A 115,343-nucleotide genomic window follows, 5' to 3' on the forward strand; every position below is an offset into this window, starting at 1 on the left:
GACCCTCGGCGGCGGCGGTGGCGGCAAGCCGGACGTCGCCCAGGGCGGCGGCCAGAACCCCGCCGCCATCGGCGACGCCGTGGACGCCGTCGAGCACCTCGTCACCGAGACGGCTTGACGGCGCACAGGACCCGAACACAACCGATGCCGACCCCATAGAGAGAACGCACATGCAATCCCAGCCCTCCTCCTTTCTTTTCGTTCTGGGCAGCACACGCCGGAACGGAAACTCCGAGGCACTCGCCCGGCGCGCGGCGGCCGCACTGCCGGAATCCGTGGAACAGGAGTGGATACGACTCACTGACCACCCGCTCCCGCCTTTCGAGGATGTGCGGCATACCGGCACCGGCATATACAAGGAACCGGAAGGGAATGCCCGTGTCCTTTGGCAGTCGACGAGGAAAGCGACCGATCTCGTCATCGTCAGCCCTCTGTACTGGTACAGCCTGTCCGCCAGCGTGAAGCTCTATTTGGACCACTGGTCCGGCTGGATGCGCGTGCCCGGCACGGACTTCGTGAACGACATGCGAGGGAAGACGATGTGGGGCGTGACGGCGTACGCGTCGGTCGACGCTGCGCTTGCCGACCCCCTCGTCGGCACGCTGCGCAACTGCGCCGACTACCTGGGCATGCGCTGGGGCGGCGTGCTGCTGGCCAACGGCACCAAGCCGGGTCAGGTTCTGGACGATCCCGCCGCGCTCGACCGGGCGGCGGACTTCTTCGCCCGGGAGGGGACGGCAGTACTTCCTTCGCATGCGTCGGACGGCTCGTGATGCCTCGAGTGCAATTGGTGGCGCCCCACCCCGGCCTCGTGAGCGAGGCCGTCGAGGCAGGCCTTGAGGTCTGGGCCGTATGGGACCCGGAACTTCGGCCACCGGGTTTCCGGAAGGCCGTCGGCCTGCCCCCCGAGCGCCTGGTGTGCGCCGACTTCGGCAACGCCTCGGCGCTGCACGCCGTGCTGACCGACACCTCTCACCGGAACCGGATTGATCACACCCTCCACCTGGGCGGACAGATCAGCGGGGAAGCCGCCGTCAACGTGCGGGCTGTCGTCGGTGAGTTCTGCGCCGGTCCCGAAGACCCGACGAACACCGCGCTGGACACGGCGGCGATCCGGCGCCTCCTCAACCGGAGCGGACTGTCCGCCCTGCATACCGCCCGCGCGGACACCATTGCCGAAGTACGTGAGCTGGGCGAGGCGTTGGGGCCGCCGTTCGCCGTCAGGTGGACCGATGCGACGGGCAGTCCCCGCACGGTGTCCGTGCGGGGACACCGGCATCTCGTTCAATTGGCCGAGCAGGAAACTTCTGCCTCGCCGGGGCCGCGTGGTCCCTACGTGCTGGAGAAACTGGTGACCGGCCCGCGATTCACCGCGGACACACTGACTGTTCGCGGTATGCACCTCGTGGCCGACGTCACTGTCACCACGGTGGCCGAACCCCACCTGGCCGACGTGTCGGCCGACATCAAGGCGGCCGTCAGGGCGTTGCTTGATCTGGCCGGACACGAATGCGGAGAAGCACGCACCGAAGGAGTCCTCACCCCGGACGGCGTGCGCATCGCGGCGGTCGGCCGACCGGGGCATGGCTCGCTGCTCTGCGACTGGCTGAGCACGTGAACCGGTGAACACGGCTCGGGCAGGTGCCGACGCGGGCGGCGCGGGCAGCGCGGCGGGGAGGGTGGGAACGAGACGGTATTCGCTGGGGATCGCTTTCCGTCAACGTACGTGTCACCGAGAGCGAGCACCGCGCACCGCGGACATCGCGCCCAGCAGGTACCCAGGGGGAACAAGAGCATGCGCAAGAAGTCGGCCAAAGTGGTGGGGATTCTGACAGCAGTCATTCTGGCGATCGGCATGGGCGCGGCGTCCCACTCGGCCGGCCACGAAGTGCTGGCGAACAACAGCGGGCCTACGGTGATCAGTGGCCAGTAGGGACCCGGGCAGCAAGCCCTGAAAAAATGTGCCGCGCACCGACCACCGGTGCGCGGCACATCCTTGTGCGCGGCGTCAGGAGCGGGCGTGCTGCGGAAGCTCCATGAGGTCGAAGAGCTTCTCCGCTGCCGAGCGGTGCTCAGCCGCCACGGACTCCTCCCCCAGGGCTTCGGTAACCCGCGCCAGTCCCAGCAGTGCGAAGGCTTCCTCGGAGCGGAAACGTATGGCCGCGGCCGTCGTGTGCGCCTGGGCGTACAGCTTCCGTGCGGTCGCGTGATCCCGCCACGCCTCATGCAGTGAACCCACAAGGTTCTGGACCTTCGCAAGCCGGACTTGCGCAGTGCTCGTGCGAGCGAGCAGCAGAGCGCGGTCGGCGAGCTCGTGCGCCTGCGCTTCCTCACCCAGGTGGTGCTCGACCTTGGCAGACAGCGCGAGTACCAAGCCGACGTCGCCGGGGCTCGTCGACTCGTCGCACAGGCTGCGTGCCTCCATCAGCCTGTGGTGCGCGTCGGTGTACTCGCCGAGGCCCACATGGGCGAAGGCCAGGTCGGTCAGCGCCATGACCTCATTGTCGCGGTACCCGATGCTTCGGCTGGCCTCGATGGCTCTTCGGGCAGCGTCGGCCGCTTCGGGATAACGTCCCCAGCGCTCGTACAGAGTGCTGAGTGTCGCCAGGCTCTCCGCCTCGGCGCGCGGTGTCCCCAGCTCCCTGGCCAGGGCTATGGACCGCTTCAGCAAGGGCAGGGCTTCGCGGTACTTCCCCAGCTCCGTCAGCAGCAGCCCGATGATCGACTCGCCGTGCGCTTCGGTATGCCGGTCTCCCAGGCCTGTCGCGATGTCACGCCCTTCCACGGCCACTTTGAGACCTTCCTCGATGCGGCCGAGTTTCCAGCAGGCCGAGCCGAGATTGGAGAGTGCGACGCACAGCAAGGCCGGCTCGTCGAGCCGCCGGGCGGCAGAGACCGCGAAATGTCCGAGATTCCAGAGATCGTCGAACTGTCCGCGAGCGTGCAGAAGGAAGTTGAGATTGCGCGTCAGACAGACGGTGTGTCTGTCATAACCGCGTCGCTCGGCCAGGGCCACAGCTGCCAGAAGTCCGCCGTGTTCCCGGGCGGACCAGGCCGTGGCCTGCTCGGCATCCCGTATTGGAGGGCGTTCGCCTTCGTAGGGAGGGAGACCGGTGCGACGGTACGTCCTGCCGGGGAACAGCACATCACATGCTGCGTCCGTGGTCGTGACGTAGTAGCGGAGGAGCCTCTCGACGGCGGCCGCCTCGTCGAGTTCCCCCGTGGCATCACCCATGCCTTGGGCAAAGCTGCGCACCAGGTCATGAAAGGTGTAGAGGTCGGTGGCGGGTTGCTGGAGCAGGTGGGCGTCGAGCAGTGACTCCAGAGTGTCCTCGGCATCCAGAGGATGGATGCCGAGCAGCGCGGCAGCCGAGTGAACGTCGAAGACCGCGCCTGGGTGCAACCCCAGGACCAGGAACGCGGTGCGGTGCTGCTCGGACATCGCCAGGTACGACAGATGAAGCGTGGCTGCGACGCTGCGTTCACCCGAGCGGAGTTCGTCCAGCCGACGGTTCTCGTCGCGCAGCCGCTTGACCAGGTAGCGAATGGTCCAACGCGGCCGGTTTCGCAGGCGGGCAGTCGCGAGGCGGAGGGCAAGAGGCAGATGCCCGCACAGTTCGGCGAGCTCCGCAGCCGCCTCCGGTTCGGCGTTCACCCGCTCCGGGCTCAGCGTCTCGGCCACGAGGGCGGCGCTCTCCTCGGGCGGCATCAGTCCGATGGAGATCCACTTGGCCCCGTCGAGGTCCATCAGCCTCGACCTGCTGGTGGTGAGGACCAGGCAGCCGGGAGCTGCTGGGAGCAGGGGTTGGATCTGCTCGGCGCTCACCACGTTGTCGAGCAGCAGAAGCAGCCGGCGGTCCGCGAGGAGGGACCGCCACAGACCGGTCCTGCCCTCCAAGTCGTCCGGGATCCGGTCGCCCGGTGTTCCGAGGTACCGCAGCAGAACGTCCAGCGCAGTGGCGGGGGACAGCGGGCCCTCGCCGGGAGTGAACCCGCGGAGGTCGATCGAGACCTGACCGTCAGAGAAACGTTCCACCAGTAGATGGGCCGCCCTGACGGCGAGAGAAGTCTTGCCCGTGCCCCCCATGCCGTCAATGGCGACGATACGGGGAGATGGATCGCCGAACGGGGTCCCTGCCTCCACGTAGTCGAGAAGCTCGGCCAATTCCCTTTCCCGGCCGGTGAAGTCGGACAGGCTCGGCGGCAACGTGCACAGCGGCAGCGACCGTGAGGCCGGATGCCTCGTCCCTGTGACCTCACTTGGCGCCGAGGGTTCCGGAGCGTTCAGCTCGGGCCTGCTCTGCAGGATGCCCGTGTGCAGCTCGACCAGTCGGGGTCCCGGGTCGATGCCCAGTCTGTCCCGCAGCTCCTCACGGACTCTGCCGTACTCTTCGAGTGCCTCCGCCTGACGGCCGGAGCGGTACAGAGCGAGCATCAGGTGGCCGCGCAGAGTCTCGCGCAGCGGGTACTCGGCGATGAGCGCGTGCAGCTCCGACACCAGCTCACTGCTTTCACCGAGCGCCAGACGCAATTCGAAAAGCTGCTCGGTGGCGGCGAGCCGCCGCTCCTCAAGGGCTGTGGCCGCGCCTTCGACCACTGGCCCGCCTTCCCCTGACAGGACAGAACCCTTCCACAGGGAGAGAGCGGCGCGCAGTTCGTCGACGGCCGCGGCACGGTCGCCTTCCCGAAGAGCCCTGCCCGCGGCCTGGGTCCGCTCGTCGAACTCGAGGAGATCCAGTCGGCACTCTGCCGGATCCACTTGGTAGCCCGGCCCGTCGGTGAGAATGACGGCAGGTCCGTTAGGAATTCTCTTACGCAATTCCGCAACGGCTTTTCTGACCTGGTGAGCCGCCGTAGCCGGAGGATCCTGTTCCCATACGGCTTCGATGAGGCGGTGAATGGGCACGACCCGACCCGGGTCGAGCAAGAGCATGGCCATGAGACGCTTCTGGACCTGCCCGCCGAAGAAGACCCGTTCCTCACCGGCCCAGCCCGTAAGTGGGCCAAGAATGTTAAAGATCAGCTTCGGGTTCTGGGAATTCAGTGTGTGTTCTGCGGTACCCATGGCCCCCCTCCCTGAAGTAGCGCAAAACCAGTGGTGCGGTCTTACAGCAGGTAGACCTTAACTTGCCCAGTCGCGACGGTTCCGGTGCGTTGAGCCGGGGTGACCACGACGAGCAGGACCGGCCCCCGGTCGTCGTCACAACTCGTTCCGGTCGGCATGGCGGCGACCACCCGTCGCTGGAATCGCTGAGCCGCTCACTGCCACCCACACGGCTCGTTGTGGACGTGTCACAGGCGCAACTCGGCGCCCTGCGGGCGCAAGCATTGCGCCCCCCTCCCCGTAACTGCGCCGATGCCCCCCGAGTCATGAGGCGTCGGCGCCCACCATCAATGACCCCTGCGATCTTCAGCAGTAGTTGACGTATGCGTCAATGAACAAGCACCGAATGGCGCGAAGTCGCGGTCAACCCCGAGAGACTCTCCGCAGGTCGGATGAGTGTGAGTCGACGTCGTTGGAACAGCTCACAACGAGGCGTCCTGGCTGAAACGCGCCCATACCCGGCTACCGTCGAAGGACCTGATCCGGAACCGGCCCTCAGTGCCGCGCCGCCTGACGGTTGGATCCCGGCGGCCCCTGGCGCCCGGCGCGACATGCGAACAGAGCCCCAGCCCGGCGGCTGTGCGGGGTCGGATCACTGAACAAGGAAGCTCATGGCACTCCGAGCGGCCAGGCGCCGCTCGCCCTCGCGCGCCCACAGGGCGATGGACGCACTCGGCGCCGCCGACGCCCGACCACCCGATCGAGGCACCCATCTCTCAAGATCGTAAGGACAACGGCTGCTGAAGGCGTCGCCCCCGCATCGTCCGAGCCTGCGGGCAGGCAGGGACGGTCAGCTCAGGGCATCGAGGGCGGCGAGGATGTCGGCCGGTTCGGCGCGGGTGGTGTAGTCGGTGTCGACGAAGGCCCAGCGGATCACGCCGTCCCGGTCGATGACGTAGGTGGCGGGCAGCGGGAGCGTGCGCGGGTGGCCGTCGTTGACACGCTGGAGGTCGAAGCCGAGCTTGTCGTAGACGGCGGCGAGGTCGTCGGGGAGGTCGAAGGCGAGGCCGTACTGCTTGGCGGTGTCGGAGCCGATGTCGCTGAGGACGTCGAAGGCGAGGTCGTGCTTCTCGGACAGGGTGACGGACTCGTCGGGGATCTGCGGGGAGACGGCCACCAGGCGTGCGCCGCGGGCGGCGATGGCCTCGTGGTGCTGCTGGAGGGAGCGCAGAGCGATGTTGCAGTACGGGCACCAGGCGCCGCGGTAGAAGGTCAGGACGACCGGGCCGGCGGTGAGCAGGTCGTCCAGGGCCAGGGTCTGTCCGGTCGCGGTGGGGAGGCTGAAGCGTGGGGCCCGGGCGCCGACGGTCAGGGCGCGGTCTGCCTGGCCGGAGTCGGCGAGTTCCTGGCCGGCACGGTGCATGATCTCCCGAATCTCGGCGGGGATCTGCTGCTGACGCGCTTCGTAGAAGGTGCGCAGTTCGGCATTGAGGGTGGTCACGGTGCTCGTTCCTCCTGGTCGGCGACTGGAGCGGGACCCAATCTTGAAATAACCGTTCCAAGATAAGGGCATGCGTGGCCCCGCGCCAGCCATGCGGAGGTGCCGACGGGTCAGAGGCTGGTGAAGGGGCGGTGGTCGGCCAGTGCGAGAGCCTTGATGAACGCGGCGAGTTGGACCGCGCGACGGGCGACGTAGCGGCGGAGGCGGGGGGTCTGCGACCCGTATGCGGCCGCCCAGAGGGCTGGTATGCGATTCATGGGGGCATGGTCACGGCGATCGGCGCCACCACGGGCGGATCGTGGACGAACCTGGATGCCTTCGCGCAGGTGGGCGGCCTGTCCTGCGCTGTACCCGTCAGCACCTTTGCGGGTTGGTGAACGGGGAGTATCTTGGAATTCTTATTTCAGGATGGCGGGGTGAAACGTGCCGGACATCAAGCACTTCGATCCGGATGCCGCCCTGGAGACCGTGGTGCGGCTGTTCTGGCGGCAGGGCGTGGCCTCGACCGGGATCCAGGACGTGGTGACCGCGACCGGGCTCAACCGCTCCAGCCTGTACGCCACGTTCGGCGGCAAGCAGGAGCTCTACCTCGCCGCGCTGCGCCGGTACCTGGAGCAGCGTTCCCAGCCGATGTTCCGCCGCCTGGCCGAGGACGAGCGAGGTCTGCCGGCCGTCTCCGAGTTCTTCGCCGGCCTGATCGAGGCGCGCTGCTCGGGCGAGTACGCCCAGTGGGGCTGCATGGTCTCCAACGCCCATGCCGGGGCCGAGAACAGCGATCCGGCGGTGCGCGGCGTCCTGGACCAGCACCACCGGGAGCTGCGCGAGGCGATGCACGCGGCACTGGTCACCGCCGCCCACCAGGGTCAGCTGGCCCCCGGGGCCGACCCCGGTGCTTCCGCGGATCTGCTGGCGTTGCTCGCCTACGGCGTCAACTTGCGCTCGCGTGCCGGTGCCGACGCCGCGTCGTTGCGAAAGACGGTGGCCGCCGCCCTGGACTCGCTCGGCGTCAGGGCGGCGGCGTAGGTATCCGTCGATCGGGTCTCAACTGGGGTTGGGTGCAGGTGAAGCGCCCGGACGGAAGGCGGAAGCTGACACGGCTTCGGTTTCTGCCGCATCCGCGGTGTAGTCCCCCGGGGCTGTGGCGTCGATGCCCTCGGGGGCCTTGGCCGCCTTCAGGACGAAGGTGAGGACCACCGTCAGGGCGACGTTGAGCACGCATGCCGTCAGGCCGATGTAGCCGGTCCGGCCGATGCCTGGGATCGCCGCCGATGAGCCGCCGAAGTGCTCCTGCGTGGGCGAGGAGACACCGTAGGCGGCGAGGGTGCCGTAGACCATGCCGACCGCCCAGCCGGCGAGCAGCGCCCAGCGGTGGAACCAGCGCGTGAACAGGCCGCCGACCAGGGCCGGGAAGGTCTGCAGGATCCAGATTCCGCCCAGCAGCTGGAAGTTGATCGCGACCGTCTTGTCCATGGTGAGGACGAAGACCAGGGCGCCGACCTTCACCAGCAGGGACACGAGCTTGGAGACCTTGGTCTCCTGCTGGGGCGTGGCGTCGGGCCTGATGAAGTCCTTGTAGATGTTGCGGGTGAAGAGGTTCGCGGCCGCGATCGACATGATGGCCGCCGGCACCAGCGCGCCGATGCCGATCGCCGCGAAGGCCACGCCCGCGAACCAGCTCGGGAACATGTCCTCGAACAGCTGCGGGATCGCCAGCTGCCCGTTGGTGACCTTCACCCCGGCCGCGATCGCCATGAAACCGAGCAGCGCCAAGAGGCCGAGCATCAGGGTGTAGAGCGGCATCACCGTCGTACTGCGGCGGATCACCTCGCGGCTGCGGGACGAGAGCGTCGCCGTGATCGAGTGCGGGTACATGAACATGGCCATCGCGGAGCCGAGCGCGAGGGTGGCGTAGGTCCATCGCCCCCCTGCGGGTGGGAGCAGACCGCCGGCACCGGCTGCCGCGTACTTCTGGCTCGCCTGGGCGAAGACGTGGTCGAAGCCGCCCAGCTTGATCGGAATGTAGATGATCGCGACGACGATGACGACGTAGATCAGCGCGTCCTTCACGAAGGCGATCATGGCCGGGGCACGCAGGCCCGATGAGTAGGTGTAGGCGGCCAGCACGCCGAAGGCGATCAGCAGCGGCAGGTCCTTCACGAACCAGTTGGTGTTCTCGCCACCGCCGACGCCGAGCACGTCCAGCACCGCCTGGATGCCCACGAGTTGGAGCGCGATGTACGGCATCGTCGCGAGGATGCCCGTGAAGGCCACGGCGAGCGACAGGCCCTTCGAGCCGAAGCGGCCGCGGACGAAGTCCGCCGTGGTGACGTACCCGTGGCGGTGGCAGACGGACCACAGGCGGGGCAGGAAGGTGAAGATCAGCGGGTAGACGAGGATCGTGTACGGCACCGCGAAGAAGCCGGCCGCGCCCGCCGCGTAGATCGCCGCGGGTACGGCGACGAAGGTGTAGGCGGTGTAGACGTCGCCGCCGAGCAGGAACCAGGTGATCCAGGTGCCGAACGAGCGGCCGCCCAGGCCCCATTCGTCGAGCGTGTGCTCATCGCCGGACTTGCGCCAGCGCGCGGCGAGGAACCCCATGACGGTGACGAGCAGGAAGAACAGAGCGAAGACAGCAAGTGCCACGACGTTGACGCCACCGGTCATGTCTGCGTACCTCCCTTGCCCGGCAGGTGCGTTGTCGCTGTGGCCCGGGTGGCAACGACCTCGCTGCTGACGAGTTCGTCGAGTTCGGCGTCCAACGCGGTGGTGCCCTCCGGGGTCGGGGCAGCGGCCTGCGGGTTGCTGCCGCGGACGGCGACGGCGAGTCCCGCCAGAGCCATGGGCAGCGCCACGAACACCGCGGCGGTGCGGATGCCTCCCGGTGCCGAGAGGACCAGGGCGATCAGGGGCGGGCCGAAGGCTCCGCCGGACTTGCCGACGGCCGCGGCCCACCCGCCGGCGGTGCCGCGGATGGCCAGGGGGTAGATCTCGGCCGTGTAGGGGCCGATGAGCGCGATCACGCCGGCGGTGCCGGCGAACAGCAGCATCACCGTGGCCAGGAGGACCGGCCGGCTGCCGTCCATGCCGACGGCTGCGAGCGTCAGGAGGGCGGCGACGGTGAGGGCCGCGTAGACGACCATGGTGCCCCTGGCCGACCAGTGCATGTAGAGCCACGCGCCGACCAGGCAGGTGGGGATGGCCAGCAGCGACGAGAGGAACAGCAGGGTGGCGGCGGACATGCCGTGCCGGCCGGAGGATTCCAGCTGGCTGGGCAGGAAGGTGATGAAGCCCCAGTAGACGAGGCCCCAGGCCATTGCGTAGGCGCTGACGACCAGCGTCTTGGCCGTCTGCGGGGGCTTGAACAGGGCGGAGGCGGGGACCTGCTTCTCTCGTGTCTGCCGGGCGGTGAAGGCGGCCGATTCGGGGATCCAGCGGTTCAGTGCGATCAGGACCAGGACCAGCGGGAGCTGGGCGAACCAGGTCACGCGCCAGCCGGCCAGCGGAATGAGGACCGCGGCCAGCCCGGAGGCGGCCATGTAACCGCCGGTGGTGGTGAGCCCGGCCTGGAGGACCATGATGGCCGCGCGTCGGCCGGGGGGCAGGCTCTCGGTCATCAGGGCGTAGACGACGGGCAGCATGCCGCCTGCCGCCATGCCCATCAGGGCGCACATGACGAGGGTGCCGGCGTAGGTCGGCATGGCGCCGCACACCGTGGTGCCGAGGAAGAGCAGGGAGGCGATGAGGATGGTGGCCCGGCGGCCGATGCGGTCCGCCGCGCGTCCCCAGACGAGCGAGCCGAGCACGGTGCCGGTCAGCGCGACCGTGGGCAGCCACGAAACGTCGGCGGCGCTCAGTCCGTATTCAGCCCGCAGGCCCGGCGAGATGAATGCCAGGGTGGCGGGCTTCATCTGGTCCACCAGGAGCGCGAAGGTCAGGATGGCGATGAGGCGGCGCCGACTCGCCGTCGTGGCCCGGGCTGCAGTGGGGGCGGCAGCGGGACCGGCCGTCCGCGGCTGTACGACGGCGAAGCCTGAGAGCAGCACGCCGACGACGATGGCGGCCATGGCAGCCCACATGATCGCCGGTGACATGTCCATCATGGCCATGTGGAAGTGCATGGATGCGGAGTCGATGAACATCCACAGGTGTTCGGCGACGCCGGCGCAGGTGAGAGCGACACCGGTCCAGAACAGTAACGGCCGGGGTATCAACGAATCGGGTGGCGCGGACAAGGTCAGCTCCTCGCGGAAAGCCGGGCGTCGGGGTCTTCGACGGCGCGGACGGGCGCGGTGGCACGCCGCTCGGCCGACGGACGGTCCTTGAGGCCGAGTACGTCGGGCCAGCGCGGGTCGTCCGGGGCGACGACGAGGTGGCGGGCGTACCAGCTGTCGAAGAAGGACAGGAGGAACATCGGCAGCAGGGTCCAGATCGCCACCTGCTCCAGCGGCCCGTTGCCGGTCAGCGCGGCGATGATGACCACCACGAACACGTTGGGGTAGGTCATGGCGGTGTAGTCGTCGAGCGTCTGGACGTGACGGCGCCGCTTGAGCAGGGCGGCGACCAGGCGCAGTCCGACGGCGATGCCCACCGCGGTGGGCGCGTAGCTGGTGAAGCCGTCCAGGTCGAGCTTGAGGCAGACCAGCACGATGAAGGCGGTCAGCAGCAGCACCGCCACGTATCCGTTGCGCTCGCCGTACTTGGCCGTGCGGATGGGCGAGCGTTCCCGCAGACGTCTGACCAGGAGGTAGACCGCGGTGACGACACCGGTCGAGGTGGCTGCGCTGATGGCGATCGCCGGGGCGATGTCCTCGTGCAGAGTCAGGGCGAGGACCGCCGAGAACGACAGGGTCGCGGCCAGTGAGGAGAGCAGGACCTGCGCGAACGTCGGCATGATCATCCCGCCGAGGCAGCGGCTGACGGTCATCGCCACCACGGAGCTGGGCGTGGCGAGGAACACCGCGGCGATCGCCGCCGTACTCGTACTGCCCGCGTCCGACCAGCGCACCAGGGCCGCGAAGGCGATCGGCAGGACGAGGTGACGCAGGGCGACGGATCTCAGCGTGCCGCGGTCGGTCACGAAGGCTCGCGCGTTCTCCAGTTCGATGCGGCACATGGTGATGACGCTGGCCAGAACCAGGAGCAGGAGCAGCACATAGGGCGAGGTGGAGATCCGCGCTCCCGCCAGGTTGGCGAGCAGGCCCGCGGCCAGGCCGGCGCAGAAGACCACGGGATGGTTGACGACGATCCAGTCGTAGACCATGTTCATGGTCTTGTTCTCGTTCTTGACGTAGCTGTGGATCCGGTCGCCCTGCAGCATCTGGGAGTTGGGCAGCCGCAGGTCGTACGACTCGTCGGCCGGGCGGTCCAGGATGAACCGGCAGATCAGCTCCACGACGTACTTGTGCGAGACCACGCACACCCTCTCGCCGCGCCGAAGCGCGGGCAGCAACTCCTGCTCGTAGAAGGCGTGCACGCGGTCCTTGAACTGCTGGAACGTCTCACCGCCGTGCATGGTCGGGCTGTCCGCGTTCATGGCCCGTTCGTACTCGGCGATGCCGTGGCGGCGCTGGAGAACGGACTTGCTCTCCAGCGTGTAGCTGCCGAAGTCGCGCTCCATCAGGCGCTCGTCCACCACGACCTCGGGAACGTCCGCCAGGTGGGCGCCGAGACCGAAGATGGTGTCGGCGGTCTCATAGGCGCGGTTCAGCGGGGAGACATAGACGCGGTCGAAGTGCTGACCGCGGTGGCGCCCCGCGACCTTCTCGGCCTGGATCCGGCCGAGGAAGGTCAGGGGGGCGTCTCGCTGCCCGGCGATCCGGTGGACGGAATTGCAGGTCGACTCACCGTGCCGGACCATGAACAGTCGGCTCAGCAGCTCCTGCTCGTCGTGCTCTGCCATCACGCGCCCTTCTTCGGGGCGTGCTTGACCTGCTCGGCGTACTGGGAGTCCCAGCCCGCCAGCTTGGTGATGTCGCACAGGTTGTGGACCGCGTGCTTCTGCACGAGCGTGGCCAGCAGGGAGACGGTCCGCCGGGACTGCTTGGCGGTGAGGCCGAACTCGCGGGCCAGGGCGGCGCCGAAGTCGGCCAGGTCGTCGTCGAGGATGGCACGGTACTTACGGCGCTCGGTGCGGTCCTGGGCCTGCAGGTAGTTGACGGCGTTGGGGTAGGCGTTGTCCTTCGCGTAGCTCTGCAGGCGCTCGCGCAAGCGGGTGGCCTGCGGTTCCTCGGTGACGAGATCGGCGGCGATCCAGTCGCTGCTGCGGATCAGGCAGTGGTGGATGCCGTCGGGGATGTCCATCTGCTCCTCGTCGCCTGCCGGATCGAGGCGGCGCAGCACCTCCATCGCCGTGTCGAAGCACTGGTTGCGCAGGGTGCCGATGCTGAACACGAACGCGCCGAGCCGGCCGCGGCGGGTGGTCTCGTCGCCCTGGCGCATCGGGCCGACGCCGAACAGGCCCGCTGCCGCCGTGCCGTCGGCTGCGATGAGTTGTCCGTGGGGGCCGACCTCGATGCCGCGGTGGGTCTTGGTCTGCGGCTGCGCGTAGCCGTGTCCGTTGACCAGGCCGTGCCACAGGGGGTGGTCGGTGTGCTCGTAATCGGTCTTGTTGCCCAGGCAGTTGACGACGCGGTCGACGACGATGTCCGGCTGGTCGGCGAAGATCACCCGGATCTTCGTGCCGTCCTCGACGGGGCGCATGTCCTGGATGCCGGCGGACAGGGCCTCGACGGTCTTCGGTGCGCCGTTGTATCCGCGCATCCGGCTGCGCACGACGCCGCCGATCTCCCGCACGGTGCTGGTGCGGTTGGTGACGATCAAGCTCTTGTACCGGTCGAGCAGCATCCGTACGTCGCGGGCGTCCATACGGGAGACCAGCTCGATGACGTACGGCTCCCACGCCTTCATGACCCGCTCGGGGAAGACGGCGTCGAGCGCGCTGCCCGGCTCCACACCGTGCTCGGCGCGCAGGTAAGCGTACTCCGCCTTGATCCCCTCCACCACCGCCTCGGGGGTGAGCTGCTCGGCGTCGAGGAAGGGCGGTCGGCGGGCCTGCCAGATGTCGTGTTCGTGATCGACGGGGTACGTGCCGTGCATGTGGCCGCCGCGCGAGCAGATCAGGATCTGTCCTCGGTGGCCGGCGTGGATCAGGGAGATCACCGTGTCGAAGGCCGACAGGGCGGAGCCCGTGACGAGGACGCTCTCCTCGGGGCCGACCTCCTGGAACCAGTCCTGCGCACCGGGGGCGTAGGGGTCGGCGAGGAAGCGTTCGCAGTCCTTGATGCGGTGGTAGAAGGGCGCCTGCACCGGCGGGAGGTGGCCAGTCGCGAGGATCACCTGGTCCGACGGCAGGTCGTGCACGCCGCCCGGCCCTGCGGCGTCGGCGTACTTGACGACGTAGCCGCCACCCTGGCGCCGTACGTCGATGACCTCACCGGAAAGCTCCCGCAGGGTCACCTCTGCGTGGGCGTCGGCAGCCGCGTCGCGCAGCCGCTCGGCCAGGTACTGCCGGAAGATCCGCCGCGGCACGACGCAGGCCACGCCGAACGTGTGGTACTGCCACCGCTGCGGCCAATCCGAGCGGTCCGCCTCCTCGTTGGCCCACTCCAGGAAGTCCTCAGGGCGTTCGCGGCGCAGGGTGATGCGGCCGGCCTGGATGTTGAGCATGTGCTCCCAGTTGGTGGACGCCCAGCCGAAGGCGATACCGCCGTAGCGGTAGCCCTCCTCGCGCTCTATCAGGCATATCTCCAGGGGCGTATCGGCGAAGTGGAGCAGCCGGATGGCGGTGAGGGTGCCGGAGAAGCCGGCGCCGACGACCGTGACGCGCCGCTTGCCCGGGCTCGCGCCGCCCATGGGGTCGTGCTGCATGCTGCTCGCCTGCATCGCCAAGTCCGCCATGCCGCGGTCCTGGCTCGGGCTGTCGTGCATCGTGGCGTGCTGCATTTCCACGGTCTTGTCTCCTTCGGTGGGGGGAAGAGTCAGCGCCACTCGTGGGTGAAGCGGACCGTTATGGCGTCACGGATCGAGTTGTGGACGATGCAGCCCCGCTCGGCCTTGAGCAGAGGCTTGGAGATCAGGTCCTGGAGGGCGGCGGGTGCCGACACCTGCACGGTGATCTCGGAGAAACGAGTCGGCGCACTCGCCAGGCTTCCGTCGACCTGGAAGCTGATCTCGGAGGCGTCGGCCTGCGGGTCCTCGGCCTTCAGGGCGGCGAGGAAGGTGCTCACGTAGCAACCGCCGAGTGCCAGAAGCAGCAGCTCCCCGCCCATGGGGCCGGCGTCGGTGCCCTCTTTCTCCTTGGGCCGGTCGATGGTGAGCGTGTGGTCTCTGGCCTGGCCCACGACGACGCTGCCGCCGACGGGGCGTAGGGACACACGGATTTCGGGCATGGTGATGTACGGACTCCTGTCCTGGAACGGGGCACACGAGGCTCGCCGTCAGGGGCGATGGGGATTCCTGGATGCCGGTGAGCAGGGACGGGCCTCAGCATCAGGACGGAATGCAGGCTTCCGGAGTGATCGTGGATGAACCTGGATGCGCTCCGTGGCGGGATGTCGACCCTCGGATACCGCTTGACAGTCGAGGCCCCATGCCGTCTAACTTGAAATGACTGTTCCAAGTTGTTGGTGGCCCAGGTGTCCCAGGGGGAGGATGTTCGTGCCGCAGGTACTGGATCCGGTGAAGGCCCGCACGATCGACGAGTTCATCGCGGAGCTGAGGCTGCTCAAGGCGTGGGCGGGCAATCCGTCGATCACCGAGATAACACGGCGCATCCACCGGGACTGGCAGCGGTCAGGACGCCCGCGCGGCGAGTGGCCGGCCCGCTCCACCGTGGGCAACTGCTTCCAGCTGGGCCGTCGGCGCCCCAACTCGGACCTTCTGCTGGCCGTGGTCCAGGCACTCGTCGGTGCTGACGAAGCCATCATCTCCGTCTGGCGGCAGTCGCTTCGTGCGGTGCTCGGCGAGGCCGAGGCCGCCGCACGAGTCAGTGCCTACGACCGGCTGCCCGCAGGACTTTCCGTGTTCGTCGGCAGAGCCGATCCGGTCGCCCGGGCGGAGGTCCTGCTGGCCTGCGACCGGGGCATGACGGCGTTGGCGCTGGAGGGCATGCCCGGGGTCGGCAAGACGTCGCTGGCCCTGCACATCGCTCACCGGCTGCTCGCCGGGGAACACACCGACGCACCCGTCCTGTTCGCGAACTTGAGAGGCTCCGCCCCGCAAGGCCCGTCCGCCGACCCGGCGGCGGTCCTGGAGACCTTCCTTCGCCTGCTCGGCACCACCGGCGACCGCATCCCGTACGACCTCGACGCACGCGCAGCCCTCTACCGGCAACTGCTGACAGGAACCGGCGCGCTGATCGTCCTGGACGACGCAGCGGACGCGGACCAGCTGCGCCCCTTGCTGCCCGGGGTCCGAGGATGCTGCACGGTGATCACAAGTCGGCGTGCCCTGACCGGCCTCGACGGAACCCCTCGCCTGTCGGTGCAACCGCTCGCCCCCGACGACTCCGTCGAGTTGCTGCGGGCGACAGCGGGAGCCGAACGCATCGCCCCGGACATACAGGCCGTCCACCGGATCGCCGACCTGCTGGGCCACCTCCCGCTGGCGCTGTCGGCCATCGGCCGCCACATGCGGGACCACCCCTCCTGGGCGCTCAGCGACTACTACCGGGAGCCCCTGATCACCCTGGCTCTGGAGGACGGCGTACGGACCGCGCTGTCCGCTTCCGACGCACGACTGCCGGAGAGCGCGCGGCGGCTGCTGCGCCTGTTGGCCCTGCAGCCGCTGCAGGAGATCGACGCCGCCACGGCTGCCGCACTCCTGGGCGAACTGCCCGCCGCGGCCGACCATCACCTCGCCACCCTGACGGCAGCACACCTGATCGAGCGCACCGCAGCCGGCGGCTTCCGACTTCACGCCCTCGTCCACGCCTACGCGGAGGAACGTATCTGCATCGATGAACCTGCCACCCGCATCCGCCAGGCCCTGAGCCGCCTGCTGGAGCACGGCCGCAGCCGCGACGCCGCCGTACGACTGGAAACCCGGGCCCTCCGCACACTCCGGCTGCCCATTCCCCGGCAGCACGCCGAGGCAGCCGAAGAGACCGGACCGCTGCAGCAGCTGCACGCAGGGCGGGTACTCGCAGCCTGAGGGGCCTCGCAGCCGATTCGCCCTGCAGACGAGAAGAGGAGGAGGCCGTGCCCGCCGACCAGCTCCCGGTCCTCGTCCTCGACGTCAACGAGACGCTCAGCGACCTCACGCCGCTGCGCGCCCGCTTCGAGGACGTCGGCGCCCCCGGACACCTGCTGCCCACCTGGTTCGCGGGAGTCCTGCGGGACGGCTTCGCGCTGACAGCAGCCGGCGCGTACGCGGACTTCGCGGACGTCGCACGCGACGGAGTACGGGCCGTGCTGTCCGGGCTTCAGGGCTGGGCGGGAGACGACGAGGCCGCGGCACGGCACATTCTGGACGGCTTCTCCGTCCTGGACGTACACCCCGATGTGCCGGACGGCGTACGGGAGTTGAGCGATGCAGGGTACCGGCTGACGGCGATGACCAACGGCAGCGTCGCCGTGACCGAGCAGCTACTGGACAAGGCAGGAGTGCTGGACCGTTTCGAGGCCCTGTCGGACGTACGCGGCCCGCGCTGTTGGAAACCGGCACGGGCCGCCTACCACTACGCCGTCGAGCAAGTCGGCGTACGCCCCGACCAGGCGCTGATGGTCGCGGTGCATCCCTGGGACATCGACGGGGCGCTGCGCGCGGGACTGGACGGTGCGTGGCTGCGGCGCGCAGCCACGGCGTATCCGCAGACGATGGCCTCGCCCGGTTACAGCGCACAGGACCTGCGGGAACTCGCGGGAGTGCTGACCGCGAGACAGCTGTGACGCCCTGAGGCCCCGGGGCGAATCCATGAATTACGGAACAGGGCTGCGTCGGCCTGGTCGGTGGCACGCCTGCAGGCCGGTGACAACGCACCGACAGCTCGGATGGCGACGAGGCGCACCCGTTCCGCTGTTGCCGCAGGGCAGCCTCGGCCACGGCAGCGTCGATGGCGCACTTGTGGCCGCGCGGCCTGCCCCCGTCAACAGTGCCGAGGCTGCAATCACAGGCCTGCTGGAGCTTGCGTCAGCACGGGACATCGGGGACAAAAAACACCCCCCTGACAGCGTTTCCGCAGGTCAGAGGGGCCTGAAAAGTGGAGCCTAGGGGAGTCGAACCCCTGACATCTGCCATGCAAAGACAGCGCTCTACCAACTGAGCTAAGGCCCCGGAAAGGGGGCATCCCCCGGAAGAACCGCGTACCGGTGGGCGCCGAAGACCAGAGTACCGGGTCACCCCCGGGATCTCGCAAAAAGATTGGGGGTCCCCGCGGGCGACCACTCTCCGTAAGATGCTCGGCGTGGTTCGCTACAGCGAACCACAGTACTTGGGGAAGCGATGGGGAGACGCAATGGACGCCGCACAGCAGGAAGCGACCGCAAGAGCGCGGGAACTGCAGCGGAACTGGTACGGGGAGCCGTTGGGGGCGCTCTTCCGTAAGCTCATAGAAGATCTCGGACTCAACCAGGCTCGTCTCGCGGGGGTGCTGGGGCTGTCCGCCCCGATGCTGTCGCAGTTGATGAGCGGGCAGCGGGCGAAGATCGGCAACCCGGCTGTCGTGCAGCGGGTGCAGCTGCTGCAGGACCTCGCGGGGCAGGTCTCGGACGGCAGTGTGAGCGCGGCCGAGGCCACGGAGCGCATGGAAGAGATCAAGAAGTCGCAGGGGGGCTCGGTGCTCAGCAACACCACGACCACGACGAGCAGTTCGGGGGCGCCCACGGTCAAGCGGGTGGTCCGCGAGATCCAGTCGCTGCTGCGCTCGGTGGCGGCCGCGGGGGACATCATCGACGCCGCGGACACTCTCGCCCCCAGCCATCCGGAGCTGGCAGAGTTCCTTCGGGTGTACGGCGCCGGCCGCACTTCCGACGCGGTCACGCATTACCAGTCGCACCAGAGCTGAGTCCGTGGTCCGGTCGCCGAAGGGGGTTCGGCAGCCGGGCAGACGGCCGAGGAGGGGCGCGGAGGCTCGTATCACTCATCACACTCGTCGAGGAACGGCGCTGGGGGAGTCGTACCACCCGTCGAGGGGCAGGCAAGGGGGGTAGCCGAAGGGGGAGGAGCGACGCACAGCCATGGGTGAGGTCTTCGCCGGCCGGTACGAACTGGTCGACCCGATCGGACGCGGAGGAGTCGGCGCTGTCTGGCGCGCCTGGGACCACCGCCGCCGTCGCTATGTGGCCGCCAAGGTGCTGCAGCAGCGCGACGCGCACTCTCTGCTGCGTTTCGTCCGCGAGCAGGCTCTGCGTATCGATCACCCCCATGTGCTGGCGCCCGCCAGCTGGGCCGCCGACGACGACAAGGTCCTGTTCACCATGGATCTCGTCGCCGGCGGTTCGCTGGTTCATCTGGTCGGGGACTACGGTCCGCTGCCCCCGGCCTTCGTGTGCACCTTGCTGGACCAGCTGCTTTCGGGGCTGGCCGCGGTCCATGCGGAGGGCGTGGTGCACCGCGACGTCAAGCCGGCCAACGTCCTGCTGGAAGCCACCGGCACGGGCCGGCCGCGGCTGCGGTTGTCCGACTTCGGCATCGCGATGCGGCTGGGTGAACCGCGTCTGACGGAGACCAATCTCGTGGTGGGGACGCCGGGTTATCTCGCGCCGGAGCAGATGATGGGCTCGGAACCGGACTTCCCCGCCGACCTGTTCGCGGTGGGCCTGGTCGCGTTGTATCTGCTGGAGGGTGCCAAGCCGGATGCCAAGGCGCTCATCCAGTACTTCGCGGAGCACGGGACGCCGAGCGCACCCAAGGGCATTCCCGAGCCGCTGTGGCAGGTTGTGGCGACGCTGCTGCAGCCCGACCCGCAGGCCCGGTTCCGTACCGCCACAGGGGCGCGCAAAGCGCTCGCCTCTGCCAGGGAGTTGTTGCCGGAGCCCGGCCCCGACGACGAGTTGATCGAGGTCTTCGACCAACTCGGCCCGCTCCCATCGGGGTTCGCCCCCTCGGGACCTCTCAAAGCCGCACCGGGGGTGGAGGTGAAGAGGGAGGCTGACACGCGCGGAACCGGTGTAAGTGGGGCCTTTTGGCGGCCCGTTGAGCGGTCTGTCGAGGCAGAGGCGTCCTCCGTGTCGTCGGCGTCGGACGCTGAGGCCGTGGCCTCCACGGGCGTCTCGCCGCTGCCCGATCCGCGTCAGGGGCCCGGTCACCAGCCTGAGCCGTCCGGCCCCATGCAGCCGCCCAGCATGTCGGACACCGGCAGCTTCCATCTGCCGCCCCCGCAGGCCACCGCCTCCTCCGCCCGCACTCCCCCTCCGCAGCCGCCGGCACCCGACGCACAGGCACACCCCGAACAAGACAGCCGGTACCAGCCCGCCTACGCCTCCCCCCATGACCCCACGCATGTACTGCCCTCCCCCCAGTCGTACACACCGCCGCACCCGGCCCAGGCCCTGACGCCGACACCGACACCGACGCCGTACCAGCGCCCTGACGTCTCCACTGTTTCGTACACCGCCCAGGCCCCTCAGGTTCCGCCTCCCGTGCAGGCCATCCCGCAGGAGACGACGCGCCGCAGCCATCGCGCCCGCCCCGCACGCCGCCCCGGCCCGCCCGCCAAGGTGGCGATCCCGCTCCTGCTTCTCGCGCTGACCTGCTACGCCGTGGGGTTCTGGGCGCTGACCCGTATCTGAACAACCGTCCGGCCGCTCCCGGTCCGAGGACCGCAGGACCTCACCGGGCCTCTTCGCGCGCGCCGGGCCGCGGGGCTCATCAGGCCCGGGCTCTCCGCCGGGCCGCGACCGTCCACGCCCCGAGCACGACGAGCACGACCGTGCCCGTTCCGATCCCGCCCGCGGCCACGGCCTTCATCGTGGCGTGGGCGTCCGGGGTCGCGCCCTCGGCGGCTGCCTGCCGGTCCTGCGCGGTGACCTCGAAGACGTCCCCCGGCACGGACTGCCCCTGGTAGCCGGGGCCGTCCTGCGCCGCGCCCTCGATCCCGACGCGCAACGTCAGCCTGAAGGGCCCGTCGCCGAACTTCTGGGCCACTCCCGCGGCGAGGTGCACCACCAGGTAGTACGAGCCGGCGAACCGCATTCCGTTCACGCGGTCGGGGATGGCGTAGCGGTTGCTGTAGTCGACGGCAGGCACCGCGGCGAGGGAGGCCGACTTCTGCTTGCCGTCGTAGCCGGTGCTCGCGTCCTCCACGTCGGCGCGGACGGGGTTGTAGAGCGTGAGAGCCAGGGCGTCGATGGCGTAGCGGCGGCCGTCACCGTTCACGCTGCCGAGTTCGGCCGTGGCGGACGGCTGCTGGCCCCAGCCGACCGGGACCTTGTAGAAGAGCGTCTGCCCGGGCGTGATGTCGGCGCTCCAGACGCCCTGCCCCACGGGGACCGCCCGGGAGAAGCCCGCGCCGCCCTGGCTGCGCTCGGCCGAGCCCGAGACGGGGGTGGGTGAGGCGGAGTTCCACACCGTGGGCGGGCCCGTCGCACCGGCCTGCTTCAGGGGCGGTTCGGTGGTGGTGGTGATCTCCAGGTCCCAGGCGCCGGGCGAGGAGTCCGCCGTGCCGGTGCGTTCGACGACGACGTAGTAGGTGCCGGCGCCCTGGCAGAGCGGGGCGGCCGGGGAGGTGGTCCGTGCGCCCCATGCCGTGATGGGGTGCGGGCTCTTGGCGGCGCCGAAGCGGGCGCGTTCGTTGGAGCAGGAGTGGTTGTCGGCGTCCTGCACCGACACCCTGATGCCGTCGGTGATGGAGAGCGTGGCGTCCGCGCGGGGGATGGCGGTGACGGAGACGTAGGCGTTGGACGCGGCGTCGAGATGAAGGCGGTAGTAGAGCGTCGCGTCCCTGGGGAGGGAGCTGCGGTAGGTCCTGCCGGCTTCGAGGGGCTCGGCGCCCGTGGTCCCTTTCGCGCCGTCCACAGGCTGTGCGTCCTCCGCGAAGGCGTAGGCGGAGGCGGCGGAGGAGACGCCGGTGCTCGGGGTCTCGGCTGCCGCCGCGGCGGCAGCCGTCCAGGGCGCCGCAGCGGCAGTGCACAGCACCGCAGCCACGGCCGTCACGCGCGCGCGTGCCGAGGGACGCCCGCGCCATGCTCTCGCGCGCCACCACGCCGTACGCCGCCCCATCACGCGCCACCCCTCGTCGTCGTCCGGACCGCTGGACCGTGGCCCATCCTGCCCCGCGAGGCCGGGCCTCATCCGGGCAACACAAAACCCCGACCGCAAGGACGGCCGGGGTCTGTTCAGATTCGGTTGTCGATACTCACGAACCCGTGGGCACGGAGTCGGTCGCCTCCGTCCACAGATCCTGCTCGGCGCGATCCGCCTGGATCTGGCGGTACACGAGGAGCCCGCCGATGGCGGCCAGTGCGACCAGGAGAAGCTTCTTCACCGCGCGACCTCGTCTTTCCTTGACGTAGGGGACTTCTGGCGCCCGACTATACACACCGACCGATACCGATCGGTGACCTGCGTGGGCCCTCAACTGCCCTCCGGCAAACCGCAGTAGAACCGGAGCTCACCGCTCCGATCTGAGGGTGATCACACTCCCACGGACGGTTACTTTGCTCTTCATTCTCCTATTTACGAGCGGTTTGCGCCCATCCGGGTGTTGTTCATCTGAACATCGCCGCGCCACGGGCGTCGGTCCACCACTTCGCGGCCCCGATACACATCATGAGGAAAGTACGCAAATCGCCCGACCCGAAAGTGAGGGGCCATGGCCCAGAACCAGGTCATGAAGCTGTGGAACGTCCTCGTCACCGCCTTCCTCGCGCTGTGCACGACGCTCGGACTCATCACGACGACCGCCGCCGCGGCGGTACCGCAGATCGAGGCGACCGGCAACTGCAGCGCGCCGGTGACGATCCCGACGGCACCCCACTGGTCCTGGGCCTACGCCAGGGCCCTGCCCCCCACGATGAAGCAGCGCATCCGCGCCGAGGCCCACGGAAAGTCCCCCAGCTGCCGCCACAGCCCCCTCACGGAGACGGAGGCGGGCACGGACCTCTCCGAGCCGGCCACTCCCCTCCAGCTGTGAGGCACCGCTCCTGCAACCCGGCGTAACGGCGAACTTGCGTACCCGAACCGCCCACGAAGAAGACCCCCAACCGGAATCGGTTGGGGGTCTTCTTCGTGCTGTGGGGCTAACAGGATTTGAACCTGTGGCCTCATCCTTATCAGGGATGCGCTCTAACCAACTGAGCTATAGCCCCGCCGCGCTCTGCGGTGTGTGTCCCGCGCGCTGACCCCTGAAGATTAGCGCACGACGTGGGCAGTCCCAAAATCGGTTGTCTCAGGGACGGGGGCAGGACCGGCGCCAGAGGTTTTGAGTGACGTTCGCGGTTGGTGTCACCCGTCCTCGGCGCGGGTCACGGTCAATGTCACTAGTCCTCGGCGCGGGTCACGGTCAATGTCACTCGTCCTCGGCGAGCGTCAGCTCGATGCCGCCGACGAAGCCCGCGGAGAGGTTGTAGATGAACGCGCCGAGGGTCGCGAGAGCCGTCGCGAGGACGACGTCGATGACCGCGATGATCGACGTGAACATCAGGACATGCGGGAGCGACAGGAACGACTGCAGGTCGAAGCCGTTCGACTCGTTGGAGCCGGTGGCCTCCGAGATCGTGCCGCCGACCGTCGAGAAGACGCCCATCGCGTCCATGACCATCCACAGGACTGCGGACGCGACGATCGTGCAGATGCCCAGCGCGATGGAGAGCAGGAAGCTCACCTTCATGACCGACCAGGGATCGGCCTTCGCCACGCGCAGACGTGCCTTGCGGATACGGGGCGTGGTGCGCGCTCCGGTGCGCGGCCGCCGTACGGCACCGGTCGGTGACTGGGCGGGTGCCTGTGCCTGGTTCTGGTAGGCCTGCGGCGGGTGGTAGGGCCCGGCGGGCTGCTGCGGCTGCCGCTCACCGGGGAGCGGAGAGGCCGCCTGGGGCGGTGCGGGCTGGGCCGGAGGCTGCTGCGGCTGCGGCTGGGCGGCGGGAGCCGCCCCGGCCTTGTGCTGCTGCGTCTGCGGGCCTCGGGCTTCCGTCACAGTTCCCCCCTGGGATCCATGAGTCTCGGACGAGGACGAGTCTGTCTCCGCTGCGTCGATCTTGCGCAGTTGGGTCGTGTGCGGATCCGTCGCACGCGCGGCGGAGCCACGGCCGCCTCCGTCCGACTCCGTACCCGTGGGGGTAGCGGCCGATCCGGCGCCCGTGGCTCCGCTCACGATGACTCACTCCTCGTGCTACTCGGCAGAGGGCGCCTCACCCTCGTCCGTGCCGGTGGTCGCGGCACCTTCGGCGGTCTCGTCGACGGCCACATCGCCGTCGACCTCCTCCGCCTCGCGTCCCGCCTCGGCGTTACGAGCGATACCGACGACGGCATCGCGCTTGCCCAGGTTGATCAGTTGGACGCCCATGGTGTCACGGCCCGTCTCCCTGACCTCGTTGACTCGCGTACGAATCACACCGCCCGACAGCGTGATGGCGAGGATCTCATCGGTCTCCTCGACCACCAGTGCGCCGACCAGCGAACCGCGATCCTCCACGATCTTGGCAGCCTTGATACCGAGGCCGCCGCGACCCTGGACGCGGTACTCGTCGACGGCAGTCCGCTTCGCGTACCCACCGTCCGTAGCAGTGAACACGAACGTACCGGGTCGAACAACATTCATCGACAGAAGTTCATCGCCCTCACGGAAACTCATGCCCTTGACACCGGAGGTGGCACGGCCCATGGGCCGCAGGCTCTCGTCCGTGGCGGTGAACCTGATCGACTGTGCCTTCTTGCTGATCAGAAGCAGATCGTCATCGGGCGAAACGAGTTCGGCGCCGATCAGTTCGTCGTCCGAACCGTCCTCCGTCTCCCGAAGGTTGATCGCGATCACGCCGCCGGAGCGGGGTGAATCGTAATCCTTCAGCGGCGTCTTCTTGACCAGGCCGCCCTTGGTGGCGAGGACCAGGTACGGCGCCGCCTCGTAGTCGCGGATCGCGAGGATCTCAGCGATCGCCTCGTCCGGCTGGAAGGCGAGCAGGTTCGCGACGTGCTGGCCGCGCGCCTCACGGCCGGCGTCCGGAAGCTCATAGGCCTTCGCACGGTAGACGCGGCCCTTGTTGGTGAAGAACAACAGCCAGTGGTGCGTGGTCGACACGAAGAAGTGGTCGACGATGTCGTCCTGCTTCAGCTTCGTGCCGCGCACGCCCTTGCCGCCCCGCTTCTGCGAGCGGTAGTCCTCCGTCTTGGTGCGCTTGATGTAGCCGCCGCGCGTGATGGTGACGACGATGTCCTCTTCGGCGATCAGGTCCTCCATGGACATGTCGCCGTCGAAGGGCACCAGCATCGTCTTGCGGTCGTCGCCGAACTTCTCGACGATCGCGGCGAGTTCCTCGCTGACGATGCCGCGCTGACGGACCGGGGAGGCGAGGATCTCGTTGTACTCGGTGATCTTCGCCTGGAGCTCGTCGTGCTCCTGGATGATCTTCCGGCGCTCCAGGGCGGCCAGCCGGCGCAGCTGCATCTCGAGGATGGCGTTCGCCTGGATCTCGTCGATCTCCAGGAGCTCCATCAGGCCCGCGCGCGCGATGTCGACGGTGTCACTGCGCCGGATCAGCGCGATGACCTCGTCGATGGCGTCCAGGGCCTTCAGCAGACCGCGCAGGATGTGCGCCCGCTCCTCGGCCTTGCGCAGCCGGAAGCGCGTGCGGCGGACGATGACCTCGATCTGGTGCGTCACCCAGTGGCGGATGAACGCGTCCAGGGACAGCGTGCGCGGAACGCCGTCGACCAGCGCCAGCATGTTGGCGCCGAAGTTCGACTGCAGGTCGGTGTGCTTGTAGAGGTTGTTCAGGACGACCTTGGCGACCGCGTCCCGCTTGAGCACGATGACCAGGCGCTGACCGGTACGGGAGCTGGTCTCGTCGCGGACGTCCGCGATGCCGCCGATCTTGCCGTCCTTCACCAGGTCGGCGATCTTCTGCGCGAGGTTGTCAGGGTTGGTCTGGTACGGCAGCTCCGTCACCACCAGGCACTGGCGGTTCTGGATCTCCTCGACCTCGACGACCGCGCGCATGGTGATCGAGCCGCGGCCCGTGCGGTAGGCCTCCTCGATGCCCTTACGGCCCACCACCAGGGCGCCCGTCGGGAAGTCCGGGCCCTTGATGCGCTCGATGAGGGCGTCCAGGAGTTCCTCGTGCGAGGCGTCCGGGTTCTCCAGGTACCACTGGGCGCCGGCCGCGACCTCGCGCAGGTTGTGCGGCGGGATGTTCGTCGCCATGCCGACCGCGATGCCCGCCGAGCCGTTGATCAGCAGGTTCGGGAAGCGGGCCGGCAGGACGGTCGGCTCCTGGGAGCGGCCGTCGTAGTTGTCCGTGAAGTCGACGGTCTCCTCGTCGATGTCACGGACCATCTCCATCGACAGCGGCGCCATCTTGCACTCGGTGTAGCGCATGGCCGCCGCCGGGTCGTTGCCCGGAGAGCCGAAGTTGCCGTTGGAGTCCACCAGCGGCATCCGCATCGACCACGGCTGCGCGAGGCGGACCAGCGCGTCGTAGATCGAGGAGTCGCCGTGCGGGTGGTAGTTGCCCATGACGTCGCCGACGACACGGGCGCACTTGTAGAAGCCGCGCTCGGGGCGGTAGCCGCCGTCGTACATGGCGTACAGGACGCGGCGGTGGACGGGCTTGAGACCGTCCCGGACGTCGGGCAGCGCACGCGAGACGATGACGGACATCGCGTAGTCGAGGTACGAGCGCTGCATCTCCGTCTCGAGCCCGACGGGCTCGACACGCTGTGCGATGTCGCCGCCCTGTTCAGGCGTGAGGGGGGTGTTCTCGTCGGCCATTGCTGGTGAAGATCCTTCCTGGTGCGGTCAGCTGAGACCGACTCAGATGTCGAGGAAGCGGACGTCCTTGGCGTTGCGCTGGATGAACTGGCGGCGCGCCTCGACGTCCTCGCCCATCAGGACCGAGAACAGGTCGTCGGCCTGCGCGGCGTCATCCAGGGTGACCTGGCCGAGCACTCGGTGCTCCTGGTCCATCGTCGTGATGCGCAGCTCCTCGGCGTTCATCTCGCCGAGGCCCTTGAAGCGCTGGATGGAGTCCTCACGCACCCGCTTGCCGCGCTGGCGGCCCAGCTCGAGCAGCGCGTCGCGCTCGCGGTCCGAGTACGCGTACTCGGTGTCGTCCCGACCCCACTTGATCTTGTAGAGCGGGGGACGCGACAGGAACACGTGCCCGGCCTCGACCAGCGGCCGCATGAAGCGGAACAGGAAGGTCAGCAGCAGGGTGTTGATGTGCTGGCCGTCGACGTCGGCGTCCGCCATCAGGATGATCTTGTGATAGCGGAGCTTCTCGATGTCGAAGTCCTCGTGCACGCCCGTGCCGAAGGCGGAGATCAGTGCCTGGATCTCCTGGTTCTGCAGGATCTTGTCGATCCTGGCCTTCTCGACGTTGAGGATCTTTCCTCGAATCGGGAGGATCGCCTGGTACTGCGGGTTGCGGCCGGACTTGGCCGAGCCGCCGGCGGAGTCACCCTCGACGATGAAGATCTCGCACTTGGTCGGGTCGTTCGACTGGCAGTCGGAGAGCTTGCCCGGCAGGGACGCCGACTCAAGGAGGCCCTTACGACGCGTCAGGTCACGGGCCTTGCGGGCCGCCACGCGCGCGGTGGCCGCCTGGATGCCCTTGCGGATGATGTCCGCCGCCTCGTTCGGGTTGCGGTCCAGCCAGTCGTTGAGGTGCTCGTAGACCGCCTTCTGGACGAAGGTCTTCGCCTCCGTGTTGCCCAGCTTGGTCTTGGTCTGGCCCTCGAACTGCGGCTCGCTCAGCTTCACCGAGATGATCGCCGTCAGACCCTCGCGGATGTCGTCACCCGTGAGGTTGTCGTCCTTCTCGCGCAGCAGTTTCTTGTCGCGCGCGTACTTGTTGATCAGGTTGGTGAGCGCCGCGCGGAAGCCCTCTTCGTGCGTGCCGCCCTCGTGCGTGTGGATGATGTTGGCGAAGGAGTACACACCCTCGCTGTAACCGCTGTTCCACTGCATCGCGACTTCGAGGGAGAGGCTCTTCTCCTTGTCCTCCGCCTCGAGGTCGATCACCGTCGGGTGCACCACGTCGCCCTTGCGGGAGTTGAGGTACTTCACGAAGTCGACGATGCCGCCCTCGTAGTGGTACGTGACGTGTTTGACCTCGGCGGTCTCGTCGGCACCCGCCTCGTCCGCACCGGAGGTGGCTTTCGCCGACTCGCGCTCATCAGTGAGTTTGATCGTCAAACCCTTGTTGAGGAACGCCATCTCCTGGAAGCGCCGCGAGAGCGTCTCGAAGGAGTAGTCGGTGGTCTCGAAGATGTCGGCATCGGCCCAGAAGGTGACCGACGTGCCGGTCTCCTCGATGGCCTCGTGCTTGGCGAGCGGCGCCGTGGGGACGCCCATCTTGTAGTCCTGCGTCCAACGGTGACCGTCGGTCCTGACCTCGACCGCGACCTTCGAGGACAGCGCGTTCACGACGGAGACGCCGACGCCGTGCAGACCACCGGAGACCGCGTAGCCGCCACCGCCGAACTTGCCGCCCGCGTGCAGAACGGTCAGCACGACCTCGAGTGCCGGCTTGCCCTCGGAGGGCACGATGCCCACCGGGATGCCACGGCCGTTGTCGACCACGCGCACGCCGCCGTCGGCGAGGATCGTCACGTCGATGGTGTCCGCGTGGCCGGCCAGTGCCTCGTCGACGGAGTTGTCGACGACCTCGTACACGAGGTGGTGCAGCCCTCGCTCACCGGTCGAGCCGATGTACATACCGGGGCGCTTGCGGACCGCGTCCAGGCCCTCGAGGACGGTGATGGCGCTGGCGTCGTACGAGGCGGTGACCTCGCCGTTCGACGAGGTCACCGCGCCGTTCTCGCCGGCGTCGGTGGACGGGATGTTCTCGTTGGGGTTGCCGGAATCGGCCACGAAGCGCCCTTTCTGGCACAGCACGAGCCAGGCTCTGGGGGGACCCCTCCGGGGGAGGGTTGCCGGAGCGGCTGCGGCATGTTGCGTTGGTAAGCCTTGTTCAGCGTTGCTCAGCTTTTCCCGGACATCCCCACGACTGGGGCGGGATTGGCTTCCAGTCTACCGGTAGCGCCGACAGTGATGGGGGTTTGCCGGTACCTGAGTCCTCATGTGGCGCCCTGAACCGGCGTCTGCCGGGTCCCCATATACGGAGCAGGGCTCCAAGAGGCTCACAGAGGCACTCAGCGCTTCCGGCTGTCAACCCTTTGCTACTTGGGAGTCAGGTCGCAATTCGCAACCGTGTGCGGTGGTACGACACGGAGGCCGCCGGAGCCACGACCGGACCACCGACGGCCTGCAGATGTGAGGTCTGTCACCCATACGTGTCGCCGGGCCCCGTGCTGCCCGGGGCACGCAGGGGACCGTAGCGACGGGCGGGACCACTGGGACCATTCACCTTGATCATCTTCACCGCGCCGTGCCCGAGGTCCTCGTTGAGCCGGGCCACCAGCGTCGGGGCGAGCAGGCGCAGATTCGTCGCCCAGGCCGTCGAATCGCAGCGCACCACCAGGACGCGCTCGTCCTCGTCGTACTTCTCCGGCTCGCAGTGCTTGGCCACGTCCTCGCCCACGATCTGCGGCCACCGGCCCATCACCCCGCCCACCGCCGCCGGCGTCTCCCAACCGCGCTCGGTGATCAGCCGGTTGATCGCAGCACCGAGCGCCATGGGGTCGCGCCCGTCAGCACGCGCGCCGGAGCGCAGACCACCGCGCCGCGCCTGCTTCTTCTGCAGCGCCGCATCCCCACGCGCGCGTGCCTGTTCCTTCGCCGCCCTCAGCGCCACGCGCGCGAGGTCGACGCCGGACGGCTCGGGGGCCGCCTTCTTGGCCGCGGGCTCTTCGTCCGTCATGCGCGCTCCACCGTCCCGTCCGACACGGAGTACCGCGTCCCGGTCAGTACGTGCGGTACGTCGTCGTCGACCGCGGCCGTCACCAGCACCTGCTCACCGGGCGCGACCAGCTCCGCCAGGCGCTCCCGGCGCCGGGTGTCGAGCTCCGCGAAGACATCGTCGAGGACGAGCACCGGCTCGTTGCCCTCGGCCCGCAGCAGGTCGTACGAGGCAAGGCGCAACGCCAGCGCATACGACCAGGACTCCCCGTGGGAGGCGTACCCCTTGGCGGGCAGCTGACCGAGTTTGAGAAGCAGATCGTCCCGATGCGGTCCTACGAGGGTGACGCCCCGCTCGATCTCCTGCTTGCGCGCCTCGGCGAGCGCCCCCATCAGCTGCTCGTAGAGATCCTCACGGGTATGGGCCTCACCGGGCGCGGACGGCTTGTACTCCAGGCCGACCGGACCGCCCCCCGGCGCCAGCTGCTCGTACGCCTTGTCGGCCAGCGGCTGGATCGCCGCGACCAGATCCAGCCGCTGGGCGAACAACTCGGCGCCCGCGCGCGCGAGATGCTGGTCCCAGACGTCGAGCGTGGACAGGTCCATGGAGCGGCCGCCGTGCCGACGGGCCAGCGCTGCCGACTTCAGGAGTGTGTTGCGCTGCTTCAGGACCCGCTCGTAGTCGGAGCGCACACCGGCCATGCGCGGGGAGCGGGCGGTGATCAGCTCGTCGAGGAAACGACGCCGCTCACCGGGGTCCCCCTTGACCAGGGAAAGATCCTCGGGCGCGAACAGGACGGTCCGCACGATGCCCAGCACGTCACGCGGCCTGACCTGCGAGGACCTGTTGATGCGGGCGCGGTTGGCCTTGCCGGGGTTCAGCTCCAGCTCGACCAGCTGCTGCCGCTCGCCCTGTTTGACCTGAGCCCGGATGACCGCGCGATCCGCGCCCATGCGCACCAGAGGGGCGTCGGAAGCCACCCGATGGCTGCCGAGGGTGGCGAGATACCCGACGGCCTCGACGAGGTTCGTCTTGCCCTGCCCGTTCGGGCCGACGAAAGCCGTGACACCCGGGTCGAGCGGGACTTCGACCCGGGCGTACGAGCGGAAGTCGGCCAGCGACAGGTGCGTGACGTGCATGGTCGGTCGCCGACCTCCCCCAGGTTGCGGGCTGACTTTTCAACAGCCCTGTGGATTACTTTTTCTCGACCGCGTGGCCGCCGAACTGGTTCCGCAGCGCCGCGATCATCTTCATCTGCGGAGAGTCCTCCTGACGCGACGCGAACCGCGCGAAGAGGGAGGCCGTGATCGCGGGCAGCGGCACGGCGTTGTCGATGGCGGCTTCCACAGTCCAGCGTCCCTCGCCGGAGTCCTGTGCAAAACCTTTCAGCCTGTCCAGGTGCTCGTCCTCGTCGAGGGCGTTCACCGCGAGGTCCAGCAGCCAGGAACGGATGACCGTGCCCTCCTGCCAGGACCGGAAGACCTCGCGCACATCTGTGACCGAGTCGACCTTCTCCAGCAGCTCCCAGCCCTCGGCGTAGGCCTGCATCATCGCGTACTCGATGCCGTTGTGGACCATCTTCGCGAAGTGTCCCGCACCGACCTTGCCGGCGTGCACCGCGCCGAACGTCCCCTCGGGCTTCAGCGCGTCGAAGACCGGCTGCACCTTGGCGACGTTCTCCGCGTCACCGCCGTACATCAGCGCATAGCCGTTCTCCAGGCCCCAGACACCGCCGGAGACACCGCAGTCGACGAAGCCGATGCCCTTGGCCGCCAGCTCCTCGGCGTGCTTCTCGTCGTCCGTCCAGCGGGAGTTGCCGCCGTCCACGACGACGTCTCCCGGCTCCAGGAGCTCGGCCAGCTCGTCGATCGTCGACTGGGTGGGACCGCCGGCCGGGACCATCACCCAGACCACGCGGGGCCCGCTGAGCTTGCCCACAAGTTCTTCCAGGCTGTGGACATCGGCAAGGTCCGGGTTGCGGTCGAATCCGATCACGGTGTGGCCTGCGCGGCGTATCCGCTCGCGCATGTTGCCGCCCATCTTGCCGAGGCCGACGAGACCGAGCTCCATCAGTTGTTCCTTAGGTTGCTGTGTGGCGTGTGGGGCACGTTCGTACCTGCGTCCGAGCCTAAACCCGGACGCTCGCGCACACCTGTGGGCATACCCGCTCATAAGTACGCCCCGACCTGCGGATTCCCTGAGGGGAGCGATCAGCCGCTGAGCCGCACGGGCATGATCAGGTACTTGTAGGCCTCGTCCGCCTCGGCATCCAGCGCCGGCTTGCCGCTGAGCAGCGCGGGCTTGGTGGACGTCGTGAACGACAGCTGCGCCACCGGCGAGTCGATGGCGCTCAGGCCGTCCAGGAGGAACGTCGGGTTGAAGGCGATCGAGATGTCGTCGCCTTCCAGCTGCGCATCCACACGTTCCACAGCCTGTGCATCGTCACTGGAGCCGGCCTCCAGGATCAGCACGCCCTGCTCGAAGCTCAGCCGCACCGGGGTGTTGCGCTCGGCGACCAGGGCCACACGCTTGACGGCCTCCACGAAGGGGGCGGTCTCGATGACGGCGACGGTGTTGAACTCCGTCGGGAACAGCGTGCGGTACTTCGGGAGGTCGCCCTCGAGGAGGCGGGTGGTCGTACGCCGTCCGGCGCCCTCGAAACCGATCAGCCCCTCGCCCGCGCCCGAGCCGGACAGCGCCAGGATCACGCTGTCACCGCTCGTGAGGGCCTTGGCGGTGTCCAGCAGCGTCTTGGCGGGCACCAGGGCGACCGCGGAGGCCTCGGGGTTCTCCGGCTTCCACAGGAACTCGCGGACCGCGAAGCGGTAGCGGTCGGTGGAGGCCAGGGTCACGGTGTCGCCCTCGATCTCGATGCGCACACCGGTGAGGACGGGCAGCGTGTCGTCACGGCCGGCCGCGATGGCCACCTGGGCGGCCGCGGAGGCGAAGACCTCACCGGGGACGGTGCCCGTGGCGTTCGGCATCTGCGGCAGCGCCGGGTACTCCTCCACAGGCAGGGTGTGGAGTGTGAATCGGGAGGACCCGCAGACCACGGTCGCCCGTACACCGTCTGTGGAAATCTCTACGGGCCGGTTGGGGAGGGCGCGGGAGATGTCGGCGAGCAGCCGGCCGGAGACGAGGACGGTGCCCTCCTCCTCGACCTCCGCCTCCACGGACACACGCGCGGAGACCTCGTAGTCGAAGCTGGACAGGCTCAGAGCACCGTCCTCGGCCTTCAGCAGGAGGCCGGCGAGGACAGGCGCCGGCGGACGGGCCGGGAGGCTGCGCGCCGCCCAGGCAACTGCCTCCGCGAGTACGTCGCGTTCCACCCGGATCTTCACTGTTGCCGCCTCCTGCTGTTGCCGGCGCTTCTCGCCCTGCCTGGCTTCGTCGTCTGTCTCGGTGTCGTCGGTCCCTGCGGTGGGAAGGACACCGGGGAACAGTCTGACGCACGGCACTGACAGTAGGTGCCTCTCGGGGTCAAGTCGTGACGAGGGGCAGCAGGGAGCCGAACGGCAAGTTGTGCACAGGACCCCCTTCGAAACGAACTTCTCGCTCTCTCTAGTCGGGAGTAGTAGTAGGGCCTGTGGAAACCGTGGATAACCCTGTTTTCCCAGCTCAGAGGCAAGATTTTGTCCACCGCCCCTGTGGGCGGAGACAGTGGACAACTTTGCAGATCTGTGGAGAACGGAAAGTTCTGCACATCCCGTGCACAGCCTGAGGTGAGTTCTCCCCAGCGCCGTCCCCAGCTTTGCCCACGTTGCCCACAGCTCAACCCGGCACCTTTGTGTGACGCCTTTCACTCGACGCGGTGATCAGGCGCGTCACGTTGCCGAACAGTGGACAGCGCTGTGGAGAAGGTGGCGTTCCTTGGGGACAATCAAGCCCAGCCTGTGGGTTGTCGGTGGACAACTTCGTGCACAGCTTGTGGATCACTTGTCCGTCCACAGTCTGTGGAGATCCTTCGTCCACCGTTCCACAGCCCCTTGAGCTGCTTGGATGGTTTTTCAACCGGCCGCCTGTGGATCGTGCTCTGGACAACTTCGCGGTCCCCAAGGTGTGGACAGCAGAAAGTTCACGAATCTGTGGAGAGTGGCCGTAACTCGGCAGGTAATCGAACAGCGGGCATCCCCGGCATGAAGAAGGGCGCCCCGGGAGCGTGTCCCGGGGCGCCCTCGACGAGGTGCGTCTGTGGCTGTCAGCCGTTCTTGATGCGGTTCGTCAGCTCGGTCACCTGGTTGTAGATGGAGCGTCGCTCGGCCATCAGATTGCGGATCTTGCGGTCGGCGTGCATGACCGTGGTGTGGTCGCGGCCGCCGAACAGTGCGCCGATCTTCGGCAGGGAGAGATCCGTCAGCTCCCGGCACAGGTACATGGCGATCTGGCGGGCCGTCACCAGCGCGCGGCCTCGTGACGTGCCGCACAGGTCCTCGACGGTGAGGCCGAAGTAGTCGGCGGTCGCGCTCATGATGGCCGTGGAGGTGATCTCGGGGGCCGAGTCCTCGCCGCCGGGGATCAGGTCCTTGAGGACGATCTCGGTGAGGCCCAGGTCCACCGGCTGCCGGTTGAGCGACGCGAACGCCGTCACGCGGATCAGCGCGCCCTCCAGTTCGCGGATGTTGCGCGAGATGCGGGAGGCGATGAACTCCAGCACCTCCGGCGGGGCGTTGAGCTGTTCCTGGACCGCTTTCTTGCGCAGGATCGCGATGCGGGTCTCCAGCTCGGGCGGCTGGACGTCGGTGATCAGGCCCCACTCGAAACGGTTCCGCAGCCGGTCCTCCAGCGTCACCAGCTGCTTGGGCGGCCGGTCGCTGGAGAGCACGATCTGCTTGTTGGCGTTGTGGAGCGTGTTGAAGGTGTGGAAGAACTCCTCCTGCGTCGACTCCTTGTCCGCGAGGAACTGGATGTCGTCGACGAGCAGGATGTCCATCTCGCGGTACCGCTTGCGGAAGCTGTCGCCCTTGCCGTCGCGGATGGAGTTGATGAACTCGTTGGTGAACTCCTCCGAGCTCACATAACGCACACGTGTACCCGGGTAGAGGCTGCGCGCGTAGTGCCCGATCGCGTGCAGCAGGTGGGTCTTGCCGAGGCCGGACTCCCCGTAGATGAACAGGGGGTTGTACGCCTTCGCGGGTGCCTCGGCGACGGCGACCGCGGCGGCGTGTGCGAAGCGGTTGGATGCGCCGATGACGAACGTGTCGAAGAGGTACTTCGGGTTCAGGCGCGCGGTGGGCTCACCGGGGCCGGTGGCCGGCGCGGGCTTCGCGGCCAGCGGGCCGGGTGCGCCGCTGGAGGCGGGCAGCGAAGAGCCGACGGGGCCGCCGCGGTGGACGTGCCCGGAGCCGGAGGGCTGCTCGGGCAGTTCCCGGCGGGCGTCGCGCTGGTCGTAGTCGGGGCGCGGCTGGTCGTAGTCCGGGCGCGGTTGGGCGTAGTCGGGTCGCTGCGCTTCGTACGGCGGGCGCTCCATCGACTGCGGACGGTAGTCCTGGGGTGGCGGGGCGTACGAGTCCTGTGCCGGGGAGCCGTAGGAGTCCTGGGGCGGCGATGCGTACGGGTCCCGCTCGGGGAAGCCGAGGCGCTGCTGCTGCCAGCTGTACTCGTCCTGCGACGGGCGCGGCCAGGCGCCGGGCTCGGGGCGCTGGTACTCCGAGGGGTAGGCCGGGCGGGCGGTGGGGAGCTGGTCGCCCTGGTCGCCGGGGAGTTGCTCGGGGCGGTTCACCCGGTGGTCGCCCGCGCGGTGGCGGCCGTAGCCGTCGTACTGCCCGGAGGGGAGTTCGGGCTCCTCGTAGCGCGGCTGGGGGCGGGCGGGGGGCGCCGGAGGTGCGGGGGGATCGCCCGCGGAGTCGTCGACGGTGATCGCGATGCGGATCGGGCGGCCGCACTCGCGGCTCAGGGTTTCGCTGACGATGGGGGCGAGGCGGCCTTCGAGCACGCCTTTCGCGAACTCGTTCGGGACGGCCAGCAGGGCGGTGTCGGCGACCAGCGCGAGTGGCTGGCAGCGCCGGATCCAGTGCTCGTCCTTTGTCTCTACGCCCTGCCCTCGGCCCTCGCCGAGAAGTTGTTCCAATACTCGTGGCCACACTGCGGCAAGATCGGCAGGTACGTCAGCCACAGGGCACGCTCTCTCACGGGTCCCACGAACGTGTGATGGTGGGACGGGTCGGGATTCAAATGGGGTGGGGCAGGTACAAGGGAACGAATCGGAGTTCAGCCACGGTAGTCAGGGCGACGGGTGCGGTTCAAGTTGTTGTCCCCAGGCTGTGGATAGTGTCTCCCAGTGACCGCTGGTTTGACCGGATGGCGTAGCCCCGCGTACCGTAACCAGGTCGAGTTGTCGATGGCTGCTGCCGCCTGCCTCCGATGGGCACAGATCATTTGGGTGATCGGGAAGCGGTGCACTCGGGCGTTACTGCGAGCTACTCGTGGGCGCACGGTGACAGCCAGGACGGCACCCCGCCACTACCGATTGATTTCTGGAGCCCCCGAGTGAGCAAGCGCACCTTCCAGCCGAACAACCGTCGTCGCGCCAAGACCCACGGCTTCCGCCTGCGGATGCGCACCCGTGCCGGCCGCGCGATTCTGGCGAACCGCCGCAGCAAGGGTCGCGCCAGCCTGTCCGCCTGATCCCGGTCAGGTCATGCCGTCGTGCTGCCCACCGAGAACCGGCTGAGGCGGCGCGAGGACTTCGCGACCGCGGTACGACGGGGGCGCCGGGCCGGACGCCCTTCCCTCGTCGTCCATCTTCGTAGCGGTGCCACGGACCCGCACGCGCCTGGGGAGAGCGCTCCCCCGACGCGTGCGGGTTTCGTCGTGAGCAAAGCCGTGGGTGGTGCGGTGGTACGCAACAAGGTCAAGCGCAGACTGCGCCACCTGATGCGTGACCGAGTCGCCCTGTTGCCCCCCGGTAGCCTGGTAGTCGTACGAGCGCTGCCCGGTGCGGGCGACGCCGACCATGCACAACTGGCCCGAGACCTGGATGCCGCCATCGAGCGGCTGCTGGGAGGGGGCGCGCGATGAAGTACCCGCTGCTGGCTCTGATCAAGCTGTACCAGTGGACGATCAGTCCGCTGCTCGGGCCGGTGTGCAAGTACTACCCGTCGTGTTCCCACTACGGCTACACGGCCATCGACCGGCATGGTGCGATCAAGGGCACTGCGCTCACCGCGTGGCGCATCCTGCGGTGCAATCCGTGGTCGCTGGGCGGTGTGGATCATGTCCCGCCGCGCAAGCGTCCGCGGTGGCACGAAATGCTGCGTGGCGCCTGGCGTGCACGCAAGGGCGGGCCCTCCGCCGGCGAACCGGCCACCGAGGAGAATCTTCCTTCGAGCCCGGCCGCAGAGACCTCGTCCCATGCCCAAGGAGCATGATTAGTGGACACGATTGCCAGCCTCTTCAGCTTCATCACGACACCCGTCTCATGGGTCATCGTCCAGTTCCACTCGATGTACGGGAAGATCTTCGGTCCCGACACGGGCTGGGCCTGGGGCCTGTCCATCGTGTCCCTGGTGATCCTGATTCGTATCTGCTTGATCCCGCTCTTCGTGAAGCAGATCAAGTCGACCCGGGCGATGCAGACGCTGCAGCCCGAGATGAAGAAGATCCAGGAGCGCTACAAGAGCGACAAGCAGCGCCAGTCCGAAGAGATGATGAAGCTGTACAAGGAGACGGGTACCAACCCGCTCTCCTCGTGCCTTCCCATCCTGGCGCAGTCCCCGTTCTTCTTCGCGCTGTATCACGTGCTCAACGGCATCGCGACGGGCAAGACGATCGGCGTCATCGACGATCAGCTGCTCGCCAGCGCCCGTAAGGCGCACATCTTCGGTGCCCCGCTTGCCGCGAAGTTCACGGACAGCGCCGACAAGGTGGCCCAGCTCGGTGCGCAGATCACCGATGTGCGGGTCGTCACGGCGATCATGATCGTTCTGATGTCGGCGTCGCAGTTCTACACGCAGCGCCAGCTGATGACGAAGAACGTCGACACCACGGTGAAGACGCCGTTCATGCAGCAGCAGAAGATGCTGATGTACGTCTTCCCGGTCATGTTCGCCGTCTTCGGCATCAACTTCCCGGTCGGTGTCCTCGTCTACTGGCTGACCACCAACGTGTGGACCATGGGCCAGCAGATGTACGTCATCCACAACAACCCGACCCCGGGTTCCAAGGCCCAGGCCGCCTACCTGGAGCGCCTGAGCAAGCACGTCACGCAGCACGGCAAGGTCCGTCGCCGCAGCGAGAAGACGATCGTCAAGGCGATCGTCGCCAAGGGCCGCGACCGCAACGAGTTCGAGCGCAAGTTCATCAACGGTCTGAACAAGGCGGGCCTCGCGGCCCAGACCGACGGCACCGTGGTGCAGAGCGACAGCGCCGTGGCGGTCCAGACCGAGGACGGTACGCCGACGACGACCGGCAGCGCCGCCCCCAAGCGCCAGCAGCCCAAGCGGCAGAGCAAGGCCCAGCGTCAGTCCGGTGGTGCGAAGGTGCCCGGCGACTCCGAGCCGAAGACGTCGCTGAGCAAGTCCGACGAGCCGGAGGACGCCAAGCCCTCCGCCGCTGCGAAGAAGGCCGAGCCGAAGCCCGGCGGCGGTACCCGCAGCAAGGCCCAGTCCGGGCAGCGCAAGGGCCCGCAGCGCCCCAAGTCCCCGTCCAAGAAGTAAGAAGGAGCCCATCCCGTGACGGAAGGCACCACCTCCGCCGCTGCCGAGGGTGCAGACACCCTTACCCGCCTGGAGCAGGAGGGCGAGATCGCGGCGGACTACCTCGAGGGTCTGCTGGACATCGCCGATCTCGACGGCGACATCGACATGGACGTCGAGGCCGACCGCGCCGCTGTCTCGATCATCAGCGACTCGGGCAGCCGAGACCTGCAGAAGCTGGTCGGCCGTGACGGTGAGGTGCTTGAGGCGCTGCAGGAGCTCACGCGCCTGGCCGTGCACCGGGAGACCGGGGACCGCAGCCGGCTGATGCTGGACATCGGCGGCTACCGTGCTAAGAAGCGCGCTGAGCTTTCCGAGCTGGGTGCGAAGGCGGCCGCCGAGGTCAGGAGCACCGGCGAGCCCGTCAAGATGAAGCCGATGACGCCGTTCGAGCGCAAGGTCGTGCACGACGCAGTCAAGGCTGCGGGCCTGCGCAGCGAGTCCGAGGGCGAGGAGCCGCAGCGCTTCGTCGTTGTGCTCCCTGCCTGATCGGTCCGTACGTTCCTCCGGCCCCGTCTGTAGCGCAGGCGGGGCCGAGCTTTGTCAGCCTGATAGTTCTGGTGGTCTCGGCGCTCGGTGCGCTGATGCGGTACGGAAGGACGGTCCCCGTGACGGAGGCAGCGGAGCTTCCCCCTGCGCCCGAGCAGGCGCGTGCGGTGTTCGGCGATCGCTTCGCGGACGCGGTCCGCTATGCGGAGCTGCTCGCTGAGGCAGGTGTGCAACGCGGTCTGATCGGCCCGCGCGAGGTGCCTCGTCTGTGGCAGCGGCATCTGCTGAACTGCGCGGTGCTTTCCGAGGTCGTGCCCGAGGGCGTGACGGTCTGCGATGTCGGCTCGGGTGCCGGCCTGCCGGGCATTCCCCTGGCGCTGGTCCGCGAGGACCTGAAGATCACGCTGCTGGAACCGTTGCTGCGGCGTACGAACTTTCTCACCGAGGTCGTGGAGTTGCTCGGGCTGGACCATGTGACGGTCGTCCGCGGCCGTGCCGAGGAGGTCATGGGCAAGGTGCCGTCGGTGCATGTGGTGACGGCGCGGGCCGTGGCTCCGCTGGACCGGCTGGCCACGTGGGGCATCCCGCTGCTGCGGCCGTACGGGGAGATGCTTGCGCTCAAGGGTGACACCGCTGAGGAGGAGCTCAAGAGCGCGGCCACGGCGCTCAGTAAGCTGGGTGCGGTGGAGACGTCCATCCTGCATGTGGGTGAAGGAGTGGTGGATCCTCCGTCCACGGTCGTGCGGGTCGAGGTCGGGGAGAGCCCCGGCGGTGTCCGCTTCGCGGCGAAGAAGGCCAAGGCCGCACGGGCGGGCCGCGCACGTCGGCGCCGCTGATCCGGCCTGACGACGAGACGTACTCCACACAAGCTGCCAAACCTACGCACGCCGGAGTGTCGCGACAGTTCGGCCACCGCTGCTGTGCATCGTGTTTCACGTGAAACGTCGCTCACTGCTCCACGGCATCATCAGCCGCGGCCGCGCCGCTGCCGAACCCCGCGACCGTAAGCCTCTCGGTTCACTCGGAGAGGCACCCGTATCCGACGAGATTCGGTCCCCCGTGAGGGGGGCCGAGTTGTCCACAGAGGTGGATTTCTCCACAGAACAACAGGCCTCACTGGTTCACGACCCCGAAGACATGGGAGGCTCTGTTCATTGCGAGCCTGAAGTCGAGGAGAGTGAATCCTTGCGGTCCGACGCCAACATCGCGGGACCGATGACCGATCCGGTCCCCGGTCCCCGTACCGAGTCGATGGGGGAGGATGTTTCACGTGAAACACCGCCTCCTATGGACGACACTCCGATCGGTCGTGCTGCCCAACTGGCGGTGGAGGCTCTGGGCCGCGCAGGCGAGGGCCTGCCACGGCCCGAGCAGACACGCGTCATGGTGGTCGCCAACCAGAAGGGCGGTGTCGGCAAGACGACGACGACCGTCAATCTTGCCGCCTCCCTGGCCCTGCACGGCGGCCGTGTCCTGGTGATCGACCTCGACCCTCAGGGCAATGCATCGACTGCGCTGGGGATCGACCATCACGCCGAGGTCCCGTCCATCTACGACGTCCTGGTCGAAAGCAAGCCTCTCGCGGAGGTCGTCCAGCCGGTCCCCGATGTCGAGGGTCTCTTCTGCGCACCCGCCACGATCGATCTCGCCGGTGCGGAGATCGAGCTGGTGTCCCTGGTGGCACGGGAGAGCCGACTGCAGCGGGCCATCCAGGCCTATGAGCAGCCGCTGGACTACATCCTGATTGACTGTCCCCCTTCGCTCGGCCTGTTGACGGTCAACGCGCTGGTGGCCGGCGCGGAGGTTCTCATCCCCATCCAGTGCGAGTACTACGCGCTGGAGGGCCTGGGCCAGCTGCTGCGCAATGTCGACCTGGTCCGGGGGCACCTCAACCCCACGCTGCATGTATCGACGATCTTGCTCACCATGTACGACGGTCGGACGCGCCTCGCGTCCCAGGTCGCGGACGAGGTGCGCAGCCACTTCGGTGACGAGGTGCTGCGGACGAGCATTCCCCGCTCGGTCCGCATCTCCGAGGCTCCGAGTTACGGGCAGACGGTGCTGACCTACGATCCGGGATCGAGCGGTGCCCTGTCTTATCTTGAGGCGGCACGAGAAATCGCGCTGAAGGGCGTGGGTGTGTCCTACGACGCGCCGCATGCCCACATCGGTGCCCAGAGTGATCCAAGCATGGTGGAGGGGATTCAGTGAGCGAGCGACGGAGGGGTTTGGGCCGTGGTCTCGGCGCGCTGATCCCTGCTGCCCCGACGGAGAAGACACCGGCTCCGGCCGCGATGGGGGGCGCAGGTTCTGCGTCGCCGTCGGCGGTGCCGGTGCTGACCACCGACCGGGGCGTGGCCGCGGCGAAGGTGACAACGCTGCCGCCTGTTTCACATGAAACGGAGGAGCCGTCGCTGAACGGCGTCGCGGAGGCGCCGGCGTCTCCTGTGGGCGCCCACTTCGCGGAGCTTCCTCTCGACGCGATCACGCCGAACCCGCGCCAGCCGCGTGAGGTCTTCGACGAGGACGCGCTGCAGGAACTCGTCACCTCCATCAAGGAGGTGGGCCTCCTCCAGCCGGTTGTCGTACGGCAGTTGGGCCCCGCCCGCTACGAGCTCATCATGGGCGAGCGTCGCTGGCGGGCCTGCCGTGAGGCCGGCCTGGACACGATCCCGGCGATCGTGCGAGCCACGGAGGACGAGAAGCTCCTCCTGGATGCCCTGCTGGAGAACCTGCACCGGGCGCAGCTGAACCCGCTGGAAGAAGCTGCTGCCTACGACCAGCTCCTGAAGGACTTCAACTGCACGCACGACCAGTTGGCCGACCGGATCGGTCGTTCCCGCCCTCAGGTCTCCAACACGCTGCGGCTGCTGAAGCTCTCGCCGGCGGTCCAGCGCCGGGTGGCTGCCGGGGTCCTGTCCGCCGGTCATGCGAGGGCGCTGCTCTCCGTCGAGGACTCGGAGGAGCAGGACCGGCTGGCCCACCGGATCGTGGCCGAGGGGCTGTCCGTGCGAGCCGTCGAGGAGATCGTGACCCTGATGGGGTCGCGGCCGCAGACGGCCCAGCGGTCCAAGGGCCCGCGGGCCGGCGCGCGAGTCTCTCCGGCGCTGACCGACCTCGCGACCCGTCTCTCGGACCGTTTCGAGACACGCGTGAAGGTGGACCTGGGGCAGAAGAAGGGCAAGATCACCGTCGAGTTCGCCTCCATGGAGGACCTCGAGCGGATCCTCAGCAGCCTTGCTCCCGGCGAAGGACCGGTCCTGCAGAAGAGCCTCCTGGAGGACGATTCCGAGGATCTCGAGGCCTAGACAGCCTGCGGCCGACGGGCGGTTTCGCTCGTTGGGCCGACAGAGTGGGCCGTGTCCGGTGTGTACCGGAACACGGCCCGCTCTTTGCTTTCAGGCAGTATCGACGGAATCGCTTCGTGGATACGATGCGTTCGGGTATGGCGCATCCACCTGGCAGTACCTCTGAGAGGGAGGCAGCGGCCATGCGAACGCTGAGCCGCACCGGACTCGTGAGCGCAGGTCTCGGACTGGGCGCGGTCGGCGGCTTCGTCGGCAGCCTGCTGAGGGAACGGAGCGCTCTGACATCCGCCCGCGGCGCTGCGGGCGAAGGAAGCGAGGAACAGGCTTCATGGGGCGTCGGCTCGTACCGCTCACGCTGGACAACCTTCAGGACCTTCCCAGCCGCTGTCGCGCGTGTGTCTTCTGGGAGTTGGACCCAGTCAGCGGTGAGGCCGCGGTAAAAGCGGGCACGTCCGCACTGGAGAAGGAAGCGTGGATTTCCGCGGTCCTGCTGGACTGGGGGTCCTGCGGCCGGGTCGTCTACGTCGACGACGTACCGGTGGGCTTCGTCCTGTACGCCCCTCCGGCCTACGTTCCCCGCTCCACGGCCTTCCCCACGAGTCCCGTTGCGTCCGACGCAGTGCAGCTGATGACTGCGTTCATCATGCCGGGCTATCAGGGGCAGGGGCTCGGGCGGGTCATGGTCCAGACGGTCGCCAAGGATCTGCTGCGGCGGGGCTTCAAGGCAATCGAGGCTTTCGGAGACGCACGGTGGAAGGAACCCGCGTGTGTCCTGCCGGCAGACCATCTTCTGGCCGTGGGCTTCAAGACGGTCCGCGCTCACTCGACTTACCCCCGTCTGAGGCTGGAGTTGCGGACGACGCTGTCCTGGAAGGAAGACGTGGAGATGGCGCTCGACCGGCTGCTGGGGGCCGTGCAGAAGGAGCCGGTGCTGAGGCCGCTGTGAAGAGCGTCCGGACAAGCAGATGGGCCAACCCTTCCGGGTTGGCCCATCCGTGTTTCACGTGAAACATCCACCGCCGACTCGACGGCTTCGTCGGCTACTCGGCGATGAAGTCCTCAAGGTCGCGGACGATCGCGGCCTTCGGCTTCGCACCGACGATGGTCTTGGCGACCTCGCCACCCTGGTAGACGTTCAGCGTCGGGATGGACATGACGCCGTACTTGGCGGCCGTACCCGGGTTCTCATCGATGTTGAGCTTGACGACCTCGATCTTGTCGCCGTACTCGGCGGCAATCGCCTCGAGAGACGGCGCGATCTGGCGGCACGGGCCGCACCAGGCGGCCCAGAAGTCCACCAGTACGGGCTTGTCGCTCTTGAGGACGTCCTGCTCGAAGGAGTCGTCGGTCACATTCTTCAGGGTGCCGGCCACGGCGGGCTCCTTAACTGGTTGGTGCGTGGGGCGGATGGAGGTCAGACAGAGGTCTTCTCGGGCTCGGCCTGCTCCTCGTCCGCAAGGGCGGCGAGGAAGCGCTCGGCGTCGAGCGCGGCGGAGCAGCCGGTACCGGCGGCGGTGATTGCCTGACGGTAGGTGTGGTCGACCACGTCACCGGCGGCGAAGACACCGGTCAGGTTGGTGCGGGTGGAAGGAGCGGCGACCTTGAGGTAGCCCTCCTCGTCGAGGTCGAGCTGGCCCTTGAAGAGTTCGGTGCGCGGGTCGTGGCCGATCGCGATGAACAAGCCGGTGACCGCCAGGTCCGAGAGCTCGCCGGTCTTGATGTTGCGCAGCTTCAGACCCGAGAGCTTCTGCTCGCCCTGGACTTCGGCGACTTCGCTGTCCCACACGAAGTTGATCTTCGGGTCAGCGAAGGCCCGCTCCTGCATCGCCTTGGAGGCGCGCAGGGTGTCCCGGCGGTGGACGATCGTCACGGACTTGGCGAAGCGGGAGAGGAAGGTCGCCTCCTCCATCGCGGTGTCGCCGCCGCCGATCACAGCGATGTCCTGATCCTTGAAGAAGAAACCGTCACAGGTGGCACACCAGGAGACACCGCGGCCGGAGAGGGCGTCCTCGTTCGGCAGGCCGAGCTTGCGGTGCTGGGAGCCGGTGGTGACGATGACGGCCTTTGCCCTGTGCACGGTGCCGGCGGTGTCGGTGACGGTCTTGATCTCTCCGGTCAGGTCGACGGAGACGACGTCGTCCGGGACGAGCTCGGCACCGAAGCGCTCGGCCTGGGCGCGCATGTTGTCCATGAGCTCGGGGCCCATGATGCCGTCCGGGAAACCGGGGAAGTTCTCCACGTCGGTGGTGTTCATCAGCGCGCCACCGGCGGTGACGGCGCCCTCGAACACGAGCGGCTTCAGCGACGCGCGCGCGGTGTAGAGCGCCGCCGTGTAGCCGGCGGGCCCGGAGCCGATGATGATCACGTTACGAACGTCGCTCACGGCTTGTTTCCTCGTCTCTGGACTGCGTCGTCGGACCGGGGGAGCCCCTCTCAGAGCTCTCACCCCACCCAACGGATCCTAAGGGGCGCGCATTCCCACTGTGTCCGGGCACACAGAGACGCGACACGGTACGGGATACCACGCACGACAGAGACGAAGCGCGTGCGTTCAGGGACGGGAGTAGGAGTGCGTCAGGAGAACCTTCGCCTTGGCGGCGGACGCATGACTCACACAGCTCGCATCCACGATGTATGCGGTCACCTTGTTGCCGGCGGAGGCGTCGGACATGACCACGAGCAGGACGTCCGTGCCTTTGTAGATGCCTTCCTTCGCTGCGAGCGCCGGATCGGTGCGCCCGATGCCGTTGCGGACGCAGTCGGGGACCGTGGGCTCCTTGTAAATCTTGGGCTGGTTGCTCCCGCCCTCCACGCCAAGACTGTGCGGAGCATGGGAGCCGTTGCCCGAATCCTGGGTCTTGAGGAGACCGGCGACCTGGGCCTCCAGCTTGGCCTCCGAGAACGTGTCCGCGGTGGTGGGCTTCTGGCTCTGGGCCCCGGAAGCGGGCGGTTTCCCGTCGTTCAGCGATGTCAGCAGGACCGAACCGAAACCCAGTGCGGCGACTGTGAAGACGGTGCCCAGGATGGCGATCCTGCGGCGGCCTCCCCGCTTGCGCTGCTTGCGACCCGGTCCGGTGGTGGAGGCACGGGAATGTCCCGCGGGACGGTCTGCCGTTGCCGATGTTTCACGTGAAACACGCGCGCTGTCACCGGCGTCGTCCGCGACACGGGACGCACCGACGAGCGCCGGGGCGTCCGTGACATCGGGAGCCGTCGCGTTCAGCAGCGCCTCGGCCGCGAGAGCGGCATCGATCCGGCCTGCGACATCGGCGGGCATGCGGGTCGGACCCGGCACCGAACCGAGCAGTCCTCGGATCTCCTCCAGCGACGCGTAGACGTCCGCGCAGAGCTCGCACTCGTCCAGGTGCCGTCGTACGTCGGCAGTCCGGGACGGCGGAAGCAGCCCCTCGGTGAGGTCGGAGATCTCGGCGACGTCCGGGTGTCCGGCCATGTCGGTCGTGGATGTCACGCTCGCCCACCTCCGCCCTTCACAGCAGCTGAATCGCTTGGCCCGGTATCCGGCCCTCTGTCGCGTGGACCGGCAGTCGGCGGCCCCGCTGCCGGTGGGACGGATGTCCCCTGGGTCCGGTTCCGCCCCTCGCCCTGTTCGTTGGGGCCACCGGCGTTTTCCGGCCGGAGATGGGTGAGGAGCGGCAGGAGTCTGGCTCTGCCACGGGCGCAGCGGCTCTTCACCGTGCCGGTGGGGACATCGAGCACGCGGGCGGCTTCGGCGACCGGGTATCCCTGCATGTCCACCAGGACGAGGGCGGCGCGCTGGTCGGGCGGCAAGGTGCCGAGAGCCTCCAGCAGCTGCCGGTGCAGATCGTTGCGCTCTGCGGGAGCTGATGCCTCCTCGTGCGGCTCCAGCAGTTGCTCCAGCCGCTCGGTGTCGTCGACCGGAGAGGTCTTGCGTGAGGCGGCCTTGCGGGCGCGGTCGAGGCAGGCGTTCACCGTGATCCGGTGCAGCCATGTCGTGACGGCTGACTGCCCCCGGAAGGTGTGGGCGGCCCGGTAGGCGGACACCAGGGCGTCCTGAACGGCGTCAGCGGCCTCCTCCCGGTCCCCCAGGGTCCGCAGGGCCACCGCCCACAGCCGGTCACGATGACGCCGCACAAGCTCACCGAAGGCGTCCGGGTCGCCCTCTACATGGCGGGCCAGGAGGTCCTGATCGCTTGCGTCGCCGTATGCGGTGTCATCTGCCATCGAACCCCCTCCCCTGGGATGCGGTGAGTTTTCAGCCGGTGAACTTCAGGTCCGTCACTGCCTGCTTGTAGCCCGAGTCGCTGTATGAGTCCACCGGCGCGTATGGCATTGCCGTGAACCACACCAGTACATACCGGCTCTTCACCGGCTTGGCGACTGTCACCCTGGCAGACGTGCCGGAGGTCGTCACGGATCCCAGTTTCGTCATGGAAGTCAGCGGAACCGACGAACTCAAGGAGTCCGTCGCGTAGAGCGTGACCGTCGTGTGGTCGCCGCCGAACAGGAGCCCTATCGAAGCGGCGGAGACCTCCTGCTGCGAGCCGAAGTCGTAGACGATGCCGACACCGGGCTTGAAGGCCGGTTTCATGTCCGGGCCGTCCTTGTAGCTGGCGGTACGCCAGTACGTGGAGCTGTTGTTGTCGTACGTCTTGTCGACGTCGTTGGGGTGCTGGGCGTCACCCGTGGCGACGTACTCCTGGGCCCTCTGGATCTGGAGGGCCTTGGTCGGCTTGGGCGCGGCGCTGTTCTTGTCGCCCCCGTCGTTCGTCTGCGTCTTGTTCGTGTCGTCGGACTTGTTGCTGCTGTCCATGAGTGCGTCCGCGAGCTGCCAGCTGCCGAGGCCCAGAGCCGCGATGAGGAGAGCTGAGACGGCCCACTTCAGCGCCTTGCCGGTACGGCTCTGCAGCGGGGCCGGGGGAGCCGGCACCGGCTGAGTGGCGCCCGGGTGCGGTGCGGGGCGGCCGTACGTGCCCTGCTGATACGTGGTGCGCTGGTACTCCGGCGGCGCGGTGAACGTGGGCTCCGGCGGGCGGATGCGGGGCATCTCGCCGATCGCCTTCACCAGTTCCTCCGGCGTGGTGCACGCGGATTCGTGGCGGGAGGCAGTCGCCCCGTCGTTGGCGAGTGCGCGCATGGCCAGCTCGGACAGACCGCGGTGGACACCGGCCCGCACCTGGTCGGGGGCGATCAGACCGACGTCCTTGGGCAGGCCCGCCAGACCGTACGCGTCGTTCTCGTACGGCCAGCGCTGGGTGAGCCCCGCGTACAGGAGCGCGCCGACGGACTCCGTGTCGGTGCGCTGCGGGGTGTCCGAACTGATGCCGCGCAGCGCGGCGTTCACGGCGAGGCCACGGATGCGCCACTGGCCGCTGGAGGTACGCAGCACGGCGTTGGGGTTCAGCCGCAGATGGGCCAGGCCCTCGCGGTGCGCTGCAGCCATCGCGGAGGCGATCTGGCTGACCATCTGGTAGGCGTCGTGCGGCTCCAGCGGACCGGAGGCGAGCAGCGTGGTCAGCTCGGCGGCGTCGGGCAGCCACTCGTGGACGACGTAGACGAGGTCGTTCTCCTCGACCGCGTCCAGCACCTGGACGAAGCGGGGATCACCGAGCAGCGCCGAGGAGCGGGCCGCGGCCAGCACCGAACGTGCCCGTGCATGGTCCGCCGGCAGGATGTGGACTCCGACGGCGCGGCGAAGCTTCTCGTCCACGGCACGCCAACTGCTGAATCCGTCCAGACGGGTGACGCACTCCTCGAGCCGGTACCGTCTGGCGAGTTTGTGGCCGCTGTGCAGCTCGGGTGGTGAGGCCTTTCCGGGACCTTCTGTCCCGCCACTCCCCTGTGCCTCGTCGATCTCCGTGTCCCGCTCCCGGTTCTGGGCCACCCCGTCGGCCGTGGACTGGTCCGCCTCTGCGGTCAGCGGTTGGTCGCCGCTGTTGTCTGCCACGTCGACGGCAGCCGTGCTCCGTTCCGCCACCGTCGTTCCTGCCTCCCCATTCGATGCGCGCCGGCCAACACCCGTGCGCGCTGTCCGACGCCGAAACCAATTGTGCCCACAGTCCGCCGCTATGCACGACACGCGGTGGCGGACGATGGTTGTGCGCGTACCCCCGCGTCAGCGCCCCAGACGCCCGCGGACCATGCCGACCAGTGAGTTCAGCTCCTCGATGCGCATCTTTCGGGCGGCCAGGAAGAAGATCCCGAGCAGGACCGCGCCGCCGGCCAGCAGGGCCGCGAGGGATCCGACGACGCCCTGGCCGAGCGTGTGGCCGATCTCGTAGCAGGCCGCGCCGCTGAGGGTCGCTGCGGGCACCGAGGCGATGCAGAGCCTGGCGTACGTCCGCAGAACGCGGGCGCCGTCCAGGTCGCCGCCCAGCCGCTTGCGCAGCCGGTTCCAGGCGACGCCGACGCCGATCGCGTAGGCGAGGCCGTACGAGGCGGCCATGCCGGCGACGGCCCAGCGGGGCGGCAGGGCGACGTAACACAGCGCCGAGGCACCCGCGTTGACCGCGGCCACGATGACCGTGTTGTAGAAGGGCGTCCGGGTGTCCTCGTAGGCGTAGAACGCGCGCAGGACGACGTACTGCACGGAGTACGGGATCAGGCCGAGGGCGAACGCCATCAGCATGAAGCCCATGTTGGTGGCCTCGCTGATACCGGAGGAGCCGAAGATCAGCGTGCACATCGGGATGCCGAGGGCGAGGAAACCGAAGGCGATCGGCACGATGGCGACGGCCGTGGTGCGCAGACCCTGGGAGATGTCGTCGCGGACGGCGCCGCTGTCGTCCTCCGCCGCCGAGCGTGAGATGCGGGGCAGCAGGGCCGCCATCAGGGAGACGGTGATGATGGCCTGCGGCAGGCCCCAGATCAGCTGGGCGTTGGCGTAGGCGGCGAAGCCGGTGCCGTCGACGGGTGAGGCCTTGCCGGCCGAGGTGGACAGTTGCGAGACGACGATCGCGCCGGCCTGGTTGGCGAGGACGAACAGGACGGTCCACTTGGCGAGCGTCACGGCCTTGCCGAGGCCGTGGCCCCGCCAGTCGAACCGCAGCCGCAGCCGGAACCCGGTCTCGTGCAGGTACGGGATCATCGCCAGCGCCTGGACGACGAGGCCGAGCAGCACACCGATGCCGAGGAGCCGCTGGCCCTCCGGCGGGATGTTGGTGACCTTCATGCCGGAGTCGGCCGCTGTGCCGTACACCCACATGAACATGCCGAGCGTCACGATGATGACGATGTTGTTCAGGACCGGCGTCCACATCATGGCGCCGAACTTCCCGCGGGCGTTGAGGATCTGCCCCATCACCACATGGACGCCCATGAAGAAGATCGAGGGCAGGAAGTAGCGGACGAAGGTGACGCCCACCTCGTTGGCCGCCGGGTCGCTGGCCACCGAGTCCGACAGCAGGCGGATCAGGAGCGGTGCGCCGAGGACAGCGAGGACCGTGAGGGCGCCCAGCGCCACCATGACCAGGGTCAGCAGACGGTTGGCGTAGGCCTCGCCGCCGTCCTCGTCCTCCTTCATGGCGCGCACGAGCTGCGGCACGAACACCGAGTTGAGGCCGCCTCCGACGGTCAGGATGTAGATCATCGTGGGCAGCTGGTAGGCGACCTGGAAGGTGTCACCGAGCAGACCGACGCCCAGCGCCGAGACGATCAGTGCGGAGCGGATGAAGCCGGTGAGGCGGGAGACCATCGTGCCCGCGGCCATCACGGCGCTCGACTTGAGCAGGCCCCCGCCCTTCTTCGCCGGGGTCACAGGAGCTGCTGGGGGCACCGGGGCCGCGGGCGGGGTGGTGCCGAGGTTCATGGTCTGGTCGGTCGCGGTCGGCGAGGACGCGCCGGGCGCGGCCGCCGGGCCGGGCACGGAGGGGGGATCCGACGGGGGGTATCCGCCGTTCTGCTGCTGGTCCCGGAAGAGATGCGCGAACGCGTCCGGCTCCTGGCGTTCCTCGCCCGCCTGGGTGACCAGGTCGTCGACGCCCACGTACTGGGTGGTGCGGGGGTCGTCGCCGTACGGCAGGTACTGGCTCGGGCCGTCCGGCTCCGGCGCCGGCGTCTGGGCCCAGACCCGGGAGTCGGGGGCGTACGGGGACTGAGGCGGCTGGGCGTACAGCGGTTGCTGCGGCTGGTAGGTCTCCGGGGGCGGCGGGGGGTGTGCGGCACGGTCGTAGAGGGCCTCGGCGACCGGGTCCTGCGCGGAGAGGTCCTGAGCCCGGTAGGGGTCCTGGTCGTAGGCGTCCTGGAGGTACATGTCCGCGGGGGGCTGCGGCGGTACCTGGCCGTGCTCGGGCAGCGGGCCCTCGGGGAGGCCCGAGCTGCCCGCGGCCTGGCCGCGGTCACCGTCGTACGGCGCGTTCATGGTTACCCCACCTCATCGTCCCGGGCCCACCGGCCACGACATCCTCAACGGTCCACTCTCTCACCCGTGCCGGACGGGTCGGTGATTTCCGGTGCGGTGTCCGGTGTCGGGTCACTCGGCTGCTCAGGGTCGTCTGCCCGGGCGTCGGTGCCGGACTCCTCCTTGAGACGGTCTTCGGGGCCCTCGGGGTTCTTCGGTCCCTCGGCGGGCTCGTCGGGACCGCCCTCCTCGGCCTCACGGGCGGCCGCGCGCTTGCGCTGCGTGTACATCCGGAAGCCGGCGAGGACGAGCAGGAGGAAGCCGCCGCCGATGACCAGCATCACGGTGGCCGTGAACTCGGTCACCTTGACGTCGAAGGTGACGGCGTGACCGTATTCCTGTCCGTCCTCCGTGTACAGCTGGGCGACCACCGTGGCCTGGCCGTTGGCCTTGGCCGACGTGGTGAACTTCACCGTCTGGCTGTGCCCGCCGGAGACCGTGACCGGCTGCTCCTGGTAGGCGTGACCGCCGATCTGGAGGCGGGTGGGGCTCGTCGAGGTGAGGCGCAGCGTCAGGTGCTGAACACCCTGTACCAGATTGTTCTGGACGGTCACTGGGATGGTGGCGCTGCGTCCGGAGAGCTTGGTGTCGGACTTGTCGATCAGCTTGACCTGGCCGGTCAGATCGGTGAGGTGGTTGTCGACGTCACTGCGGAAGCTCGCCGCTGCGGCCGCGCCGCCCCGCCACGACGTGGACATCCCGCGGTTCATGGCGCGCCCGAAGGGGGTCACCACGCGGGACTCGTCGCTGAGGATCACCTTGAAGTTGTCGAGTTCGTCCTGTGTGGTCGCGATCTCCTCGAAGGCCGAGCGCGGCAGCTCCTGTTTGCGTAGCGAGGACGGATACGCGGACGTCGACGGCACCTTCGTCGTGGCATCCGGGTCCGGTTTGGCATGGGCGGCCGACGTGAGCTTCTGGACCTCCGACCAGTTGCCGCCCTCCAGGGCCGACAGCGCGTCCGCCATGGCCTGGGCCTGGTGGGTCGTCGGCATGCGCTGCGGAGCGACGACGATGTTGCGCTGCTGGTTCGTCTGCAGGTTGAGCTCGAGGCTCTGGGCAAGGAACTGCTGCACGGCGAGCGTGCTGTCGGAGGCCTTCGTGAGGTCGCCCTCGAAGGCCTTTGACATGCGGGCGTCCGCGACCACCGCCGTGGTGCCGCCGCCGATCGGGCGTGCTGCGGAGGGGGTGTAGGACAGGGTGCCGGTCTCCTGGAGGCTGTCGCTGCGCGCGATGATCTGGTCGGCGCCTGCGGAGGTGGCGACCTTCACGATCGACGGGTCGACGGCGCCGTCCACGGGCCAGGCGAAATCCGTGCTCGGTTTCACGTGGAGGATCGGCTCCACCGTGTTGGCGACGACGTCGGTGGCCTCCTTGAGGTGGCTCAGCGAACCGGTCACACTCGTGCCGTTGTGGGCGAGGGAGGCGAGGTCCGGGTCGGCGAAGGGCAGCGCGACGACCTCCTTGTCGGCCACCGCCTTCTGCAGCTCGGCGAGCCACTGCTTGGCGACCGCCTGGTGCGTGCCCGCCGTGGTGCTGTTGCCGGCGGCCCGGACGCGATAGTTGCGGGTCATCGCGTCGACCGAGGCCAGCAGGTCCGGGTCGATCACCCATGTGACGTCGAGGCTCTCGCCCAGGGAGAGCATCTCGTCCAGTCGGCCGCCCGGGGAGATCTCCTTGGCGAGGTCGTCATTGAGGAAGACCGGTGTCTGCTGCTCGTTCGATCCCGTCTCCGCCGTCATGTGGACGGTGGACACCAGCGGCCACAGAAACGTCGTCTTCGTCTTGGTGCCGGCCTCGTCGGGCTGCCAGGGCAGGAAGGTCCGCTGGATGCCGAGGACCTGGTCCCACGGCTGCGCGGCAGTCTGGCCGGACAGCGAGACGGCGAACTGGTAGACCCCGTCGTCACCGAGGTTCAGCTTGTCGACCGGCACGGAGATACTGAAGGGCTCAGCAACCCCTGGAGTGAGCTGGGAGAACTTCTCTGTGTACTTGCCGCCGATCTCCGAGCCGGTGGCGCGCTGGAGGCTGCCACTGTCCTGGGCGACGTCCTCGACGGCCGAGCGGGTGTTGAGCTGACGCCCCACGCGCAGTCCCACATGGGCGCCCGTGACCGTCTGCTTGCTGTTGTTGGTCACGGTGCCCGACACGGTCAGCGTGTCCCCGTCCGTGGGGACGGAGGGAGTGAGCGAGTCGAGGGCGACGGCCACCGAGCCCGAGCCTGAGGCGTCCTGCAAGGAGGTCTGACCAGCCGCGTTCGCGGAAGCCGCGGAGGGCAGCTGGAGCAGACCGGCCAGCAGAGGCGCTCCTGCGAGCAGTGCTCCGGTGCGCCGCAGCCACCGGCGGGCAGGTGAGGGATTCGTCCCCTGGAAGTCTGCCGCCTCGGCCACGCGCTCGTCCGTCCCTCGTCATCGTCAGTGGTCGTCGGAATGTGCGTCCACGCATGGTAACGATGCGCGCTGAGGGGAAGTGCCGCGGACTGCCGCACAAGATCGGGATCCAGTACCGTCCTGTCCTTTATCTGCACGTATAAAGAGAAGCGCGACCTGCATGCCTCAAGAGTGGACTTTGTGCACGTCTCTACTGAGGTGTCCGTGGACGTTTAATGGGGGCGCTTGCGGCCGCCCGGGCCACGTACCCTCTTCTGTTGTGCCGAACGCCAACGAAGCCAGCCTCAGTGCCCCGAGCCAGGAGCCGCGCCGCGTGTCGAGTGAACCGCTGCGGGTGGATCCTGTCGCCGATGACCTCGCCCGCCGTTTCCAGGAGGCCGGGTTCTCGCTGGCCCTGGTCGGCGGCTCGGTCCGGGACGCGCTGCTCGGCCGGCTCGGCAATGACCTCGACTTCACGACCGACGCCCGCCCCGAGGACGTACTCAAGATCGTCCGCCCGTGGGCGGATGCCGTGTGGGAGGTGGGCATCGCCTTCGGCACGGTGGGGGCTCAGAAGGATGGCTTCCAGATCGAGGTGACGACCTACCGGTCGGAGGCCTACGACCGCACCTCGCGCAAGCCTGAGGTGTCGTACGGCGACTCCATCGAGGAAGACCTCGTCCGTCGTGACTTCACCGTCAATGCGATGGCCCTCGCATTTCCGGAGAAGAAGTTCATCGACCCGCACGGCGGACGGGACGACCTCGCTGCACGCGTCCTTCGTACCCCAGGGACTCCTGAGGCGTCCTTCTCCGACGATCCGCTGCGGATGATGCGGGCCGCACGCTTCGCAGCGCAGCTCGACTTCGAAGTGGCCCCTGAGGTCGTGACGGCCATGAAGGAGATGGCCGGCCGGATCGAGATCGTCTCGGCCGAGCGGGTACGGGACGAGCTGAACAAGCTGATCCTGTCCGCGAACCCGCGCAAGGGTCTGACGCTGTTGGTCGAGACCGGTCTCGCGGACCATGTGCTGCCAGAGCTGCCGGCCCTGCGGCTGGAGCGTGACGAGCACTATCGGCACAAGGACGTCTACGAGCACACGCTGATCGTCCTGGAACAGGCGATCGCGCTGGAGGAGAACGGCCCGGACCTGACTCTTCGCCTGGCCGCGCTGCTGCATGACATCGGCAAGCCGCGCACCCGCCGCTTCGAGCAGGACGGCCGGGTCTCGTTCCACCACCACGAGGTGGTCGGGGCGAAGATGACCAAGAAGCGTATGACGGCTCTCAAGTACTCCAACGAGCTGGTGAAGGACGTCTCACGTCTGGTCGAACTCCACCTGCGTTTCCATGGCTACGGCACCGGTGAGTGGACGGACTCGGCGGTCCGTCGCTACGTCCGAGACGCCGGCCCACTCCTCGACCGCCTCCACAAGCTGACCCGCTCGGACTGCACGACGCGGAACAAGCGCAAGGCGGCGGCGCTGTCGCGGGCGTACGACGGTCTGGAGCAGCGCATCGCCCAGCTCCAGGAGCAGGAGGAACTGGACGCGATCCGTCCCGACCTCGACGGCAACCAGATCATGGAGATCCTGGGAATCGGCCCGGGGCCGGCCATCGGCCAGGCGTACAAGTTCCTGCTGGAGCTACGGCTGGAGAACGGGCCGATGGAGCATGGTGCGGCGGTGGCGGCACTCAAGCAATGGTGGGCTGAGCAGAGCTGAGGCTGTGAAACGGGGTCATGTTTCACGTGAAACATGACCCCGGGACGCGCGGTGGGCCGGTGTTTCACGTGAAACACCGGCCGAGGCGTGTGGGTAAACCCTTAGTTGGCGGAGTACGGCGTGAGGCAGAGGGTCAAGTCGCTCCTGCCGGTCTCCGTGTACTGGGCGTACTTGGTGCGGTCGCAGCCGGAGTCGTCGCTCTTCTTCTGGGCGACCTTGTACTGGGCCTTCGAGCTGCTGCAGTCCACGACCTTCAGGCCCGGGTCGGTGGTGCTCTCCGGGTTGCTGATGCTCATGCAGTCGCCGACGTTGGCGGTGTCGGGGTCATGGCGGCTCGCGAAGTAGCCGACCCCGGCGGCTATGAGGGCGACAATGACCACCCCAATGCGCAGGTACTGCTTGATGCCGCGCTTCGGCCGCTGCGGAGGAATTGGTGCGTACGGTGCGGTGGCCTGCTGGGGGAACCCGGACTGACCCGGCTGCTGCGGGTAGCCGCCCTGGGGCGGGTACGGTGCCGAGCCCTGTGGCGGGTACGGTGCCTGGCCCTGGGGCTGGCCGTAGGGCTGCTGGCCCTGTGCGAACGGGTTCTGGCCCTGGGGCGGAGTGGTCACTTGAGGGTCCCCCTGAAGAGTTGGTGAGCGGCCGACATAAGTGCCGCGTAAGACCCAGGAAAGTTACCGGCTGCCACTGACACTCCTGTAACCCGGAGGGGCTCTGTGGCCTTGATGTGACAGTCAACGGCGCTCAACGCGGGCCATGGCCCCAGCAACCGCCCCGTAGACAACGGCGACGGTGACCACCAGCGGGACGGAGCGGCCGTCCGGTGGCAGCATCAGCGCTGCCACCGCCGCGGCGCTGACGAAGGCGACGTTGAACAGGACGTCGTAGACGGAGAAGATCCGGCCCCGGAAGCCGTCGTCCACGGCGGACTGCACGAGCGTGTCTGTCGCGATCTTCGCGCCCTGGGTACTGAGACCGAGGACGAATGTGGCGACCAGCATCGGAGCGGTGGCGAACGGAAGACCGAGGGCAGGTTCCAGGACGGCGGCCCCCGCGGCGCACACCACGATCCAGCGGCCCGGTCCGAGGTGTCCCGCAGCCCAGGGCGTCACCACGGCCGCCGTGAAGAAGCCGGCGGCGGAAGTCCCCAACGCCAGCCCCAGCAGACGCAGTCCGTCGTCCGTGGTCGAGGCGAAGGTGTACCGGCACAGCATCAACAGCATGAGCAGCAGCGCGCCGTAGCAGAACCGCATCAGGGTCATCGTGACGAGTGCCCAGGCGGCCTCCCGGCGCGGCGGTGCGGCGAGGTGTCGTACACCTGCCGTCAGGTCACGGACCGTGCCGGTGAGTGCCGTGGCCAGTCTCGGCTGCACCCATTCGGCCTCCGGCCCGAGCAGTTCTGGTGCCAGGCGCAGCGATGCGAGCGCCGCGCACAGGTACAGGAAGGCGCCCAGCAGGAGCACGGCGGCATCGGAGTCCGCCACCACCAGCCGTACGACGAAGGCGAGACCGCCGCCCGCGGTCGCGGAGAGCGTACCGGCGGTCGGGGAAAGGGAGTTGGCCATTACCAGACGCTCAGCGTCGACGACGCGCGGCAGTGCGGCGGACAGTCCCGCAAGGACGAAGCGGTTGACGGCGGTCACGCAGAGCGCTGAAGCGTAGAAGAGCCAGTCCGGGGCGTGACTGAGGATCAGGACGGCCGTCGCCGAAGCCAACAGGGCGCGCAGCAGGTTGCCGTAGAGGAAGACCTGGCGGCGGCGCCAGCGGTCGAGGAGGACGCCTGCGAAGGGGCCCACCAGGGAGTACGGGAGCAGCAGAACCGCCATGGCGGAGGCGATCGCGGTGGCCGAGGTCTGTTTCTCCGGCGAGAAGACGACGTAGGCAGCGAGTGCGACCTGGTAGACGCCGTCGGCGCCCTGGGAGAGCAGGCGCACGGCGAGCAGGCGCCGGAAGTTCGCGAAGCGCAGAAGAGTGCGCAGATCACGGACGACGGCCATGGGGCACAGCCTCACATACGGGGAGGGTCCCCGGGCGGGCAACCCGGGGACCCTCGACGCCCTGGCAGGAGCAGTTGTGTCAGCGCTTAGCGCTCGACCTCACCCTTGATGAACTTCTCGACGTTGTCGCGGGCCTCGTCGTCGAAGTACTGGACCGGCGGGGACTTCATGAAGTAGCTGGAGGCCGACAGGATCGGGCCGCCGATGCCGCGGTCCTTGGCGATCTTCGCGGCGCGCAGGGCGTCGATGATGACGCCCGCGGAGTTCGGGGAGTCCCAGACCTCGAGCTTGTACTCCAGGTTCAGCGGGACGTCACCGAAGGCGCGGCCCTCGAGGCGGACGTAGGCCCACTTGCGGTCGTCCAGCCAGGCGACGTAGTCGGACGGGCCGATGTGGACGTTCTTCTCGCCGAGGTCCCGGTCTGGGATCTGGGAAGTGACGGCCTGCGTCTTGGAGATCTTCTTGGACTCGAGGCGCTCGCGCTCGAGCATGTTCTTGAAGTCCATGTTGCCGCCGACGTTCAGCTGCATCGTGCGGTCCAGGATGACGCCCCGGTCCTCGAACAGCTTCGCCATGACGCGGTGCGTGATGGTGGCGCCCACCTGCGACTTGATGTCGTCGCCGACGATCGGGACGCCCGCCTCGGTGAACTTGTCCGCCCACTCCTTGGTGCCGGCGATGAAGACCGGAAGGGCGTTGACGAAGGCGACCTTGGCGTCGATGGCGCACTGGGCGTAGAACTTCGCCGCGTCCTCGGAGCCGACGGGCAGGTAGCAGACGAGGACGTCGACCTGCTTGTCCTTGAGGACCTGGACGACGTCGACGGGATCGGCGTCGGACTCCTCGATGGTCTGGCGGTAGTACTTGCCGAGACCGTCGAGGGTGTGGCCGCGCTGGACGGTGACACCGGAGGTGGGCACGTCGCAGATCTTGATGGTGTTGTTCTCGGAGGCGCCGATGGCGTCTGCGAGGTCGAGGCCGACCTTCTTCGCGTCGACGTCGAAGGCGGCGACGAACTCGACGTCACGGACGTGGTAGTCGCCGAACTGGACGTGCATCAGGCCGGGGACCTTGGACGCCGGGTCGGCGTCCTTGTAGTACTCGACTCCCTGAACCAGCGACGCGGCGCAGTTGCCCACACCGACGATGGCTACGCGAACCGAACCCATTCCGGTTGCTCCCTGTGTGTACGAGTGAGGCCCTGACTGGACTCTCACGTGGCGGTGTCGTCGGGCGTATCCGTCCCGGGGGTGTCCCCGGGACGGGGCAGGACGCCCGGCGCTCCAGATGTGTTGTTCTGCTGAGCGGGCCCCCCGGAGGCGGGCCCCTTCAGGTCCCGTCCGGCCCGCTCGCTCTCGATGAGCTCGTTCAGCCAGCGCACTTCGCGCTCCACGGACTCCATCCCGTGGCGCTGGAGCTCAAGCGTGTAGTCGTCGAGGCGCTCCCGGGTGCGCGCCAAGGAGGCACGCATCTTCTCCAGGCGTTCCTCCAGCCGGCTGCGGCGGCCCTCCAGCACGCGCATGCGTACGTCGCGTGACGTCTGCCCGAAGAAGGCGAAACGGGCGGCGAAGTGCTCGTCCTCGTACGCGTCGGGGCCCGTCTGCGAGAGCAGCTCCTCGAAGTGCTCCTTACCTTCCGCCGTCAGCCGGTAGACGATCTTGGCGCGACGCCCGGCGAGTGGCGCCGCGAGGGCGTCCTCGGGGGTGTGTCCCGGCTCTTCGATCAACCAGCCGTTGGCGACCAGCGTCTTGAGGCAGGGATAGAGCGTTCCGTAGCTGAACGCACGGAACACGCCCAGTGATGTATTGAGTCGTTTCCGCAGCTCATAGCCGTGCATCGGGGACTCGCGGAGCAGGCCGAGTACGGCGAACTCAAGGATCCCGGAACGCCGGCTCATCCACTCGCCTCCTTGCCTTATCTCGCACCGATGTATCGACTCGATACATCAAGACGATAGAACGGCCTTCCGGATGCGACAAGTGGGGAGACGGTGAACGGGGTCACATCACTTATTCATCAGGGGCAAGTTGCCTGATTTGGGACGAAGTCTGGGGCTCAGTGGGTTTTGGCGGTGCGTAGTCTGTGCGGCATGCAAACCACCGGGAGCCGAGTGACACCAGGGGGTGTCGTGGCTCCCGGCGCAGTACGGGTGAATGCGGGATCGACCACATCCGTACTTCGGGGGGACCGGAAACCAGCCGCCGTTTCCAGGCGCGCAAAGGTGCGCCTGCCCGAGGAGTAGTCGTTCGATGAGCGAGCACCGTCGCAAACCGCCGCAGCCGCAGGGAGGCGGACGTGCCGCGGCCCGACGCGGCCAGTCCGGCTCGTCCTCCGGCCGCCGCGCGGCACCGCGAGGCGCAACCGGGTCCCCGGCCGATTACGGACTGGGCCAGGGGTCGACTGACGAGGAGCGGTCGTACAGCGGCCGCGCCGAAGCCCGCCGCGCGGCACAGAGAACTGGAGGCGGCCGCCGTAGAGCGGCCGAGCCGGGCCGCGGAGGTCGACGCGGCGCACCGGGCGGCCCGGACGGGTCCGGGGGCGGAAGGGGGCGCGCAGCTCCCCCCGGCAAGAAGCGGATCATCGACTATCCACGGGCGGGCAAGTACGGCGTCGCGCGCTGGGTGCCGTCGTGGAAGCTGGTGACGGGCCTGTTCATCGGCTTCATCGCCAGCCTGGTGGCAGTGGCGGGCATCGGGTACGCCATGGTGAGCGTCCCGAATGTCGCCGACACCGCGACAGCGCAGAACAACGTCTTCTACTGGTCGGACGGCAGCCAGATGGTCGCCACGGGTGGTGAGACGAACCGCCAGATCGTCAACCTCTCGCAGATCCCCAAGGCGATGCAGTTCGCCGTGGTCTCGCAGGAGAACAAGACCTTCTACACCGACAGCGGCATCGACCCGAAGGGCATCGCCCGCGCCGTGTTCAACATGGCCCGGGGCGGCCAGACGCAGGGTGGCTCCACCATCACCCAGCAGTACGTGAAGAACGCACGGCTGGACGACCAGTCGCAGACGATCACGCGTAAGTTCAAAGAGATCTTCATCTCGATAAAGGTGGGTGCCACGGTCTCGAAGGACGAGATCATGGCCGGCTACCTGAACTCCGCGTACTACGGGCGCGGCGCCTACGGCATCCAGGCGGCCGCCCGCGCGTACTTCAACAAGGACTCCGTCCAGCTGAACCCGGGCGAGTGCGCGTTCCTGGCGGCGATGCTCAAGGGCGCCACGTACTACGACCCGGCGGGCTCGACCTCCATCGATCCGGCGGCCACCCCGGACGCCAACAGACGGCGTGCGCTGCGTCAGATGCAGAACACCCTCGACAAGATGGTCGAGTACAAACACCTGGACGCGGCTACCAGGGCCAAGTACACCAAGCTCCCCGACGTGAAGAACCCGCGGTCGAACACTGCGCTCGGAGGCCAGGTCGGCTACCTCGTCGACCTTGCCAAGGCCTACCTGATCAACAACACGAACGTCAGCGCAACTGATCTGCAGCGGGGCGGCTACTCGATCTACACGACCTTCGACAAGAGCAAGGTCAAGGCGCTCGAGGCCTCGGTCAAGAACGTCCAGAAGAACAACATCAAGCCCAAGGAGCGCCCGAATACGGACACCCACGTCCAGTTCGGCGGCGCTTCCGTGGACCCGACGACCGGCGCCATCAAGGCCATCTACGGCGGCGAGGACGCGACCAAGCACTTCACCAACAACGCCGACCAGACCGGCGCCCAGGTCGGTTCGACCTTCAAACCGTTCGTGCTCGCCGCCGCGATGAAGTGGGGCGTCAAGAACCCGAGCCTGGGCCAGGAGCAGGCTCAGGATGAGCGCACACCAGTTTCCCCGAAGAGCTTGTACAGCGGTCAGAACAAGCTCAAGATCAAGGACTACGACGGTACGGTCTGGAAGAACGACAAGGGCCAGGAATGGCTGCAGACCAATGACGGCAACGAGTCGTACGGCAGTCCGCCCAAGTATCAGATCGACCTGCGCGAGGCGATGCGGGAGTCGGTGAACTCCGCCTATGTGCAGCTCGGCATGAACGTCGGGTTGGACAAGGTCAAGGAGGCGGCGATGGATGCCGGCCTCAAGGAGAACAGCTTGGCCGGCACCAGCTTCCCCTCCTTCTCCATCGGTATCTCCGACCCGAGCGCGATCCGCATGGCGGGGGCGTACGGCACCTTCGCGGCCAGCGGTGAGCGGCACGATCCTTTCTCCGTCACGAAGGTGACGAGTAAGGACGGCACGGTCTTCACTCACCAGGACAAGCCTGTTGAGGCGTTCACCCCGAAGGTTGCCGACAACGTCACCGACGTGCTGAAGACCGTGGTCGACAAGGGCACGGGCACCAACGCCCAGCTCCCTGGCCGTCAGGTGGCCGGCAAGACCGGCACCACCGACGGCAACAAATCAGCATGGTTCGTGGGCTACACCCCGCAGCTGTCCACGTCGATCACGATGTTCCGGTACGACGACAATGAGTCGAGCAAGAACCGGACCTTCCTGGAGATGTACGGGACGGGTGGCCAGAAGAAGATCCATGGTGCTTCGTTCCCGGCGCAGATCTGGCACGACTACATGGCAGATGCGCTGAAGAGCGAGCCGGTGAAGGACTTCCCGACGCCCGAGCCCATCGGTGTGATCGTCAACGACGTCCCAAGCCCGAGCGCGTCTCCGACGCCCAGCCAGACGCTGACGAGCCCGACCCCGAGCCTGACACCAAGCGGGACGCCGACGAGCCCGTCGCCCTCGGCGAGCGAGTCCTGCAAGTTCAGCTGGCAGTGCAGCACCAACGGTGGCACCGGCGGCACGGACGGGGGCGTGACCTCGTCGCCGACGGCCACGGACACGTCCGGGACCGGAAACAGCAGAGGCAACGGCAACGGAGGGCTCTTCGGAGGCCCCGCCGGCTAGTCGCCACAGCACCCGACACGGGCGTTTCACGTGAAACATGTCGATGTTTCACGTGAAACAGGGGCCGCCGCACCTGACTGGTTGCGGCGGCCCTCGGCGTATTCCTGGACACGTACGGCAGGATGTGCGGCATGGCCAGCCCAGAATCGACGCAAGCGAGCGTGCACGACCAGGACCCGGTGCGGCCGACCAAGGAGGACAAGGTCGCCGCGTCCGGCAGTGAGCTGATCGGCGGTCCCCTCGGGCGGCGAGCCCTGCTCGGGACGTCCTGGTGGACTCCGGTGCGGGTCGTCGCGCTCGTGGCGATCGGCATGTTCGCCCTCGGACTGATCCAGAAGGCGCCCTGCTACAACGGCGCCTGGTTCTTCGGCGCCAGCTCGCAGTACACGAAGGCGTGCTACTCGGACATTCCGCATCTCTATCAGGGGCGCGGTTTCTCCGACGGGCTTGTGCCGTACTTCGACAAGCTCTCCGGTGACATGCCCTACCTCGAGTACCCCGTGCTGACCGGCGTGTTCATGGAGGTCGCCTCCTGGCTCACGCCTGGCAGCGGCAGCATCCAGGACCAGGAGCAGTGGTACTGGATGGTCAACGCCGGGATGCTGATGGTGTGCGCGGCCGTCATCGCGGTCTGCGTGACCCGTACGCACGCCCGGCGTCCCTGGGACGGCCTGCTGGTCGCCCTGGCGCCCGCCTTCGCGCTGACCGCCACCATCAACTGGGACCTTCTGGCGGTCGCCTTGACGGCCGCGGCGATGCTGATGTGGTCCCGGAGCCGCCCACTCGCGTTCGGAGTCCTCCTGGGGCTTGCCACGGCGGCCAAGCTCTACCCCGTGTTCCTGCTGGGCCCGCTGTTCCTGCTGTGCTGGCGTGCGGGAAAGTGGCGGGACTTCGGCAAGGCCGTGGCAGGAACAGTCGTCGCCTGGGTCGTCGTGAACCTGCCTGTGATGCTCTTCGCCTGGGACGGCTGGGCGCAGTTCTACAAGTTCAGCCACGACCGGGGGGTGGACTTCGGGTCGTTCTGGCTGATCATGGCTCAGAACTCGACCGACCCGCTCAGCACCGACACCGTCAACAATCTGGCCACGGCGCTGGTGGTGCTGTGTTTCGTGGGTCTTGCCGTGCTCACCATGACCGCCCCGCGTCGCCCGCGCTTCGCCCAGCTCGCTTTCCTGATCGTCGCGGCGTTCATCCTCACCAACAAGGTCTACTCCCCGCAGTACGTCCTGTGGCTGGTCCCGCTCGCTGTGCTGGCCCGGCCGAAGTGGCGGGACTTCCTGATCTGGCAGGCGTGCGAGGTCGCGTACTTCCTGGGCATCTGGATGTATCTCGCGTACACGACCAGCGGGGACGCTCACAAGGGGCTGCCGCAGGACGGCTACCACTGGGCCATCGGCGTGCACCTGCTGGGGACGCTCTACCTGTGCGGCGTCGTCGTGCGCGACATCGTCATGCCGGAGCGGGATCCGGTGCGTAGGGCCGGGGACGACGACCCGTCAGGGGGTGTGCTCGACGGTGCGGAGGACGCCTTCGCTCTGGGCGCTGCGGCCCATCCGCCGCGGCACGCTGCCCACTTCGACGGGCCGCAGGTGGAGTGGGGCAGCCATGGAACGGCACCTTCCACGGACGGTTCGCTCTGAGCGAACAGATATCGGTGGCGGCGGGCGCCCCGTAGAGGCCGCCTCACTCGATGCGCGAAAAGGCCGTGCACGGAGCTCCCGTGTACGGCCTTTCAGTTGGCTGGCGCCCCCGCTCAGCGGTCGACGATGCGGTCGAACTGCGTGGTGGTGTGCCGCAGATGGGCCACGAGCTCCTCGCCGACCTTCGGTTCCGGCGCGTCCGCCGGCACGAACAGGATGGAGACCTGCATGTGCGGCGGCTCCGCGAACCAGCGCTGCTTGCCGCCCCAGACGAACGGCGAAAGGTTCCGGTTCACCGTGGCGAGGCCGGCCCGGGCGACGCCCTTGGCACGCGGCATGACGCCGTGCAGCGCCTTCGGGGCCTCCAGACCCACCCCGTGCGACGTGCCGCCCGCCACGACCACCAGGAAGCCGTCGGAGGCGGCCTTCTGCTGGCGGTAGCCGAAACGGTCCCCCTTGGCGACCCGGGTGACGTCCAGAACCGCGCCACGGTACTCGGTGGCCTCGTGGTCCCCCAGCCACAGCCGGGTGCCGATGCGGGCGCGGAAGCGCGTCTGTGGGAACTGCTGCTGCAGCCGGTGGAGTTCGTCGGCCTTGAGGTGGCTGACGAACATCGTGTGCAGGGGCAGGCGGGCGGCACGCAGGTGGTCCATCCAGCCGATGACCTCCTCGACGGCGTCGGAGCCGTCCGTGCGGTCCAGCGGCAGGTGGATGGCGAAGCCTTCGAGGCGGACGTTCTCAATGGCGGCGTGCAGCTGCGGCAGGTCCTGGGCGCTGATGCCGTGCCGCTTCATCGAGGACATCACCTCGATGACCACACGGGCTCCCACGAGGCCGTACACGCCGTCCACCGACGACACCGAGCGGATGACCCGGTCGGGCAGCGGAACGGGCTCCTCGCCGCGCCGGTACGGCGTCAGCACCAGCAGGTCACCGCCGAAGAAGTCCTTGATGCGTGCGGCCTCGTACGTGGTGCCGACGGCGAGCACGTCCGAGCCCAGCCGCGTGGCCTCCTCCGCCAGCCGCTCGTGCCCGAAGCCGTAGCCGTTGCCCTTGCAGACCGGGACAAGGCCCGGGAACTGGTCCTGCACGTGCTTGTGGTGCGCACGCCAGCGCGCGGTGTCGACGTAGAGCGTGAGCGCCATGGCCGGACCTGGAACCTTTCTCGTGGCTGCGGTGTATCAGAGGTGTGGAAGCGAACGAAGCAGTCGTACGTATCGAAGCAAACGGCCGGAGCCGCCAGGTCTCAGCGGCGCGACATGTAGATGTCGAGCGCCTTGTGGAGCAGCTTGTTGAGCGGGAAGTCCCACTCGCCGAGGTACTCGGCCGCCTGGCCGCCCGTGCCCACCTTGAACTGGATCAGGCCGAAGAGGTGGTCGGTCTCGTCCAGGGAGTCGGAGATGCCGCGCAGGTCGTAGACGGTCGCGCCGAGTGCGTATGCGTCGCGCAGCATCCGCCACTGCATCGCGTTCGAGGGCCGGACCTCACGGCCGATGTTGTCGGAGGCGCCGTAGGAGTACCAGACGTGACCGCCGACGATCAGCATCGTCGCCGCCGACAGATTCACGCCGTTGTGCCGGGCGAAGTACAGCCGCATGCGGTTGGGGTCCTCGGTGTTGAGAGCCGTCCACATGCGCTGGAAGTACGACAGCGGGCGCGGCCGGAAATGGTCCCGCACGGCCGTGATCTCGTACAGCCTCTGCCATTCCTCGAGGTCCTGGTAACCGCCCTGGACGACCTCGACACCGGCCTTCTCGGCCTTCTTGATGTTGCGGCGCCACAGCTGGTTGAAGTTCTTGTGGACCTCTTCCAGGGAGCGGTTGGCCAGCGGCACCTGGAAGACATAGCGGGGCTGTACGTCGCCGAAGCCGGCCCCGCCGTCCTCGCCCTGCTGCCAGCCCATACGGCGTAGCTTGTCGGCGACCTCGAAGGCGCGCGGCTCGATGAAGTCGGCCTCGATGTCACGCAGCCGCTTCACGTCCGGGTTCTGGATGCCCAGCTTGATGGAGCCGGCCTCCCAGCGCCGGATGATCACCGGCGGGCCCATCTTCACGGAGAAGGCACCCTGCTGCTTGAGGTGCGCGAGCATCGGTTCCAGCCACTCGGTCAGGTTCGGCGCGAACCAGTTGATGACCGGGCCTTCGGGCAGATAGGCCAAGTAGCGCTTGATCTTGGGCAGTTGGCGGTACAGCACGAGACCCGCACCGACCATCTCGCCGGTGCGCTCGTCGAACCAGCCGAGGCTCTCGGAGCGCCACTCCGCCTTGACATCGGCCCAGGCCGGAACCTGCATGTGGCTCGCCGAGGGCAGGCTCTGGATGTACGCCAGATGCTGCTCGCGGCTGATCGTCCTCAGGGTCAGGCTCATTCGGGGCGCTCCTCGGGCTGGTGTGTCCCCATGGGTACAGGGGCTCCGGCTCTCGCGCCGAAGCCTACTGCGCCTTGCGAGCGCCCCGACTGGGCGTACAGAACCTGCGCCCTGGCTTGTTGGCCGCCGGGGCGTTCAGTGGTGCTTTGTCTGGGGTTGGAGAGCCGGTGTCCCTGGCTTCAGCCGATGACCCCACCGAAGAGGCCGCCGTGCGCCATGCCGAGGAAGAAGCCGACCGCCGAGGCCCCGAGACCCAGGATGAGTCCGAAGCGCTCGCGGGTCGTCTCCGAGATCCACTGGCCGTACGCGCCGGTGAGGATCCCCACCAGGCCGGCCCAGGAGCTGAGCAGGTGCAGGTTGTGGAAGAAGCCGGTCACGAACGCCGTCACCCCGACGACCAGGGTCACCGCGAGCAGCGTGTCCTGGATGGGGTGGGGCTTTCCGTCCGTGGCGAAAAGGCCTCCGACGGTGTTGGGTCGCAATGCCTGTGCCATGGGGCACCTCCTGCGGAAGACGGCGCATCGTAGCGCCATGCACACCCGATGTGTACAGATTGACGGTCCACGCGGCCGGATTTCAACCGGAAGCGGGTGTGCAGGTAGTCTGTAGCGTCTGCACCGGTGTCTGCCCAGGCAGAGCCAGGGAACCGTCCAGGCCAGACCGGGGATGTCGCTCGCGACCCCCGATTGTCAGTGGCGGCCGATACCGTTGCGTACGCATCACGACCCTCCTGCCACGGAACGACCGTGGCCGCTGAGTCCAAAGGAGGTGGGTTCCACATGCGTCACTACGAGGTGATGGTCATCCTCGACCCCGATCTGGAGGAGCGCGCTGTCGCCCCCCTGATCGAGAACTTCCTCACCGTCGTCCGTGAGGGCAACGGCAAGGTCGAGAAGGTCGACACCTGGGGCCGTCGTCGTCTCTCGTACGAGATCAAGAAGAAGCCCGAGGGCATCTACTCGGTCATCGACCTGCAGGCCGAGCCTGCGGTCGTCAAGGAGCTCGACCGCCAGATGAACCTGAACGAGTCGGTCCTCCGGACCAAGGTCCTCCGCCCCGAGACCCACTGAGCTCTCCCGCTCAGCTGATCTCGGGATCCGAGTAGCAGCACCACAAAGCAGCCAGCAGCAAACCCGCCGAGAGGTTCCCCCATGGCAGGCGAGACCGTCATCACGGTCGTCGGCAATCTTGTCGACGACCCCGAGCTGCGCTTCACCCCTTCCGGTGCGGCGGTCGCGAAGTTCCGTGTCGCGTCCACCCCCCGCACCTTCGACCGTCAGACGAACGAGTGGAAGGACGGCGAGAGCCTGTTCCTGACCTGCTCGGTCTGGCGTCAGGCGGCGGAGAACGTCGCCGAGTCGCTCCAGCGAGGCATGCGCGTCATCGTGCAGGGCCGGCTGAAGCAGCGGTCCTACGAGGACCGTGAGGGCGTCAAGCGCACGGTCTACGAACTGGACGTCGAGGAAGTCGGCGCCAGCCTGCGCAGTGCCACGGCCAAGGTCACAAAGACCGCCGGCCGCGGTGGGCAGGGTCAGGGCGGTTACGGCGGCGGTGGCGCCCAGGGTGGCGGCGGCTGGGGTGGAAACTCCGGCGGCGGCCAGCAGGGCGGCGGAGCTCCTGCCGAAGACCCGTGGGCGACCGGCGCTCCCGCCGGTGGCAGCCAGGGCGGCGGTGGCGGTGGCGGCGGCTGGGGTGGAAACTCCGGCGGCGGTGGCGGCGGCTACTCGGACGAACCCCCCTTCTAGGCCTTTGGCCGGAGGGTGGGTCGTACCCAAACTTCTTGATCACACAGGAGAAACACCATGGCGAAGCCGCCTGTGCGCAAGCCTAAGAAGAAGGTCTGCGCTTTCTGCAAGGACAAGGTCACGTACGTGGACTACAAGGACACGAACATGCTGCGGAAGTTCATTTCCGACCGCGGCAAGATCCGTGCCCGCCGCGTGACCGGCAACTGCACGCAGCACCAGCGTGACGTCGCCACGGCCGTCAAGAACAGCCGTGAGATGGCGCTGCTGCCCTACACCTCCACCGCGCGATAAGGGAAGGGTGACCGAAACATGAAGATCATCCTCACCCACGAGGTCTCCGGCCTCGGCGCCGCGGGCGACGTCGTGGACGTCAAGGACGGTTACGCTCGCAACTACCTGATCCCGCGGAAGTTCGCCATCCGTTGGACCAAGGGTGGCGAGAAGGACGTCGAGCAGATCCGTCGTGCTCGCAAGATCCACGAGATCCAGACCATCGAGCAGGCCAACCAGGTGAAGGCCCAGCTCGAGGGCGTCAAGGTACGTCTGGCCGTTCGCTCCGGCGACGCCGGTCGTCTCTTCGGTTCCGTCACCCCGGCCGACATCGCCTCGGCGATCAAGGCCTCCGGTGGCCCCGAGGTCGACAAGCGCCGCATCGAGCTGGGCGCGCCGATCAAGACGCTGGGCGCTCACGAGACGTCGGTGCGTCTGCACCCCGAGGTTGCCGCCAAGGTCAACATCGAGGTTGTCGCGGCCTGATCGCCGCGCTCGGCTGAACAGCTGAGAGAAGGGGCGGCACCCATGCAGGGTGCGGCCCCTTCTTCGTATTCCGGTTCGGTACGGGACCGCCCATGTTTCACGTGAAACGCCGGTTTCACGTGAAACAGTCAGCGGGCGGCACCTGTGACGATCCAGCGGCCCGAACGGGTCCGCAGCCAAAGGGTCAGCATGCGCACCGTCATCATCAGCGTCATCGCTGTCCACAGCGCCGGGAGGCCACCGCCGAGTGCCGGGACCAGCAACGCCAACGGGGCGAAGACAGCAAGGGTGAGCACCATGGCCCAGGCCAGATAAGGGCCGTCGCCGGCTCCCATCAGGACGCCGTCCAGAACAAAGACGACGCCGCAGATCGGCTGGGAGAGAGCCACTACGAGCAGGGCGGGCAGCGCAGTGTCCTTCACCACGGTGTCGCTGGTGAACAGTGGCAGGAACACCGGCCGGGCGACCACTACCAGGACACCGAGGACGACACCCACCGCGATTCCCCACTGCACCATGCGGCGGCAGGCATCGCGAGCACCCTGGGCGTCCTCGGCGCCCAGATAGCGTCCGATGATGGCCTGACCGGCGATGGCGATGGCATCGAGGGCGAAGGCGAGCAGGCTCCACAGGGACAGGATGATCTGGTGTGCAGCGATGTCGGCGTCGCCGAGTCGGGCGGCGACGGCTGTGGCGATCATCAGGATCGCCCGCAGTGACAGCGTGCGGACCAGGAGGGGAACGCCGGCCTGTGCGGAGGCCCGTATCCCCGCTGCGTCGGGACGCAGTGAGGCGCCGTGTCTGAGGGCTCCGCGGACGACCACGGTGAGGTAGACGGCTGCCATGCCGCACTGCGCGATGACGGTTCCCCAGGCGGAGCCGGCGATGCCGAGGCCGGCGCCGTAGACGAGGCCCGCGTTGAGGGCGCCGTTGGCGACAAAACCGGCGATGGCGACACGGAGTGGTGTCCTGGTGTCCTGCAGCCCGCGCAGTACACCGGTTGCGGCGAGTACGACGAGCATGGCCGGGATGCCGAGAGACGAGATGCGCAGGTAAGTGGTCGCGTAGGGGGCCGCACTGTCCGAGGCGCCGAAGAGTTCCACAAGGGCCGGTGCCGTGGGTAGCACGGTGACGATGACGGCGGCGCCGAGCAGAAGCGCCAGCCAGATGCCGTCCATGCCTTGCCGGATCGCGGCTTGGAGGTCGCCGGCGCCGACCCGTCGGGCGACGGCCGCGGTGGTGGCGTAGGCGAGAAAGACGAAGATGCTGACTGCTGTCGTGAGGAGGGCCGAGGCGACGCCCAGGCCGGCGAGCTGTGCCGTTCCGAGGTGGCCGACGATCGCGCTGTCGGCCATGACGAAGAGGGGCTCGGCGACGAGTGCACCGAAGGCCGGGACGGCCAACTCGACGATCTCTCGATCGTGCTGTCGCCGGGTGATCCTGGGGGTCGCAGGAGCCTGTGTCATGAGCATCAATCTAATCGTCCACAGGTAAGAGATACAAAGCCTTTGTGACCATTACTTCACTTCAGGCTGCGTGGTCTTTCGTGCGCCGTTCGAAGCGATCTTGGCCCGGCTGGGGAAGTTTTTCTTCTGCACAGCCAGTGGATGGGAAAAGTGCAGGTCAGGGCGGTCGGAGCAGAAGAGGCTGTTGCTTGTTCACAGGGCTGTCCACCGTGTCGTGCACAGGTTTTGCAGAGTTCTCCACAGCATCCGGGCCGTCGTCCACATGGCCTGTGGATAACCAGATTGGCTGACGGTGCCCGCGGGCCTACCGTGGTCCGGCGCCCGCTCCGTTCGTCGGCAGGGAAACCAGCACAAAACCGACGTGCATCAACCGGAGTTGGGCCTCTCATTTGTCAGTGCCGTGCCGTAGAACAGAGGGCATGGCTAGGTCCGCCCGGCGGCGGACGGGAGGAGGTGGCTCGGTGAGTATTTCCGAGCCCTTGGACGATCCCTGGGCCGACAGCGGTCCAAGTGATCGCCTGCCTGCCTCCCGCCGACGCGGTGACGGGGGCCGGGGCCGTGACGAGCAGCACGACCGTGGCCGGGACAGCGGCGAGTGGGACGGCGGAGGCACGTCCTTCGAGCGAGTGCCGCCCCAGGATCTCGATGCCGAACAGTCCGTCCTCGGCGGCATGCTCCTGTCCAAGGACGCCATCGCCGACGTCGTGGAGATCCTCAAGGGCCACGACTTCTACAAGCCGGCACACGAGACGATCTTCCAGGCGATCCTCGACGTCTACGCGAAGGGCGAGCCGGCCGACCCCATCACGATCGCGGCCGAACTCACCAAGCGCGGCGAGATCAACAAGGTCGGTGGCGCATCGTATCTGCACACCCTTGTGCAGACCGTACCGACTGCGGCCAACGCCGAGTACTACGCGGAGATCGTCCACGAACGCGCGGTCCTGCGTCGTCTGGTCGAGGCAGGCACCCGCATCACCCAGATGGGATACGCGGCCGACGACGACGTCGACGAGATCGTCAACCGCGCCCAGGCCGAGATCTATGCGGTCACCGAGCAGCGCACCAGCGAGGACTACCTGCCGCTCGGCGACATCATGGAGGGCGCACTCGACGAGATCGAGGCGATCGGCTCCCGCAGCGGCGAGATGACCGGTGTGCCCACGGGCTTCACCGACTTCGATTCGCTGACCAACGGCCTGCACCCGGGCCAGATGATCGTCATCGCCGCCCGACCCGCGATGGGCAAGTCCACGCTTGCGCTGGACTTCGCCCGGGCCGCGTCGATCAAGCACAACCTTCCGAGCGTCATCTTCTCCCTCGAAATGGGACGCAACGAGATCGCGATGCGTCTGCTGTCCGCCGAGGCCCGTGTGGCCCTGCACCACATGCGCTCCGGCACAATGACCGACGAGGACTGGACCCGACTGGCCCGCCGGATGCCGGACGTCTCGGCCGCGCCGCTGTTCATCGACGACTCTCCGAACCTGTCGATGATGGAGATCCGCGCGAAGTGCCGTCGCCTCAAGCAGCGCAACGACATCCGCCTGGTCGTCATCGACTACCTTCAGCTGATGCAGTCCGGTGGCTCCAAACGCGCCGAGAACCGTCAGCAGGAGGTCTCGGACATGTCCCGTAACCTCAAGCTCCTCGCCAAGGAGCTGGAGATTCCGGTCATCGCGCTGTCCCAGCTGAACCGTGGCCCCGAGCAGCGCACGGACAAGAAGCCGATGGTCTCCGACCTGCGTGAGTCAGGCTCCATCGAGCAGGACGCCGACATGGTCATCCTGCTGCACCGCGAGGACGCCTACGAGAAGGAGTCGCCGCGTGCGGGCGAGGCCGACCTGATCGTGGCCAAGCACCGTAATGGCCCGACGGCGACGATCACGGTCGCCTTCCAGGGCCACTACTCGCGGTTCGTGGACATGGCGCAGACCTGATCCGACAGTTCCCCGTCCCGCGCAAATGAACTCGACGGTCGAGTGTCCCGCGGGATGGACTGGGGCCATGACAACACCTCAGGAAGAGCTGCTCCCCTGTACGCGCCGCGCCCTGCTGCACCGCATCGCGGTGGCGCAGGCCGAAGGACGTGCCCCGTCGTTGGTCGCGGCGGTCGTGAGGGGCGGGCGACCCGTGTGGCACGGTGCGCGTACCTCGGTGGACGGGCATGGTCCGGACGAGACCGTGCAGTACCGCATCGGTTCGATCACCAAGACCTTCACTGCGGTGTTGGTGCTCCGGTTGCGCGATGAGGGCCTGCTCGATCTCGGTGACCCGCTCGAGAAGCATCTGCCGGGAACAGGTGCGGGGGAGGCCACCATCGCCGACCTCCTCGCCCATACGGGCGGGTTGGCGGCGGAGTCGCCCGCCCCGTGGTGGGAGCGCACTCCGGGATCCCTGCGCCCCGAACTCTCCGACGTCCTGGGAGAGCAGCCTCTCCTGCATCCGGTGGGCCGCCGCTTCCATTACTCCAACCCCGGCTACACCGTGCTGGGGGCGCTGGTCGAGAAGCTGCGCGGAGCACCGTGGGAGGAGGTACTTCGGCGCGAAGTGCTCGAACCTCTGGGCCTCGACCGTACGAGTGGTCACCCTCAGGCTTCCCATGCGGGTGGATGGGCCGTGCATCCCTGGGCCGATGTCATGCTGCCCGAACCCGCCGAGGACCTGGGACGGATGGCCGCTGCGGGTCAACTCTGGTCCACCACGGGTGACTTGGCGCGCTTTGCGGCCTTCCTGGCACAGGGCGACGACCGGGTACTGAGCGCCGAGACCGTGAGGGAGATGCGGACCCCCGCCGCGCCGATTGAAGCGGCGGATGTCGTGGACGGAGTCACCTACGGGCTGGGGCTGCAGATCCAGCACCGGGACGGTCGGCTGCTCGTGGGGCACTCCGGGTCGCTGCCGGGGTTTCTGGCGAACCTCACCCTCAGTGTCGAGGACGACGTCGCTGCTGTGGTGCTGGCCAACTGTACGTCCGGCCCGCTGCTGTCCACCGTCGGCGCCGATCTCGTGCGGATCGTCGCCAAGGCCGAGCCCCGCATTCCGGAACCCTGGCGGCCGCTGCCGGAAGTCGACACATCGGTGCTGGAGTTGGCAGGACCGTGGTACTGGGGAACGCATGCGTTCGCCCTGCGGCTGGCGGCAGCCGGGGGTGTGTCACTCGAGCCGCTGTCGGGAAGTGGCCGCCGCTCGCGATTCAGGGCGAACGGCGACGGTACGTGGACCGGACTGGAGGGCTACTACGCCGGAGAGCTCCTGAAGGCCGTACGGCGCCCGGACGGGACCCTGAGCCATCTGGACCTCGGGTCGTTCGTGTTCACGCGTCAGCCGTACGACGAGGAGGCTTCCGTGCCCGGCGGGGTGGATCCGGACGGGTGGCGGGGGATCGGCTAGACGCAGACGTCAGCAGACGCGCTGTTTCACGTGAAACCTGAGCCTTCATGTCACGGCCTCACAGTTGGAGCTTGAAGCCCACGTGTGAGGCCGTGAAGCCGAGCCGCTCGTAGAAGCGGTGGGCGTCGGTGCGGGTCTTGTCGGAGGTCAGCTGGACCAACTGGCAGCCCTGTTGCCGGGATTCGTCGATCGCCCACTCGATGAGCTGTGTGCCCAGGCCGCTGCCGCGCTCGTCGGCGTGGATGCGGACTCCCTCGATGATCGATCTGACGGCGCCGCGTCGCGACAGACCGGGGATGACCGTGAGTTGGAGTGTGCCGACGACCCGGCCCTTACGAACGGCGACGACCAGGTGCTGGTTCGGATCGGACGCAAGACGTTCCAGCGCGGCCAGATACGGGGTCGGGTCGTCCGGTGACTCGCGCTGGGCACCCAGAGGGTCGTCGGCAAGCATCGCGACGATCGCGGTCACGTCGTCCGCCGTGGCGGGCCGTATTTCAAGGTCTCCCATGCCCCGCACCTTACGCACCGGCACCCACAGGGGGAGGGCTCAGCCGGCAGCCACCGTCAGTGGAGCGAATCGTCTGGTCCAGTCGCCGGGCAGTTCCGGGATCCCGTACGTCATGACCGTATTGAAAGCGATGGACGCCAGCCCCCGCTTCTTCACCCACGTCAACAGCTCTTCGTGCCGTACGTCGATGTCGGTGCGCAGTGGGCGGTCGGTGTGGGCGGAGAGAGAGGCGATGAGAGCCTTTGCCGTCTCCGTGTCCCTGGCAATCAGCGGGCCCACAACATGGGTCTCCATGTTGGGCCAGGCGGCCGCGTAGCCGATGAGCCGGCCGTCCTCCTCGGCGACGCGCAGTCGGTCGGCGAAGGCGGGCAGCCGCGTGATGACGGGTGTGCGGTCGGCGCCGAACACCTCCTCGTCGAGCCGGAGGATCGCAGGGAGGTCCTCGGCGGTGGCCGCACGTGTGACCACCTCGGGCTCCGGCCCGCCGGGCGTGAAATGCCCGCGCGTCATCTCGGCCCGGCCGGTGGCCTTGAAGCCGAGTTCCTCGTAGAGCGGACGGCCGTTCGGGGTCGCGTGCAGCGTCAGCGGGGTGGTGCCCATGACCGAGACGATGTGCCGCATCAGATGGCGTCCGATGCCTCGGCGGGAATGCCGTTCGGCGACCAGCACCATGCCGACGGCCGCGAAAGCGGGGTGGTGCTGTGGTCCGTACTCGGTGACGACGCAGGCGCTGACGAGGCCGCCGTCGGGGTCGTCGATGCCGTATCCCTTCCCGGCTGTGAGGAGCAGGCCCCACTTGTGCTCCTCGCGCGGCCACCCCCGGTCTTCGGACAGGTCGGCGCAGGCGGTGAGATCGCGAAGCGTCAGACGGCGGACGGCAAGAGGGGGGAGAGAAGGAGTCGGCACGCAGGTCAGGCTGTCTGACGGCTGCCCTCGACGTCCACCTCTTTCCGGCGAGAAGCAGGAGCTTTTGGCCATGTCGTGGGCAAGTGCACAGAAGGCAGTTGGGTGTTTCACGTGAAACACGGGCGAACACTGAGCATCAGGTGATCTCACTGGAGGAGTCCGCCTCGGGCCCCGTTAGCCTCGGGTCCCATGGCAAGACTTCATCTCTTCGATCTCGACGGCACGCTGCTGCAGGGCACTTCGGCGCCCGTGGAGATCTCGCGGCAGCTGGGGCTGGAAGCCGAGACGGTAGCGCTCGATCAGGCGGTCTCGGCGGGGTTGATAGGCCCGCCGGAGTATGCGGCGCAGGTGTACGAGCTGTGGACGGAACTCACCGAGATGCATGTGTCGGCTGCCTTCGAAGGTGCGCCGTGGCTGGAGCGCATCCGGGAGGTCTGGGAGGAGATCCGGCAGGTGGGCGACTACTGCGCCGTCGTATCGCTCTCGCCCTCCTTCTTCGTGGAGCGTCTCACCGGGTGGGGCGCGCACGCGGCGTTCGGGTCCCGTTTTCCTGCCGTGCCGTTCACCGAGCCCGTCGATCCGTCCGGAGTTCTCACTGCCGCGGCCAAGGTCGAGATTGCCGACCGACTCTGCGAGGAGTTCGGTGTGGCCCGGGGGGACTGCATCGCCTATGGCGACTCGCTGTCGGACACGGATCTGTTCGCTGCGGTGCCGGTCTCGGTTGCGGTCAATGCGGACCGTCATCTGTCCGGTCTTGCGACACACTCGTACATGGGCGGTGATCTGTGGGAAGCCTATGAATTGGTGCGACACGCCCGGTAATTGAAGGAATTGCTGGTTCGCCCGCTCTCCCAATCGTGGTGGAGGAAGGGGGGACTTGTGATCGGAGCGTTGGCCGGTATGGTCGACTCCGGTTCGCTGCGGGGCGAGACGTACACATCCTGTGCGGACCGCGGGCAGGGCGATGCAGCGTATCGGGACGGAGAGATCGAAGACCCGCATTTGCGGTTATGCGGCCGGAGTGTCCCTGCGGGATGGGAGGCTGCGGTCAGAGCACTGCGGTCAATGTCACACTCTCGCCTTACTTGTCCGTACAGAACGTGAATCCAGGTTGAATGTGGCCGCATTGGCCGCGGCATGAAACGGAGAAAGCAAGCCGTCTGCGGGGGAAAAGGCACCTTCCGACCGAGGAAGTGCGCAGACCGACCGAAAGATGTTCGAGGCGAGGCACACCATGGACGCTCCGACCACCGCGTCGGCCGACAACGGCACATCCGGCGGCGGGAGCGGCGGCTGGTTCACGCCGCGCACGCAGCCGGCGACGACTCCGGACAGCGAGCGTGAAGCGGTCCAAGGCAGTCGCCTTGCCGCGATGCGCCCGATGGGCAGGACCGCGGCGGACACCGACACGGACAAGGACCAGCCGGCGGAGGGCGCTCCGCAGTCGGCACCACACGCGGAACCCGCCCCGGAGACTGCTGCCCCACATCCCTCGGCTGCACAGCCCCCCGCGGCAGACCCCTCTTCCTCCGAGGCACTCCCCGCCGACCTGCGCGTGCCCACCCAGCGCGCCAACGCGCCCGCAGCGCAGCCGCAGGAGCCCGTCGTTCAGTCCGGCGCCCAGAGCGCTTCACCGGATGCCCTCCTCATCCGTCGGACCATGGCAGAGGTGGCGCCGATCGCCGACAAGGTCACCTCGTACTTCTACGCGCTGCTCTTCGTCCGACACCCCGATCTGCGGTCGCTTTTCCCGGCCGCGATGGACACCCAGCGCGACCGGCTGCTCAAGGCGCTGCTGACCGCGGCCGAGCACATCGACAACACCGAGGTCCTCGTCGCGTATCTGCAGAACCTCGGCCGTGGTCACCGCAAGTACGGCACCAGGGCCGAGCACTACCCGGCCGTCGGCGAGTGCCTCATCGGCGCACTGAGCAAGTACGCCTCCGGTAGCTGGGACGCGGAGACGGAGGCGGCCTGGGTACGGGCGTACACGACCATCTCGCAGGTCATGATCGACGCAGCGGCCGCGGACGAACTGCGTGCCCCGGCCTGGTGGTACGCCGAGATCGTCGCGCACGACCTCAGGACCCCGGACGTGGCGGTCGTCACGGTCCGCCCCGATCAGCCCTATCCGTTCCTCGCCGGGCAGTACACAAGCCTGGAGACGCCCTGGTGGCCGCGGATCTGGCGGCACTACTCCTTCGCCTCGGCACCCCGCTCCGACGGTCTGCTGACGTTCCATGTGAAGGCCGTCCCCGCGGGCTGGGTCTCCAACGCGCTGGTGCACCGCGCGCGCCCTGGCGACATCATCCGCCTCGGCCCGCCGGCCGGTTCGATGACCGTAGACCACACCACCGACAGCGGACTGCTGTGCCTGGGCGGCGGCACGGGCATAGCACCCATCAAGGCTCTGGTGGAGGACGTCGCCGAGCACGGCGAACGGCGGACGGTCGAAGTGTTCTACGGCGCCCGCACCGATCACGACCTCTACGACATCGACACGATGCTCAGGCTCCAGCAGTCCCACCCCTGGCTCTCGGTCCGCGCGGTCATCGACCAGCAGGCCCATCTCCAGCTTCCTGACGCCATACGCGAGTACGGGCCGTGGAACGAGTTCGACGCCTATCTCTCGGGCCCGCCCGGAATGATCCGCAGCGGGCTGGACGCGCTGAGGAACATCGGCATCCCGGCGGAGCGAATACGGCACGACTCGGTGGAGGAACTCGTCACCATCGGAGGCTGATCCGGCGCCGGGGATCAGCCCAGGTCCGGGGCGTGCATGGCGCGTACGCCCTCGATGTTCCCGTCCAGGTAGTGCCGCAGGGACAGCGGTACGAGATGCACCGAGGCGATCCCGACGCGGGTGAACGGCACCCACACGATCTCGTACTCGCCGACGGGCTCGTCCACCTCGGGGCCGTGCCGCAGGGATGTGTCCATCGACTCCAGCCGGCACACGAAGAAGTGCTGCACCTTCACGCCGGTCGCGCCGCCGTCCTCGCCGATGTGTTCCACGGTGTCGACGAAGCAGGGCACCACGTCGGTGATCTTGGCGCCGAGTTCCTCGTACACCTCTCGGTGCAGGGCGTCGACGACGGTCGTGTCGCCGGGCTCGACGCCGCCACCGGGAGTGACCCAGTAAGGATCGACACCGGGCTTGGTGCGCTTGATCAGAATCAGGTTGTCGCCGTCCAGGAGAACGGCACGTGCGGTGCGCTTGACCACGGGTCGGACGGTCATGGGAGAAATGTGGCCCGGTTGGTTCCACGTGAAACATCGCAGGATGTCACCGGTCGAGCTCGCCCCGTGACCACCGGAAAAGTGCTGGTCAGCACCAGTGGGCGGCCGCTCGCAGCAGCCATTCGTGAGCCCGCGCGATGTGCGGCATCGCGAGGGTGCCGGTGCGGACCACCAGGAAGTACGTGCGCAGCGGCGGCACCGCGGGTTCGTGGAGAGCAACGATCTCACCGCGCTCCAGGGCGTCCCTGCACAGATAGCGGGGCAGTACCGCGAGCCCCGCGCCCGCGACGGCGCAGGCCAGGACCGCACGCAGGTCGGGAACGATGACGGTGCCCGGTGCCGCAGGGCGGGAGTCGAAGACGGAGGCCCAGTAGCGGGAGACGAAGGGCAGCGACTCGTGCACCTCGATCACGGGGACGTCCTCCAGGGCGGGCGCTCCCGTGCGGCGCGGCTTCCCGGGGCCTATCTGCTCGGCCCGCGCCGGGGTGGCGACAAGGACGTGCTCTTCGTCGCAGAGTGGAGTCGCCGTGAGCAGGGCACCGCGGGGGCGGGCCGTACAGATGGCCAGATCGTGATGTCCGGCGGCGAGTCCCTCCAGGGCTTCCTCGGCGTTCCCGAAGGAAGCGCGCAGCGCGAAGCCCTGGCCGTCCTCACCGGTCAGCTCCGTGAGGGCGGGCAGCGCCCGTTCCGCCGTGAACTCCGGAGGGCCGGCGAGATGCAGGGTCCGTAAGGAGGACTCGTCGTCGAGGCCGGTCTCGGCGATCTCCACCAGGGCGTCGAGATGCGGAGCGGCCTTGTGGGCGAGTTCGTCCCCGATGGTCGTCGGGGTCACTCCGCGCGCCTGCCGCAGGAACAAGGGGCGGCCCAGTTGCCGCTCCAGCGTGCGGATCTGCGAGGTCACGGCCGGTTGTGACAGGCCGAGCAGGGCGGCGGCGCGGGTGAAGGAGCCGGCCCGGTGCACGGTCACGAAAGTGCGCAGCAAGGCCAGATCCATGGTTCGCCCTCCCCAGTTCCCTGCCCTTCTCCCGGCCCACAGGCAGGGCCCAACTATAAATAAGTCGATAGGTCTCTGTCGCTACTGTGATTGGACACTGACACAGAGTCAACTAGCCTTGTTCGCGCGGTTCTTCGCGCGCGGAACCGAGGACGGTCCGAGCCACGAGGGGGGAGGTTCGGACCGTCCGTTGTGCATGGTCGGGCGTCGACCCGCCGACCGTAAGGAAGTCGCCGACGCCGTCATGGCGCCGACGCGTCCAGCGCGCGGAGCACATCTGCCACCAGGTCCTCGGGGTCCTCGGCGCCGACCGAGAAGCGAATGAAGCCCTCCGGCACGGCATCCCCGCCCCAGCGCCCGCGCCGCTCGGCCGTCGACCGCACCCCGCCGAAGCTCGTCGCGTCGTCCACGAGCCGCAGGGCATCGAGAAAACGGTCGGCACGCGCGCGCGTGGGCAGCGTGAAGGAGACCACGCATCCATAGCGGCGCATCTGCTGCGAGGCGATCTTGTGCGAGGGGTCGTCGGGCAGGCCCGGGTAGCGCAGGCCGGTCACCTCGGGCCGCTTCCGCAGCGCCTCGGCGGCGGTGAGAGCCGTCGCGCACTGCCGGTCGACCCGCAACTGGAGCGTGGCGATCGAACGGTGTGCGAGCCACGCCTCCATGGGCCCCGGAATCGCGCCGACGATCTTGCGCCAGCGGCGTACGGCGGCCATGACCTCGGCGTCGCGGCCGACGACGTAGCCGAGCAGGACGTCCCCGTGCCCGGTGAGCTGTTTGGTGCCGCTGGCCACGGCGAAGTCCGCGCCGAGCTCCAGCGGACGTTGCCCCAGCGGCGTGGCGAGGGTGTTGTCGACGGCGACGAGGGCGCCACGCGCGTGTGCCGCCTCGACGAGCCGGCGGATGTCGCACACGTCGAGCCCGGGGTTGGAGGGCGACTCGATCCACAGCAGCTTCGCGCCGTCGAGGACGTCGAGCTGGGCGTCGTCGCCGGTCGGCGCGGTGCGCACCTCGATGCCGTACGCCTCCAGCTGCTCGCGGACCATGGGCAGCACCTGGTAGCCGTCGCTGGGCAGGACGACCGTGTCCCCCGCCCGCAGTTGAGAGAAGACCACCGCTGAGATGGCGGCCATCCCGGAGGCGAAGGTGAGCGTCTCGACGCCCTCCTGCCCGGGCGCTTCCAGCTCGCCGATGGCCCGCTCCAGCAGGCTCCAGGTCGGGTTCTGGTCGCGTCCGTAGGTGTACGGGCCGTCGACGTCACCCGGCAGGTGGTAGTGGGCGGCGAAGGCCGGTCCGGGCAGGTGCGGCTGGTTCTTGGCCGGCTCGGGCAGCCCGGCCCGCACCGCGCGGGTGCCGTCACCGCTGCCCGTCGACGGGCCCGTACCGGAGTCGCTCATACTGCCTCCACCTCCACTTGCTCGCGTACTGCGGCGAGCAGGCCCTCGCTCGCCGCCTCCACCATCTCAAGGCATTCCTCGAAGCCGTCCATGCCCCCGTAGTACGGGTCCGGCACGTCGAGGTCGTCACCGGCGGCCGGATCGTAGGAGCGGAGCAGCCGCACCTTCGCCGCGTCCTTCGGAGTGCGGGCGAGGCGGCGCAGGGCCTTGAGGTGGCCGGTGTCGAGGGCGATGACGAGATCCAGGCGGGAGAACCACGACGGCTGGAACTGCCGTGCCGTGTGGCCGCTCTCGTAGCCGTTCTCCTCCAGGACGGAGACGGTGCGGGGGTCGGCACCGTCGCCCTCGTGCCAGCCGCCGGTGCCGGCGCTGGTGATCTCGACGAGGCCGTCGAGTCCCGCTTCCGCTGTGCGGGCACGGAACACGGCCTCCGCCATCGGGGAGCGGCAGATGTTGCCGGTGCAGACGAAGCAGACGCGGAAGGTCATCGCGTGCTCAGTCGTTGTCGGGCAGGACGACGTGGAGTGCCCAGGAGACGATGGAGATGATCAAACCGCCCAGGACCGCCGTCCAGAAGCCCTCGACGTGGAAACTCAGGTTGAGCTTGTCGGCCAGCCATGAGGTGAGCAGCAGCATCAGTGCGTTGACCACCAGGGTGATCAGGCCCAGCGTCAGGATGAACAGGGGGAAGGTCAACACCTGCACGATCGGCTTGACCAGGAAGTTCACCACGCCGAAGATCAGCGCGACGATGATCAGGGTGCCGGCCTTCTTGCCCGTGCTGTCACCGGTCAGGGTGATCTTGTCGAGCAGCCATACGGCGACCGCCAGGGCACCCGCGTTGGCGATCGTCTTGACTACGAAATTCTTCATGTGTCTGATCGTGGCAGACGAGATCGGTCACGAGCAGTGGGACGAGGGCGACAAGGGCGATGAAGGCATTCCGGCTGGACGAACTGGAGGCGGAGCGTGCCGCCAACGAGGGTGCCTACCTGCAGTTTCTGCGTGAACGGCACATGTCCGTCGGTCTGTATGCGCTCAATGCCGGCGAACATGATCCACAGAAGCCACACAATCAGGACGAGGTCTACTTCGTCGTGAGCGGCCGTGCCTCGATCACCGTCGGTCTGGAGACCACCGAGGTCGCCCGCGGCAGCGTGGTGTACGTGCCGGCCGGCGTCGCCCACAAGTTCCACCACATCAGCGAGGACCTGCGGGTGCTCGTGGTGTTCTCTCCGCCGGAAAGCTGACCTGCCGTCTCGGGGTTCCCTAGGGGATCAGTCAGGGGTGGACAAGGGATGCGAGGCCCCCGCAGGAGCCCCTGCCGGCCCTAGCATCGAGTGCAGGACATCAATGGGCCCCTGCACAGCAGCCGGGCGGAGAGGTAAGGAAGCGCAATGGGTGAGATCTTCGGCGGACTGCCGTGGTGGGTGAAGTGGATTGCGGTGCCGGTCATCGCCCTCGTCGTCTTCGGCGGGCTGATAGCCAGCGTCGTCGGCTTCGTCATCGGGCTTCTGTTCAAGGTGCTGGTCTTCGTGGCACTGGTCGGCGGACTGATCTACGTCGTACGGAAGTTCACGTCGAGCTCCTCGTCGCGCAGCGACTGGTGAGGGCCCTGGGACACCGGTGATCGGTAACAGGAATCACCGGGTCCCTCGCGCGAGGGAAGTTTTCCGGACAGGACGCAGCACGGCGCCACCTGGCCATTAGAGTCCGGAATTCGACGCGGGGGCGACCCCGCGAGCGGCGTACACCCCCTCCCGTGTTCCTCACGGCACGGGCAGCCCCCTCGCGCTTCGGGAGTGACCCTTGGCCACGGTTGACACCGCACCCACAGACCCCCACGTACCCCCCACGCCGACCCCCGGACGCCGCATCAGGCCCCCTGAACAGCCGGGCCCCTCCACGCAGGAGCGCGTGACAGCGCCACCCGCATCGTCGCGCCTGACCGCGCCACCGGTGCGGCCGTCCCGGGAAACCGCTCCGGCGCAGCCGCAGTCCGCAACCCTCATCGGATCCGTCCAGCGCGCGATGCGCCTGCTGGAATGCGTTGCCGGGCACGAGCACGGCGCCCCCGCCAAACAGCTGGCCCGCGAGACCGGCCTGGCACTCCCTACGGCGTACCACCTGTTGCGCACGCTCGTCCACGAGGGCTATCTGCGCCGGGACAAAGGCCTGTTCTTCCTCGGCGACGCGGCGGTGCGACTGAGCAGCAGCGGAGCCCAGCAGAAACGTCGCAGCACGATCGTCGACGTACTCGCCGGCTGGCGGGACGCGATCGGGGTGCCCGTGTACTACGCCGTGTACCGGGACGGCGAGATCGAGGTCATGTGCGTCTCGGACACCCCGGGCAATCCGGCCGTCGAGGAGTGGGCCGACTTCCGCGAGACCGCACACGCGCATGCGATCGGCCAGTGCCTGCTCTCCCAGCTGGACGACGCGGCCCGCCGCGACCACCTCGACCGCTACCCCGTGCAGTCCATCACCCCGTACACCGTGCGTGACAACCACACCCTGCTGCGGCGGCTCGAGCGAACACGGCGGATGGAGCCGGTGACGGAGCGGCAGGAGTACGCGCTGGGGACGGTCTGCGCCGCGATTCCGATCACGGTGGGCACGACGGCCGCGACGATGGCCATTTCTCTGCCCTCGCATCAGGCCGACCGGCTGATGTCCGCGGCCCGGCAACTGCAGAGCGAAATCGGAAGGCTGGCGGGGTCACTCGCGATCTCTATCAGTATCTGAAAACTCACTCCTTGTGATCTGCCGTGTACGTTCAGCAAGATTCCACCAGTGTCAGGGGATCACTCCCAGCCGGTCGGCTTCACATGACGGGGTAGGCGATGCGCGAGTCCGTACAGGCAGAGGTCATGATGAGCTTTCTCGTGTCCGAGGAGCTCTCCTTCCGCATCCCGGTGGAGCTGCGCTACGAGAGCTGTGATCCCTATGCCGTGAGGCTGACCTTCCACCTGCCCGGCGATGCGCCGGTGACCTGGGCGTTCGGTCGTGAGCTGCTCATCGACGGGGTGTGCCGGCCGTGCGGGGAAGGAGATGTGCGCGTCTCACCCGCCGAACCGGACTCCCTGGCAGAGGTCCTGATCCGACTTCAGGTCGGCCGCGACCAGGCGCTGTTCCGTGCGTCCACGGCGTCGCTCATCGCGTTCCTCGACCGCACCGACAAGCTGGTGCCACTCGGCCAGGAGGGTTCCCTCGCCGACTTCGACGCCCACCTCGACGAGGCCCTGGACCGCATCCTGGCGGAGGAGCAGAGCGCGGGCTGAGACGGGCGGCGAGGGTCGGCCGGAACGCTTCTGCGTGAGATGCGGAGGACGCAGTAACGCTTCTCCATGTCTTCATGTGCACGCGCGCCTGGAGTCTGTATCGCCCCAACCGTCCGTTCACGCGTGCCCGAGTCGCCTTCGCCTCACCGCTTGCGCCGTCGGCCCCGTCCCGTGCGCGCCACAGCAGGTGCTGCGCCCACCGTGCCCGCCGCCTGCTCCCGGCCCGGACGGTCGGCGGCGACCACCAGTGCCGCGAGCAGCGTCGTGACCGGCACCGAGGCGACCAGGCCGATCGAGCCCACCAGCGTGCGTACGATCTCCTCCGCCACCAGTTCGCTGTTGGCGACCGTCCCCACACTGCTCTGTGCGATGGAGAAGAGCAGCAGCAGGGGCAGCGCGGCGCCCGCGTAGGCGAGGACGAGAGTGTTGACGACGGATGCGATGTGGTCGCGGCCGATGCGGATGCCCGCCCGGTACAGCCCCCGCCAGCCCATCGACGGATTCGCCTCGTGCAGCTCCCAGACCGCCGACGTCTGGGTGACCGTCACGTCGTCGAGGACACCGAGCGAACCGATGATGACGCCGGCCAGCAGCAGGCCGCTCATGTCGATCGACGGGTACAGGCCGTGGATCAGACCGGTGTTGTCGTCCGTGTTGCCGGTCAGGGCTGCCCAGCCGATGAACTCGGAGCCGAGCAGGCCGATCAGGACGAGCGAGAGCAGCGTGCCCAGCACCGCCACGGAGGTACGGGCCGACAGACCATGGCACATGTAGAGCGCGATCAGCATGATGGCGCTCGATCCGATCACCGCCACGAGCAGTGGATCCGAACCCTGCAGGATCGCGGGCAGGATGAAGAAGGTCAGCACCAGGAAGCTGACGGCCAGCGCGATCAGGGCCATCAGGCCGCGCATCCGGCCCACCACCACGACGGCGAGCGCGAAGATGCCGGCCAGCAGCGCCATGGGGAAGCGGCGGTTCACATCGGCGACCGAGTACTGAAGGTCCTTCGGAGCGGAGGGCTCGTAGGCTGCCACGACCTTCTCGCCCTCATGCAGCTGCCGTGACTGGTCCGGCTGCACGATCTCGGTGAACGTACGGCCCTTGTCCTTTCCGGAGTCGACGCGGATCGTCGCCTTCTTGCAGGTGCCCTTCGCCTGCTGCTGGGCGGAGGAGCCCTCGGCGGTGGAGGTGTCCCCCGTCGCAGTCTCACCCGAGGCGTTCACCGACTTGCAGCTCACGCTCACGACCTTGGCGACCGTCGCCTGCTGGGTCTGCCGGTCGAAACCCACACCGGTGCGTGCGTGAGGCGGGGCGCCGCCGGGCCACAGGACCACGAGCCCGACTGCCACGGCCGCGGTGAACGGGATGAGGATGGCGGCGATGACCTTGCGCAGGTGCTTGGAGACCGGAGCCGCGGGACCGTGGCTGTGCGAGTGACCGTGCCCGCCACCCGAACCATGGCCGTGTCCCGGCCCGTGCCCGCCACCTGCCTCGTGACCGTGCCCGGCGCCGGCCCCCGGCCCGTGCTGGTGTCCAGCCCCGGAACCATGGCGGCTGCCGTCTTCGGAGCGATGTCCGCGGGGCGGCTCCGGAGGGGGGTAGGAGGGCTGATGTGTCGTGGTCACCGCCAGATCATCGCAAGAACGACAGGGGCCCTCTGTTCAGCGCGCCCGAATTGACGCTAGCGTGGAGGCACCTTTGCACACGCGGGAGCTCGGAGCACCGGGCTGAGAGGGCGCTGACCTCCGTCCCAGCGATGTTTCACGTGGAACATCACCGAAGTCGAGTGATGTTCCCCACGAAACATCGACAGACGGAAACCGCTGCGTCGACCGCCGAACCTGTTACCGGGTAATGCCGGCGTAGGGAGTAGGTCTCATGACCAACAAGGACGCACGCACGCCTGCCTCCAGCCAGGACGAACAGCCCATTCAGGGCGAAAAGTCCCAGGAGGCCGGGAAGTCCATCGGCTGGCACAAGGCGTATGTCGAGGGCTCGCGCCCCGATCTGCGGGTGCCGGTCCGTCAGGTGCATCTCACCAACGGGCAGTCGGTCACGCTGTACGACACGTCGGGCCCGTACACCGATCCGCTCGTCGACACCGATGTGCGCAGGGGGCTCGCCCCGCTGCGCGAGAACTGGATCATCGCGCGCGGCGACACGGAGGAGTACGCGGGCCGTCCCGCCCGTCCCGAGGACGACGGGATCAAGCACACCTCTCCACGAGGTGGTCTGCGCAACCTCGACGCGGTTTTCCCGGGCCGGCCGCGCCAGCCGCGCCGCAGTCGCGACGGCAAGGCGGTCACGCAGCTCGCGTACGCCCGCCGCGGGGAGATCACGCCGGAGATGGAGTACGTGGCCATCCGGGAGAACGTCTCGCCCGAGGTGGTCCGCCAGGAGATCGAGGCGGGCCGCGCGGTACTGCCGGCCAACGTCAATCACCCGGAGATCGAGCCGATGATCATCGGCAAGCGGTTCCTGGTGAAGGTCAACGCCAACATCGGCAACTCCGCGGTGACGTCCTCCATCGAGGAGGAGGTCGAGAAGATGACCTGGGCGTCCCGCTGGGGTGCCGACACGGTCATGGACCTCTCCACCGGCCGCAACATCCACACCACGCGTGAGTGGGTGCTGCGCAACTCCCCCGTCCCCATCGGCACGGTGCCGCTCTATCAGGCCCTGGAGAAGGTGGACGGCCGCGCCGAGGAGCTCACCTGGGAGATCTACAAGGACACCGTCATCGAGCAGGCCGAGCAGGGCGTGGACTACATGACGGTCCACGCGGGCGTCCGCCTGCCGTACGTCCCGCTCACCGCGAACCGCAAGACCGGCATCGTCTCGCGTGGCGGCTCCATCATGGCCGCGTGGTGCCTCGCGCACCACAAGGAGTCGTTCCTGTACGAGAACTTCGAGGAACTCTGCGAGATCCTCGCCGCCTACGACGTCACGTACTCGCTGGGCGACGGCCTCAGGCCCGGGTCGATCGCGGACGCCAACGACGAGGCGCAGTTCGCTGAGTTGCGCACGCTCGGGGAACTCAACCGGATCGCCAAGCGTTTCAACGTACAGACCATGATCGAGGGCCCGGGACACGTCCCGATGCACAAGATCAAGGAGAACATCGACCTTCAGCAGGAGATCTGCGATGAAGCTCCGTTCTATACGCTCGGCCCGCTGACCACGGACGTCGCGCCGGCGTACGACCACATCACCTCCGGCATAGGTGCCGCGATGATCGCGTGGTGGGGCACGGCCATGCTCTGCTATGTCACGCCCAAGGAACACCTGGGCCTGCCCAACCGTGACGACGTCAAGACCGGTGTCATCACCTACAAGATCGCCGCCCATGCGGCCGACCTCGCCAAGGGGCACCCCGGGGCGCAGGAATGGGACGACGCGCTGTCCGACGCCCGCTTCGAGTTCCGGTGGGAGGACCAGTTCAACCTCGCCCTGGACCCGGACACGGCACGGGAGTTCCACGACGAGACCCTCCCGGCGGAGCCGGCCAAGACCGCCCACTTCTGCTCGATGTGCGGGCCGAAGTTCTGCTCGATGAAGATCAGCCAAAGCATCACAGAGCGGTTCGGTGGTGGCGCTGTCGAGGGGGCGTCGCCGGAGGAGGTCGCGGAAGGCATGCTGCAGAAGTCCAAGGAGTTCGCTGCCAGCGGCAACAGGGTGTACCTGCCGATCGCGGACTGAGCGGCCACCTGTCGTCGGGCCCGTTGCTCATGGTGGGGCCCGGGTCCGGCGACGGCCGGGTGTACAGGCCGGCTCTTCGTGGGGAGCGGTCTGGTGCCTGGCGGTGGCTCTCATACGGTCACGGGCATGATGAGCATCGTCGTGGGCGAGCCGCGCAGGCTCGGAGTGCCCGGATCGGAGGCGAGGCTGCGGTTCGCGACCGAGCTCCAGGGACTGGGGTCGGCGCCGGGCCGCAGGTTGCTGGTCCTCGATGATGTTTCTGTTCCAGCGGCTGGAGGGCGCCAATCAGACGCTGTCGTCGGAGGGCATGCAGGAATGCCTCGCCGGTCGGGTCTCCGACCTGGACGACGGCATTCTGCTTGCGTTCGGATCCCTGCTGCCGGAAGGCAACTACCTGCCGTCGCTGATCCGTGTGGAGCCGCGGTTGATCACTCCGGGGCAGGAGGGCGACTACTTCAGCAATGAGCAAGTCGCCACCTGGGGACCCGACCAGTTCTGGGGTCTTCCGGAGCATCCCCGCACGCCGTACCACCGCACGTTCGAGACTGTGATCGACGAAGACGCTCACCTCTACGAGTTCGTCGTACCGATGGTTCCTCCCCCTGTGGAACGACCGGGAACGGGTGGCGGAGTACGCCGCGCGGATGATGCAAAGGGCGGTGCCGACGGCAGTCGCGGTGTCGACGCTGGATCGCTGTCAGCCTGCGGTGAGCCTTCAGTCGACCGACGAATACGAGCACTGGGGAGTGACGCATTTCCTGCTCGACGGCCATCACAAGCTGGAGGCGGCAGCCTCGGCCGGGCGTCCCGTGCAGCTCCTGTCGCTCTTGTCCTTGGACGATAGCCTGTCCGGTTCCGAGGATCACCGCAGGCTGGCAGGCCTGCGCTCACAACCTGGCCTGAGCCGGAGGCTCGGCCGGCCCGATGAGGGCACCGATCCAGCTCGATGAAGGCCGGCCAAGGCATCACAGAGCGGTTCGGCGGTGCTGTGATTGAAGGGGCGTCTCCCGAGGAGATCGCTGAAGGGGTCTTTCAGAAGTCGAGAGTGGCAGCTCCGACGTGGAGGACGGTCCGCTCTTCGGCCTGAGGTGCCGTAGGGCGGAGCCGTCGTTTCGCGATCGGTGTTCGGCTTGCGCTCCCCCTGCGGGCCTCGACGGGCCTTTCTGGTTCGGGGGGCGCAAGCCGACGGTTACTCCGGCTGGTGTTCCGGGCCTCCGAAATCCGGGCTGGTGTAGTCCGGGCTGGTGAAGCTCGGGCGCGGGCCGGGGGCCGAGCCGTCGTCCGGGCTGCTGAAGCCCGGCCGGCCGTAGCCGAGGTGGGGCATGCGGCCGGTCGACGTCGGCGGTGTGGCGGTGTGCAGCGCCGCGGCGGTGCCGGGGTCGGCGAGTGCCTCCCTGAGGAACGGCATGATGCCGCGCTCCAGGAGTGCTTCGCGCCAGGCTTCCCTGGCCAGGGCCACTTCCCCGCTCAGTTCGCCGTACGGTCCGGACTCGAGCGAGGGCTGGTTGCGCAGGGCGGTGAGCAGCAGCCCGACAGCGGCGACGAGGATCGCGGCCGCGGTCATGGCACCGAACACCCAACCGGCGGTGATCATGGTTTTGCCGAACACCTGTTTGGGTTCCAGTGACTTGATGATGTACCCGACGAGCAGGAAGATCACCGCAGCCGTTCCGGCGAGGACAGGGGTGAGGACGGCGGCGACGGCGACGGCGCCCGCGCCGGCCGGCTCGGCGGCCTCGCCGAGGGTGGTGGCGAGCCCCACCGCCGCCGCGCCCGGCTCCGCAGAGCCGGATTCACGGGTGGACGACGGGGTGGACGGCGCCGGCCGGCGCAGTTCCTCGCGAACCTTCACGTAGTGCTGGTACTCGGCCGCCGCTGCCACCGTGATGAGTGCGGTGGCGTTGAGCGCCATCGTGCGCAGCTGTTCGGGGTTGAGCCGCTTGCCGACAGCGGCCAGTTCCGGGCGGTTTGGGGCGGAGCGCAGCGCCTCATCGAGGACCCGCTCATACTCCTGGCGGTCCTCGCTCAGCAGGTGCTGCGGAACGCTGTTCATGTGCATCCCCCGATGCTCCGTAGGGCTTGGGGCTCGCATGCCAACGAGCCGTCGGGCAGAAACGGAGGGGAGCCTGCTACGGATAAGCCGATGGTAGAGCGGCGACGGCACACGGTGACAGGGGGTTTGAAGAAATTGGGCCCTGGCCTGCGCCGTTTATCGCGATTCCTTCATGGGGGGACGCCTGCCCTGTGAACGTTCAGATATCCAGCGGCAGTTGCTGGACCAGCAGCTTTCCGGCCATGGTCACTCCACCGTCCATCGCGATGGCGAGTCCCTCGGCGTAGACGTGCGGTCCTTCGACCACGGGCCCTGCGCTGTCCTCGCCCTCCTCGGAGCCGACCTCGCCCAGCAGATACGGAATGGGGCTGTGACCGTGAACAATCCGCGTGCCGCCGTACGTATCCAGCAGGGAGCGTACGGCGTCTGCACCGCCTTCGTCGCGGAAGGAGAACCGCTTGGTCAACTTGCGGAACAGATCCCAGCATTCGTCGGCGTCGTTGCGCGTGAGCGTTTCGCGGACCGTGTCGTTGACCGCCTCGATCGAGTCGCCGTAGTCGAGGTAGGCGGTGGTGTCCGAGTGGACGAGCAGATAGCCGTCGACCTCCTCGACTGCGTCGAGACGGGCCATCCACTGGAGGTGATGGTCCTGGAGACGGTCCATGTCGGTCTTCTGGCCGCCGTTGAGCAGCCAGGCCGCCTGAAAGGTGGCCGTGCCCGCGCCGGAGTTGACGGGGGTGTCGCCGAACCGCTTGGCGCCCAGCAGCAGCAGTTCGTGGTTGCCCATGAGCGCCTTGCAGTAGCCGCCGGCCGCGGCCGCCTCCGCGGACAGGCGCATCACGAGGTCGATGACGCCGATGCCGTCCGGGCCGCGGTCGGTGAAGTCGCCGAGGAACCACAGCCGGGAGGTGCCCGCGCACCAGTTGCCCGCGGCGTCGACGAGGCCCTGCTCCTGGAGGGCGGCCACCAACTCGTCGAGATAGCCGTGCACATCACCGACGACGTACAGCGGGCCTGCGCCGTCGGTCTGCTGCGGGATGGGGAGGGACGCGGGATCGACGGGCACCTGAAGCGTGTCACCGCGGTTGATGACCGGCAGGTCGCGCTGTGTCGGGGTGTACCCCTCCGGGTGGTCGGCCGGCTCCTCGACGGGTCTGGCGACATCGCCGGGGTGTGTGCTGTGGCCGTACGGACCGGTCTCGTGGACATACGCCGGTACCCGGAAGTCGCGCAACGTCGCCGTCCGCTCCGTCTCGGGTCCCTGACCGGCCCCCTGAGTCATCAGACCCCTCCACCATCGCGCCGCATCTGCACCGCTTCGGACTGCCTGGTCGCAGCGGCCCGCGGTGTCGTGGGCCCATCATAGGAATGCCGATCGCGCCATGTGATGACCCAGGGGTGGTGAATCGGAGGAAGAGTCCAGTTCACCGCGGCTTTCGCCCCGATTGGGCAGGGCTTCGACCGCCTGCTGACGGCCTTGGTTCTACTCCTCTTCGGGCGACCGCGGCGCGCTGACGGTCGTACGCGGCGGGCGTCGCTGCGACGAGGTACGCACGATCAGCTCCGTCGGTATCACCTGCTCGACCGGTTGGTCCGATTCGACCCCCTCGATCGCGTCGATGAGGAGCTGCACCACGGCCGTGCCGATACGGCGCGGCTTCAGTGAGAGTGTGGTGATGGGCGGTTCGGTGTTGGCGTACACGGTGGATTCGCTGCAGCAGACCAGAAGCAGGTCGTCCGGCACCCGCAGGCCGTAGCGGCGGGCCGCGGCGAGCAGGTCGGTGCCGTTCGGGTCGAACAGGCCGTAGACGGCGTCGGGCCGGTCGGGGCGGGCGAGCAGCCGGTCGGCGGCGACGGCGCCCGCGCACGGGTCGTGCGCCGGGTAGGCCTCGTACACCGGGTCCTGTCCGACGCGTTCGCACCAGCGCAGATACGCCGTGGTCGACAGGTGGGTGTACGTGTCGGTCGAGGTTCCCGTCAGCAGTCCGATGCGGCGTGCGCCGGCATCGGCCAGGTGGTCGAGGATGCCGAGTACGGCGGCTTCGTGGTCGTTGTCGACCCAGGCGGTGACCGGGAGCGAGCCGGCGGGGCGGCCGTCGGAGACGACGGGCAGGCCTTGCCGGACCAGTTCGCTGACCACCGGGTCCTGGTCGGAGGGGTCGATGACGACCGTGCCGTCCAGCGCGACGTTCGACCACACGTCGTGGCGGGAGGTCGCGGGCAGGATGACCAGGGCGTAACCGCGGGCGAGCGCGGCCGAGGTGGCGGCGCGCGCCATCTCGGCGAAGTAGGCGAACTCGGTGAAGGTGAAAGGTTCATCCCCGTACGTCGTCACGGTCAGGCCGATGAGGCCCGACTTGCCGGTACGGAGGGTTCGGGCCGCTGCCGACGGGCGATAACCCAGCCGGTCGGCGACCTCTCGGACATGACGCCGGGTGGCGTCCGGGAGCCGGCCCTTGCCGTTGAGGGCGTCGGAGACGGTCGTGATGGAGACTCCGGCGGCGGCGGCAACGTCTCTGATGCCCGCACGGCCCGGCCGGCTGCCTCGGCGTGAGGTTTCCGCGCGGCTCACCTGGTGCTTCCCTGCTGCTGTCATGGCGAGCCGATAGTAGGGCTCATGGAGTGGGGTAGGGCGGACGCATATGCACGCGTTGACAGGCACGTTTCTGCAAGGTCATATACCGTCAACTACCTTTGAAACAAAGGCAGTTGAACGATCCAATAGAACTACGTGACTTGTCGGCGCGCATGGGCCTGCCAAGTTCCCGATGTTTCGAAGAGGTCTCAACTCACCTGCATGGGCGATGCGCGCCAGGGCGCGAGCCACCGGCGCATAGATATATGTGACCGCGCCCCCCGGTTCGTCTGCCTACGGGGGTGATGCCCCTGATGTGCATGTGACGGATGAGGTCTGTCCTCAGCTGTACGCAGCGGCGCCGAATCCTCATAAGGTGAGCAGTATTGGAAGCCGGTGGTCATGAGGAGGACTGCGGTGAGCGAGACGAGCCCCAAGCTGCGCGCCGAGCTGGAGGGTATCCCCACCTACAAGCCGGGCAAGCCGGCCGCGGCCGGTGGCCCGGTGGCCTACAAGCTGTCCTCCAACGAGAACCCGTATCCGCCGCTGCCCGGTGTGATGGAGACGGTGACGGCCGCGGTCTCGTCCTTCAACCGCTACCCCGACATGGCCTGTGCCGGTCTGATGAGCGAGCTGTCGGACCGCTTCGGTGTCCCGCTCTCCCACCTGGCCACCGGCACGGGTTCGGTCGGCGTCGCCCAGCAGCTGATCCAGGCGACCAGCGGCCCCGGTGACGAGGTCATCTACGCCTGGCGGTCTTTCGAGGCGTACCCGATCATCACGCAGATCAGCGGCGCGACCTCGGTGCAGGTGCCGCTGACCCCGGGCGATGTGCACGACCTGGACGCGATGGCGGACGCGATCACCGACCGGACGCGACTCGTCTTCGTCTGCAACCCCAACAACCCGACCGGCACGGTGGTACGGCGCGCCGAGCTGGAGCGGTTCCTCGACCGGGTGCCCGGCGATGTACTGGTCGTGCTGGACGAGGCGTACCGCGAGTTCATCCGCGACACCGAGGTGCCGGACGGCGTGGAGCTGTACCGCGAGCGGCCGAACGTCTGCGTGCTGCGCACATTCTCCAAGGCGTACGGCCTCGCGGGCCTGCGTGTCGGCTTCGCGATCGCCCATGAACCGGTGGCGGCTGCGCTGCGCAAGACGGCGGTGCCGTTCGGCGTGAGCCAGCTTGCGCAGGAGGCGGCGATTGCCTCGCTCCGCGCCGAGGACGAACTGCTCGGCCGGGTCGGCTCGCTGGTCTGTGAGCGCAACCGCGTGGTTGACAGGCTGCGCGCCCAGGGCTGGACCGTGCCCGAGACCCAGGCCAACTTCGTGTGGCTGCGGCTGGGGGAGAGCACGGTCGCGTTCGCGGCGGCGTGCGAGCAGCACGGCGTGGTGGTCCGGCCGTTCCCCGGCGAAGGTGTGCGGGTGACGGTCGGGGAGACCGAGGCGAACGACATCTTCCTGAAGGTGGCGGAAGGGTTCCGCAAGGAGCTGTGAGCCGGCGTCACTCGTCCACGAGCTCCACGCGCACCGGGTCGCCGTCGCGGACCGTGGCGAGGAGTGCGGGGTCGCCGTCCAGGCGGCCCAGGACGTTGCACGCGCTCGCGAGTCGGCACTCTCCCCCGAACTCCGTTCGGGGGGACCCCCAGCCTCGCGAGATCGGAGTGGGCCCGTAGGGGAGTGCAAGCGCGTCGCCGTCGGTCCAGAAGGCGACCGTGCCCGGGTCCACGACCTGCCTGGCCGATGTTTCACGTGGAACCGAGACGCCGGTGTCGAAGTAGACCTCCTCGCCCCAGGTACGGGCGGTGGAGGTGAGGGGCAGTGCCTTGGTGGGGGCCTGCGCGGTCGGGGTGTCATCGAGGGTTGCGGTGAGGTGGCTGGCGGGCCGCGAGATCCGTATCTGCACGGCAGGCAATTCAACAAGATGTTGAAGTTGCTGCCAAGGGGTTGACGTGACGCAGAAGACAGGACCCCCCTGCTGATCGGCGAAAACGGGTGCGTCATAATTGCTTGTGAATGTGAACGCTTTCACAAGCGGTAAGGAGCGGCGACGTGGACCTGGCTTTGGCGCCGGAGACTCTGGCGCGATGGCAGTTCGGCATCACGACCGTCTACCACTTCCTGTTCGTCCCCCTGACGATCTCGCTGGCCGCTCTCACGGCCGGCCTGCAGACCGCCTGGGTGCGCACGGAGAAGGAGAAGTACCTCAGGGCGACCAAGTTCTGGGGCAAGCTCTTCCTGATCAACATCGCGATGGGTGTGGTCACCGGCATCGTGCAGGAGTTCCAGTTCGGTATGAACTGGTCCGACTACTCGCGCTTCGTCGGTGATGTCTTCGGCGCCCCGCTGGCCTTCGAGGCCCTGATCGCGTTCTTCTTCGAGTCGACCTTCATCGGCCTGTGGATCTTCGGCTGGGACAAGCTGCCCAAGCGGATCCATCTGGCCTGCATCTGGATGGTCTCCATCGGCACGATCCTGTCGGCGTACTTCATCCTCGCGGCCAACTCCTGGATGCAGCACCCCGTCGGCTACCGGATCAACAAGGCGAAGGGGCGTGCCGAGCTCACCGACTTCTGGCACGTGCTGACCCAGAACACCGCGCTGGCCCAGGCGTTCCACACGCTCTCCGCGTCCTTCCTGACCGGCGGCGCGTTCATGGTCGGCATCGCCGCCTTCCATCTGTTCCGCAAGAAGCACGTACGGGTGATGAAGACCTCGCTGCGGCTGGGTCTGGTCACCGTCGTCATCGCCGGCCTGCTCACCGCGATCAGCGGTGACACGCTCGGCAAGGTCATGTTCAAGCAGCAGCCGATGAAGATGGCTGCCGCCGAGGCGCTGTGGGACGGCCAGAGGTCCGCGCCGTTCTCGATCTTCGCGTACGGCGACGTCAGCAAGGGCCACAACACCGTGGAACTGTCGGTCCCCGGCCTGCTGTCGTTCCTCGCCGACGACAACTTCCACTCGTACGTCCCCGGCATCAACGACACCAACAAGGCCGAGCAGGAGAAGTACGGGCCCGGCGACTACCGGCCCATCATCCCGGTCACCTTCTGGGCGTTCCGCTGGATGATCGGCTTCGGCATGGCGTCCTTCGCCATCGGCCTGGCCGGACTCTGGCTGACCCGTAAGAAGTTCATGCTGCCGCAGCATCTGAGGGTCGGTGACGACGAGGTGCCGCATCTGGTCCTCTTCAGGAACAAGGCACTGAGCCCCAAGCTCAGCAGGCTGTACTGGCTGGTGGCGATCTGGACCCTGGGGTTCCCGCTGATCGCCAACTCCTGGGGCTGGATCTTCACCGAGATGGGCCGCCAGCCGTGGGTCGTCTACGGCGTCCTGCAGACCCGGCACGCGGTCTCCCCCAGCGTGTCCCAGGCCGAGGTCCTCACCTCGATGATCGTCTTCACCACGCTCTACGCCATCCTCGCTGTCGTCGAGGTCAAGCTGCTGGTGAAGTACGTCAAGGCAGGCCCGCCCGAGCTCACCGAGGCCGACCTCAACCCGCCTACGAAGATCGGCGGCGACACCCGTGACGCCGACAAGCCGATGGCCTTCTCGTACTAGGCCGAGGGAGATCGAGTCATGGAACTTCACGACGTCTGGTTCGTCCTGATCGCCGTCCTGTGGACCGGCTACTTCTTCCTGGAGGGCTTCGACTTCGGGGTCGGCATCCTCACCAAGCTGCTGGCGCGGAACCGGCCCGAGAAGCGGGTGCTGATCAACACGATCGGTCCCGTGTGGGACGGCAACGAGGTCTGGCTCCTCTCGGCCGGCGGTGCGACCTTCGCCGCCTTCCCCGACTGGTACGCCACGCTCTTCTCCGGCTTCTACCTGCCGCTGCTGATCATCCTGGTCAGCCTGATCGTGCGTGGTGTCGCCTTCGAGTACCGGGCGAAGCGGCCCGAGGAGAACTGGCAGCGCAACTGGGAGACCGCGATCTTCTGGACCTCGCTGATCCCGGCATTCCTGTGGGGTGTGGCCTTCGGCAACATCGTGCACGGGATGAAGATCGACAAGAGCTTCGAGTACGTCGGCACCTTCTGGGACCTGCTCAACCCGTACGCACTGCTCGGCGGGCTCGTGACCCTCACGCTGTTCACCTTCCACGGGGCCGTGTTCACGGCGCTCAAGACGGTCGGGGACATCCGGGAGCGGGCACGGAAGCTGGCGATGGTGGTCGGTCTTGTCGCCGCCGTGGTGGCGCTGATCTTCCTGCTGTGGACGCAGGTCGACAGCGGTGACGGCAAGAGCCTGGTCGCGCTCGTCGTGGCCGTGGCCGCACTGGTCGCCGCCCTGGTGGCGAACCAGGCCGGACGCGAAGGCTGGTCGTTCGCGCTGTCCGGGGTCACGATCGTGGCCGCCGTGGCGATGCTCTTCCTGTCGCTCTTCCCGAACGTCATGCCGTCGTCGCTCAACGGGGACTGGAGCCTCACGGTCACCAACGCCTCGTCGAGCCCCTACACCCTGAAGATCATGACCTGGTGCGCGGGGATCGCCACGCCGATCGTCCTGCTCTACCAAGGGTGGACCTACTGGGTGTTCCGCAAGCGGATCGGTACGCAGCACATCGCTGACGCGGTGCACTGAGTCCGAGCTGGGGCATGTTTCACGTGAAACATGCCTCTTGAGGAAGAGGGTGTGTTTCACGTGAAACCGATCGACCCGAGGCTGCTCCGCTACGCCCGTGTCACCCGTCTCTTCATGGTGGCGGTCGTCGGCCTGGGCGTGATCGGTGCGGCGCTGGTCATCGCTCAGGCGATGCTCATCGCCGAGGTGGTGGTGGGCGCCTTCCAGCACGGGATGTCGGTGGATGAACTCGGCACTCCCCTGCTGCTGTTGGCGGCCGTCGCCGGTGGCCGAGCACTGGTCTCGTGGCTCACCGAACTCGCGGCGCACCGGGCGAGCGGGGCGGTGAAGTCGGAGCTGCGGGGCCGGCTGCTGGAGCGTGCTGTCGAGCTGGGGCCGGGATGGCTGAGCGGGCAACGGACCGGCTCGCTCGTTGCCCTCGCCACCCGCGGGGTCGACGCCCTCGACGACTACTTCTCGCGCTATCTGCCGCAGTTGGGGCTCGCGGTGGTCGTGCCGGTGGCGGTGCTGGCCCGGATCGTCACCGAGGACTGGGTCTCGGCGGCGATCATCGTGGGGACCCTGCCGCTCATCCCGGTCTTCATGATTCTGATCGGCTGGGCCACGCAGTCCCGGATGGACCGTCAGTGGCAGCTGCTGTCCCGGCTGTCCGGACACTTCCTGGATGTCGTAGCAGGGCTGCCGACGCTGAAAGTGTTCGGGCGGGCCAAGGCGCAGGCCGAGTCGATCAAGCGCATCACCGGCGAGTACCGGCAGGCGACCATGGGGACGCTGCGGATCGCCTTCATCTCGTCCTTTGCGCTCGAACTGCTCTCCACGCTGTCGGTCGCGCTGGTCGCCGTAGCGATCGGCATGCGGCTCGTGCACGGCGAGATGGACCTGTACACAGGCCTTGTCATCCTCGTCCTCGCGCCCGAGGCGTATCTGCCCTTGCGGCAGGTCGGCGCGCAGTACCACGCGGCGGCGGAGGGGCTTGCGGCGGCCGAGGAGATCTTCGCGGTCCTGGAGACACCTGTACCGGCAGCGGGCACGGCCGCCGTGCCCGCGGGCGGTATTGCCTTCGAGGGGGTGACGGTCCGGTATCCCGGGAGGTCCGACGATGCCGTGTCGGGAGTGTCCTTCGCCGTCGAGCCCGGCGAGACCGTCGCGCTCGTCGGGTCGAGCGGCGCGGGCAAGTCGACACTGCTGAACGCCCTGCTGGGGTTCGTGCGGCCGACCGAGGGGCGGGTGCGGGTCGGGGGAGCCGATCTCGCCGAGGTCGATCTCGAGCAGTGGCGGTCGAGGATCGCCTGGGTGCCGCAGCGGCCGCATCTGTTCGCCGGGACGATCGACGAGAACGTTCGGCTGGCCCGGCCCGACGCCGACGACACCGCCGTACGCAAAGCGTTGAGCGATGCCGGGGCGCTGGAGTTCGTGGATGCGCTGCCCGGGGGCGCGGAGACCGTGCTCGGGGAGGACGGGGCCGGGTTGTCCGCCGGGCAGCGGCAGCGGCTCGCGCTGGCCCGCGCGTTCCTCGCGGACCGGCCCGTACTGCTGCTCGACGAGCCGACGGCGGCCCTGGACGGCGCCACCGAGGCCGAGGTCGTGGAGGCGGTACGGCGGCTGGCGGTGGGGCGGACGGTGCTGCTGGTGGTGCACCGGCCGGCGCTGCTGAGGGTGGCGGACCAGGTGGTACGGCTGGGGACGGCGGACGCGGCAGCGCCGCTGGAGCGACCTGTGGCCCCCGCCGCTTCCGGGAAGTCCGGAGCTGTGACGTCCCAGGTTCACCGTGTCGAGGCCGCCGCTCCGGAGGAGACCGGGACGGGAGGTCTCGCGCTGGGCACGCGCGCTGTCCTCGCCCGCGTCCGGGCCATGTCCGGCCCCCGGCGCAGTCGTCTCGCCCTTGCCCTGCTGCTCGGCAGCCTTGCGCTCGGCAGTGCCGTCGGGCTCATGGCCACCTCCGGGTGGCTGATCTCGCGGGCTTCGCAGCAGCCGCCCGTGCTGTATCTGATGGTTGCCGTGACCGCGACGCGGGCCTTCGGTATCGGGCGGGCCGTCTTCCGTTACGCCGAGCGGCTCGTGTCGCACGACGCGGTGCTGCGGATGCTCGCCGACACTAGGGTCGCCGTCTACCGGCGGCTGGAGCGACTGGCGCCCGCGGGGCTGCGCAGCACCCGCCGGGGCGACCTGCTCTCGCGGCTCGTCGCCGATGTGGACGCCCTGCAGGACTACTGGCTGCGCTGGTTGCTGCCCGCCGGATCCGCGGCGATCGTGTCCGCCGCGTCCGTCGGCTTCACCACCTGGCTGCTGCCCCAGGCCGGCCTCGCGCTCGCCGTCGGGCTGGTGGCGGCCGGGGGCGGTGTCCCGCTGGTCACCGGTGCCGTGGCGCACCGCGCCGAACGCAGGCTGGCCCCCGCCCGAGGAGTGCTCGCGACCCGCGTGACCGATCTGCTCACCGGCACCGCGGAGTTGACCGTCGCCGGCGCCCTGCCGGCTCGTACCGCGGAGGCGCGACGCGCCGACGGCACGCTCACCCGGATCGCCTCGCGCGCCGCCACCGCCACCGCTCTCGGCGACGGACTCACCGCGCTGCTCTCCGGTCTGACGGTCGCCGCCACCGCCCTCGTGGGCGCCCAGGCGGTCGCCGACGGGCGGCTGGGCGGCGTGGCGATGGCCGTCGTCGTCCTCACCCCGCTGGCTGCCTTCGAGGCGGTCCTCGGGCTGCCGCTCGCCGTGCAGCACCGGCAACGGGTGCGCAGAAGCGCGGAACGCGTGTACGAGGTCCTGGACGCGCCCGAGCCGGTACGGGAGCCGGAGCAGCCCCGGCAGGCCCCCATCTCCCCCTTCCCGGTCGTCCTGAAGGGTCTGACCGCCCGGTACGAAGCGCAGGACCGGGATGCGCTCGACGGCCTCGACCTCACCCTCCACCAAGGACACCGGATCGCGGTGGTCGGGCCGTCCGGCTCCGGCAAGACGACACTGGCGCAGGTGCTGCTGCGCTTCCTGGACCCGGACGCGGGCTGGTACACGCTGGCCGGTGTGGACGCCCAGGCGCTCGACGGCGACGACGTACGACGGCTCGTCGGGCTGTGCGCCCAGGACGCGCACCTCTTCGACAGCTCGGTACGCGAGAACCTGCTGCTGGCGAAGAAGGACGCCACCGAGGGCGACCTGCGCGACGCGCTGGCCCGGGCCCGGCTGCTGGACTGGGCCGACAGCCTGCCCGACGGGCTCGACACAATGGTCGGTGAACACGGCGCCCGGCTGTCGGGCGGACAGCGGCAGCGCCTCGCGCTGGCCCGCGCACTCCTCGCCGACTTCCCGGTTCTCGTGCTCGACGAACCCGCCGAACACCTCGACCTGCCGACGGCCGACGCCCTCACCGCCGACCTGCTGGCCGCCACCGAGGGCCGCACGACGCTGCTCATCACGCACCGGCTGGCCGGCCTGGAGGCGGTCGACGAGGTCGTCGTACTGGACGAAGGACGGGTGGTGCAGCGCGGGACGTACGCCGAACTTGCCGCCGTACCGGGGCCGTTGCAGGCGATGCTGCAGCGGGAGGCGGAGACGGAGTCGCCGGCCGGAGCGACGACGTAGCACGAGCGCAGCGCTCACGGTGCGGCAGACGCCGTACCAACCGTGTCGCGGACGGTCCGCGCTGAGCCATCCGGGGTGCTGTTTCCCCCAGGCGTAGGACTTGGACATGACCGGTCCCGGCCGGTCGGGTCACGATCGCTGACATGCGCTCATTCCGCCGTCATCCGCTGCTCCTTCCGGTCCTGTTGTGTGTGCTCGTCATGCCTGTGGCCCGGCCCACGGAGGCGATGGGCGTGGGCGACGGGGAGGAGATCGGCAGCGGCATCAGCGCCCAGGTCGAGCAGCTCTACGAGGACGCGGCACTGGCCACGCAGCAGTACGAAGCCGGTCGCCAGGAGGCCGACGTGCAGCGGGCGCAGGCCGAGCAGGCCCAGGCGCTGCTGGACGGCGAACGGCAGGAGATCGCCCGCCTGCACGAGGACCTCGGCCGGATGGCGCGCGCCCAGTACCGCACCGGCGGCGGCCTCCCAATGGCCGCGCAGCTGATCCTCGCGGACAGCCCCGATGTGCTGATGCGCAGTCAGCACGTCCTGACTCAGGCGCACCTGGCCCTGGCGGGCTCGGTCGCCAGGAGCCACCGGGCCGAGGCACGCTTCGCCGCCGACGAGGCGAAGGCCAGGGCGGCATGGCAGGCGCTGGAACAACGGAACATCGAGCTCGCCGCCGTGAAGGGCACCATCGAGCGGAAACTCGAGGAGGCGCGTGGGAAGTTGCAGGGGCAGGCGGCGGCTTCCGTCGCGGCAGGCAGCTGCCGCGGCTCCGTCCGGCTCCACCAGCCGACGACGAAGTCCACGCAGCCGTGGGTCGCGCCCGTGGAGACGTACGTACTGTCCGCCGGCTTCGGCAGCGGCGGTGCCCGGTGGGCGAACCGGCACACCGGGCAGGACTTCGCGGTACCGATCGGCACGCCGGTGCGGGCGGTCGGTGCGGGACGGGTGGTGAGCGTGTCCTGCGGAGGCGCCTTCGGCATCGAGATCGTGATCCAGCACCCGGGCGGCTACTACACGCAGTACGCCCATCTCGCCGCCGTCGCCGTCGACCAGGGCGACCGGGTGGACACCGGGCAGTGGATCGGCCAGTCGGGCACCACCGGCAACTCCACCGGCCCGCATCTGCACTTCGAGGTGCGTGTCACCCCGGAGATGGGCTCCGCGGTGGACCCGGTGCCATGGCTCGCGGCACGAGGTGTCCCCCTCGCATGACCAGCACGACCAGGGATTCCCGGGTCACCACGGACGGCTAACGCCGCTCTGCCAGCATCCGCTCGATGACAAGCGCCACCCCGTCGTCGTTGTTGGCGACCGTGCGGCCCGAGGCCGCGGCGATGACGTCCGGATGCGCGTTGCCCATCGCATAGGACTGACCCGCCCAGGTGAGCATCTCCACATCGTTCGGCATGTCCCCGAAGGCGACGACCTCCTCGTGCGAGATGCCGCGCTCAGCGCAGCACAGGGCGAGCGTGCTCGCCTTGGAAACGCCGGGGCCGCTGATCTCCAGCAGGGCGCTGGGACTTGAGCGGGTGACGCTCGCCCGGTCGCCGATGGCGAGACGGGCGGCGGTGAGGAAGCCGTCCGGATCGAGGGACGGGTGATAGGCAAGGATCTTCAGCACCGGCTCGGCAGCGCTGGGCCCGTCCGGCGCCAGCAGGTCCTCGGCCGGCATGAGGTTGTCCGGAATCTCCATGTGCAGCTTCGGATAGTCCGGCTCCTGGTGGAAGCCGTATGTCTGCTCCACCGCGTACACCGTGCCCGGCGCCGCGTCGCGCAGCAGCCGTACGGCGTCCAGGGCGTTGTCCCGGGCCAGCTCCCGTACCTTCACGAACCGGTGGGCGCCCTGGCCGCCGTGCAGGTCGACCACGGCCGCGCCGTTGCCGCAGATCGCCAGGCCGTGGCCGTGCACATGGTCGCTGACGACGTCCATCCAGCGGGCCGGGCGGCCGGTCACGAAGAAGACCTCGATGCCCGCGTCCTCGGCGGCGGCAAGCGCGGCGACCGTGCGCGGGGAGACCGACTTGTCGTCCCGCAGGAGGGTGCCGTCGAGATCGGTGGCTATGAGCCGCGGCGCTGCGGCGGCGGCCGGGGTCTCGGGCTGTCGAGTCGCTGAGGTCACCCGCCCATTCTCCCGCATATGCCTGCACGGCCGTGCGGGAGTCCGCGCATGTGAGTGGTTACCGCTCTCATCAGCGCCGTCACAGGCCGTCCGCTCAGCCGAGCTGCGCCGGGGCCTCCATGGCTATCTGCTCGAAGACCTGCTCGTCGGCGGCGAAGTCGGAGTCCGGGACGGGCCAGTGGAGCACGATCTCGGTGAAGCCCAGCTCCCGGTGGCGGCCCGCGAAGTCCACGAACGCGTCGAGCGACTCCAGCGGCCGGCCGCGGTCCGGGGTGAAACCGGTGAGCAGGACCTTGTCCAGCCCGGTCACGTCCCGGCCGATCTCGGCGCAGGCGTCGGCCAGCTTCTCGGCCTGGCCGCGAATGGCTTGAATCGACTGTTCAGACGTGCCGTTCTCGTACAGCCTCGGGTCGCCCGTGGTCACCCACGCCTGCCCGTACCGTGCGGCGAGCCGCAGTCCGCGGGGGCCTGTCGCCGCCACCGTGAAAGGCAGCCGGGGCCGCTGCACACAGCCCGGTATGTTGCGCGCCTCGTGCGCCGAGTAGAAGTCGCCCTCGTACGACAGCCCCTCCTTGCCGTCCTCGGTCAGCAGCCGGTCCAGGAGCTGGACGAACTCGGCGAACCGGTCCGCGCGCTCCCGCGGGGTCCAGGGCTCCTGCCCCAGCACCGTGGCGTCGAAGCCGTTGCCACCCGCACCCACGCCGAGGGTGAGCCGGCCCGAGGAGAAGTCGTCGAGGGAGATCAGCTCCTTCGCGAACGACACCGGGTGGCGGAAGTTCGGCGAGGTCACCAGGGTGCCCAGCCGCATCCGCTCGGTGACGGCCGCCGCCGCGGTCAGGGTCGGTACGGCACCGAACCACGGGCCGTCCCGGAAACTGCGCCAGGACAGGTGGTCGTAGGTGTAAGCGGTGTGGAAGCCGAGCTGCTCCGCGCGCTGCCATGCCGAACGGCCGCCCTCGTGCCAGCGGCGGTACGGGAGGATCACAGTGCTCAGACGCAGACTCATGCCCCGAGACTAAGCGGCCCCACCGACAACGGACGAAACGGTCACCGTGCGCGGTCACACGGCCACGCGTCGAGGCGGGCGGGGGCTGTGCGTCAGTGCGGCTGAGGGAAGCACAGGTACTGAGGCGGCACGGCCTGGGTGAGCCACACCCCGTTCTCGCTGACGTGGAAGACGTGCCCGTCGCGATGCATGGCGGCCGCGTCCACGGAGAGCACGACGGGCCGGCCGCGGCGGGCGCCGACACGGGTGGCGGTCTCCCGGTCCGGCGAGAGGCGCACGTCGTGCCGGTTCATGGGTCGCAGGCCCTCGGCGCGGATCGCGTCCAGGTTGCGGGCCACGGTCCCGTGGTAGAGGTACGGCGGCGGGGCGGCCGGGTCGAGTCCGAGGTCGACCTCGACGCTGTGGCCCTGGCTGGCGCGGATCCGGGTGCCCTCGACGGCGAAGCGCCTTTTGTCGTTGACGGCGACGACGTGGTTCAGCTCCTCGCGGGTGAAGCGGAAGCCGTGCGCCGCGGCCGCGGCGATCAGCACGTCGATCTCGACCCAGCCAGCCTCGTCGAGCGTCAGCCCGATCCGTTCGGGCTGGTGGCGCAGGTGTTTCGAGAGGTACTTCGACACCTTTACGGTGCGTCTTTCATCCATGCGTCTTTCGTCCATCCGTTCAGCATGACGGGAGAGACGGGGATCACGCAGAATATTTTGGTGGGGAGGTTTGATCCACAAGCAACTAGTGTTATCCACAGGCTAGTTGACTGTTCTGTGGACAACTCCGCATACATGTCAGCGGTGTTCGTCAAGATCGATTGGGGGCGCCACCCTTGACGTGAGCGCATCCAATGCCCTTGCCCGTACCTCCCGTTCAGCCGCCAGACGCACGAACTCCGCCGCCCCCTCCGACCCAACCAGCTCCTCCACCGCCCGCATTGTCTCCGCGGGCAACGACACGGAACGTGACGCAGGACGGTCTGGTACCGGTTCCCCGGCGCCGAGCTGCTGTCGCAGCTGCCGTACCGCCAACAGCCGCATCGCCCGGGCGAGTTCCGCATCCACCGTCTGCTGCGCGAGGGGCCGCAGTCGCCGTACGAGCGAGGCGGCTTCTGTCGCGTCCGCGTCCGTCGGGCGGTGCGGTCCGCCGAGGTAGCGGGCGAAGACGTGCTCGGTGGTGAACTCCAGGAAACGGGCGGCGATGTGCTCGACCTGCCCCCTCAACTCCCGCAGATGGCCCGAGATCGCGGCCAGCGGTACACCGGCCGCATGCAACTCGACTGCCACGGCGAGCTCTTGGGGACTCGGTACGAGGAAGGTGTCCTCGTCGCCGGGAACCGGCTCCAGCACACCCAGCTCCACGGCGTCGGCGACCGCCGCGTCGTCGGGATCGCCGCCGAAGCGCTCGTCCAGTTCGGCACGCGAGATCCGTACCGCCTCCTCGTCGGTCCACGGGCCGTCGACCTCCGCCACCAGCCCGAGCACCCCGCCCAGCCCGCGGCCCGCGTCCCAGGCCTCCAGGAGCTCCTTGATGGAGGCCAGGGTGTAGCCGCGGTCCAGGAGGTCGGCGATCTGGCGCAGGCGGGCGAGATGCGCGTCCGAGTAGAGGTTGGCGCGGCCGCGCCGCTCGGGACGGGGGAGGAGGCCGCGGTCCTGGTAGGCGCGGATGGTGCGGACGGTGGCGCCGCTGTGGTGCGCCAGATCCTCTATCCGGTACGGCGACTGCATGCAGAGTGCCTCCGTCCGCCGGCGTTCTTGAGCAACTGCCCCCTCACAGCGGTGGTTCCAGGCGTGCGATCGCCCGCAGTGCGCGCGGGGTGAACCGGGCCATGAAGTGGGCGCCCCGGGCCTCCGGAGTGACCGGCACGACCGCCTCGTTGCGCACGACCGCCCGCAGGATCGCGTCGGCGACCTTCTCCGGCGGGTAGTTGCGCAGGCCGTACAGTCGGGCCGCCTTCTTCTGGCGCCGCTTCTCCTCCTCGGCGTCCGCGCCGGCGAAGCGTGCCGTCGAGGTGATGCCGGTGTTGACGAAGCCCGGGCAGATCGCACTCACCCCGATTCCCCGGCCCGCGAGTTCCGCGCGCAGGCACTCGCTGAGCATCAGTACGGCCGCCTTGGAGGTGCTGTAGGCGGGCAGTGCCTTGGACGGCTGGTACGCGGCCGCCGACGCGGTGTTGACGATGTGGCCGCCCTGTCCGCGCTCGGCCATCTGCCTGCCGAAGAGCCGGCAGCCGTGGATCACACCCCACAGATTGACGTCGAGGACCTTCTTCCAGTCCTCCGGGCTGGTGTCGAAGAAGGAGCCGGACAGGCCGATCCCGGCGTTGTTCACCAGGACGTCCACCACTCCGTACTCGGTGGCGACCTTCTCGGCGAGCTTCTCCATGGCGTGTTCGTCGGAGACGTCGGCCGTCTCCGCCCAGGCCTCCGGGGCGCCGACCAGACGGGACAGCTCGGCGGTGCGGGCGGCGGCCTCGGCGTCCCGGTCGACGGCCACCACGCGTGCTCCGGCCTCTGCGAAGGCGAACGCCGTGGCCCGCCCGATGCCGCTGCCGGCGCCGGTGACCAGGACGAGCTGCCCGCCGAAGCGCTCGGCGTACCGGCCGGTCGCCGGCAGCTTGCTCTTTCCTCCCTCGGTGGCCGTCACGAACTCGGTGATCCAGGCGGCCAGTTGGTCCGGTCGGGTGCGCGGTATCCAGTGCTTGGCCGGGAGTGCGCGGCGGGTCAACTGCGGGACCCACAGCTCCAGTTCGTCGTAGAGCTTCTCCGACAGGAACGCGTCGCCCAGGGGTGTGATGAGCTGCACGGGCGCGTGCGCGTAGGCGTCCGCGCGGGGCCTGCGCAGTCTGGCGCGGACGTTGTCCCGGTACAGCCAGGCGCCGTGCGCCGCGTCGGTGGGGAGGGAGGAGGTCGGGTAGTCGCCGCCGGGTACCTTCTCGAAGCGCTCCAGGATGCGCGGCCAGAGCTTGCCGAGCGGGCCGCGCCAGGCGAGCTCGGGCAGTACGGGCGTATGCAGCAGATACACGTACCAGGACTTGGCGCTCTGGCCGAGGAGCTGGCCGACACGGCGCGGGGTGGGCTTCTTGAGGCGCTTGTTGATCCAGTGCCCGAAGTGGTCGAGGGACGGGCCGGACATCGAGGTGAAGGACGCGATGCGGCCCTCGGTGCGCTTGACGGTGACGAACTCCCAGGACTGCACCGAGCCCCAGTCGTGCCCGACCACGTGCACCGGCCGGTCCGGGCTGACGGTGTCGATCACTGCCAGGAAGTCGTCCGTGAGCTTCTCCAGGGTGAAGCCGCCGCGCAGCGGCTGCGGTGCCGTCGACCGGCCGTGTCCGCGGACGTCGTAGAGGACGACATGGAAGCGCTCGGCGAGCCGCGGGGCGACCTCGGACCACACTTCCTTGCTGTCGGGGTATCCGTGCACGAGGACCACCGTCGGCTGCCCGGAGTCCCCGAGCTCCGCCACGCACAGCTCCACGCCGCCGGTCCTCACCCGGCGCTCCCGTGCGCCCTTCAGCGCCGACTGGGAAAAGCCCGTCACTTGTCCTCCACCCAGCGCCGCACGTGCGGCAGATCGTCGTCCAGCCAGAAGGCGCTCTGCTCGGGGTCCCTGGAGTCGGTGACGACCATGATCTCCTCGAACTTCGCGCCCGTACCCCGGAAGCCGAGATGGGGTTCGACCGCCCACAGGCCCGGCCGCGGTGGGTGGTCGGAGAAGCGGTAGGGCGACCACAGCGGGGACCAGCCGTCGCGGTGGCCGTGCAGCGCGTCGGAGGCGAGCCCCTTCAGGGACTGTGTGCCGAACCCGAACAGATGTGGTGACCAGCGGCGCTGCTTCACGCGGTCGACCTTGTGCGCGATCACGCCGAAGGGATAGGCGCGGTGCCGGTTGGCATAGCCCTGGCGGACCATGAGGCGGTCCACGTCCTCGTAGACCGCCCGCAGCGGGCGCCGTTCGCGCACCTCGCGCAGGATCAGCTCGCGGTGCGCCTCCAGGTCGGCCATGAGCTTGTCCTGTACGGGGTTGATCCCGAGGGAGCCCGAGTAGCCGATGTCGGCCGTGTAACCGTCGTACACGGGGGCCATGTCCAGGATGAACGGCATCCCGGGCTCGAGCCGCCGGTCGGTCGGGAAGAACTGGAGCGGGATGCGGAAGTTCACGAACGCCGTGCGGTCCCCGAACCAGGCGAAGGGCAGATGGAACCAGTCCCGCACGCCCCGCTCGCGCAGCCAGGCGCGCTGCATGCGGGCCGCCTCGCGCTCGGTCACCCCGGGCTGGAGCTGTGCGGCGACCGCCTCCGCGCACTCGTAGGCGAGGCGTTGCACTTGCCTGAACCCGCGCAGCTGCGCGGAGAGTTCACCTGTCACTGCCGTCGTCATGCCACCGCCACCTCGTCCACGCCGACTGCGGTACGTGCCCGTAACTTGACACTGGTGAATGTGACAGTTGTTAGAGGCTGCGTCAATAGGAGAGGGCCGGGCTGTGGATAACTCTGCGTAGCTCTCAGGTAGGGGAATCCCCTACGGACCCGTACGCCTGGAGTCTGATGCCAGGACAGCTCTGCGGTCTGACGACCGGCGTGGTCGGCGTCACTATCGTCTAAGCCGTGACTGTGATCGCGACCGAAAGCCTGAGCAAGCGGTTCCCCCGGGTGACCGCGCTTGACCGGCTCTCCGTCGACGTCGGGCCCGGGGTGACCGGACTCGTCGGAGCGAACGGAGCCGGCAAGTCCACACTGATCAAGATCCTCCTGGGTCTGTCCCCCGCCTCCGAGGGCCGCGCCGAAGTGCTCGGGCTCGACGTCGCGACCAAGGGTGGCGACATCCGTGAGCGGGTCGGCTACATGCCGGAGCACGACTGCCTGCCGCCGGACGTCTCGGCCACCGAGTTCGTCGTCCACATGGCGCGCATGTCCGGGCTGCCACCGACGGCCGCGCGCGAGCGCACCGCGGACACGCTGCGCCATGTCGGTCTGTACGAGGAGCGCTACCGCCCCATCGGCGGCTACTCGACCGGTATGAAGCAGCGCGTCAAGCTCGCGCAGGCGCTGGTCCACGACCCCCAGCTGGTCTTCCTGGACGAGCCGACCAACGGCCTCGACCCGGTCGGCCGTGACGAGATGCTCGGCCTGATCCGCCGTATCCACACCGACTTCGGCATCTCGGTGCTGGTCACCTCGCACCTGCTGGGCGAGCTCGAGCGCACCTGCGACCACGTGGTGATCATCGACGGCGGCAAGCTCCTGCGCTCCAGCTCCACCACGGACTTCACGCAGACCACGACCACCCTCGCGATCGAGGTCACCGACAGCGACGAACACCCGGACGGCACGCGCGTGGTGCGCGAGATGCTGCACGCGCGCGGGGTGGACGTCGCCGACGGCAGCGACGGCCTGCCGGGTGCCGGGCACATCCTGCTGCTCACGGCGCAGGGCGATCAGACGTACGACCTCGTACGCGACGTCGTGGCGGACCTCGGCCTCGGCCTGGTGCGCATGGAGCAGCGCAGGCACCACATCGCGGAGGTCTTCAAGAGCGAGGAAGAGCAGCGGAAGGAGGCGGTCGGCCATGGCAGTTGAGCACCCTTCGGCGGCTGCGCCGGGTGACCAGACCCGCATCCACAACATCGGCTACCGCAGCTACGACGGCCCCCGCCTCGGCCGCTCCTACGCCACCCGCTCCCTGTACTCGCAGTCCCTGCGCGGCGCCTACGGCCTCGGCCGTTCGATCAAGTCCAAGGTGCTGCCGATGCTGCTGTTCGCGGTGATGTGCGTGCCGGCGGCCATCATGGTGGCCGTCGCCGTCGCCACCAAGGCGCACGCACTGCCGGTCGAGTACACGCGCTACGCGATCATCATGCAGTCCGTCATCTGCCTGTACGTCGCCTCCCAGGCACCCCAGTCCGTCTCGCGCGACCTGCGCTTCAAGACCGTACCGCTGTACTTCTCGCGGCCGATCGAGACCGGCGACTACGTGCGCGCGAAGTACGCGGCGCTGGCCTCGGCGATGTTCATCCTGACCGCGGCCCCGCTGATCGTGCTCTATGTGGGCGCGCTGCTGGCCAAGCTCGACTTCGCCGACCAGACCAAGGGATTCGCCGAGGGACTGGTATCCGTGGCACTGCTCTCGCTGCTCTTCGCCGGCATCGGCCTGGTCATCGCGTCGGTCACCCCGCGCCGCGGCTTCGGCATCGCGGCCGTGATCGCCGTCCTGATCGTCTCCTACGGCGCCGTCTCGACCCTGCAGGCGATCGCCGACGCACAGGGCAGCACGAGCGCGATCCCATGGATCGGTCTCTTCTCACCGGTCACGCTCATCGACGGCGTGCAGTCCGCCTTCCTCGGCGCGACCCCGGCCCTCCCGGGAGGCCACGGCCCCTCGACCGGTCAGGGCGTGGTGTACGTCCTGCTCACCCTGGGCCTGATCGCCGCCAGCTACGGCCTGCTGATGCGCCGCTACAAGAAGGTGGGACTGTGACCACGCTCCAGATCGACCATGTCTCCCGCTGGTTCGGCAACGTGGTCGCCGTCAACGACATCACCATGACGATCGGCCCCGGCGTCACCGGCCTGCTCGGCCCGAACGGCGCCGGAAAGTCCACCCTCATCAACATGATGGCCGGCTTCTTGGCCCCCTCCACCGGCACCGTCACCCTCGACGGCCGGCAGGTGTGGCGCAACGAGTCGATCTACCAGCACATCGGCATCGTCCCCGAACGCGAGGCGATGTACGACTTCCTCACCGGACGCGAATTCGTCGTCGCCAACGCCGAGTTGCACGGTCTCGGCGCCAAGGCCGCCCAGAAGGCGCTGGCCACGGTCGAGATGGAGTACGCGCAGGACCGCAAGATCTCCACGTACTCCAAGGGCATGCGCCAGCGCGTGAAGATGGCGAGCGCCCTGGTCCACGACCCTTCGCTGCTCCTGCTGGACGAGCCCTTCAACGGCATGGACCCGCGCCAGCGCATGCAGCTCATGGACCTGCTGCGACGCATGGGCAACGAGGGCCGCACGGTGTTGTTCTCGTCGCACATCCTCGAAGAGGTCGAGCAGCTCGCCTGGCACATCGAGGTCGTCGTCGCCGGACGGCACGCGGCCAGCGGTGACTTCCGCAAGATCCGCCGCCTGATGACCGATCGCCCGCACCGCTACCTGGTGCGTTCCAGCGACGACCGCGCGCTTGCGGCCGCACTGATCGCCGACCCGTCGACATCGGGCATCGAAGTCGACCTCGCCGAGGGCGCGTTGCGCATCCAGGCCGTCGACTTCGGCCGGTTCACGGCGCTGCTGCCCAGGGTCGCCCGCGACCACGGCATCCGGCTGCTCACGGTCTCGCCGTCCGACGAGTCCCTCGAGTCCGTCTTCTCGTACCTGGTCGCGGCGTAGGAGGCCGAAAGATGTACGACCCCACAGTCGCCCGGCTCACCTACCGGGCCCTGCTCGGCCGTCGCCGGGCCCTCATCCTGGGCGCACTGCCCCTGCTGCTGATCGCGATCTCCATCGTCGTACGCGCCCTCACCGGCGCCGACGACCAGACGGCCTCCGACCTGCTGGGCAAGCTCGCGCTCGCCACGATGGTGCCGATCATCGGTGTCATCGCCGGCACGGGCGCGATCGGACCGGAGATCGACGACGGCTCGGTGGTGTACCTGCTGTCCAAGCCCCTGAAGCGGCCGACGATCATCTTCACCAAGCTGATCGTTGCGATCGCGGTGACGATGGTGTTCTCCGCACTGCCCACTCTCATCGCCGGCTTCATCCTCAACGGCAACGGGCAGCAGATCGCCGTCGCCTACACGGTCGCCGCGCTGGTCTCCTCCATCGCCTACGCGGCCCTGTTCCTGCTGCTGGGCACGGTGTCCCGGCACGCGGTGGTCTTCGGGCTCGTGTACGCGCTCGTGTGGGAAGCCCTGTTCGGCTCCCTGGTGCCCGGCGCGCGCACGCTGAGCGTCCAGCAGTGGTCGCTGGCCGTCGCCCACAAGGTCGCCGGCGGCGACCTGGTCACCTCCGACGTCAGCCTGACCACGGCCACGGTCTTCCTGGTCGCGGTGACCGTCCTCGCCACCTGGTACGCCGGTCAGAAGCTGCGCACCCTGAAGCTCGCCGGTGAGGAGTGACAAGCCCTGACCTTGACGGGGACTTCACCTCTGTCCGGGCAGACTGGGCAAATGGGGATGTACGACTGACGCACCTGGGGATGCACGACTGAGAGGAACGGGAATGGCAGACGACTGGGACGAACTGCTCCTGGACGAGGACTTCATACGGGGCGCCGAGACCTCCGAGCCGTCTGCCCGGGCCCGCATGCTCGCCGCCCGCTGGCGCGACGAGGAGCCCGAGCCGCAGCCCTGGCGCTCCGAGGAGCCGCCCGCGGGCTGGTTCTTCAGCAAGGCGCGCCGGCGCAAGTGGCGGCGGCGCTGATCCTCGTACGGCCGGTGTCCGGCCGTTTTATTCAGTGGCGTCCAACTCGTCCGACAGGCACAGTGGTTGTGTCCACGCCGCCGGACGCCAGCTCTTTCGAATGCTGCTCCGGCGCCACGTTCTGGGAGAGGAGCCGGGCGATGTCCATGCACGACAGTACGTCCAGCTCCCGACAGGGCAGCCCGCGGCGGGTTCCGGTGTAGTTACCCCACCGTCGAACCCGCTCCGCACGGGGAGCTGCCCGGGGTGGCCGCTTCGAGCACGCGATGTCGCTCTCGCGTGGGCCACCCACCCGGAGGATTGGCCGAGTGGTAAGGCACTGGCTTGCGCTGTGTTCGATCAGAAGCGAGTCAAGGTCGGGGATCACCCCGCGCACGTTCGATCCGTGCATCCTCCGCAAGAAGCCGAAGAACTAGCCCAGCAACCGCTCCAGCACCACCGCGACCCCGTCCTCCTGGTTGGAGGACGTCACCTCGTCCGCCACCGCCCTCAGCTCCTCGTGGGCGTTGGCCATCGCCACTCCCCGTGCCGCCCAGCCGAACATCGGGATGTCGTTGGGCATGTCGCCGAAGGCGATCGTGTCCGCAGCCTTGATGCCCAGGCGACGGGCCGCCAGCGAGAGCCCCGTCGCCTTGGACAGACCCAGCGGCAGCAGCTCCACGATGCCCTCACCCGCCATCGCGACCGTGACGAAGCCGCCCGCGGCCTCGCGCGCAGCCTCGGCGAGCTCGTCGTCGGACAGCTCCGGGTGCTGTATGTAGATCTTGTTCAACGGGGCCGACCAGAGGTCGGACGCATCCGTGAACGGCGTCACGGGAAGCTCGCCGGTGAGCGCGTATCCCGGCCCCACCAGCACGTCGCCGTCCAGGCCGTCGCGGCTCGCCGCCAGGTGCAGCGGGCCGACCTCCGCCTCGATCTTGGCCAGGGCCACGCCCGCCAGCTGCCGGTCCAGGGTCACCGACGTCAGCAGACGGTGCTTCCCGGCGTCGTACACCTGTGCGCCCTGACCGCAGACCGCGAGGCCCTCGTAGCCGAGGTCGTCGAGGATGTGCCGGGTCCAGGGGACTGCGCGGCCGGTGACGACGATATGGGCGGCGCCCGCCTCGGTGACCGAGGCGAGCGCGTCACGGGTGCGCTGCGAGACCGACTCGTCGGAACGCAGGAGCGTTCCGTCGAGGTCGGTCGCGATGAGTCTGTAGGGGAACCCCGGGGTTGCGGACGCGTCGCTCACTTGGCGACCGGCTCCAGGACCTCCCGGCCGCCCAGGAACGGGCGCAGCACCGGCGGCACATACACCGAGCCGTCGGCCTGCTGGTGGTTCTCCAGGATCGCCACGATCGTGCGCGGTACGGCGCACAGCGTGCCGTTGAGCGTCGCGAGCGGCTTGACCTGCTTGCCGTCACGGACGCGGATCGACAGGCGGCGGGACTGGAACTCGGTGCAGTCCGAGGTCGAGGTCAGCTCGCGGTACTTGCCCTGCGTGGGGATCCACGCCTCGCAGTCGAACTTGCGGGCCGCCGAGGAGCCCAGGTCGGCCGAGGCGACGTCGATGACGCGGAACGGCAGCTCCAGCGAGGTCAGCCACTGCTTCTCCCACTGCAGCAGACGCTGGTGCTCGGCCTCCGAGTCCTCCGGGGCGACGTACGAGAACATCTCGACCTTGTCGAACTGGTGGACGCGGAAGATGCCCCGGGTGTCCTTGCCGTGCGAGCCGGCCTCACGGCGGAAGCAGGGCGAGAAGCCCGCGTAACGCAGGGGCAGGCGGTCGGCGTCGAGGATCTCGTCCATGTGGTACGCGGCGAGGGGGACCTCGGAGGTGCCGACCAGGTAGAGGTCGTCCTTGTCGAGGTGGTAGACGTCCTGGGCCGCCTGGCCGAGGAAGCCCGTGCCCGCCATCGACTGCGGGCGTACCAGGGCGGGCGTCAGCATCGGCGTGAAGCCGGCCGCGGTGGCCTGCGTGATCGCCGCGTTGACCAGCGCGAGCTCGAGCAGGGCGCCGACACCCGTCAGGAAGTAGAAGCGCGAGCCGGAGACCTTCGCGCCGCGCTCCACGTCGATCGCGCCGAGGAGCGTGCCGAGCTCCAGGTGGTCCTTGGGCTCGAAGCCCTCGGCGCCGAAGTCGCGGATCGTGCCGTGCGTCTCGAGGGTGACGAAGTCCTCCTCGCCGCCGACGGGGACGTCGGGGTGGACGAGGTTGCCGAGCTGGAGGAGCAGCTCCTGCGTCTCGGTGTCGGCGGCGTCGCGCTCGGCGTCGGCGGCCTTGACGTCGGCGGCGAGCTGGCTCGCCTTCTTCAGCAGCTCCGCCTTCTCGTCCGCGGAGGCCTTGGGGATGAGCTTGCCGAGCTGCTTCTGCTCGGCGCGCAGCTCGTCGAAGCGGACGCCGGACGACCTGCGCCGCTCGTCGGCAGACAGGAGAGCGTCGACGAGCGCGACGTCCTCTCCACGGGCGCGCTGGGACGCGCGCACACGGTCGGGGTCCTCACGGAGCAGGCGAAGGTCAATCACGCGGTCAAGGCTACCGGTGCCGGGATACGGCCCACGACTCACCATTCCCAACAGTCGTCAATTGTGGCTTACGTTCAGTTATGAGCGAATTGCCCGCAGTGTCAACAAAAGGCGTCTCACTCCCTGGAACGGGGCAGGCGGTTGGCGCCTGGTTGACCCGATTCCCTTGTGAGGAGCGGGACTTGGGGTTTGGTTGTCCACAGCGATCCACACCCCCGAAGAAAGTTATCCACAGGCTGTGCGGGGGGTCTGTGGATTTCGGAATTGATCACTCTGAAACCGGTGAGTCACGCCGAGGAATCGTGCCCCAGACCCCGATTTACCACCACTTTCGAGTGGAAAGCGGTCGCCTCAAAGGATTACCTAAAGGAAACAGGTGGACGAACGGTGACATGCGAGTCGGTGGACACGAGACGGCTCCGCAGGCGGATTTGTCGACAGACTCATGGTTCCGTGTCGACTTGTCCCCAGGTCGAGAACCCAGCCTGTGGATAACTTCTGTGGACAACGAAAATCTGCAGGTAGGACCGGCCGACCAGACCGGTCTAGAAGCGGCCGTCCTGGCAGCGCGCGACCCAGTCCGACGCTGCGAGGAACTCCTCGTCCGAGGTCCCCCGGCGCGGTGCGCGCACGTCCTCGACGCCGATGTCCGCACGCGGGTACGAGCCCAGGAAACGCACCTCCAGGCAGATCCGCTTGAGCCCCATCATGGCCTCGGCCACCCGGCGGTCGGAGATGTGGCCCTCGGCATCGATGCAGAAGCAGTAGTTGCCGATGCCGGCACCGGTGGGCCGGGACTGCAGCAGCATCAGGTTGATGCCGCGGGTGGCGAACTCGCCCAGCAGGTCGCGCAGACCACCGGGATGGTCGTCGCGCTGCCACAGCACGACGGACGTCTTGTCCGCGCCGGTGGGGGCCGCCGGCCGGGCGGGCCGGCCGACCAGCACGAACCGGGTCTGTGCGTTCTCGGCGTCGTGGATCCCGGTCTCCAGGGCCTCCAGGCCGTACCGGGCGGCCGCGAACTCGCCCGCGAAGGCGGCGTCGTACTGGCCCTCCTGGACCAGACGGGCGGCGTCCGCGTTCGAGGCGGCGGATTCCCAGTGGGCGTCCGGGAGATTGTTCTTCAGCCAGTTGCGCACCTGCGGCTGGGCGGCCGGGTGGGCGGAGACCGTCTTGATGTCGGAGAGCTTCGTGCCCGGCCTGACCAGCAGCGCGAAGGTGATCGACAGCAGCACCTCGCGGTAGATCATCAGCGGGGCGCCCGCGACCAGCTCGTCGAGGGTGGTGGTGATGCCGCCCTCGACGGAGTTCTCGATCGGCACGAAGGCGGCCTCGGCCTCGCCGGCGCGGACCGCGTCCAGCGCGGACTGCACCGACACGTATGGGATCAGTTCCCGGGTGGCCGCTTCGGGAAGGGTGCGCAGGGCGACTTCGGTGAAGGTGCCCTCGGGGCCGAGATACGCGTAGCTCGCTGGCATGACCTCACCCTAATGGGCCTTACGCACACGCGGCTCACCCCTCCAGCAGCCGCTGCCCCACGTACTCGCCCTGTGCCGCTCCGCCCGGTACCGCGAACAGGCCGCTCGCCTCGTGGCGGATGTACTTCGACAGGGCGTCGCCGCGGTCGAGCTTGCGCTGGATGGTGACGAAGCCGCGCAGCGGGTCGGCCTGCCAGCAGACGAAGAGGAGACCGGCGTCGGGGACGCCGTTCGCGTCGAAGCCGTCGTGGTACGAGAACGGGCGGCGCAGGATGGCTGCTCCGCCGTTCTGGTCGGGGCGGGAGATACGGGCGTGGGCGTTCCCGGGGACGACGTAGTTCCCCT

At 68.4% G+C, this 115,343-nt stretch carries 101 protein-coding genes, 3 tRNA genes and 1 riboswitch (1 of these 105 running past the window's edge); of the genes, 47 read left to right on the top strand and 57 right to left on the bottom strand.

Features of this window, described 5'->3' with window-relative positions; translation table 11 throughout:
• From AB0N07_RS11630 to AB0N07_RS11645, 4 genes are all read left to right on the top strand, one after another.
• Positions 1-118: DHHA1 domain-containing protein (locus AB0N07_RS11630; RefSeq protein ID WP_365834163.1), on the top strand; the 118-nt coding region annotated here is incomplete at its 5' end.
• 52 nt (positions 119-170) lie between these two features.
• Positions 171-773: an NAD(P)H-dependent oxidoreductase gene (locus tag AB0N07_RS11635; RefSeq protein ID WP_365834056.1), complete on the top strand. Its 603-nt coding sequence runs from the start codon at positions 171-173 to the stop codon at positions 771-773.
• Positions 774-955: 182 nt separating this feature from the next.
• Positions 956-1,618 (top strand): hypothetical protein, encoded by a 663-nt coding sequence (locus tag AB0N07_RS11640; protein WP_365834057.1) that lies wholly within the window; start codon positions 956-958, stop codon positions 1,616-1,618.
• Between the two features lie 177 nt (positions 1,619-1,795).
• Positions 1,796-1,933 carry a hypothetical protein gene (locus AB0N07_RS11645; protein WP_365834058.1) on the top strand — a complete coding sequence of 46 codons (138 nt, stop codon included), beginning with the start codon at positions 1,796-1,798 and terminating at the stop codon, positions 1,931-1,933.
• Between the two features lie 75 nt (positions 1,934-2,008).
• Here the strand turns inward: AB0N07_RS11645 and AB0N07_RS11650 are convergent, their stop codons facing one another.
• The 3 genes from AB0N07_RS11650 to AB0N07_RS11660 all read right to left on the bottom strand — a co-directional run bounded on the left by AB0N07_RS11650 (position 2,009) and on the right by AB0N07_RS11660 (position 6,802).
• Positions 2,009-5,065 carry a BTAD domain-containing putative transcriptional regulator gene (locus AB0N07_RS11650; protein ID WP_365834059.1) on the bottom strand — a complete coding sequence of 1,019 codons (3,057 nt, stop codon included), beginning with the start codon at positions 5,063-5,065 and terminating at the stop codon, positions 2,009-2,011.
• 829 nt (positions 5,066-5,894) lie between these two features.
• The gene (locus AB0N07_RS11655) at positions 5,895-6,545 is read right to left on the bottom strand and encodes a peroxiredoxin-like family protein (protein ID WP_365834060.1); all 651 of its coding nucleotides are present in this window, start codon (positions 6,543-6,545) and stop codon (positions 5,895-5,897) included.
• A 110-nt stretch (positions 6,546-6,655) separates the two neighbouring features.
• Positions 6,656-6,802, bottom strand: a complete 147-nt coding sequence (locus tag AB0N07_RS11660; protein WP_365834061.1) for a hypothetical protein — start codon at positions 6,800-6,802, stop codon at positions 6,656-6,658.
• 166 nt (positions 6,803-6,968) lie between these two features.
• Between AB0N07_RS11660 and AB0N07_RS11665 the strand changes: the two genes are divergently transcribed.
• Entirely contained in the window at positions 6,969-7,568 is a 600-nt protein-coding gene (locus tag AB0N07_RS11665; RefSeq protein WP_365834062.1) for a TetR/AcrR family transcriptional regulator, read from the top strand.
• Between the two features lie 18 nt (positions 7,569-7,586).
• On the opposite strand, the gene mctP is transcribed toward AB0N07_RS11665, so the two are convergent.
• Genes mctP through AB0N07_RS11690 form a run of 5 tightly spaced genes read right to left on the bottom strand, consistent with a single transcriptional unit; the run spans position 7,587 to position 14,932 of the window.
• Entirely contained in the window at positions 7,587-9,209 is a 1,623-nt protein-coding gene (gene mctP / locus AB0N07_RS11670; protein ID WP_365834063.1) for a monocarboxylate uptake permease MctP, read from the bottom strand.
• Positions 9,206-10,777, bottom strand: a complete 1,572-nt coding sequence (locus AB0N07_RS11675) for an MFS transporter (protein WP_365834064.1) — start codon at positions 10,775-10,777, stop codon at positions 9,206-9,208. Before AB0N07_RS11675 ends, mctP begins: the two co-directional genes overlap by 4 nt.
• A 2-nt stretch (positions 10,778-10,779) precedes the next feature.
• Positions 10,780-12,444: a histidine phosphatase family protein gene (locus AB0N07_RS11680; RefSeq protein WP_365834065.1), complete on the bottom strand. Its 1,665-nt coding sequence runs from the start codon at positions 12,442-12,444 to the stop codon at positions 10,780-10,782.
• The gene (locus AB0N07_RS11685; RefSeq protein ID WP_365834164.1) at positions 12,444-14,486 is read right to left on the bottom strand and encodes an FAD/NAD(P)-binding protein; all 2,043 of its coding nucleotides are present in this window, start codon (positions 14,484-14,486) and stop codon (positions 12,444-12,446) included. The genes AB0N07_RS11680 and AB0N07_RS11685 overlap by 1 nt, the downstream gene beginning before the upstream one ends.
• A 35-nt stretch (positions 14,487-14,521) precedes the next feature.
• Positions 14,522-14,932, bottom strand: a complete 411-nt coding sequence (locus AB0N07_RS11690; RefSeq protein WP_365834066.1) for an OsmC family protein — start codon at positions 14,930-14,932, stop codon at positions 14,522-14,524.
• Between the two features lie 268 nt (positions 14,933-15,200).
• On the opposite strand from AB0N07_RS11690, the gene AB0N07_RS11695 reads away from it, so the two are divergent.
• Together AB0N07_RS11695 and AB0N07_RS11700 are read left to right on the top strand one after the other, a co-directional pair.
• The gene (locus AB0N07_RS11695; protein WP_365834067.1) at positions 15,201-16,694 is read left to right on the top strand and encodes an NB-ARC domain-containing protein; all 1,494 of its coding nucleotides are present in this window, start codon (positions 15,201-15,203) and stop codon (positions 16,692-16,694) included.
• A gap of 47 nt (positions 16,695-16,741) precedes the next feature.
• Positions 16,742-17,431, top strand: coding sequence for a haloacid dehalogenase type II (locus tag AB0N07_RS11700; protein ID WP_365834068.1), 690 nt, complete (start codon positions 16,742-16,744; stop codon positions 17,429-17,431).
• A gap of 312 nt (positions 17,432-17,743) precedes the next feature.
• On the opposite strand, the gene AB0N07_RS11705 is transcribed toward AB0N07_RS11700, so the two are convergent.
• Positions 17,744-17,816: transfer RNA gene (locus AB0N07_RS11705), tRNA-Ala, on the bottom strand.
• Positions 17,817-17,997: 181 nt separating this feature from the next.
• On the opposite strand from AB0N07_RS11705, the gene AB0N07_RS11710 reads away from it, so the two are divergent.
• Positions 17,998-18,546 (top strand): DNA-binding protein, encoded by a 549-nt coding sequence (locus AB0N07_RS11710; RefSeq protein WP_365834069.1) that lies wholly within the window; start codon positions 17,998-18,000, stop codon positions 18,544-18,546.
• 172 nt (positions 18,547-18,718) lie between these two features.
• Positions 18,719-20,272, top strand: coding sequence for a protein kinase (locus tag AB0N07_RS11715; protein ID WP_365834070.1), 1,554 nt, complete (start codon positions 18,719-18,721; stop codon positions 20,270-20,272).
• 79 nt (positions 20,273-20,351) lie between these two features.
• Here the strand turns inward: AB0N07_RS11715 and AB0N07_RS11720 are convergent, their stop codons facing one another.
• Together AB0N07_RS11720 and AB0N07_RS11725 are read right to left on the bottom strand one after the other, a co-directional pair.
• Positions 20,352-21,635 carry a hypothetical protein gene (locus AB0N07_RS11720; RefSeq protein ID WP_365834071.1) on the bottom strand — a complete coding sequence of 428 codons (1,284 nt, stop codon included), beginning with the start codon at positions 21,633-21,635 and terminating at the stop codon, positions 20,352-20,354.
• 202 nt (positions 21,636-21,837) lie between these two features.
• Complete coding sequence (locus AB0N07_RS11725) at positions 21,838-21,966, bottom strand: DLW-39 family protein (RefSeq protein WP_003999697.1); 129 nt, start codon at positions 21,964-21,966, stop codon at positions 21,838-21,840.
• Between the two features lie 327 nt (positions 21,967-22,293).
• Here AB0N07_RS11725 and AB0N07_RS11730 point away from each other — a divergent pair, with 327 nt between their 5' ends.
• The gene (locus AB0N07_RS11730) at positions 22,294-22,614 is read left to right on the top strand and encodes a DUF6344 domain-containing protein (RefSeq protein WP_365834072.1); all 321 of its coding nucleotides are present in this window, start codon (positions 22,294-22,296) and stop codon (positions 22,612-22,614) included.
• 101 nt (positions 22,615-22,715) lie between these two features.
• Here AB0N07_RS11730 and AB0N07_RS11735 read toward each other — a convergent pair.
• The 9 genes from AB0N07_RS11735 to dnaA all read right to left on the bottom strand — a co-directional run bounded on the left by AB0N07_RS11735 (position 22,716) and on the right by dnaA (position 35,549).
• Positions 22,716-22,789: transfer RNA gene (locus AB0N07_RS11735), tRNA-Ile, on the bottom strand.
• A 200-nt stretch (positions 22,790-22,989) separates the two neighbouring features.
• Complete coding sequence (locus AB0N07_RS11740) at positions 22,990-23,793, bottom strand: DUF3566 domain-containing protein (RefSeq protein ID WP_365834073.1); 804 nt, start codon at positions 23,791-23,793, stop codon at positions 22,990-22,992.
• Between the two features lie 18 nt (positions 23,794-23,811).
• The gene (gene gyrA / locus AB0N07_RS11745; RefSeq protein ID WP_365834074.1) at positions 23,812-26,406 is read right to left on the bottom strand and encodes a DNA gyrase subunit A; all 2,595 of its coding nucleotides are present in this window, start codon (positions 26,404-26,406) and stop codon (positions 23,812-23,814) included.
• A 42-nt stretch (positions 26,407-26,448) separates the two neighbouring features.
• A complete protein-coding gene (gene gyrB / locus AB0N07_RS11750) occupies positions 26,449-28,533 on the bottom strand; it encodes a DNA topoisomerase (ATP-hydrolyzing) subunit B (RefSeq protein WP_365834075.1) in 2,085 nt (694 codons plus the stop codon).
• A 388-nt stretch (positions 28,534-28,921) separates the two neighbouring features.
• A complete protein-coding gene (locus AB0N07_RS11755) occupies positions 28,922-29,458 on the bottom strand; it encodes a DciA family protein (RefSeq protein WP_365834076.1) in 537 nt (178 codons plus the stop codon).
• Entirely contained in the window at positions 29,455-30,576 is a 1,122-nt protein-coding gene (gene recF, locus AB0N07_RS11760) for a DNA replication/repair protein RecF (protein WP_365834077.1), read from the bottom strand. Before recF ends, AB0N07_RS11755 begins: the two co-directional genes overlap by 4 nt.
• A gap of 55 nt (positions 30,577-30,631) precedes the next feature.
• Positions 30,632-31,507 carry a phosphogluconate dehydrogenase (NAD(+)-dependent, decarboxylating) gene (gene gnd / locus AB0N07_RS11765; protein WP_365834078.1) on the bottom strand — a complete coding sequence of 292 codons (876 nt, stop codon included), beginning with the start codon at positions 31,505-31,507 and terminating at the stop codon, positions 30,632-30,634.
• Positions 31,508-31,647: 140 nt separating this feature from the next.
• Complete coding sequence (dnaN, locus tag AB0N07_RS11770) at positions 31,648-32,778, bottom strand: DNA polymerase III subunit beta (protein ID WP_030938963.1); 1,131 nt, start codon at positions 32,776-32,778, stop codon at positions 31,648-31,650.
• A gap of 857 nt (positions 32,779-33,635) precedes the next feature.
• Entirely contained in the window at positions 33,636-35,549 is a 1,914-nt protein-coding gene (dnaA, locus tag AB0N07_RS11775) for a chromosomal replication initiator protein DnaA (RefSeq protein WP_365834079.1), read from the bottom strand.
• 374 nt (positions 35,550-35,923) lie between these two features.
• On the opposite strand from dnaA, the gene rpmH reads away from it, so the two are divergent.
• The 9 genes from rpmH to AB0N07_RS11820 all read left to right on the top strand — a co-directional run bounded on the left by rpmH (position 35,924) and on the right by AB0N07_RS11820 (position 42,873).
• Entirely contained in the window at positions 35,924-36,061 is a 138-nt protein-coding gene (rpmH, locus tag AB0N07_RS11780; protein ID WP_005482975.1) for a 50S ribosomal protein L34, read from the top strand.
• 21 nt (positions 36,062-36,082) lie between these two features.
• Positions 36,083-36,454 carry a ribonuclease P protein component gene (rnpA, locus tag AB0N07_RS11785; RefSeq protein ID WP_078912589.1) on the top strand — a complete coding sequence of 124 codons (372 nt, stop codon included), beginning with the start codon at positions 36,083-36,085 and terminating at the stop codon, positions 36,452-36,454.
• Entirely contained in the window at positions 36,451-36,804 is a 354-nt protein-coding gene (gene yidD, locus AB0N07_RS11790; protein ID WP_266957591.1) for a membrane protein insertion efficiency factor YidD, read from the top strand. The genes rnpA and yidD overlap by 4 nt, the downstream gene beginning before the upstream one ends.
• Before the next feature lie 3 nt (positions 36,805-36,807).
• Complete coding sequence (gene yidC / locus AB0N07_RS11795; protein WP_365834080.1) at positions 36,808-38,091, top strand: membrane protein insertase YidC; 1,284 nt, start codon at positions 36,808-36,810, stop codon at positions 38,089-38,091.
• 15 nt (positions 38,092-38,106) lie between these two features.
• Positions 38,107-38,619, top strand: a complete 513-nt coding sequence (locus AB0N07_RS11800; RefSeq protein ID WP_275779078.1) for a R3H domain-containing nucleic acid-binding protein — start codon at positions 38,107-38,109, stop codon at positions 38,617-38,619.
• A gap of 119 nt (positions 38,620-38,738) precedes the next feature.
• Positions 38,739-39,455 (top strand): 16S rRNA (guanine(527)-N(7))-methyltransferase RsmG, encoded by a 717-nt coding sequence (rsmG, locus tag AB0N07_RS11805; protein ID WP_365834081.1) that lies wholly within the window; start codon positions 38,739-38,741, stop codon positions 39,453-39,455.
• A gap of 301 nt (positions 39,456-39,756) precedes the next feature.
• On the top strand, positions 39,757-40,830 hold the full coding sequence (locus AB0N07_RS11810) for a ParA family protein (RefSeq protein WP_115907067.1): 1,074 nt from the start codon (positions 39,757-39,759) through the stop codon (positions 40,828-40,830).
• On the top strand, positions 40,827-41,927 hold the full coding sequence (locus AB0N07_RS11815) for a ParB/RepB/Spo0J family partition protein (RefSeq protein WP_365834082.1): 1,101 nt from the start codon (positions 40,827-40,829) through the stop codon (positions 41,925-41,927). Before AB0N07_RS11810 ends, AB0N07_RS11815 begins: the two co-directional genes overlap by 4 nt.
• Positions 41,928-42,255: 328 nt before the next feature.
• Positions 42,256-42,873 (top strand): GNAT family N-acetyltransferase, encoded by a 618-nt coding sequence (locus AB0N07_RS11820; RefSeq protein ID WP_365834083.1) that lies wholly within the window; start codon positions 42,256-42,258, stop codon positions 42,871-42,873.
• A 94-nt stretch (positions 42,874-42,967) separates the two neighbouring features.
• On the opposite strand, the gene trxA is transcribed toward AB0N07_RS11820, so the two are convergent.
• The 7 genes from trxA to AB0N07_RS11855 all read right to left on the bottom strand — a co-directional run bounded on the left by trxA (position 42,968) and on the right by AB0N07_RS11855 (position 52,691).
• The gene (trxA, locus tag AB0N07_RS11825) at positions 42,968-43,300 is read right to left on the bottom strand and encodes a thioredoxin (protein WP_003991504.1); all 333 of its coding nucleotides are present in this window, start codon (positions 43,298-43,300) and stop codon (positions 42,968-42,970) included.
• Positions 43,301-43,341: 41 nt separating this feature from the next.
• The gene (trxB, locus tag AB0N07_RS11830; protein ID WP_365834084.1) at positions 43,342-44,310 is read right to left on the bottom strand and encodes a thioredoxin-disulfide reductase; all 969 of its coding nucleotides are present in this window, start codon (positions 44,308-44,310) and stop codon (positions 43,342-43,344) included.
• Between the two features lie 168 nt (positions 44,311-44,478).
• Positions 44,479-45,396 (bottom strand): hypothetical protein, encoded by a 918-nt coding sequence (locus AB0N07_RS11835; RefSeq protein WP_365834085.1) that lies wholly within the window; start codon positions 45,394-45,396, stop codon positions 44,479-44,481.
• On the bottom strand, positions 45,393-46,130 hold the full coding sequence (gene sigM / locus AB0N07_RS11840; RefSeq protein ID WP_365834086.1) for an RNA polymerase sigma factor SigM: 738 nt from the start codon (positions 46,128-46,130) through the stop codon (positions 45,393-45,395). The genes AB0N07_RS11835 and sigM overlap by 4 nt, the downstream gene beginning before the upstream one ends.
• Positions 46,131-46,161: 31 nt before the next feature.
• A complete protein-coding gene (locus AB0N07_RS11845; RefSeq protein ID WP_365834087.1) occupies positions 46,162-47,883 on the bottom strand; it encodes a serine/threonine protein kinase in 1,722 nt (573 codons plus the stop codon).
• A gap of 138 nt (positions 47,884-48,021) precedes the next feature.
• Entirely contained in the window at positions 48,022-50,265 is a 2,244-nt protein-coding gene (murJ, locus tag AB0N07_RS11850; RefSeq protein ID WP_365834088.1) for a murein biosynthesis integral membrane protein MurJ, read from the bottom strand.
• Between the two features lie 44 nt (positions 50,266-50,309).
• Entirely contained in the window at positions 50,310-52,691 is a 2,382-nt protein-coding gene (locus tag AB0N07_RS11855) for a DUF6049 family protein (protein WP_365834089.1), read from the bottom strand.
• A gap of 259 nt (positions 52,692-52,950) precedes the next feature.
• On the opposite strand from AB0N07_RS11855, the gene AB0N07_RS11860 reads away from it, so the two are divergent.
• Positions 52,951-54,393 (top strand): CCA tRNA nucleotidyltransferase, encoded by a 1,443-nt coding sequence (locus AB0N07_RS11860; RefSeq protein WP_365834090.1) that lies wholly within the window; start codon positions 52,951-52,953, stop codon positions 54,391-54,393.
• A gap of 101 nt (positions 54,394-54,494) precedes the next feature.
• On the opposite strand, the gene AB0N07_RS11865 is transcribed toward AB0N07_RS11860, so the two are convergent.
• The 4 genes from AB0N07_RS11865 to AB0N07_RS11880 all read right to left on the bottom strand — a co-directional run bounded on the left by AB0N07_RS11865 (position 54,495) and on the right by AB0N07_RS11880 (position 58,287).
• Positions 54,495-55,004, bottom strand: coding sequence for a hypothetical protein (locus AB0N07_RS11865; protein ID WP_365834091.1), 510 nt, complete (start codon positions 55,002-55,004; stop codon positions 54,495-54,497).
• A gap of 123 nt (positions 55,005-55,127) precedes the next feature.
• Positions 55,128-56,390, bottom strand: a complete 1,263-nt coding sequence (locus tag AB0N07_RS11870) for an MFS transporter (RefSeq protein ID WP_365834092.1) — start codon at positions 56,388-56,390, stop codon at positions 55,128-55,130.
• Between the two features lie 86 nt (positions 56,391-56,476).
• Positions 56,477-57,559, bottom strand: coding sequence for an inositol-3-phosphate synthase (locus AB0N07_RS11875; RefSeq protein WP_365834093.1), 1,083 nt, complete (start codon positions 57,557-57,559; stop codon positions 56,477-56,479).
• 44 nt (positions 57,560-57,603) lie between these two features.
• Positions 57,604-58,287, bottom strand: coding sequence for a helix-turn-helix transcriptional regulator (locus tag AB0N07_RS11880; RefSeq protein ID WP_365834094.1), 684 nt, complete (start codon positions 58,285-58,287; stop codon positions 57,604-57,606).
• A 352-nt stretch (positions 58,288-58,639) separates the two neighbouring features.
• On the opposite strand from AB0N07_RS11880, the gene AB0N07_RS11885 reads away from it, so the two are divergent.
• Both AB0N07_RS11885 and AB0N07_RS11890 read left to right on the top strand, forming a co-directional pair.
• The gene (locus AB0N07_RS11885; protein ID WP_365834095.1) at positions 58,640-61,306 is read left to right on the top strand and encodes a transglycosylase domain-containing protein; all 2,667 of its coding nucleotides are present in this window, start codon (positions 58,640-58,642) and stop codon (positions 61,304-61,306) included.
• A gap of 131 nt (positions 61,307-61,437) precedes the next feature.
• Positions 61,438-62,946 (top strand): glycosyltransferase 87 family protein, encoded by a 1,509-nt coding sequence (locus AB0N07_RS11890; protein WP_365834096.1) that lies wholly within the window; start codon positions 61,438-61,440, stop codon positions 62,944-62,946.
• A 113-nt stretch (positions 62,947-63,059) separates the two neighbouring features.
• Here the strand turns inward: AB0N07_RS11890 and AB0N07_RS11895 are convergent, their stop codons facing one another.
• From AB0N07_RS11895 to AB0N07_RS11905, 3 genes are all read right to left on the bottom strand, one after another.
• Positions 63,060-64,091, bottom strand: a complete 1,032-nt coding sequence (locus tag AB0N07_RS11895) for an alanine racemase (RefSeq protein ID WP_365834097.1) — start codon at positions 64,089-64,091, stop codon at positions 63,060-63,062.
• 101 nt (positions 64,092-64,192) lie between these two features.
• A complete protein-coding gene (gene femX, locus AB0N07_RS11900) occupies positions 64,193-65,314 on the bottom strand; it encodes a peptidoglycan bridge formation glycyltransferase FemX (protein ID WP_365834098.1) in 1,122 nt (373 codons plus the stop codon).
• Between the two features lie 179 nt (positions 65,315-65,493).
• A complete protein-coding gene (locus AB0N07_RS11905) occupies positions 65,494-65,808 on the bottom strand; it encodes a hypothetical protein (protein WP_365834099.1) in 315 nt (104 codons plus the stop codon).
• Positions 65,809-66,093: 285 nt separating this feature from the next.
• Here AB0N07_RS11905 and rpsF point away from each other — a divergent pair, with 285 nt between their 5' ends.
• The 4 genes from rpsF (at position 66,094) to rplI (ending at position 67,818) form a co-directional block, all read left to right on the top strand.
• Entirely contained in the window at positions 66,094-66,384 is a 291-nt protein-coding gene (gene rpsF, locus AB0N07_RS11910) for a 30S ribosomal protein S6 (protein ID WP_115907086.1), read from the top strand.
• Positions 66,385-66,465: 81 nt separating this feature from the next.
• Positions 66,466-67,059 carry a single-stranded DNA-binding protein gene (locus AB0N07_RS11915; RefSeq protein WP_365834100.1) on the top strand — a complete coding sequence of 198 codons (594 nt, stop codon included), beginning with the start codon at positions 66,466-66,468 and terminating at the stop codon, positions 67,057-67,059.
• 57 nt (positions 67,060-67,116) lie between these two features.
• On the top strand, positions 67,117-67,353 hold the full coding sequence (gene rpsR / locus AB0N07_RS11920; RefSeq protein WP_003949403.1) for a 30S ribosomal protein S18: 237 nt from the start codon (positions 67,117-67,119) through the stop codon (positions 67,351-67,353).
• A gap of 18 nt (positions 67,354-67,371) precedes the next feature.
• Positions 67,372-67,818 (top strand): 50S ribosomal protein L9, encoded by a 447-nt coding sequence (rplI, locus tag AB0N07_RS11925; protein ID WP_030938854.1) that lies wholly within the window; start codon positions 67,372-67,374, stop codon positions 67,816-67,818.
• 128 nt (positions 67,819-67,946) lie between these two features.
• Here rplI and AB0N07_RS11930 read toward each other — a convergent pair whose 3' ends face one another.
• Positions 67,947-69,284 (bottom strand): MATE family efflux transporter, encoded by a 1,338-nt coding sequence (locus AB0N07_RS11930; protein WP_365834101.1) that lies wholly within the window; start codon positions 69,282-69,284, stop codon positions 67,947-67,949.
• A 461-nt stretch (positions 69,285-69,745) separates the two neighbouring features.
• On the opposite strand from AB0N07_RS11930, the gene dnaB reads away from it, so the two are divergent.
• Both dnaB and AB0N07_RS11940 read left to right on the top strand, forming a co-directional pair.
• On the top strand, positions 69,746-71,224 hold the full coding sequence (gene dnaB / locus AB0N07_RS11935; protein WP_351473008.1) for a replicative DNA helicase: 1,479 nt from the start codon (positions 69,746-69,748) through the stop codon (positions 71,222-71,224).
• A gap of 67 nt (positions 71,225-71,291) precedes the next feature.
• On the top strand, positions 71,292-72,677 hold the full coding sequence (locus AB0N07_RS11940) for a serine hydrolase domain-containing protein (RefSeq protein ID WP_365834102.1): 1,386 nt from the start codon (positions 71,292-71,294) through the stop codon (positions 72,675-72,677).
• A 58-nt stretch (positions 72,678-72,735) separates the two neighbouring features.
• Here the strand turns inward: AB0N07_RS11940 and AB0N07_RS11945 are convergent, their stop codons facing one another.
• Positions 72,736-73,188, bottom strand: coding sequence for a GNAT family N-acetyltransferase (locus tag AB0N07_RS11945; RefSeq protein ID WP_365834103.1), 453 nt, complete (start codon positions 73,186-73,188; stop codon positions 72,736-72,738).
• Positions 73,189-73,227: 39 nt separating this feature from the next.
• Positions 73,228-74,094 carry a GNAT family N-acetyltransferase gene (locus AB0N07_RS11950; RefSeq protein ID WP_365834104.1) on the bottom strand — a complete coding sequence of 289 codons (867 nt, stop codon included), beginning with the start codon at positions 74,092-74,094 and terminating at the stop codon, positions 73,228-73,230.
• A gap of 189 nt (positions 74,095-74,283) precedes the next feature.
• On the opposite strand from AB0N07_RS11950, the gene AB0N07_RS11955 reads away from it, so the two are divergent.
• Positions 74,284-74,916 (top strand): HAD-IB family phosphatase, encoded by a 633-nt coding sequence (locus AB0N07_RS11955; RefSeq protein WP_365834105.1) that lies wholly within the window; start codon positions 74,284-74,286, stop codon positions 74,914-74,916.
• A gap of 391 nt (positions 74,917-75,307) precedes the next feature.
• Complete coding sequence (locus tag AB0N07_RS11960) at positions 75,308-76,837, top strand: globin domain-containing protein (protein ID WP_365834106.1); 1,530 nt, start codon at positions 75,308-75,310, stop codon at positions 76,835-76,837.
• A 14-nt stretch (positions 76,838-76,851) separates the two neighbouring features.
• Here AB0N07_RS11960 and AB0N07_RS11965 read toward each other — a convergent pair whose 3' ends face one another.
• The 5 genes from AB0N07_RS11965 to AB0N07_RS11985 all read right to left on the bottom strand — a co-directional run bounded on the left by AB0N07_RS11965 (position 76,852) and on the right by AB0N07_RS11985 (position 80,595).
• Positions 76,852-77,334: an NUDIX hydrolase gene (locus tag AB0N07_RS11965; protein ID WP_365834107.1), complete on the bottom strand. Its 483-nt coding sequence runs from the start codon at positions 77,332-77,334 to the stop codon at positions 76,852-76,854.
• Positions 77,335-77,422: 88 nt separating this feature from the next.
• Positions 77,423-78,328: a LysR family transcriptional regulator gene (locus AB0N07_RS11970; RefSeq protein WP_365834108.1), complete on the bottom strand. Its 906-nt coding sequence runs from the start codon at positions 78,326-78,328 to the stop codon at positions 77,423-77,425.
• 242 nt (positions 78,329-78,570) lie between these two features.
• Positions 78,571-79,722, bottom strand: a complete 1,152-nt coding sequence (locus tag AB0N07_RS11975; protein WP_365834109.1) for a cystathionine gamma-lyase — start codon at positions 79,720-79,722, stop codon at positions 78,571-78,573.
• Positions 79,719-80,210: a low molecular weight protein-tyrosine-phosphatase gene (locus tag AB0N07_RS11980; RefSeq protein ID WP_365834110.1), complete on the bottom strand. Its 492-nt coding sequence runs from the start codon at positions 80,208-80,210 to the stop codon at positions 79,719-79,721. The genes AB0N07_RS11975 and AB0N07_RS11980 overlap by 4 nt, the downstream gene beginning before the upstream one ends.
• Positions 80,211-80,217: 7 nt before the next feature.
• The gene (locus AB0N07_RS11985) at positions 80,218-80,595 is read right to left on the bottom strand and encodes a phage holin family protein (RefSeq protein WP_365834111.1); all 378 of its coding nucleotides are present in this window, start codon (positions 80,593-80,595) and stop codon (positions 80,218-80,220) included.
• A 59-nt stretch (positions 80,596-80,654) separates the two neighbouring features.
• Here AB0N07_RS11985 and AB0N07_RS11990 point away from each other — a divergent pair, with 59 nt between their 5' ends.
• From AB0N07_RS11990 to AB0N07_RS12005, 4 genes are all read left to right on the top strand, one after another.
• A complete protein-coding gene (locus tag AB0N07_RS11990; protein ID WP_099930040.1) occupies positions 80,655-80,972 on the top strand; it encodes a cupin domain-containing protein in 318 nt (105 codons plus the stop codon).
• A 147-nt stretch (positions 80,973-81,119) separates the two neighbouring features.
• Positions 81,120-81,332, top strand: a complete 213-nt coding sequence (locus AB0N07_RS11995; RefSeq protein ID WP_123966204.1) for a DUF5326 family protein — start codon at positions 81,120-81,122, stop codon at positions 81,330-81,332.
• Positions 81,333-81,681: 349 nt separating this feature from the next.
• A complete protein-coding gene (locus AB0N07_RS12000; RefSeq protein ID WP_365834165.1) occupies positions 81,682-82,467 on the top strand; it encodes an IclR family transcriptional regulator C-terminal domain-containing protein in 786 nt (261 codons plus the stop codon).
• Between the two features lie 98 nt (positions 82,468-82,565).
• Positions 82,566-83,003, top strand: coding sequence for an SsgA family sporulation/cell division regulator (locus AB0N07_RS12005; protein WP_266957524.1), 438 nt, complete (start codon positions 82,566-82,568; stop codon positions 83,001-83,003).
• A 143-nt stretch (positions 83,004-83,146) separates the two neighbouring features.
• On the opposite strand, the gene AB0N07_RS12010 is transcribed toward AB0N07_RS12005, so the two are convergent.
• Positions 83,147-84,631: a YibE/F family protein gene (locus AB0N07_RS12010; protein WP_365834112.1), complete on the bottom strand. Its 1,485-nt coding sequence runs from the start codon at positions 84,629-84,631 to the stop codon at positions 83,147-83,149.
• Between the two features lie 71 nt (positions 84,632-84,702).
• Positions 84,703-84,892, top strand: a riboswitch (TPP riboswitch).
• Between AB0N07_RS12010 and thiC the strand changes: the two genes are divergently transcribed.
• Both thiC and AB0N07_RS12020 read left to right on the top strand, forming a co-directional pair.
• On the top strand, positions 84,885-86,705 hold the full coding sequence (thiC, locus tag AB0N07_RS12015; protein WP_365834113.1) for a phosphomethylpyrimidine synthase ThiC: 1,821 nt from the start codon (positions 84,885-84,887) through the stop codon (positions 86,703-86,705). Its footprint overlaps the riboswitch before it by 8 nt.
• 623 nt (positions 86,706-87,328) lie before the next feature.
• Positions 87,329-87,655, top strand: a complete 327-nt coding sequence (locus AB0N07_RS12020; RefSeq protein WP_365834114.1) for a hypothetical protein — start codon at positions 87,329-87,331, stop codon at positions 87,653-87,655.
• A gap of 239 nt (positions 87,656-87,894) precedes the next feature.
• On the opposite strand, the gene AB0N07_RS12025 is transcribed toward AB0N07_RS12020, so the two are convergent.
• The 3 genes from AB0N07_RS12025 to AB0N07_RS12035 form a co-directional block, all read right to left on the bottom strand.
• Entirely contained in the window at positions 87,895-88,764 is an 870-nt protein-coding gene (locus tag AB0N07_RS12025) for a hypothetical protein (protein WP_365834115.1), read from the bottom strand.
• Positions 88,765-88,957: 193 nt separating this feature from the next.
• Positions 88,958-90,040, bottom strand: coding sequence for a metallophosphoesterase (locus AB0N07_RS12030; RefSeq protein WP_365834116.1), 1,083 nt, complete (start codon positions 90,038-90,040; stop codon positions 88,958-88,960).
• Positions 90,041-90,241: 201 nt separating this feature from the next.
• A complete protein-coding gene (locus AB0N07_RS12035; RefSeq protein ID WP_030938801.1) occupies positions 90,242-91,354 on the bottom strand; it encodes a LacI family DNA-binding transcriptional regulator in 1,113 nt (370 codons plus the stop codon).
• A 396-nt stretch (positions 91,355-91,750) separates the two neighbouring features.
• Here AB0N07_RS12035 and hisC point away from each other — a divergent pair, with 396 nt between their 5' ends.
• Positions 91,751-92,830 carry a histidinol-phosphate transaminase gene (hisC, locus tag AB0N07_RS12040; protein WP_365834117.1) on the top strand — a complete coding sequence of 360 codons (1,080 nt, stop codon included), beginning with the start codon at positions 91,751-91,753 and terminating at the stop codon, positions 92,828-92,830.
• Positions 92,831-92,837: 7 nt separating this feature from the next.
• On the opposite strand, the gene AB0N07_RS12045 is transcribed toward hisC, so the two are convergent.
• Entirely contained in the window at positions 92,838-93,239 is a 402-nt protein-coding gene (locus tag AB0N07_RS12045; RefSeq protein WP_365834118.1) for a cyclophilin-like fold protein, read from the bottom strand.
• Positions 93,240-93,385: 146 nt separating this feature from the next.
• Here AB0N07_RS12045 and AB0N07_RS12050 point away from each other — a divergent pair, with 146 nt between their 5' ends.
• The 4 genes from AB0N07_RS12050 (at position 93,386) to AB0N07_RS12065 (ending at position 100,695) form a co-directional block, all read left to right on the top strand.
• Entirely contained in the window at positions 93,386-94,894 is a 1,509-nt protein-coding gene (locus AB0N07_RS12050) for a cytochrome ubiquinol oxidase subunit I (RefSeq protein WP_365834119.1), read from the top strand.
• 18 nt (positions 94,895-94,912) lie between these two features.
• On the top strand, positions 94,913-95,917 hold the full coding sequence (gene cydB / locus AB0N07_RS12055) for a cytochrome d ubiquinol oxidase subunit II (RefSeq protein ID WP_365834120.1): 1,005 nt from the start codon (positions 94,913-94,915) through the stop codon (positions 95,915-95,917).
• 60 nt (positions 95,918-95,977) lie between these two features.
• Positions 95,978-99,493: a thiol reductant ABC exporter subunit CydD gene (gene cydD / locus AB0N07_RS12060; RefSeq protein ID WP_365834121.1), complete on the top strand. Its 3,516-nt coding sequence runs from the start codon at positions 95,978-95,980 to the stop codon at positions 99,491-99,493.
• A gap of 143 nt (positions 99,494-99,636) precedes the next feature.
• Positions 99,637-100,695: a M23 family metallopeptidase gene (locus tag AB0N07_RS12065; protein WP_365834122.1), complete on the top strand. Its 1,059-nt coding sequence runs from the start codon at positions 99,637-99,639 to the stop codon at positions 100,693-100,695.
• A gap of 37 nt (positions 100,696-100,732) precedes the next feature.
• Here the strand turns inward: AB0N07_RS12065 and AB0N07_RS12070 are convergent, their stop codons facing one another.
• The 6 genes from AB0N07_RS12070 to AB0N07_RS12095 all read right to left on the bottom strand — a co-directional run bounded on the left by AB0N07_RS12070 (position 100,733) and on the right by AB0N07_RS12095 (position 106,975).
• A complete protein-coding gene (locus AB0N07_RS12070; protein ID WP_365834123.1) occupies positions 100,733-101,620 on the bottom strand; it encodes an HAD hydrolase family protein in 888 nt (295 codons plus the stop codon).
• A gap of 76 nt (positions 101,621-101,696) precedes the next feature.
• Positions 101,697-102,608: an LLM class flavin-dependent oxidoreductase gene (locus tag AB0N07_RS12075; RefSeq protein WP_365834124.1), complete on the bottom strand. Its 912-nt coding sequence runs from the start codon at positions 102,606-102,608 to the stop codon at positions 101,697-101,699.
• 92 nt (positions 102,609-102,700) lie between these two features.
• Positions 102,701-103,249: an RNA 2'-phosphotransferase gene (locus AB0N07_RS12080; protein ID WP_365834125.1), complete on the bottom strand. Its 549-nt coding sequence runs from the start codon at positions 103,247-103,249 to the stop codon at positions 102,701-102,703.
• A gap of 138 nt (positions 103,250-103,387) precedes the next feature.
• Positions 103,388-104,320: a MerR family transcriptional regulator gene (locus AB0N07_RS12085; RefSeq protein WP_365834126.1), complete on the bottom strand. Its 933-nt coding sequence runs from the start codon at positions 104,318-104,320 to the stop codon at positions 103,388-103,390.
• 43 nt (positions 104,321-104,363) lie between these two features.
• Positions 104,364-106,136 carry an SDR family oxidoreductase gene (locus AB0N07_RS12090; RefSeq protein ID WP_365834127.1) on the bottom strand — a complete coding sequence of 591 codons (1,773 nt, stop codon included), beginning with the start codon at positions 106,134-106,136 and terminating at the stop codon, positions 104,364-104,366.
• Positions 106,133-106,975 carry a M24 family metallopeptidase gene (locus AB0N07_RS12095; RefSeq protein ID WP_365834128.1) on the bottom strand — a complete coding sequence of 281 codons (843 nt, stop codon included), beginning with the start codon at positions 106,973-106,975 and terminating at the stop codon, positions 106,133-106,135. Before AB0N07_RS12095 ends, AB0N07_RS12090 begins: the two co-directional genes overlap by 4 nt.
• Before the next feature lie 233 nt (positions 106,976-107,208).
• On the opposite strand from AB0N07_RS12095, the gene AB0N07_RS12100 reads away from it, so the two are divergent.
• The 6 genes from AB0N07_RS12100 to AB0N07_RS12125 all read left to right on the top strand — a co-directional run bounded on the left by AB0N07_RS12100 (position 107,209) and on the right by AB0N07_RS12125 (position 111,412).
• On the top strand, positions 107,209-108,174 hold the full coding sequence (locus tag AB0N07_RS12100; RefSeq protein ID WP_365834166.1) for an ABC transporter ATP-binding protein: 966 nt from the start codon (positions 107,209-107,211) through the stop codon (positions 108,172-108,174).
• Positions 108,164-109,072 carry an ABC transporter permease subunit gene (locus AB0N07_RS12105; protein WP_365834129.1) on the top strand — a complete coding sequence of 303 codons (909 nt, stop codon included), beginning with the start codon at positions 108,164-108,166 and terminating at the stop codon, positions 109,070-109,072. Before AB0N07_RS12100 ends, AB0N07_RS12105 begins: the two co-directional genes overlap by 11 nt.
• Positions 109,069-109,980, top strand: coding sequence for an ABC transporter ATP-binding protein (locus tag AB0N07_RS12110; RefSeq protein WP_365834130.1), 912 nt, complete (start codon positions 109,069-109,071; stop codon positions 109,978-109,980). The genes AB0N07_RS12105 and AB0N07_RS12110 overlap by 4 nt, the downstream gene beginning before the upstream one ends.
• 11 nt (positions 109,981-109,991) lie before the next feature.
• Positions 109,992-110,711, top strand: a complete 720-nt coding sequence (locus tag AB0N07_RS12115; RefSeq protein WP_365834131.1) for an ABC transporter permease — start codon at positions 109,992-109,994, stop codon at positions 110,709-110,711.
• Between the two features lie 103 nt (positions 110,712-110,814).
• Positions 110,815-111,015, top strand: a complete 201-nt coding sequence (locus AB0N07_RS12120; protein ID WP_365834132.1) for a hypothetical protein — start codon at positions 110,815-110,817, stop codon at positions 111,013-111,015.
• Between the two features lie 294 nt (positions 111,016-111,309).
• Positions 111,310-111,412, top strand: a tRNA-OTHER gene (locus AB0N07_RS12125).
• A 15-nt stretch (positions 111,413-111,427) separates the two neighbouring features.
• Here the strand turns inward: AB0N07_RS12125 and AB0N07_RS12130 are convergent.
• The 4 genes from AB0N07_RS12130 to efeB form a co-directional block, all read right to left on the bottom strand.
• Positions 111,428-112,246 (bottom strand): HAD family hydrolase, encoded by an 819-nt coding sequence (locus AB0N07_RS12130; RefSeq protein WP_365834133.1) that lies wholly within the window; start codon positions 112,244-112,246, stop codon positions 111,428-111,430.
• A complete protein-coding gene (serS, locus tag AB0N07_RS12135) occupies positions 112,243-113,520 on the bottom strand; it encodes a serine--tRNA ligase (protein ID WP_365834134.1) in 1,278 nt (425 codons plus the stop codon). The genes AB0N07_RS12130 and serS overlap by 4 nt, the downstream gene beginning before the upstream one ends.
• Positions 113,521-114,065: 545 nt before the next feature.
• Positions 114,066-114,998: a prephenate dehydratase gene (gene pheA / locus AB0N07_RS12140; protein ID WP_365834135.1), complete on the bottom strand. Its 933-nt coding sequence runs from the start codon at positions 114,996-114,998 to the stop codon at positions 114,066-114,068.
• Positions 114,999-115,032: 34 nt separating this feature from the next.
• Positions 115,033-115,343 carry the 3' end of an iron uptake transporter deferrochelatase/peroxidase subunit gene (gene efeB, locus AB0N07_RS12145; protein WP_365834136.1) on the bottom strand. The gene runs 994 nt beyond the window's last position, so 311 of the gene's 1,305 nt are visible here — the last part of the coding sequence; its start codon lies beyond the right edge, outside the window; the stop codon is at positions 115,033-115,035.

This window comes from Streptomyces sp. NPDC051172 (assembly GCF_040682555.1).
Lineage (GTDB): Bacteria > Actinomycetota > Actinomycetes > Streptomycetales > Streptomycetaceae > Streptomyces.

Excerpts from the sequence above, each read along its gene's own strand:
- femX (WP_365834098.1), bottom strand. The coding sequence starts at position 65,314 with ATGAGCCTGACCCTGAGGACGATCAGCCGCGAGCAGCATCTGGCGTAC.
- AB0N07_RS11715 (WP_365834070.1), top strand. The coding sequence starts at position 18,719 with ATGGGTGAGGTCTTCGCCGGCCGGTACGAACTGGTCGACCCGATCGGA.
- AB0N07_RS11980 (WP_365834110.1), bottom strand. The coding sequence starts at position 80,210 with ATGACCTTCCGCGTCTGCTTCGTCTGCACCGGCAACATCTGCCGCTCC.
- AB0N07_RS12120 (WP_365834132.1), top strand. The coding sequence starts at position 110,815 with ATGGCAGACGACTGGGACGAACTGCTCCTGGACGAGGACTTCATACGG.
- AB0N07_RS12080 (WP_365834125.1), bottom strand. The coding sequence starts at position 103,249 with ATGGATGAAAGACGCACCGTAAAGGTGTCGAAGTACCTCTCGAAACAC.
- murJ (WP_365834088.1), bottom strand. The coding sequence starts at position 50,265 with ATGAACGCGCCGTACGACGGTGACCGCGGCCAGGCCGCGGGCAGCTCG.
- pheA (WP_365834135.1), bottom strand. The coding sequence starts at position 114,998 with ATGCCAGCGAGCTACGCGTATCTCGGCCCCGAGGGCACCTTCACCGAA.
- AB0N07_RS11820 (WP_365834083.1), top strand. The coding sequence starts at position 42,256 with ATGGGGCGTCGGCTCGTACCGCTCACGCTGGACAACCTTCAGGACCTT.
- AB0N07_RS12005 (WP_266957524.1), top strand. The coding sequence starts at position 82,566 with ATGCGCGAGTCCGTACAGGCAGAGGTCATGATGAGCTTTCTCGTGTCC.
- AB0N07_RS12070 (WP_365834123.1), bottom strand. The coding sequence starts at position 101,620 with ATGCGGGAGAATGGGCGGGTGACCTCAGCGACTCGACAGCCCGAGACC.
- AB0N07_RS12095 (WP_365834128.1), bottom strand. The coding sequence starts at position 106,975 with ATGACGACGGCAGTGACAGGTGAACTCTCCGCGCAGCTGCGCGGGTTC.
- gyrA (WP_365834074.1), bottom strand. The coding sequence starts at position 26,406 with ATGGCCGACGAGAACACCCCCCTCACGCCTGAACAGGGCGGCGACATC.
- AB0N07_RS11985 (WP_365834111.1), bottom strand. The coding sequence starts at position 80,595 with ATGAAGAATTTCGTAGTCAAGACGATCGCCAACGCGGGTGCCCTGGCG.
- recF (WP_365834077.1), bottom strand. The coding sequence starts at position 30,576 with ATGCACGTCACGCACCTGTCGCTGGCCGACTTCCGCTCGTACGCCCGG.
- AB0N07_RS12035 (WP_030938801.1), bottom strand. The coding sequence starts at position 91,354 with ATGACAGCAGCAGGGAAGCACCAGGTGAGCCGCGCGGAAACCTCACGC.
- AB0N07_RS12075 (WP_365834124.1), bottom strand. The coding sequence starts at position 102,608 with ATGAGTCTGCGTCTGAGCACTGTGATCCTCCCGTACCGCCGCTGGCAC.
- rpsR (WP_003949403.1), top strand. The coding sequence starts at position 67,117 with ATGGCGAAGCCGCCTGTGCGCAAGCCTAAGAAGAAGGTCTGCGCTTTC.
- gnd (WP_365834078.1), bottom strand. The coding sequence starts at position 31,507 with ATGGAGCTCGGTCTCGTCGGCCTCGGCAAGATGGGCGGCAACATGCGC.
- AB0N07_RS11680 (WP_365834065.1), bottom strand. The coding sequence starts at position 12,444 with ATGGCAGAGCACGACGAGCAGGAGCTGCTGAGCCGACTGTTCATGGTC.
- yidD (WP_266957591.1), top strand. The coding sequence starts at position 36,451 with ATGAAGTACCCGCTGCTGGCTCTGATCAAGCTGTACCAGTGGACGATC.
- AB0N07_RS11965 (WP_365834107.1), bottom strand. The coding sequence starts at position 77,334 with ATGACCGTCCGACCCGTGGTCAAGCGCACCGCACGTGCCGTTCTCCTG.
- AB0N07_RS11635 (WP_365834056.1), top strand. The coding sequence starts at position 171 with ATGCAATCCCAGCCCTCCTCCTTTCTTTTCGTTCTGGGCAGCACACGC.
- rpsF (WP_115907086.1), top strand. The coding sequence starts at position 66,094 with ATGCGTCACTACGAGGTGATGGTCATCCTCGACCCCGATCTGGAGGAG.
- thiC (WP_365834113.1), top strand. The coding sequence starts at position 84,885 with ATGACCAACAAGGACGCACGCACGCCTGCCTCCAGCCAGGACGAACAG.
- AB0N07_RS11645 (WP_365834058.1), top strand. The coding sequence starts at position 1,796 with ATGCGCAAGAAGTCGGCCAAAGTGGTGGGGATTCTGACAGCAGTCATT.
- AB0N07_RS11685 (WP_365834164.1), bottom strand. The coding sequence starts at position 14,486 with ATGCAGCACGCCACGATGCACGACAGCCCGAGCCAGGACCGCGGCATG.
- AB0N07_RS12115 (WP_365834131.1), top strand. The coding sequence starts at position 109,992 with ATGTACGACCCCACAGTCGCCCGGCTCACCTACCGGGCCCTGCTCGGC.
- sigM (WP_365834086.1), bottom strand. The coding sequence starts at position 46,130 with ATGGCAGATGACACCGCATACGGCGACGCAAGCGATCAGGACCTCCTG.
- AB0N07_RS12085 (WP_365834126.1), bottom strand. The coding sequence starts at position 104,320 with ATGCAGTCGCCGTACCGGATAGAGGATCTGGCGCACCACAGCGGCGCC.
- AB0N07_RS11880 (WP_365834094.1), bottom strand. The coding sequence starts at position 58,287 with ATGAGCCGGCGTTCCGGGATCCTTGAGTTCGCCGTACTCGGCCTGCTC.
- cydB (WP_365834120.1), top strand. The coding sequence starts at position 94,913 with ATGGAACTTCACGACGTCTGGTTCGTCCTGATCGCCGTCCTGTGGACC.
- AB0N07_RS11690 (WP_365834066.1), bottom strand. The coding sequence starts at position 14,932 with ATGCCCGAAATCCGTGTGTCCCTACGCCCCGTCGGCGGCAGCGTCGTC.
- AB0N07_RS11940 (WP_365834102.1), top strand. The coding sequence starts at position 71,292 with ATGACAACACCTCAGGAAGAGCTGCTCCCCTGTACGCGCCGCGCCCTG.
- AB0N07_RS11810 (WP_115907067.1), top strand. The coding sequence starts at position 39,757 with ATGGGAGGCTCTGTTCATTGCGAGCCTGAAGTCGAGGAGAGTGAATCC.
- AB0N07_RS11975 (WP_365834109.1), bottom strand. The coding sequence starts at position 79,722 with ATGAGCGACTCCGGTACGGGCCCGTCGACGGGCAGCGGTGACGGCACC.
- AB0N07_RS11890 (WP_365834096.1), top strand. The coding sequence starts at position 61,438 with ATGGCCAGCCCAGAATCGACGCAAGCGAGCGTGCACGACCAGGACCCG.
- AB0N07_RS12025 (WP_365834115.1), bottom strand. The coding sequence starts at position 88,764 with ATGCACATGAACAGCGTTCCGCAGCACCTGCTGAGCGAGGACCGCCAG.
- AB0N07_RS11990 (WP_099930040.1), top strand. The coding sequence starts at position 80,655 with ATGAAGGCATTCCGGCTGGACGAACTGGAGGCGGAGCGTGCCGCCAAC.
- AB0N07_RS11895 (WP_365834097.1), bottom strand. The coding sequence starts at position 64,091 with ATGGCGCTCACGCTCTACGTCGACACCGCGCGCTGGCGTGCGCACCAC.
- AB0N07_RS11885 (WP_365834095.1), top strand. The coding sequence starts at position 58,640 with ATGAGCGAGCACCGTCGCAAACCGCCGCAGCCGCAGGGAGGCGGACGT.
- AB0N07_RS11875 (WP_365834093.1), bottom strand. The coding sequence starts at position 57,559 with ATGGGTTCGGTTCGCGTAGCCATCGTCGGTGTGGGCAACTGCGCCGCG.
- AB0N07_RS11930 (WP_365834101.1), bottom strand. The coding sequence starts at position 69,284 with ATGACACAGGCTCCTGCGACCCCCAGGATCACCCGGCGACAGCACGAT.
- AB0N07_RS11955 (WP_365834105.1), top strand. The coding sequence starts at position 74,284 with ATGGCAAGACTTCATCTCTTCGATCTCGACGGCACGCTGCTGCAGGGC.
- AB0N07_RS11650 (WP_365834059.1), bottom strand. The coding sequence starts at position 5,065 with ATGGGTACCGCAGAACACACACTGAATTCCCAGAACCCGAAGCTGATC.
- AB0N07_RS11915 (WP_365834100.1), top strand. The coding sequence starts at position 66,466 with ATGGCAGGCGAGACCGTCATCACGGTCGTCGGCAATCTTGTCGACGAC.
- rplI (WP_030938854.1), top strand. The coding sequence starts at position 67,372 with ATGAAGATCATCCTCACCCACGAGGTCTCCGGCCTCGGCGCCGCGGGC.
- AB0N07_RS11755 (WP_365834076.1), bottom strand. The coding sequence starts at position 29,458 with ATGACGGACGAAGAGCCCGCGGCCAAGAAGGCGGCCCCCGAGCCGTCC.
- AB0N07_RS11730 (WP_365834072.1), top strand. The coding sequence starts at position 22,294 with ATGGCCCAGAACCAGGTCATGAAGCTGTGGAACGTCCTCGTCACCGCC.
- AB0N07_RS11660 (WP_365834061.1), bottom strand. The coding sequence starts at position 6,802 with ATGAATCGCATACCAGCCCTCTGGGCGGCCGCATACGGGTCGCAGACC.
- AB0N07_RS12065 (WP_365834122.1), top strand. The coding sequence starts at position 99,637 with ATGCGCTCATTCCGCCGTCATCCGCTGCTCCTTCCGGTCCTGTTGTGT.
- AB0N07_RS11710 (WP_365834069.1), top strand. The coding sequence starts at position 17,998 with ATGGACGCCGCACAGCAGGAAGCGACCGCAAGAGCGCGGGAACTGCAG.
- AB0N07_RS11905 (WP_365834099.1), bottom strand. The coding sequence starts at position 65,808 with ATGGCACAGGCATTGCGACCCAACACCGTCGGAGGCCTTTTCGCCACG.
- AB0N07_RS11970 (WP_365834108.1), bottom strand. The coding sequence starts at position 78,328 with ATGGATCTGGCCTTGCTGCGCACTTTCGTGACCGTGCACCGGGCCGGC.
- AB0N07_RS11995 (WP_123966204.1), top strand. The coding sequence starts at position 81,120 with ATGGGTGAGATCTTCGGCGGACTGCCGTGGTGGGTGAAGTGGATTGCG.
- mctP (WP_365834063.1), bottom strand. The coding sequence starts at position 9,209 with ATGACCGGTGGCGTCAACGTCGTGGCACTTGCTGTCTTCGCTCTGTTC.
- AB0N07_RS12105 (WP_365834129.1), top strand. The coding sequence starts at position 108,164 with ATGGCAGTTGAGCACCCTTCGGCGGCTGCGCCGGGTGACCAGACCCGC.
- AB0N07_RS11870 (WP_365834092.1), bottom strand. The coding sequence starts at position 56,390 with ATGGCCGTCGTCCGTGATCTGCGCACTCTTCTGCGCTTCGCGAACTTC.
- AB0N07_RS12030 (WP_365834116.1), bottom strand. The coding sequence starts at position 90,040 with ATGACTCAGGGGGCCGGTCAGGGACCCGAGACGGAGCGGACGGCGACG.
- AB0N07_RS11960 (WP_365834106.1), top strand. The coding sequence starts at position 75,308 with ATGTTCGAGGCGAGGCACACCATGGACGCTCCGACCACCGCGTCGGCC.
- AB0N07_RS11945 (WP_365834103.1), bottom strand. The coding sequence starts at position 73,188 with ATGGGAGACCTTGAAATACGGCCCGCCACGGCGGACGACGTGACCGCG.